General features: G+C 70.1%; 112 protein-coding genes (1 of these 112 running past the window's edge). 42 read left to right on the plus strand and 70 right to left on the minus strand.

The features are described 5' to 3' along the window. The 7 genes from pgsA to J7E25_RS15380 form a co-directional block, all read right to left on the minus strand. Positions 1 to 147: the beginning of a CDP-diacylglycerol--glycerol-3-phosphate 3-phosphatidyltransferase gene (pgsA, locus tag J7E25_RS15350; RefSeq protein ID WP_215009649.1), read on the minus strand. The gene continues 456 nt to the left of window position 1, outside the view; the window shows 147 of its 603 coding nt (coding positions 1-147); it begins with the start codon at positions 145 to 147; its stop codon lies off the left edge, out of view. 77 nt (positions 148 to 224) lie between these two features. Continuing rightward, a complete protein-coding gene (locus J7E25_RS15355; RefSeq protein ID WP_214871036.1) occupies positions 225 to 3092 on the minus strand; it encodes a DNA translocase FtsK in 2868 nt (955 codons plus the stop codon). Positions 3093 to 3223: 131 nt separating this feature from the next. After that, positions 3224 to 3715: a GNAT family N-acetyltransferase gene (locus tag J7E25_RS15360; RefSeq protein WP_214871037.1), complete on the minus strand. Its 492-nt coding sequence runs from the start codon at positions 3713 to 3715 to the stop codon at positions 3224 to 3226. Positions 3716 to 3809: 94 nt separating this feature from the next. Further along, complete coding sequence (locus J7E25_RS15365; RefSeq protein WP_214871038.1) at positions 3810 to 5486, minus strand: ribonuclease J; 1677 nt, start codon at positions 5484 to 5486, stop codon at positions 3810 to 3812. A gap of 65 nt (positions 5487 to 5551) precedes the next feature. Next, positions 5552 to 6526, minus strand: coding sequence for a 4-hydroxy-tetrahydrodipicolinate synthase (dapA, locus tag J7E25_RS15370; RefSeq protein ID WP_214871039.1), 975 nt, complete (start codon positions 6524 to 6526; stop codon positions 5552 to 5554). Positions 6527 to 6570: 44 nt separating this feature from the next. After that, complete coding sequence (locus J7E25_RS15375) at positions 6571 to 7083, minus strand: dihydrofolate reductase (protein WP_214871040.1); 513 nt, start codon at positions 7081 to 7083, stop codon at positions 6571 to 6573. 3 nt (positions 7084 to 7086) lie between these two features. After that, positions 7087 to 7896 carry a thymidylate synthase gene (locus J7E25_RS15380; RefSeq protein ID WP_214871041.1) on the minus strand — a complete coding sequence of 270 codons (810 nt, stop codon included), beginning with the start codon at positions 7894 to 7896 and terminating at the stop codon, positions 7087 to 7089. Positions 7897 to 8026: 130 nt separating this feature from the next. Between J7E25_RS15380 and J7E25_RS15385 the strand changes: the two genes are divergently transcribed. From J7E25_RS15385 to J7E25_RS15400, 4 genes are read left to right on the plus strand one after another with little or no spacing between them, the layout of a single operon-like run. Further along, positions 8027 to 8512: a thioredoxin family protein gene (locus tag J7E25_RS15385; protein ID WP_214871042.1), complete on the plus strand. Its 486-nt coding sequence runs from the start codon at positions 8027 to 8029 to the stop codon at positions 8510 to 8512. After that, a complete protein-coding gene (locus tag J7E25_RS15390; protein WP_214871043.1) occupies positions 8499 to 8957 on the plus strand; it encodes a DUF4395 domain-containing protein in 459 nt (152 codons plus the stop codon). Before J7E25_RS15385 ends, J7E25_RS15390 begins: the two co-directional genes overlap by 14 nt. A gap of 56 nt (positions 8958 to 9013) precedes the next feature. After that, positions 9014 to 9439, plus strand: coding sequence for an OsmC family peroxiredoxin (locus J7E25_RS15395; protein ID WP_214871044.1), 426 nt, complete (start codon positions 9014 to 9016; stop codon positions 9437 to 9439). Between the two features lie 3 nt (positions 9440 to 9442). Further along, on the plus strand, positions 9443 to 10348 hold the full coding sequence (locus J7E25_RS15400) for a TIGR01777 family oxidoreductase (RefSeq protein WP_214871045.1): 906 nt from the start codon (positions 9443 to 9445) through the stop codon (positions 10346 to 10348). On the opposite strand, the gene J7E25_RS15405 is transcribed toward J7E25_RS15400, so the two are convergent. Together J7E25_RS15405 and dapB are read right to left on the minus strand one after the other, a co-directional pair. After that, positions 10320 to 10760: a hypothetical protein gene (locus tag J7E25_RS15405; protein WP_214871046.1), complete on the minus strand. Its 441-nt coding sequence runs from the start codon at positions 10758 to 10760 to the stop codon at positions 10320 to 10322. The two genes, J7E25_RS15400 and J7E25_RS15405, sit on opposite strands and share 29 nt — an antisense overlap. After that, positions 10757 to 11509: a 4-hydroxy-tetrahydrodipicolinate reductase gene (gene dapB, locus J7E25_RS15410; RefSeq protein ID WP_214871047.1), complete on the minus strand. Its 753-nt coding sequence runs from the start codon at positions 11507 to 11509 to the stop codon at positions 10757 to 10759. The genes J7E25_RS15405 and dapB overlap by 4 nt, the downstream gene beginning before the upstream one ends. Positions 11510 to 11559: 50 nt before the next feature. Between dapB and J7E25_RS15415 the strand changes: the two genes are divergently transcribed. Then, the gene (locus J7E25_RS15415) at positions 11560 to 12048 is read left to right on the plus strand and encodes a GNAT family N-acetyltransferase (protein ID WP_214871048.1); all 489 of its coding nucleotides are present in this window, start codon (positions 11560 to 11562) and stop codon (positions 12046 to 12048) included. Between the two features lie 21 nt (positions 12049 to 12069). Here the strand turns inward: J7E25_RS15415 and J7E25_RS15420 are convergent, their stop codons facing one another. From J7E25_RS15420 to J7E25_RS15455, 8 genes are all read right to left on the minus strand, one after another. Further along, positions 12070 to 12672: a histidine phosphatase family protein gene (locus J7E25_RS15420; RefSeq protein WP_214871049.1), complete on the minus strand. Its 603-nt coding sequence runs from the start codon at positions 12670 to 12672 to the stop codon at positions 12070 to 12072. Positions 12673 to 12707: 35 nt separating this feature from the next. Further along, the gene (locus J7E25_RS15425) at positions 12708 to 14093 is read right to left on the minus strand and encodes a pitrilysin family protein (protein WP_214871050.1); all 1386 of its coding nucleotides are present in this window, start codon (positions 14091 to 14093) and stop codon (positions 12708 to 12710) included. A gap of 68 nt (positions 14094 to 14161) precedes the next feature. Further along, positions 14162 to 15268 (minus strand): aldo/keto reductase, encoded by a 1107-nt coding sequence (locus J7E25_RS15430; RefSeq protein ID WP_251007308.1) that lies wholly within the window; start codon positions 15266 to 15268, stop codon positions 14162 to 14164. Positions 15269 to 15448: 180 nt separating this feature from the next. Then, positions 15449 to 16264, minus strand: coding sequence for a CoA ester lyase (locus J7E25_RS15435; protein WP_214871051.1), 816 nt, complete (start codon positions 16262 to 16264; stop codon positions 15449 to 15451). Beyond that, complete coding sequence (locus J7E25_RS15440) at positions 16261 to 16830, minus strand: MaoC family dehydratase (RefSeq protein ID WP_214871052.1); 570 nt, start codon at positions 16828 to 16830, stop codon at positions 16261 to 16263. The genes J7E25_RS15435 and J7E25_RS15440 overlap by 4 nt, the downstream gene beginning before the upstream one ends. A 47-nt stretch (positions 16831 to 16877) precedes the next feature. After that, the gene (locus J7E25_RS15445; RefSeq protein WP_214871053.1) at positions 16878 to 18044 is read right to left on the minus strand and encodes an acyl-CoA dehydrogenase family protein; all 1167 of its coding nucleotides are present in this window, start codon (positions 18042 to 18044) and stop codon (positions 16878 to 16880) included. An 11-nt stretch (positions 18045 to 18055) separates the two neighbouring features. Continuing rightward, positions 18056 to 20023, minus strand: a complete 1968-nt coding sequence (locus J7E25_RS15450; RefSeq protein ID WP_214871054.1) for a biotin carboxylase N-terminal domain-containing protein — start codon at positions 20021 to 20023, stop codon at positions 18056 to 18058. 68 nt (positions 20024 to 20091) lie between these two features. Next, positions 20092 to 20673, minus strand: coding sequence for a TetR/AcrR family transcriptional regulator (locus tag J7E25_RS15455; RefSeq protein ID WP_214871055.1), 582 nt, complete (start codon positions 20671 to 20673; stop codon positions 20092 to 20094). Between the two features lie 105 nt (positions 20674 to 20778). Between J7E25_RS15455 and J7E25_RS15460 the strand changes: the two genes are divergently transcribed. Next, entirely contained in the window at positions 20779 to 21504 is a 726-nt protein-coding gene (locus J7E25_RS15460; RefSeq protein WP_214871056.1) for an MBL fold metallo-hydrolase, read from the plus strand. 6 nt (positions 21505 to 21510) lie between these two features. On the opposite strand, the gene J7E25_RS15465 is transcribed toward J7E25_RS15460, so the two are convergent. Further along, the gene (locus tag J7E25_RS15465) at positions 21511 to 23118 is read right to left on the minus strand and encodes a carboxyl transferase domain-containing protein (protein WP_214871057.1); all 1608 of its coding nucleotides are present in this window, start codon (positions 23116 to 23118) and stop codon (positions 21511 to 21513) included. A 104-nt stretch (positions 23119 to 23222) separates the two neighbouring features. On the opposite strand from J7E25_RS15465, the gene J7E25_RS15470 reads away from it, so the two are divergent. Then, complete coding sequence (locus J7E25_RS15470; RefSeq protein ID WP_214871058.1) at positions 23223 to 23858, plus strand: TetR/AcrR family transcriptional regulator; 636 nt, start codon at positions 23223 to 23225, stop codon at positions 23856 to 23858. Continuing rightward, positions 23837 to 24319: a GNAT family N-acetyltransferase gene (locus J7E25_RS15475; protein ID WP_214871059.1), complete on the plus strand. Its 483-nt coding sequence runs from the start codon at positions 23837 to 23839 to the stop codon at positions 24317 to 24319. The genes J7E25_RS15470 and J7E25_RS15475 overlap by 22 nt, the downstream gene beginning before the upstream one ends. A 39-nt stretch (positions 24320 to 24358) precedes the next feature. Here J7E25_RS15475 and J7E25_RS15480 read toward each other — a convergent pair whose 3' ends face one another. The 4 genes from J7E25_RS15480 to pdhA are packed head-to-tail and all read right to left on the minus strand — an operon-like array spanning position 24359 to position 28250. Then, entirely contained in the window at positions 24359 to 24667 is a 309-nt protein-coding gene (locus tag J7E25_RS15480; RefSeq protein WP_214871060.1) for a 4a-hydroxytetrahydrobiopterin dehydratase, read from the minus strand. 27 nt (positions 24668 to 24694) lie between these two features. Then, positions 24695 to 26074, minus strand: a complete 1380-nt coding sequence (locus tag J7E25_RS15485) for a dihydrolipoamide acetyltransferase family protein (protein ID WP_214871061.1) — start codon at positions 26072 to 26074, stop codon at positions 24695 to 24697. Between the two features lie 5 nt (positions 26075 to 26079). Beyond that, a complete protein-coding gene (locus J7E25_RS15490) occupies positions 26080 to 27090 on the minus strand; it encodes an alpha-ketoacid dehydrogenase subunit beta (RefSeq protein ID WP_214871062.1) in 1011 nt (336 codons plus the stop codon). Further along, positions 27087 to 28250 (minus strand): pyruvate dehydrogenase (acetyl-transferring) E1 component subunit alpha, encoded by a 1164-nt coding sequence (gene pdhA / locus J7E25_RS15495; RefSeq protein ID WP_214871063.1) that lies wholly within the window; start codon positions 28248 to 28250, stop codon positions 27087 to 27089. Before pdhA ends, J7E25_RS15490 begins: the two co-directional genes overlap by 4 nt. 166 nt (positions 28251 to 28416) lie before the next feature. Between pdhA and J7E25_RS15500 the strand changes: the two genes are divergently transcribed. Further along, entirely contained in the window at positions 28417 to 28875 is a 459-nt protein-coding gene (locus J7E25_RS15500; protein ID WP_214871064.1) for an Lrp/AsnC family transcriptional regulator, read from the plus strand. Positions 28876 to 28975: 100 nt separating this feature from the next. Here J7E25_RS15500 and J7E25_RS15505 read toward each other — a convergent pair whose 3' ends face one another. Further along, the gene (locus J7E25_RS15505; protein WP_214871065.1) at positions 28976 to 31258 is read right to left on the minus strand and encodes a polyribonucleotide nucleotidyltransferase; all 2283 of its coding nucleotides are present in this window, start codon (positions 31256 to 31258) and stop codon (positions 28976 to 28978) included. 386 nt (positions 31259 to 31644) lie between these two features. On the opposite strand from J7E25_RS15505, the gene J7E25_RS15510 reads away from it, so the two are divergent. After that, a complete protein-coding gene (locus J7E25_RS15510; RefSeq protein WP_214871066.1) occupies positions 31645 to 31836 on the plus strand; it encodes a DUF5302 domain-containing protein in 192 nt (63 codons plus the stop codon). Positions 31837 to 31860: 24 nt separating this feature from the next. On the opposite strand, the gene J7E25_RS15515 is transcribed toward J7E25_RS15510, so the two are convergent. Further along, positions 31861 to 33909, minus strand: a complete 2049-nt coding sequence (locus J7E25_RS15515; RefSeq protein ID WP_214871067.1) for a GDSL-type esterase/lipase family protein — start codon at positions 33907 to 33909, stop codon at positions 31861 to 31863. Between the two features lie 217 nt (positions 33910 to 34126). Between J7E25_RS15515 and J7E25_RS15520 the strand changes: the two genes are divergently transcribed. Further along, positions 34127 to 34333, plus strand: coding sequence for a dodecin family protein (locus tag J7E25_RS15520; protein ID WP_214871068.1), 207 nt, complete (start codon positions 34127 to 34129; stop codon positions 34331 to 34333). Between the two features lie 65 nt (positions 34334 to 34398). Then, a complete protein-coding gene (locus J7E25_RS15525; protein ID WP_214871069.1) occupies positions 34399 to 35040 on the plus strand; it encodes a DedA family protein in 642 nt (213 codons plus the stop codon). A 6-nt stretch (positions 35041 to 35046) separates the two neighbouring features. Here J7E25_RS15525 and J7E25_RS15530 read toward each other — a convergent pair whose 3' ends face one another. The 3 genes from J7E25_RS15530 to J7E25_RS15540 all read right to left on the minus strand — a co-directional run bounded on the left by J7E25_RS15530 (position 35047) and on the right by J7E25_RS15540 (position 37667). Beyond that, positions 35047 to 35676: an FMN reductase gene (locus tag J7E25_RS15530; RefSeq protein ID WP_214871070.1), complete on the minus strand. Its 630-nt coding sequence runs from the start codon at positions 35674 to 35676 to the stop codon at positions 35047 to 35049. A gap of 2 nt (positions 35677 to 35678) precedes the next feature. Next, complete coding sequence (locus J7E25_RS15535) at positions 35679 to 36818, minus strand: LLM class flavin-dependent oxidoreductase (RefSeq protein WP_214871071.1); 1140 nt, start codon at positions 36816 to 36818, stop codon at positions 35679 to 35681. 72 nt (positions 36819 to 36890) lie between these two features. Further along, a complete protein-coding gene (locus tag J7E25_RS15540) occupies positions 36891 to 37667 on the minus strand; it encodes a fructosamine kinase family protein (protein ID WP_214871072.1) in 777 nt (258 codons plus the stop codon). A 95-nt stretch (positions 37668 to 37762) separates the two neighbouring features. Here J7E25_RS15540 and J7E25_RS15545 point away from each other — a divergent pair, with 95 nt between their 5' ends. Further along, positions 37763 to 38596 (plus strand): glycosyltransferase family 2 protein, encoded by an 834-nt coding sequence (locus tag J7E25_RS15545; RefSeq protein ID WP_214871073.1) that lies wholly within the window; start codon positions 37763 to 37765, stop codon positions 38594 to 38596. Between the two features lie 4 nt (positions 38597 to 38600). Here J7E25_RS15545 and J7E25_RS15550 read toward each other — a convergent pair whose 3' ends face one another. Then, on the minus strand, positions 38601 to 39458 hold the full coding sequence (locus J7E25_RS15550; RefSeq protein WP_308164615.1) for an alpha/beta fold hydrolase: 858 nt from the start codon (positions 39456 to 39458) through the stop codon (positions 38601 to 38603). Positions 39459 to 39728: 270 nt separating this feature from the next. On the opposite strand from J7E25_RS15550, the gene J7E25_RS15555 reads away from it, so the two are divergent. Beyond that, a complete protein-coding gene (locus tag J7E25_RS15555; RefSeq protein WP_214871074.1) occupies positions 39729 to 40121 on the plus strand; it encodes a co-chaperone YbbN in 393 nt (130 codons plus the stop codon). A 97-nt stretch (positions 40122 to 40218) separates the two neighbouring features. On the opposite strand, the gene J7E25_RS15560 is transcribed toward J7E25_RS15555, so the two are convergent. The 4 genes from J7E25_RS15560 to J7E25_RS15575 all read right to left on the minus strand — a co-directional run bounded on the left by J7E25_RS15560 (position 40219) and on the right by J7E25_RS15575 (position 43796). Next, the gene (locus J7E25_RS15560; RefSeq protein ID WP_214871075.1) at positions 40219 to 40836 is read right to left on the minus strand and encodes a hypothetical protein; all 618 of its coding nucleotides are present in this window, start codon (positions 40834 to 40836) and stop codon (positions 40219 to 40221) included. 11 nt (positions 40837 to 40847) lie between these two features. Next, positions 40848 to 42074 (minus strand): PLP-dependent aspartate aminotransferase family protein, encoded by a 1227-nt coding sequence (locus J7E25_RS15565; protein ID WP_214871076.1) that lies wholly within the window; start codon positions 42072 to 42074, stop codon positions 40848 to 40850. 55 nt (positions 42075 to 42129) lie between these two features. Next, complete coding sequence (locus tag J7E25_RS15570) at positions 42130 to 42693, minus strand: type 1 glutamine amidotransferase domain-containing protein (protein WP_214871077.1); 564 nt, start codon at positions 42691 to 42693, stop codon at positions 42130 to 42132. Between the two features lie 101 nt (positions 42694 to 42794). Then, the gene (locus J7E25_RS15575) at positions 42795 to 43796 is read right to left on the minus strand and encodes a DMT family transporter (RefSeq protein ID WP_214871078.1); all 1002 of its coding nucleotides are present in this window, start codon (positions 43794 to 43796) and stop codon (positions 42795 to 42797) included. Between the two features lie 103 nt (positions 43797 to 43899). On the opposite strand from J7E25_RS15575, the gene J7E25_RS15580 reads away from it, so the two are divergent. Then, the gene (locus tag J7E25_RS15580) at positions 43900 to 44445 is read left to right on the plus strand and encodes a CGNR zinc finger domain-containing protein (protein WP_214871079.1); all 546 of its coding nucleotides are present in this window, start codon (positions 43900 to 43902) and stop codon (positions 44443 to 44445) included. Positions 44446 to 44606: 161 nt separating this feature from the next. On the opposite strand, the gene rpsO is transcribed toward J7E25_RS15580, so the two are convergent. Continuing rightward, positions 44607 to 44876 carry a 30S ribosomal protein S15 gene (gene rpsO / locus J7E25_RS15585; protein WP_056658110.1) on the minus strand — a complete coding sequence of 90 codons (270 nt, stop codon included), beginning with the start codon at positions 44874 to 44876 and terminating at the stop codon, positions 44607 to 44609. Between the two features lie 216 nt (positions 44877 to 45092). Here rpsO and J7E25_RS15590 point away from each other — a divergent pair, with 216 nt between their 5' ends. From J7E25_RS15590 to J7E25_RS15600, 3 genes are all read left to right on the plus strand, one after another. Beyond that, the gene (locus tag J7E25_RS15590) at positions 45093 to 45461 is read left to right on the plus strand and encodes a DUF488 domain-containing protein (RefSeq protein ID WP_214871080.1); all 369 of its coding nucleotides are present in this window, start codon (positions 45093 to 45095) and stop codon (positions 45459 to 45461) included. A gap of 54 nt (positions 45462 to 45515) precedes the next feature. Beyond that, on the plus strand, positions 45516 to 45965 hold the full coding sequence (locus J7E25_RS15595; protein ID WP_214871081.1) for a CHRD domain-containing protein: 450 nt from the start codon (positions 45516 to 45518) through the stop codon (positions 45963 to 45965). Positions 45966 to 46188: 223 nt separating this feature from the next. Further along, positions 46189 to 46926, plus strand: coding sequence for a hypothetical protein (locus tag J7E25_RS15600; protein ID WP_214871082.1), 738 nt, complete (start codon positions 46189 to 46191; stop codon positions 46924 to 46926). 21 nt (positions 46927 to 46947) lie between these two features. On the opposite strand, the gene J7E25_RS15605 is transcribed toward J7E25_RS15600, so the two are convergent. After that, positions 46948 to 47790: a CPBP family intramembrane glutamic endopeptidase gene (locus J7E25_RS15605; RefSeq protein WP_214871083.1), complete on the minus strand. Its 843-nt coding sequence runs from the start codon at positions 47788 to 47790 to the stop codon at positions 46948 to 46950. 118 nt (positions 47791 to 47908) lie between these two features. Between J7E25_RS15605 and J7E25_RS15610 the strand changes: the two genes are divergently transcribed. Both J7E25_RS15610 and J7E25_RS15615 read left to right on the plus strand, forming a co-directional pair. After that, a complete protein-coding gene (locus J7E25_RS15610; RefSeq protein ID WP_251039166.1) occupies positions 47909 to 49129 on the plus strand; it encodes a M4 family metallopeptidase in 1221 nt (406 codons plus the stop codon). Further along, positions 49081 to 49389 carry a protealysin inhibitor emfourin gene (locus J7E25_RS15615; protein ID WP_214871084.1) on the plus strand — a complete coding sequence of 103 codons (309 nt, stop codon included), beginning with the start codon at positions 49081 to 49083 and terminating at the stop codon, positions 49387 to 49389. The genes J7E25_RS15610 and J7E25_RS15615 overlap by 49 nt, the downstream gene beginning before the upstream one ends. Before the next feature lie 98 nt (positions 49390 to 49487). Here J7E25_RS15615 and J7E25_RS15620 read toward each other — a convergent pair whose 3' ends face one another. From J7E25_RS15620 to J7E25_RS15635, 4 genes are all read right to left on the minus strand, one after another. Further along, complete coding sequence (locus tag J7E25_RS15620; protein WP_214871085.1) at positions 49488 to 49859, minus strand: FKBP-type peptidyl-prolyl cis-trans isomerase; 372 nt, start codon at positions 49857 to 49859, stop codon at positions 49488 to 49490. A 170-nt stretch (positions 49860 to 50029) separates the two neighbouring features. Then, positions 50030 to 51208, minus strand: coding sequence for a S9 family peptidase (locus J7E25_RS15625; RefSeq protein ID WP_214871086.1), 1179 nt, complete (start codon positions 51206 to 51208; stop codon positions 50030 to 50032). A gap of 102 nt (positions 51209 to 51310) precedes the next feature. Continuing rightward, entirely contained in the window at positions 51311 to 52474 is a 1164-nt protein-coding gene (locus tag J7E25_RS15630) for a PrsW family intramembrane metalloprotease (protein WP_214871087.1), read from the minus strand. A 9-nt stretch (positions 52475 to 52483) separates the two neighbouring features. Next, the gene (locus J7E25_RS15635) at positions 52484 to 53890 is read right to left on the minus strand and encodes an FAD-binding oxidoreductase (RefSeq protein WP_214871088.1); all 1407 of its coding nucleotides are present in this window, start codon (positions 53888 to 53890) and stop codon (positions 52484 to 52486) included. 74 nt (positions 53891 to 53964) lie between these two features. Between J7E25_RS15635 and J7E25_RS15640 the strand changes: the two genes are divergently transcribed. Both J7E25_RS15640 and J7E25_RS15645 read left to right on the plus strand, forming a co-directional pair. Then, positions 53965 to 55542: a DNA-3-methyladenine glycosylase 2 family protein gene (locus J7E25_RS15640; protein WP_214871089.1), complete on the plus strand. Its 1578-nt coding sequence runs from the start codon at positions 53965 to 53967 to the stop codon at positions 55540 to 55542. A 31-nt stretch (positions 55543 to 55573) separates the two neighbouring features. After that, positions 55574 to 56245: a FadR/GntR family transcriptional regulator gene (locus tag J7E25_RS15645; RefSeq protein ID WP_214871090.1), complete on the plus strand. Its 672-nt coding sequence runs from the start codon at positions 55574 to 55576 to the stop codon at positions 56243 to 56245. A gap of 129 nt (positions 56246 to 56374) precedes the next feature. Here J7E25_RS15645 and J7E25_RS15650 read toward each other — a convergent pair whose 3' ends face one another. The 7 genes from J7E25_RS15650 to J7E25_RS15680 form a co-directional block, all read right to left on the minus strand. Continuing rightward, positions 56375 to 57358 carry an ABC transporter substrate-binding protein gene (locus tag J7E25_RS15650; protein WP_214871091.1) on the minus strand — a complete coding sequence of 328 codons (984 nt, stop codon included), beginning with the start codon at positions 57356 to 57358 and terminating at the stop codon, positions 56375 to 56377. Between the two features lie 58 nt (positions 57359 to 57416). After that, positions 57417 to 58424: an ABC transporter permease gene (locus J7E25_RS15655; RefSeq protein WP_214871092.1), complete on the minus strand. Its 1008-nt coding sequence runs from the start codon at positions 58422 to 58424 to the stop codon at positions 57417 to 57419. Position 58425: 1 nt separating this feature from the next. Next, positions 58426 to 59958: a sugar ABC transporter ATP-binding protein gene (locus tag J7E25_RS15660; protein ID WP_214871093.1), complete on the minus strand. Its 1533-nt coding sequence runs from the start codon at positions 59956 to 59958 to the stop codon at positions 58426 to 58428. Continuing rightward, positions 59955 to 60395: an RbsD/FucU family protein gene (locus J7E25_RS15665; RefSeq protein WP_214871094.1), complete on the minus strand. Its 441-nt coding sequence runs from the start codon at positions 60393 to 60395 to the stop codon at positions 59955 to 59957. The genes J7E25_RS15660 and J7E25_RS15665 overlap by 4 nt, the downstream gene beginning before the upstream one ends. 97 nt (positions 60396 to 60492) lie before the next feature. Further along, positions 60493 to 61407: an amidohydrolase gene (locus J7E25_RS15670; protein ID WP_214871095.1), complete on the minus strand. Its 915-nt coding sequence runs from the start codon at positions 61405 to 61407 to the stop codon at positions 60493 to 60495. Next, positions 61404 to 62372, minus strand: coding sequence for an aldo/keto reductase (locus J7E25_RS15675; RefSeq protein ID WP_214871096.1), 969 nt, complete (start codon positions 62370 to 62372; stop codon positions 61404 to 61406). The genes J7E25_RS15670 and J7E25_RS15675 overlap by 4 nt, the downstream gene beginning before the upstream one ends. Next, positions 62369 to 63670 carry an L-fuconate dehydratase gene (locus J7E25_RS15680; protein ID WP_214871097.1) on the minus strand — a complete coding sequence of 434 codons (1302 nt, stop codon included), beginning with the start codon at positions 63668 to 63670 and terminating at the stop codon, positions 62369 to 62371. The genes J7E25_RS15675 and J7E25_RS15680 overlap by 4 nt, the downstream gene beginning before the upstream one ends. Before the next feature lie 147 nt (positions 63671 to 63817). Between J7E25_RS15680 and J7E25_RS15685 the strand changes: the two genes are divergently transcribed. The 3 genes from J7E25_RS15685 (at position 63818) to J7E25_RS15695 (ending at position 66442) form a co-directional block, all read left to right on the plus strand. Then, positions 63818 to 64666 (plus strand): fumarylacetoacetate hydrolase family protein, encoded by an 849-nt coding sequence (locus J7E25_RS15685; RefSeq protein WP_214871098.1) that lies wholly within the window; start codon positions 63818 to 63820, stop codon positions 64664 to 64666. A 37-nt stretch (positions 64667 to 64703) separates the two neighbouring features. After that, positions 64704 to 65462: an SDR family NAD(P)-dependent oxidoreductase gene (locus tag J7E25_RS15690; protein WP_214871099.1), complete on the plus strand. Its 759-nt coding sequence runs from the start codon at positions 64704 to 64706 to the stop codon at positions 65460 to 65462. A 104-nt stretch (positions 65463 to 65566) separates the two neighbouring features. Further along, on the plus strand, positions 65567 to 66442 hold the full coding sequence (locus J7E25_RS15695) for a fumarylacetoacetate hydrolase family protein (protein ID WP_214871100.1): 876 nt from the start codon (positions 65567 to 65569) through the stop codon (positions 66440 to 66442). Positions 66443 to 66482: 40 nt separating this feature from the next. Here the strand turns inward: J7E25_RS15695 and J7E25_RS15700 are convergent, their stop codons facing one another. After that, positions 66483 to 67946, minus strand: a complete 1464-nt coding sequence (locus tag J7E25_RS15700) for an aspartate ammonia-lyase (RefSeq protein WP_214871142.1) — start codon at positions 67944 to 67946, stop codon at positions 66483 to 66485. Between the two features lie 379 nt (positions 67947 to 68325). Between J7E25_RS15700 and J7E25_RS15705 the strand changes: the two genes are divergently transcribed. From J7E25_RS15705 to J7E25_RS15715, 3 genes are all read left to right on the plus strand, one after another. Beyond that, positions 68326 to 69324 carry a LacI family DNA-binding transcriptional regulator gene (locus J7E25_RS15705; protein ID WP_214871101.1) on the plus strand — a complete coding sequence of 333 codons (999 nt, stop codon included), beginning with the start codon at positions 68326 to 68328 and terminating at the stop codon, positions 69322 to 69324. Between the two features lie 93 nt (positions 69325 to 69417). Then, positions 69418 to 69615, plus strand: coding sequence for a hypothetical protein (locus tag J7E25_RS15710; RefSeq protein ID WP_214871102.1), 198 nt, complete (start codon positions 69418 to 69420; stop codon positions 69613 to 69615). Next, on the plus strand, positions 69612 to 71249 hold the full coding sequence (locus tag J7E25_RS15715) for a fucose isomerase (RefSeq protein ID WP_214871103.1): 1638 nt from the start codon (positions 69612 to 69614) through the stop codon (positions 71247 to 71249). Before J7E25_RS15710 ends, J7E25_RS15715 begins: the two co-directional genes overlap by 4 nt. A gap of 80 nt (positions 71250 to 71329) precedes the next feature. Here the strand turns inward: J7E25_RS15715 and J7E25_RS15720 are convergent, their stop codons facing one another. Beyond that, on the minus strand, positions 71330 to 72895 hold the full coding sequence (locus J7E25_RS15720; protein WP_214871104.1) for an amino acid permease: 1566 nt from the start codon (positions 72893 to 72895) through the stop codon (positions 71330 to 71332). 221 nt (positions 72896 to 73116) lie between these two features. On the opposite strand from J7E25_RS15720, the gene J7E25_RS18000 reads away from it, so the two are divergent. Genes J7E25_RS18000 through J7E25_RS15740 form a run of 5 tightly spaced genes read left to right on the plus strand, consistent with a single transcriptional unit; the run spans position 73117 to position 78221 of the window. Continuing rightward, the gene (locus J7E25_RS18000) at positions 73117 to 74484 is read left to right on the plus strand and encodes a glutamine synthetase family protein (RefSeq protein WP_215009678.1); all 1368 of its coding nucleotides are present in this window, start codon (positions 73117 to 73119) and stop codon (positions 74482 to 74484) included. Continuing rightward, positions 74465 to 75238 carry a gamma-glutamyl-gamma-aminobutyrate hydrolase family protein gene (locus tag J7E25_RS18005; protein WP_215009679.1) on the plus strand — a complete coding sequence of 258 codons (774 nt, stop codon included), beginning with the start codon at positions 74465 to 74467 and terminating at the stop codon, positions 75236 to 75238. The genes J7E25_RS18000 and J7E25_RS18005 overlap by 20 nt, the downstream gene beginning before the upstream one ends. Continuing rightward, positions 75235 to 76605 (plus strand): aldehyde dehydrogenase, encoded by a 1371-nt coding sequence (locus J7E25_RS15730; RefSeq protein ID WP_214871105.1) that lies wholly within the window; start codon positions 75235 to 75237, stop codon positions 76603 to 76605. The genes J7E25_RS18005 and J7E25_RS15730 overlap by 4 nt, the downstream gene beginning before the upstream one ends. Then, on the plus strand, positions 76602 to 77393 hold the full coding sequence (locus J7E25_RS15735) for a 3-oxoacyl-ACP reductase (RefSeq protein ID WP_214871106.1): 792 nt from the start codon (positions 76602 to 76604) through the stop codon (positions 77391 to 77393). Before J7E25_RS15730 ends, J7E25_RS15735 begins: the two co-directional genes overlap by 4 nt. A 9-nt stretch (positions 77394 to 77402) precedes the next feature. Beyond that, positions 77403 to 78221, plus strand: coding sequence for a FadR/GntR family transcriptional regulator (locus J7E25_RS15740; RefSeq protein WP_214871107.1), 819 nt, complete (start codon positions 77403 to 77405; stop codon positions 78219 to 78221). A gap of 80 nt (positions 78222 to 78301) precedes the next feature. On the opposite strand, the gene J7E25_RS15745 is transcribed toward J7E25_RS15740, so the two are convergent. The 6 genes from J7E25_RS15745 to J7E25_RS15770 all read right to left on the minus strand — a co-directional run bounded on the left by J7E25_RS15745 (position 78302) and on the right by J7E25_RS15770 (position 84287). Then, complete coding sequence (locus J7E25_RS15745) at positions 78302 to 78622, minus strand: hypothetical protein (protein WP_215009681.1); 321 nt, start codon at positions 78620 to 78622, stop codon at positions 78302 to 78304. Positions 78623 to 78879: 257 nt separating this feature from the next. Beyond that, a complete protein-coding gene (locus J7E25_RS15750; RefSeq protein ID WP_214871108.1) occupies positions 78880 to 79218 on the minus strand; it encodes a peptidase in 339 nt (112 codons plus the stop codon). After that, on the minus strand, positions 79215 to 80393 hold the full coding sequence (locus tag J7E25_RS15755; protein WP_214871109.1) for an inorganic phosphate transporter: 1179 nt from the start codon (positions 80391 to 80393) through the stop codon (positions 79215 to 79217). Before J7E25_RS15755 ends, J7E25_RS15750 begins: the two co-directional genes overlap by 4 nt. 113 nt (positions 80394 to 80506) lie before the next feature. Continuing rightward, positions 80507 to 80980, minus strand: coding sequence for an 8-oxo-dGTP diphosphatase (locus tag J7E25_RS15760; protein ID WP_214871110.1), 474 nt, complete (start codon positions 80978 to 80980; stop codon positions 80507 to 80509). Between the two features lie 3 nt (positions 80981 to 80983). Further along, positions 80984 to 82012: a 6-phosphofructokinase gene (locus J7E25_RS15765; protein ID WP_214871111.1), complete on the minus strand. Its 1029-nt coding sequence runs from the start codon at positions 82010 to 82012 to the stop codon at positions 80984 to 80986. A gap of 151 nt (positions 82013 to 82163) precedes the next feature. Continuing rightward, a complete protein-coding gene (locus J7E25_RS15770) occupies positions 82164 to 84287 on the minus strand; it encodes a DEAD/DEAH box helicase (protein ID WP_215009683.1) in 2124 nt (707 codons plus the stop codon). 285 nt (positions 84288 to 84572) lie between these two features. On the opposite strand from J7E25_RS15770, the gene J7E25_RS15775 reads away from it, so the two are divergent. Beyond that, positions 84573 to 84782 carry a hypothetical protein gene (locus tag J7E25_RS15775; protein ID WP_214871113.1) on the plus strand — a complete coding sequence of 70 codons (210 nt, stop codon included), beginning with the start codon at positions 84573 to 84575 and terminating at the stop codon, positions 84780 to 84782. Positions 84783 to 84843: 61 nt separating this feature from the next. On the opposite strand, the gene J7E25_RS15780 is transcribed toward J7E25_RS15775, so the two are convergent. Beyond that, the gene (locus tag J7E25_RS15780; protein WP_214871114.1) at positions 84844 to 86748 is read right to left on the minus strand and encodes a DUF2207 domain-containing protein; all 1905 of its coding nucleotides are present in this window, start codon (positions 86746 to 86748) and stop codon (positions 84844 to 84846) included. Between the two features lie 73 nt (positions 86749 to 86821). Between J7E25_RS15780 and J7E25_RS15785 the strand changes: the two genes are divergently transcribed. From J7E25_RS15785 to J7E25_RS15795, 3 genes are read left to right on the plus strand one after another with little or no spacing between them, the layout of a single operon-like run. Further along, positions 86822 to 86971, plus strand: a complete 150-nt coding sequence (locus tag J7E25_RS15785) for a hypothetical protein (RefSeq protein ID WP_214871115.1) — start codon at positions 86822 to 86824, stop codon at positions 86969 to 86971. Between the two features lie 2 nt (positions 86972 to 86973). Then, complete coding sequence (gene mmuM / locus J7E25_RS15790; protein WP_308164613.1) at positions 86974 to 87867, plus strand: homocysteine S-methyltransferase; 894 nt, start codon at positions 86974 to 86976, stop codon at positions 87865 to 87867. A 16-nt stretch (positions 87868 to 87883) separates the two neighbouring features. Next, a complete protein-coding gene (locus J7E25_RS15795) occupies positions 87884 to 88426 on the plus strand; it encodes an O-acetyl-ADP-ribose deacetylase (RefSeq protein WP_214871116.1) in 543 nt (180 codons plus the stop codon). Positions 88427 to 88435: 9 nt separating this feature from the next. Here J7E25_RS15795 and J7E25_RS15800 read toward each other — a convergent pair whose 3' ends face one another. The 6 genes from J7E25_RS15800 to J7E25_RS15825 all read right to left on the minus strand — a co-directional run bounded on the left by J7E25_RS15800 (position 88436) and on the right by J7E25_RS15825 (position 95185). After that, positions 88436 to 89404: a glycerophosphodiester phosphodiesterase family protein gene (locus tag J7E25_RS15800; protein WP_214871117.1), complete on the minus strand. Its 969-nt coding sequence runs from the start codon at positions 89402 to 89404 to the stop codon at positions 88436 to 88438. Between the two features lie 114 nt (positions 89405 to 89518). Further along, positions 89519 to 90679 (minus strand): N(5)-(carboxyethyl)ornithine synthase, encoded by a 1161-nt coding sequence (locus J7E25_RS15805; RefSeq protein ID WP_214871118.1) that lies wholly within the window; start codon positions 90677 to 90679, stop codon positions 89519 to 89521. Between the two features lie 74 nt (positions 90680 to 90753). After that, positions 90754 to 91614: an aldehyde dehydrogenase family protein gene (locus tag J7E25_RS15810; protein WP_214871119.1), complete on the minus strand. Its 861-nt coding sequence runs from the start codon at positions 91612 to 91614 to the stop codon at positions 90754 to 90756. Continuing rightward, positions 91611 to 93170 (minus strand): aldehyde dehydrogenase family protein, encoded by a 1560-nt coding sequence (locus J7E25_RS15815; protein WP_214871120.1) that lies wholly within the window; start codon positions 93168 to 93170, stop codon positions 91611 to 91613. Before J7E25_RS15815 ends, J7E25_RS15810 begins: the two co-directional genes overlap by 4 nt. Positions 93171 to 93183: 13 nt before the next feature. Further along, positions 93184 to 94191 (minus strand): deoxyribose-phosphate aldolase, encoded by a 1008-nt coding sequence (gene deoC / locus J7E25_RS15820; RefSeq protein ID WP_214871121.1) that lies wholly within the window; start codon positions 94189 to 94191, stop codon positions 93184 to 93186. 49 nt (positions 94192 to 94240) lie between these two features. Then, positions 94241 to 95185 (minus strand): sugar-binding transcriptional regulator, encoded by a 945-nt coding sequence (locus J7E25_RS15825; protein WP_214871122.1) that lies wholly within the window; start codon positions 95183 to 95185, stop codon positions 94241 to 94243. Positions 95186 to 95304: 119 nt separating this feature from the next. On the opposite strand from J7E25_RS15825, the gene J7E25_RS15830 reads away from it, so the two are divergent. Next, the gene (locus J7E25_RS15830; protein ID WP_214871123.1) at positions 95305 to 96237 is read left to right on the plus strand and encodes an ROK family protein; all 933 of its coding nucleotides are present in this window, start codon (positions 95305 to 95307) and stop codon (positions 96235 to 96237) included. A gap of 41 nt (positions 96238 to 96278) precedes the next feature. Here J7E25_RS15830 and J7E25_RS15835 read toward each other — a convergent pair whose 3' ends face one another. Beyond that, the gene (locus J7E25_RS15835) at positions 96279 to 97493 is read right to left on the minus strand and encodes a CynX/NimT family MFS transporter (protein ID WP_214871124.1); all 1215 of its coding nucleotides are present in this window, start codon (positions 97491 to 97493) and stop codon (positions 96279 to 96281) included. A 23-nt stretch (positions 97494 to 97516) separates the two neighbouring features. On the opposite strand from J7E25_RS15835, the gene J7E25_RS15840 reads away from it, so the two are divergent. Then, the gene (locus tag J7E25_RS15840) at positions 97517 to 98218 is read left to right on the plus strand and encodes a hypothetical protein (RefSeq protein WP_214871125.1); all 702 of its coding nucleotides are present in this window, start codon (positions 97517 to 97519) and stop codon (positions 98216 to 98218) included. Positions 98219 to 98272: 54 nt separating this feature from the next. Here the strand turns inward: J7E25_RS15840 and J7E25_RS15845 are convergent, their stop codons facing one another. The 4 genes from J7E25_RS15845 to truB are packed head-to-tail and all read right to left on the minus strand — an operon-like array spanning position 98273 to position 100989. Beyond that, positions 98273 to 99205, minus strand: coding sequence for a bifunctional riboflavin kinase/FAD synthetase (locus J7E25_RS15845; protein ID WP_214871126.1), 933 nt, complete (start codon positions 99203 to 99205; stop codon positions 98273 to 98275). Continuing rightward, entirely contained in the window at positions 99202 to 99654 is a 453-nt protein-coding gene (locus J7E25_RS15850; RefSeq protein WP_251039167.1) for a hypothetical protein, read from the minus strand. Before J7E25_RS15850 ends, J7E25_RS15845 begins: the two co-directional genes overlap by 4 nt. Positions 99655 to 99679: 25 nt before the next feature. Further along, a complete protein-coding gene (locus tag J7E25_RS15855; RefSeq protein ID WP_214871127.1) occupies positions 99680 to 100048 on the minus strand; it encodes a hypothetical protein in 369 nt (122 codons plus the stop codon). Next, a complete protein-coding gene (gene truB / locus J7E25_RS15860) occupies positions 100045 to 100989 on the minus strand; it encodes a tRNA pseudouridine(55) synthase TruB (protein ID WP_374196246.1) in 945 nt (314 codons plus the stop codon). Before truB ends, J7E25_RS15855 begins: the two co-directional genes overlap by 4 nt. Before the next feature lie 48 nt (positions 100990 to 101037). On the opposite strand from truB, the gene J7E25_RS15865 reads away from it, so the two are divergent. Further along, positions 101038 to 102030 carry a ketopantoate reductase family protein gene (locus tag J7E25_RS15865; protein WP_214871128.1) on the plus strand — a complete coding sequence of 331 codons (993 nt, stop codon included), beginning with the start codon at positions 101038 to 101040 and terminating at the stop codon, positions 102028 to 102030. A 78-nt stretch (positions 102031 to 102108) separates the two neighbouring features. Here J7E25_RS15865 and J7E25_RS15870 read toward each other — a convergent pair whose 3' ends face one another. Together J7E25_RS15870 and J7E25_RS15875 are read right to left on the minus strand one after the other, a co-directional pair. Continuing rightward, complete coding sequence (locus J7E25_RS15870) at positions 102109 to 103041, minus strand: hypothetical protein (protein WP_251039168.1); 933 nt, start codon at positions 103039 to 103041, stop codon at positions 102109 to 102111. A 233-nt stretch (positions 103042 to 103274) separates the two neighbouring features. After that, on the minus strand, positions 103275 to 103877 hold the full coding sequence (locus J7E25_RS15875) for a uridine kinase (RefSeq protein WP_214871129.1): 603 nt from the start codon (positions 103875 to 103877) through the stop codon (positions 103275 to 103277). A gap of 48 nt (positions 103878 to 103925) precedes the next feature. Between J7E25_RS15875 and J7E25_RS15880 the strand changes: the two genes are divergently transcribed. Then, positions 103926 to 104816, plus strand: a complete 891-nt coding sequence (locus J7E25_RS15880) for an A/G-specific adenine glycosylase (RefSeq protein WP_214871130.1) — start codon at positions 103926 to 103928, stop codon at positions 104814 to 104816. A 55-nt stretch (positions 104817 to 104871) separates the two neighbouring features. Here J7E25_RS15880 and J7E25_RS15885 read toward each other — a convergent pair whose 3' ends face one another. Beyond that, positions 104872 to 106248 carry an MFS transporter gene (locus J7E25_RS15885; RefSeq protein ID WP_214871131.1) on the minus strand — a complete coding sequence of 459 codons (1377 nt, stop codon included), beginning with the start codon at positions 106246 to 106248 and terminating at the stop codon, positions 104872 to 104874. 93 nt (positions 106249 to 106341) lie between these two features. Here J7E25_RS15885 and J7E25_RS15890 point away from each other — a divergent pair, with 93 nt between their 5' ends. After that, positions 106342 to 107280, plus strand: coding sequence for a LysR family transcriptional regulator (locus tag J7E25_RS15890; protein ID WP_251007312.1), 939 nt, complete (start codon positions 106342 to 106344; stop codon positions 107278 to 107280). 6 nt (positions 107281 to 107286) lie between these two features. On the opposite strand, the gene rbfA is transcribed toward J7E25_RS15890, so the two are convergent. Then, positions 107287 to 107814 carry a 30S ribosome-binding factor RbfA gene (gene rbfA / locus J7E25_RS15895; protein WP_214871133.1) on the minus strand — a complete coding sequence of 176 codons (528 nt, stop codon included), beginning with the start codon at positions 107812 to 107814 and terminating at the stop codon, positions 107287 to 107289. Between the two features lie 125 nt (positions 107815 to 107939). Then, positions 107940 to 109987: translation initiation factor IF-2 (gene infB, locus J7E25_RS15900; RefSeq protein ID WP_214871134.1), on the minus strand; the 2048-nt coding region annotated here is incomplete at its 5' end.

The following is a 109987-nucleotide window of genomic DNA, read 5'->3' on the forward strand; positions in this document are numbered from 1 at the left end:
CGCGGCCCATCGGAGCCAGCCGTCTGCGCCGTTGTCGGCGAGCAGCATCCAGAAGAACACCGGGGCCGCGAGGATGCGCACGAACGTGATGGCGTTCGGAAGGTTCCAGTTCGCCGATCGCTCACTGCTTCCGGCGGGAGAGGTCATAGGCCAAGGATAGCGGTCGGCCATCGGCCGGCCTCGGGCGACCACGGCCCTGTGGAGAGCCTGCGGACGGCGATCGGTCAATCGCGACCGGTGAGTCCCCAGGCGTCATCGTCGGACTCGCCCTCGACCTCGGCCATGCCCTCGGCCGACCGGGCCACGGCATTGTCGTAGCGATCGTCTGGGGCGCCGTAGGCCTCTTCGTGATATCCGCCCCCACCGGCAGGCCCTGCACCCTGGGACGAGGGGACTGGAGCCGCCGCCGGCTCCTCGCCGCGAAGTCGCGCGAGCACGTCGGGCAGCTGTTCGACCGTCACGAGCACGTCGCGAGCCTTCGAGCCCTCGGAGGGGCCCACGATCTCGCGCGACTCCAGCAGGTCCATGAGCCGACCGGCCTTCGCGAAGCCCACGCGGAGCTTGCGCTGCAGCATCGACGTCGACCCGAACTGCGTCGAGACCACGAGCTCGGCTGCCGCGAGCAGGAGCTCGAGGTCGTCGCCGATGTCGGAGTCGATCTCCTTGCGCGCGGCGACGGCTGCGACATCGGGCCGGTAGTCGGGCCGCGCCTGCCGCGTGACGTGCTTGACGACCTTCTCGATCTCGGCCTCGGTCACCCAGGCGCCCTGCACGCGGATGGGCTTCGACGCACCCATCGGCAGGAACAGCCCGTCGCCCTGGCCGATGAGCTTGTCGGCGCCCGGCTGGTCGAGGATGACGCGGGAGTCGGTGACGCTCGTGACGGCGAACGCGAGTCGCGACGGCACGTTCGCCTTGATGAGGCCGGTGACCACGTCGACCGACGGCCGCTGCGTGGCGAGCACGAGGTGGATGCCCGAGGCGCGCGCGAGCTGGGTGATGCGCACGATCGAGTCCTCGACGTCGCGTGGGGCGACCATCATGAGGTCGGCGAGCTCGTCGACGACCACGAGGAGGTACGGGTAGGGCTTGAGCTTGCGCTCGCTGCCGGCCGGCAGCACGATCTCGTCGTTGACGACGGCCTTGTTGAAGTCGTCGATGTGACGGAACCCGAACGACGCGAGGTCGTCGTAGCGCATGTCCATCTCTTTCACGACCCACTGCAGCGCTTCGGCCGCCTTCTTCGGGTTCGTGATGATGGGCGTGATGAGGTGCGGCACCCCGCCATAGGGCGCGAGCTCGACGCGCTTCGGGTCGATGAGCACCATCCGCACGTCGGCGGGCGTGGCGCGCATGAGCAGGCTCGTGATCATCGAGTTGACGAAGCTCGACTTTCCGGAACCGGTGGAGCCTGCGACGAGGAGGTGCGGCATCTTCGCGAGGTTGGCGACGACGTAGCCGCCGCCCACGTCTTTGCCGACGCCGATCGTCATCGGATGCTTGGCATTCGCCGCCGCACCGGAACGCAGCACGTCGCCGAGGGTGACGATCTCACGGTCGGCGTTCGGGATCTCGACGCCGATCGCGCTCTTGCCGGGGATCGGCGAGAGGATGCGAACCTCGTTCGATGCCACCGAGTAGGCGAGGTTCTTCGAGAGCGCCGTGACACGCTCGACCTTGACGCCGGGGCCGAGCTCGATCTCGTATTGCGTGACCGTGGGACCGCGTGAGAACCCGGTGACCTTGGCGTCGACCTGGAACTGGTCGAGCACTCCCGTGATCGAGCGCACGACGTCGTCGTTGGCGGCCGACCGTGACTTCGCCGGTGCACCGGCGCCGAGGGTCGAGGCGGCGGGCAGGTGGTAGGGACGATCGGGCTCGGATGCCGCGACGGGCGTGACGTCTGCGAGTGCGCCGCCCCCGGCGTCGGCCGAGCCCGTGCCGCCCGCTTCGGTCTCGTCGAACACGGCGAGCACCGAGGTCGCGCCGCCGTCGTCGCCGCGGAGACCGGTGCCGCCTCGCGGAACGTCGCCGGTGAAGTGCTGCAGGGCGGATTCCGCGCGTTCGAGGTCGCCGAGCACCTCTGAGCCGTAGGACGCCGGGCCGCCCTCGCCCTCGAGCGGCGACTCGAAGCTTCCGGCGGCCGAGCCCGCGCCGAACACCTCGGTGAGCTGGTCGATGGCGGGGGCCGCGAACGCGGGGTCTTCTTCCCGATTGGAGTCGTTGCGACGCCACCACGGCAGGAGGCCGGCGGGTTCGGCATCGTCGGCGGATGCGTCGATGCCGTCGAGCTCGAGCTGCGCCGACTCCTTGCGCTTGCGCCGCGACGGCCGCTCGGCGGTCTCGGCCTCGCCGGGCTCGGCGACGGGAGCCCCGAAGAGCCACGCGTAGAGCTCGCGGAAGCGCGCGGGAATGCGGTTCGGCGGAGTCTTCGTGATGATGAGGAGCGCGAGCACGAGCAGCACGATGACGACGATCGTCGCGCCGATCGCGGTGATGAGGAGCGTGAGCGGCGCTGCGAGCATCCAGCCGAGGATGCCGCCGGCACGCGCGAGCACGGTCATGCCGTCGCGGGGTTCGGGCGCACCGCCGAAGAGGTGGCAGAGCGCCGAGACGGTGAGCAGCAGCAACCCGAGCCCGATGCCGATGCGCGTGTTGTCGTGCACCGAGCTCGGGTGACGGAACAGCCACACGGCGAAGAGCAGCATGATGACGGGCAGCGCGAAGGCCACTCGGCCGAAGAGCCCGCCGAAGGTCCAGGAGTCGAGTGCCTGTGCCACGGGATCGTTGATGAAGAACCACTCGACGACGGCGCCCGCGATGGCGAGCACGATGATGAAGAACGGCAGGCCGTCGCGGCGCTCCTCTTTCTGGAGGGTCTCAGGGCCGAGCGCACGGGCTGCGCCGCCGGCGACGTGCGCGAGGCCCATCCAGGCGCGAACGAGGATGCTCGGGCGCTCGGGAGTCGACGACGCCTTCGTCGCCGCCCGCGCGCGAGTCGCGGGCAGCTTCTTCGTGGGCGCGGTGCGCGAGGCCGAGCCGCGGCCGGACGTGCCCGAAGCACGACCGTTCGACTTGGTGCTCGTAGCCATTCCCCCACGTTAAGGCCGACCGCCGACTCGCGTCGACAGGATGCCGCGAGTGTCTGCGATCGGAGTTCGGAACCCGATCGCGTCGATGACCCGCGGGCGTGGTGTGCGTGGGCCGTCGACGACTGCTGGAATCACGCCAGCGAGCGCACCATCGTGTCCCTGCCGTTACCGGATGCCACGACGATGAACCCCTCCGAGCGATAGAGCAGGTGCGCGAAGTTGCCGTGCTCGACGCTCAGGGTGAGCCGGGCGAACCCGGCCGAGCGCGCGGCATCCGTGAGCCCGCGGATGAGTGCGCGACCGATGCCCTGCGCCCTCCAAAGCGGCCGGACGCCGATGATGAGCTCGGGCACGCCGGATGCCACGAAGCCGTACGCCCGGTCGGGCGCCGCGAAGAGGCGGTACCAGGCGGCGCCGATCGGGCGCTGGTCGGCGTCGAGCGCGACGACGCCCGCGTCGGCCGGCCGCTGCCAGCCCGCGATGTACCCGCGGTAGACAGGATCGGCGAGCACGGTCGGCCTCGGCCGGGGAACCCCCGTCCGCCAGTTCGCCGCCTCGACCACCATGTCGGCGAGGAAGGTGCCGTCGCTCGAGGTGGCCGGGCGGATCGAGAACTCCGCCATGCGCGGAGGCTACGCCCCGAGTGTTTCGGCAGCGTTTCGAGATGCAACGCCGACCCGGCCGACTGGCGCCGAACCGCGCCGACCAGCCCCGCTGCTACGCCTCGATGACGAGCGGCACGAGCATCGGGCGACGACGCAAGCGCCGGTTCACCCAGCCGCCGAGCACTCGGCGCACGACCTGCGAGAGGGCATGCGAGTCGCGCACGCCGCTGTGTGCGGCATCGGCGAGGGCGGCGATGATCTTCGGCTTGACGTCATCGAACACGGCGTCGTCTTCGGCGAAGCCGCGCGCGTGGATCTCGGGGCCGGTGATGACCCGGCCGGTCGACGCGTCGACGACGACGATGACTGAGATGAATCCCTCTTCGGCGAGGATGCGGCGGTCTTTCAGGTCGGCGTCGGTGATCTCGCCGACCGTCGAGCCGTCGACGTAGACGAATCCGAGGTCGAGCTGGCCGGCCACCTTCACGACACCGTCGCGGAGGTCGTAGACCGAGCCGTTCTCACCGATGAAGGTGTTCGCCGCCGGGATGCCCGTGTCGCGAGCGAGCTTCGCGTTCGCGAAGAGGTGCCGGAACTCGCCGTGGATCGGCAGCACGTTCTTGGGCTTCAGGATGTTGTAGCAGTAGAGCAGCTCGCCGGCCGCGGCGTGGCCCGAGACGTGCACCTTGGCGTTGCCCTTGTGCACGACGTTCGCGCCGAGCTTCGTGAGCCCGTCGATCACGCGGTATACCGCGTTCTCGTTTCCGGGGATGAGGCTCGAGGCGAGGATGACCGTGTCGCCCTCACCGACCTCGATCTGATGTTCGCGGTTCGCCATGCGGGAGAGCACGGCCATCGGCTCGCCCTGCGATCCGGTCGACATGTAGACGATCTCGTCGTCGGGGACGTCGCCGGCCTTCTTGTAGTCGATGAGCACGCCCGGCGGCACCTTGAGGTAGCCGAGCTCGGCGGCGATCGTCATGTTGCGCACCATGCTGCGGCCGAGGAGCGCGACGCGACGGTCGTTCTCCCACGCGGCGTCGAGTACTTGCTGCACGCGGTGCACGTGGCTCGAGAAGCTCGCCACGATGACCCGGCGCGGGGCCCTCGCGAAGACCTCGTCGAGCACGGGGCCGATGGAGCGCTCGAGCGGGGTGAAGCCCGGGACATCCGCGTTCGTGGAATCGACCATGAAGAGGTCGACGCCCTCTTCGCCGAGCCGTGCGAACTCGCGAAGGTCGGTGAGCCGGCCGTCGAGCGGAAGCTGGTCCATCTTGAAGTCGCCCGTGGCGAGCACGGTGCCCGCAGTCGTCTTGATCGCCACGGCGAGCGCATCGGGGATCGAGTGGTTCACGGCGATGAACTCGAGGCGGAACGGGCCGATCTGCTCGTGCTGGCCCTCTTTGACGTTGAGGGTGTACGGCTGGATGCGGTGCTCCTTGAGCTTCGCCTCCACCAGCGCGAGGGTGAGCGTCGAACCGATGAGCGGGATGTCGGCGCGTGCCTTCAGCAGGTAGGGCACGGCGCCGATGTGGTCTTCGTGACCGTGCGTGAGCACGACGCCCACGACGTCGTCGAGTCGCTCCTTCATGAACCCGAAGTCGGGCAGGATCAGGTCGACACCCGGTTGGTGCTCTTCGGGGAAGAGCACACCGCAGTCGACGATGAGGATCTTGCCGTCGATCTCGTAGCTCGTCATGTTCCGGCCGATCTCGCCGAGGCCGCCGATGGGGATGATGCGGAGCGTGCCGGATTCGATCGGGGCAGGTTCGATGACGACGTCGGGCATAAGCCCTCCTTACGTTGCGGTGTTCAGTTCAGTGCGGCCGTGCCGGCGGATGCCTCGGCTCGCGATCAGCGTGTGGTGCCCGCGACCTTCGGCAACGCGCCGCCGGCGGCGGCGTTGCGGTCGGGGCGGAAGTTGTGGAAGTCGACGCCGGGGATGTCGCGGACGAGATCGATCTCGTCTTCGATCTGCGCGGCCTCCCACTCTTCGGGGCCGACGAGCGGAAGGCGCACGCGAGGACTGCCGATGCGGCCGAGTCCGTGCAGGATGTACTTGGTCGCGACCGTGCCCGGAACATGGGTCATCACGGCGCGCACGAGGGGCTCGAGCTTGCGGTGCGCTGCGGTCGCGGCGGCCAGGTCGCCGCGGTTCACGGCGTCGACGATCGTGCGGTACGGCCTCGCCGCGATGTTGGCGGTGACGCCGATGAGCCCGGTGGCGCCGATCGCGAGCTCGGGCAGCACGTTCGCGTCGTCGCCGCAGAAGTACAGGAGATCGGTCTGGTTCAGCACCCGACTGACCTCGGAGAAGTCGCCCTTCGCGTCTTTCACGGCCAGGATGTTCGGATGCTTCGAGGCGCGCAGGATCGTCTCGTACTTGATCGGCACGCCGGTGCGCCCGGGAATGTCGTAGAGGATGACCGGCAGGTCGGTGGCGTCGGCGACCATGCGGAAGTGCGTGAGGATGCCGGCCTGCGTGGGCTTGTTGTAATAGGGCGTGACGATCATGATGCCGTCGGCACCGGCCTGCTCGCTGTGCTTGTAGAGCTCGATCGCGTGGGCGGTCTCGTTCGAGCCTCCGCCCGTGATGATCTTCGCGCGGCCGCCGGCGACCTCTTTGCCGACCTCGACCAGCCGGATCTTCTCGGGGTCGGTGAGCGTGGAGGTCTCCCCGGTGGTGCCCGTGACGACGATGCCGTCGGCGCCGTCGTTGATCACGTCGTCGATGTGCTTCTCGACCCCGGGCCAATCGACCTCGCCGTCAGCCGTGAACGGCGTGACGAGCGCGACGAGCACTTGTCCGAAGGGGTTTTCTGAAGTCACGCACTCAAGCGTATCGGTTCGGGCGGACCCGACGAGGCACGCCGTCAGCGGCGCTCGTACGTGAGGAAGCGGTACTCGAGGCCTGACGCCGAGACATGCGCGCCATCGACGGGGTCGGCGGCGGTGAGGCGCCACGAGGCGTCGACCTGGGGCGCGACCGTGTCGCCGGCGACCACGGCGTCGAGGCTGGTGACCTCGAGCCGGTCGGCGACGCCGATCGTCTGCCGATAGAGCTCAGCGCCGCCGATGATCCACACGAACTCGTCGTCGGCGCGGCCCTGCGCGGCGAGCTCGAGTGCCGCCGCTACGGATGCCGCGACCTCGGCTCCCTCGAACACCGCGTCGGCCTGCCGCGTGACCACGAGATTGCGACGGCCCGGAAGCGGGCGGAATCGCGGCGGCAGTGACTCCCACGTCTTGCGTCCCATCACCACTGGCGCGCCGATGGTCACGTCGCGGAAGTGGGCGAGGTCTTCAGGCAGATGCCAGGGCATGACGCCGCCCACGCCGATCACGCCGTCGTCGGCCTCGGCCCAGATGAGCCCGATGCGGGCCACGGCTCAGACCGCCACGGCGGCGCGGATCGCCGGGTGGTGCTGGTATCCCTCGACGACGAAGTCCTCGTACTCGTAGTCGAAGATCGAGGCGGGCGTGCGCGCGAACCGCAGCGTGGGCGAGGGGAACGGTGTGCGAGTGAGCTGCTCGGTCACCTGCTCGACGTGGTTGTCGTAGATGTGGCAGTCGCCGCCCGTCCACACGAAGTCGCCGACCTCGAGGCCGGTCTGCGCCGCAATCATGTGGGTGAGCAGCGCGTAGGACGCGATGTTGAACGGCACGCCGAGGAAGAGATCTGCACTGCGCTGGTAGAGCTGGCACGAGAGCCTGCCGTCGGCCACGTAGAACTGGAACAGCGCGTGGCACGGCGCGAGCGCCATGTCGGGGATGTCGGCGGGGTTCCAGGCCGACACGATGAGGCGGCGCGAGTCGGGGTTCGCGCGGATCTGGTCGATGACCTGCGAGATCTGGTCGATGCTCTCGCCCGATGGCGTCGGCCACGAGCGCCACTGCACGCCGTAGACGGGACCGAGCTCGCCCGCGGCATCCGCCCATTCGTCCCAGATGGTGACGCCGTGATCGCGGAGCCACCCGACGTTCGACTCCCCGCGCAGGAACCAGAGCAGTTCGTAGGCGATCGACTTGAAGTGCACCCGCTTCGTGGTGACGAGCGGGAACCCCTGCGAGAGGTCGAAGCGGAGCTGGCGCCCGAACACGCTGCTGGTGCCGGTGCCCGTGCGATCGGTCTTGTGCGTGCCGTGCTCGAGCACGTCGCGCAGCAGGTCTTCGTATGGGGTGGAAGTCGTCTCGGCCATCGCCTCGATGCTAACCCCGGCAGGCGACAGCGGGCGGATGCCACGGGCGTGCCGCGTCGCCCCGCTCGCCGCGCGCGTCATCCTCCGTCACACGCCCCCGGGCAGCCACGGCCCGACGTAGCATCGCGACATGGACTGGCTTGCCGCGCTCATCGCGGGCCTCGCCCTGCCCGCCGCCGCCACGGCGCTGGGATTCGCCTGGAAGGCGCGCACGGGCCGGTTGCACGCCGCGCGAGCTGCCGGTGCCGGTGCCGCGGGTGCCGCCGGTGCCGCGGGTGCAGGCGACGAGACCGTCGAGGCGCTCGAACTGGGCCGCGCAGCCCTCGGCCCCGTGGCCACGCTCGTGCAGTTCTCGACCAAGTACTGCAGCCGCTGCCCGGCGACCGCGCGTCAGCTCACCGGGGTCGCCGCCGAGTACGACGGGGTGCGCCACGTCGAGGTCGACCTCACCCATCGCGGCGACCTCGCCGAGCGGTTCCGGGTGCTGCAGACGCCGACCACCCTCATCCTCGACGCCCACGGCGTCCCCACTGCACGAGTCGGCGGCGTACCCCGCCTCGGCGCGGTACGCGACCACCTCGACGCACTCACCGGGAGAACCAGTGTCACATCCTGAACCCGCCGGAATCGACCCGCGCGGCCCGCGCTTCACCGCCTCCGTCACGGCGACGCTCCTGCTCATCACGGCCGTGCTGGGCTTCGGCGGCGCGACCCTCGCAGCGTGGATCCTGCTCGCGGTGATCACGCTCGTGTTCGCGTGGAGCGCCATCGCCGGCGTCCGCCGCAACCCGTTCTCGATCGTGTTCGCGCGATTCGTGCGCCCGCGCCTCCGCCCGCCAGCCGAACTCGAGGACCCCCGCCCGCCGACGTTCGCGCAGGGCGTGGGATTCGTGGTGACGGTCGCGGGCGTCGTGCTGGGCCTCTTCGGCGCGGCCTACGCCGTGCCGATCGCCGCCTCCCTCGCGTTCGTCGCCGCCTTCCTCAACGCCGCGTTCGGATACTGCCTCGGATGCCAGATCTACCTGCTGCTCGTGCGCGCCCGCGTCATCCCCCGCACCTGACATCCGCGGCATCCGCCCCGCTAGGCTGGAGCCCCGGCTCGAGGAGGAGGACCCATATGGCTGTCACGAGTGAATCGACCACCGTCTGGACGGGAACGCTGAACGAGGGCTCGGGCACCGTCTCCCTCGACTCGTCGAAGACGGGTGAGTTCGCCGTCAACTGGAAGGCGAGATCCGAGGGGGTCTCGAACACGACCAACCCCGAGGAGCTCCTCGGCGCCGCACATTCCGCGTGCTTCTCGATGCAGCTCTCCGGCGCACTCACCCGCGCCGGACATCCGCCCGAGAGCATCCAGGTGACGGCGGCCGTGACCTTCGAGGCCGGCCGTGGCGTGCTCGGCAGCCACTTGCTCGTGAGCGCCCGCGTGCCCGGCCTCACCGAGGAGGAGTTCGAGGCCTTCGCCGAGGACGCGAAGCAGAACTGCCCCATCTCGCAAGCACTCACGGGCATCCCGATCACGATCGAAGCCGAACTCGCCTAGTCGATGCGGGTGCTCGTCGCCGGCGCGTCCGGTTTTCTCGGAACCGCGCTCGTCGAGCGGCTGAGCGCCGATGGGCACGACGTCGTGCGCCTCGTACGACGCCGGGCCCACGGCACGGATGAAACGGCCTGGTCGCCGGCCGCGGGCATCATCGACTTCACCGTCATGGACCGTGTCGACGCGGTCGTGAATCTCTCGGGAGCCTCACTCGCCCGATTGCCGTGGACGAAGGCGTATCGCGGCGAGCTCCTCGAGTCCCGCATCACTGCCACGCGCACGCTCACCGACGCGATGCGCAAGGCGCGCCGTCCACCCGCCGTGTTCCTCAGCGCCTCGGCGGCAGGCTACTACGGCGACCGTCCAGGCGAACTGCTCAGGGAGTACTCGGGTGCAGGCACCGGATTCCTCGCCGACCTCGTCGTCAGGTGGGAGGCGGCGGCCGCACTGGCTCCCGAGCAGACCCGCACGGTGATGTTCCGCAGCGGCATCGTGGTCGGCCACGGCGGCGCGATGCAGCCCATCGGCACGCTCACGAGACTCGGGGTGTCGGGCCGGCTCGGCACGGGAGGCCAGCACTGGCCTTGGATCGCGCTCGACGACGAGATCGGCGCACTCATGCACCTGCTCGAGTCGCAGCTCGCCGGACCGGTGAACCTCGCCGGCCCCACGCCCGCCACCGCCGACCGGGTGATGACGGCAATGGCCGAGCGGATGCACCGCCCCTACTCGCTCGTCGTGCCCGAGCGCATGCTCGAGCTCGCACTCGGCCTCGCGGCCGACGAGCTGCTATTGGCAAGTCAGAAGATGAGCCCGCAACGCCTCATCGACGACGGCTACCGCTTCCGGCACGCGACCGTCGAGTCGGCGGTCGACGCAATGCTCAGCGCTCCGCGCGCTCGAGCTCGATAGCACGCCGCACGGCCTGACGCGCACGGCGGCGATCGCCGGCAGCGTCGTACGCGAGTCCGAGACGGAGCCAGGCGTGCCAGGAGGCGGGCTCGAGGTCGACGGCCTCGCGGAATCGCGGGAACGCGGCATCCGCCGACGCCCGGTCGGGTCGCCCACTCGGCAGGGCCGCGATGCCGAGGTCGAGGCCGCCCTCGGCCTCGAGCCGCCGCACGAGCGCCTGGGAACGGATGCCGAACGCGAGCTCGCGCCACAACGCCCAGGCGCCGATGAAGGGCAGCACCGCGAGCGCAATGCCGATGGCGACCGCGACGGGCTCACCGGTGCCGATGAACTGCACCGCCCGCCAGCCGACGAGGGCGACGTAGAGGGCCAGCAGCACGGCCATGATGACCGCGCCGGCCTTCGCGGTCATCGAGGGGCGCCGGGCAAGCCGAGGTCGAGCAGCGCGTCGAGGCCGACGGTGACCCCGATCGCCTCGGGGGCGCGTCGCAGCGCGAGCAGGATGCCGGCTTCGTACGAACTCGGCGACAGCGTGGAATGCGTGATCGTGAGGGTCTCGCCGTGGCCGCCGAGCACGACCCGCTGTTCTGCGAGCAGTCCCGACATCCGGAGGCTGTGCACCGGCACCCCTGAGACGAGCTGGCCCCGAGCACGCTGGTCGGCGTGCGGTGCCGCGACGGGTCCGTTGAGCCGGCGAGCCTCGCCGATGAGCTCGGCGGTGCGCACCGCGGTGCCCGACGGCGAGTCGACCTTGCCCGCGTGGTGCGCCTCGACGATCTCGATCGAGTCGAAGAACTGCGCGGCGAGGGCGGCGAAGGCGGTGCCGAGCACGCTGCCGATCGAGAAGTTCGGCACGAACAGCACAGCGCCGGCCTCGGCATGGCCGCGCATCAACGCCGTGATCTCGGCGATGCGGTCATTCGACCAGCCGGAGGTGCCGACGACGATCGGAATGCCGGCGCCCGTCGCGAACTCCACGATCTCAGCACTCGCACCGGGGTGCGTGACGTCGAGGGCGACATCGGCGCCGAGCATCTCGTCGAGGCTTGACCGCGAGTTGAGGGCGGCGTGCAACTCGAGATCGTCGGCCTCCTCGATGAGCCGGATCGCCAAACGTCCCATGTTGCCCGTGGCACCCGCCACGGCGACCCGTATCGTCACGTGGTTCACCCTAGCAATGCGGGGTTCCCACGGCCGAATAGGCTGATCTCATGCTGCGATTCCGCGAGGCCGACGTGACCGATGCCGACGCGCACGGGCTGCTCGAGGCGTACTTCGCCGAGCGCGCGGCGGGGTTCCCGCCCGAGCAGGGCGAGTACCGGCCGACGTGGCCGGACGCCGCGCAGTTCACCCCGCCCGCGGGCGTGTTCCTCGTCGCGATCGACGTCGATGGCGCTGGCGAGGCCGTCGGCTGCGGCGGCGTCCGGCGCATCCAGCGGTCGCCGGCCGATGAGGTGCGCTTCGAGGTGAAGCACGTCTGGCTCGCACCGGCCGGGCGCGGTCGCGGCGAGGGCCGACGCCTGCTCGACGAGCTCGAGCGGCGGGCCGCCGAGCTCGGTGCCGAGGAGATCGTGCTCGACACCAACGCGAGCCTCGAAGCGGCGGGCGGCCTCTACCGCTCGAGCGGCTACACCGAGATCGAACCGTACAACGCGAACCCGAACGCGACGCACTGGTTCGGCAAACGGCTCCCCCGCTGATCCGCCGAGGGCGTCCGTTGCTCAGAGCGAATACGGCTCGGGCAATCCGGTGCGCAGCTCGGGTGGCAGGTGCGCGAGGTCGTTGTGAGTGACGAGGCTCCACGGCCGGCCCGACTTCTGCGTGAGCACCGTGAGACCACAATTGGCCTGGTTGATCGAGACCCAGCGCCACGCGGGCGCACCGAGCACCTCGCGCACGAACCACGCGATCACGAAGTTGTGGGTGATGAGCAGGTCGTGCCGATCCTCGCGGTGCGACCGGAGGAACTCGACGACGGCGTCGGCCATCTGGGCGCTGCCGGCCTCGATCTCGGCCTCGGTCACCGAACCGAAGAACGGGTCGTAGACCTTCGGGGTCTCGGGAGCCGGCCCCGATGGAACGCAATCGAAGAGCAGTGCCGAGGGCTCAGGGTTCAGTGCCGGCATCTTCGCCGCGATGATCTTCGCCGTCTCGGTGGCCCGCTGCAGCGGAGAGTGCCACGCATTGTCGAACGGGATGCCGCCGAGGCGCTCCCCGAGGAGCTCCGCCTGGCGCCGGCCGCGCGGGGAGAGGGGTCCGTCGGGCATGCCGTGCTCAGCGTCGAGCTGCTCGCCGTGGCGGACCAGGTAGAGATGGTGGGGCACTGGTTTCGGTTCCTGTACTGCTCGTGGGGTCGTGGTCAGGCGACGTCGGTGCTCGGAGCGGCCGGTTCGACCGCGCCACGGAAGGCCGACTCCTCGGTCGCGCCGACGGCGACGAGGGAGAACGGCCGGGCGGCGAGCTCGGCGGCGAGCACCTGCACGTCGTCGGCTGTGACGAGTGCGATGCGCCGCAGAGCTTCGTCGAGGTCGGCGAACTCGCCGAGCGTGAGCTCGGCGCGGCCGAGCCGGGACATCCGCGTGTCCGAGTCTTCGAGGGCGAGCGCCGATGCGCCTGCGAGCTGGCCGGAAGCCCGCTGCAGTTCGTCGGCGGTCACGCCGTGTTCGGCCAGCCGATCGAGCTCGGTGCGCATGAGCGCCGCGACGGTGCTCGCCTTCGACGGGGAACACCCCGCGTACATGCCGAACAGTCCGGCGTCGGAGTAGCCGGGGGCGAACGAGTACACGGAGTAGGCGAGACCGCGACGCTCGCGGACCTGCTGGAAGAGCCGCGACGACATGCCCGAGCCGAAGATGGCGTTCAGGACGCTCATGGTCGGCCGTCGTTCGTCGGTGGCGATGAGCCCGGGCACACCGAGCAGCAGGTTGACCTGCTCGGTCGGCCGTTCGACGACGGTGAGTGGCCGGGCGACGTCGAGCACGGCCGGCTCGACCGGCCGCCGCTCGACTGGTGCACCCTCGACGGTGAGATCCCAGCCGGCGCCGGTGAGCGCACGCTCGAGCTCGGCGACGAGCACGTCGTGGTCGACGGCGCCCGCGACGGTGACGACGAGGTCGCTCGGCCGATAGTTGGCCCGGTAGTGCTCAAATACGGCGTCGCGCACGGCGGCGCGGATCGTGTCGGGGCTGCCCCCGATCGGACGGCCGAGCGGATGCACGCCGAGCACGGCCTCGAAGAAGCGCTCGTTCGCGACATCCGCCGGATCATCGCCCGCCATCGAGAGCTCTTCGAGGATGACGCCGCGCTCGTTCTCGAACTCGTCAGGGTCGAGACGCGAGGAGGTGAACATGTCGGCGAGGACTGCCACGGCCATCGGCAGGTCGCGGTCCTGCACCTTCGCGTAGTAGCACGTGTACTCCTTGGCAGTGAGCGCGTTGTGCTCGCCGCCGACCGCGTCGAAGGAGATCGCGATGTCGAGCGCCGTGCGCGTCGTCGTGCCCTTGAAGAGCAGGTGCTCGAGGAAGTGGGTCGAGCCGTAGGTGGCCGGATGCCCCGAAGCCGACGGCTGCTCGTCTCGCGAGCCGACCGCGACCCAGAAGCCGATCGTGACGCTGCGACTGCCGGGCACCTGTTCGCTCAGCACCCGGACGCCCGAGGGAAGCACGCTGCGTCGTACGCGCGCGTCGCCGGCCGCGTCGAACGAGAGTTCGGCCTGGCCGAGAGGGAGGTCGACGGCGCCGTTCACCCGTCCACCCTATGCCACCCGCGCCGGGACCGCTCGGTTCACTCGGCCGCCGCCGGCCGGACGGTGCCTCAGGCGGAGACGCGATCGAGTTCGACGAGCTCCGAGCGATGCAGTTCGACGGATGCCGCCGCGACGAGCGCGTCGACCTGCTCGGGCCGGCTCGCGCTCGCCACCGGTGCGACCACAGTCGGCTTCGCGAGGAGCCACGCGATCGCGATCGTCGCGGGCTGGACACCGCGGGCGAAGGCGATCTCGTCGAGGGCGGCGAGCACGCGGTGCCCGCGGCGCCCGAGGTGGCGGGCCTGGCGCGCGCCGCGCGCGTCATGACGCACGTCGGAACGGTGTCGCACGGCGCCCCCGAGGAAGCCGTTCGCCAGGGCGAAGTACGGCAGCACGGCGAGCCCTTGCGCGTGCGCGACGAGTTCGGGTGCTCCCTCGAACGGCCTGCGCTCCATGAGGTTGTACCTCGTCGTGAGCGCGTGGAAGCGAGGCAGTCCGTTCGCGGCGAGCACGCGGGCCTCGATGAGACGCTCGGGCGGGAAGTCGGACGCCCCGATCGCCCCGACCTTGCCGGCCGCGATGAGCGCGTCGACTGATCCGAGGCTCTCCTCGAGGGGAACGGCCGGGTCGTCGCCATGGAAGAACAGCAGATCGATGTGATCGGTGCCGAGTCGCGAGAGCGAGTCGTCGACCGCCGCCGTGATCTCGTCGGGGGCGAGGCCCCGGTGCTCGGGATGCCGCCCGATCTTCGTCATGATGCGCATGCGATCGCGGCTTCCGCGGGAGGCCATCCACTTGCCGATGATGGACTCGCTGCGGCCCGCGGCGTAGCTGTCGGCGGTGTCGATCAGGCCTCCGCCGACACCGGCGAATCGATCGAGCACGTCGAACGACTCCTCGACGCCGAGGGTCCATCCGAAGGTGCTGCCGCCGAGCGCGAGCGGATGCACCGTGATGCCGGTGTCGCCGATCGTCCGCTTCTGCGGCACCGTGATCGGACCCGAGAGCGGATTCGTGGCGACGGATTCGTAGCGGGAGCCGGCGCTGCGATCGGTTCCCGTCGTCGAGATCGGTCCGGTACTCGTCGAGATCGGCCCGGTGTCGATCATGACGTCGGCGATCGCTGCCCCCGCAGCGTTCGCCGATCGTGCGCGATTCGAGTGTCGTGGTGCCAACGCGCCCCTCCTCCCCAGGATTGATCTGAGGATACGTGCTCGGGGTATCCGATCCGCGCCACGACGGGCGACCGTTACCGAATCGTTCACTGGCAGCGGCAGCACGGTCGCAATCTCTGTCGGGCCTTGCTCCCAGCTGGGTGTTGTCCCGGCAGCGCGACCTCGCGATCCGACCCCCGCTCAGCTGCCGGCGCGCCGCACCAGCGCCGCGGCCTGCTGGAGCACCGGCGCATCGACCATTCCGCCCCGGAACGCGAACACGCCGGGCTCGTCGGCCGCCGCGGCGATGACGGCCCGCGCCCACTCCAGGCTGTCGGCATCGGGACGGTAGGCGGCGCGCACGATGTGCACTTGCCCCGGATGCACGCACGCCGTCGCGGCGAACCCGAGCGCCGCGGCGTCCTCGGCTTCGGCGCGGAGTCCCGGCGAATCGTCGAGCGCGAGGTGCACGGCGTCGATCGCGGCGATCCCGTGCGCCCCGGCCGCGAGCAGCACCTGGGACCTGGCGTGCTTCGCGACGTCGCGGTAGCGGCCGTCGGCATGGCGGCTCGACGAGCCGCCGAGGGAGGCGACGAGGTCTTCGGCGCCCCACATGAGCGCCGATATGTTCGGGATCGCCGCGATCTCCGCCGCCGCGAGCACGCCCCTGGCCGTCTCGCAGAGCGCGATGACTTCGACGTCGACGAGGTCGACGAGGTCGGCGGTGCCCTCGCACTTGGCGAGCATGACCGTGGTGTACGGGGTCTCGGCGAGCGCGGCGAGGTCTGCCGCGAAGTGCCGGCTGGACGCGGGGTTCACCCGCACGATGACGCGCTCGGGGTCGAGCGGCGTGCCCACGATCGCCGCACGCGCGGCGGCCTTCGCGTCGTCGGCGACCGCGTCCTCGAGGTCGAGGATCACGGCGTCGGCGCGATCGAGGGCCTTCGCGTAGCGGTCGGGGCGATCGGCCGGGCAGAAGAGCAGGGCGGGGCCGAAGCGGAACGGCGGATGCGTCATCCGCTCGCCTCCTCTCCCTCGGGCGCCGTTGCGACTCGCGACGCAGTGGGCTGGCCCTCCCCTGCCTCGCGGAACCAGACGAGCACCGAGCGGGTCGCCCTCGCGACCTCGACTCCGTGCTGGTTGCGCCCGACGTGCAGGAGGGTGACGACGCCCTGGCCCGGGCGCGAGGCCGAAGGGCGGGTGCCGACGACGAGGCTCTCGCTGTAGAGGGTGTCGCCGTGGAAGAGCGGTGCAGGGAAGGCGACTTCGGTGAAGCCGAGATTCGCCACGATCGTGCCTTGCGTGAGCTGGGCCACGGATGCCCCGACGATCGTCGCGAGCGTGAACATCGAGTTCACGAGCCGCTGCCCGAACGGCTGCGTCTCGGCCCACGCCGCATCGAGGTGCAGGGCCTGCGTGTTCATCGTGAGGGTCGTGAAGAGCACGTTGTCGGCTTCGGTGACCGTGCGACCGGGCCTGTGCAGGTAGCGGGTCCCTGGTTCGAACTCCTCGAACCAGAGGCCGCGCTGCAGCACCTCGCGGCGCACCTCGGGCACCGCACCGGTGTCGTCGCTGGCGTGCATGTCGCTCCTTCGCGTGCTGGCCGTTCGCGGCATCCGCTCGGCGCCCGTCAGGCGGTGAGGCCGAGTTCCCTGGTGATGATCATGAGCTGCACCTCGGTCGTGCCCTCGCCGATCTCGAGGATCTTGGAGTCGCGGTAGTGCCGGGCGACCGGGTTCTCGTTCATGAACCCGTAGCCGCCGAAGATCTGCGTGGCGTCGCGCGCGTTGTCCATGGCCGCCTCCCCGGAAACCATCTTGGCAATGGACGCCTCGAGTTTGAAGGGCTTGCCGGCCACGAGCTTGCGCGCTGCGTCATGCCACGCGAGCCGTGCCTGGTGCACGCGCGCCTGCATCTTCGCGATCTTGAACGCGATGTGCTGGTTCGAGCCGATCGGGGCGCCGAACACCACGCGGGTCTTCGCGTAGCGCAGCGCCTCTTCGAGGCACCCCTGCGCTGCGCCGGTCGCGAGTGCCGCGAAGGCGACGCGGCCCTCGTCGAGGGTCTGCAGGAAGTTCGCGTAGCCGCGCCCCCGAGCGCCGAGGAGGTTCGACGCGGGCACCCGCACGTCGGTGAGCGTGAGCGGATGCGTGTCGGAAGTGTGCCAGCCGACCTTGTCGTAGCTCTCGCCGACGGTGAAGCCCGGCGTGCCGTTCGGCACGATGATGCACGACAGTTCCTTCTTCACGCTGCCGTCGGGCGCCGTCTTCTCGCCCGTGACGGCGGTGATGGTGACGAACTTCGTGATGGGGGTGCCGGAGTTCGTGATGAACTGCTTCGACCCATTGATCACCCACTCGTCGCCGTCGAGGACGGCCGTCGTCTGGGTGGCTCCGGCGTCTGAGCCTGCCTTGGCCTCGGTGAGGCCGAAGCCCGCCAGCGCGCGGCCGGCGATGAGGTCGGGCAGCAGCTCGGCGCGCTGCTCGTCGCTGCCATTGCGGTAGATCGGCATCATGCCGAGGCCGACGCCGGCTTCGAGGGTCACGCCGATCGACTGGTCGACACGGCCGAGCGCCTCGACGGCAAGGCAGAGCTGGAAGTAGTCCTTGCCCCCGCCGCCCAGCTCCTCGGGGAACGGCAGGCCGAAGAGGCCCAACTCGCCCATCTGGGCGATGATCTCCATCGGGAGACGCCGCTTCGTGTCGTACTCGTAGGCGGCCGGGGCGACGACGGTGTCGGCGAAGTCGGCGACGCGATCGGAGAGCTCCTGCTCCTCGGGGCTCAGGTCGTACTGCATGCTGCTGCTCCTCATTCGTGGTGGGGTGTCTCGGGGTGCGGCTCGATACGGGCCACGGCCTGATCACGGGCGACGAGATCGCCCATCGCGGCGGCGAGCCGCACGGTGCCGTCGAGGGTCGCGATGACGCGGTGCTCCATCTTCATGGCCTCGATCGCCACGACGGCGTCGCCCGCTTCGACGGTGTCGCCGTCGTCGACGAACACGGCCGTCACGGTGCCGGGCATCGGCGCGCGGAGCTCGGGGTCGGCCGCGAGCGTGCCGCGCTCGACGCCCGCACGTCGCAGTTCTGCGCGGGCTCGCCGGTCGACTCGCAGGAACGCGGCCGTCTCGCCGGCGCGGTGCACCCACACCGCACCGTCGGCATCCTCGGCCACGATCGCCTGCGAGTCGCCCTGCTCGTCGGTGGGCACGGCGTCGACGGGCTGGGGCTCGCGCGGGTGGTCGCGCGGGGCGAGCAGCACCGTCTGCGTGCGGACGACGCCCGGGCGCCAGCCGGTGGCCGAGCGCCACGCAGAGGGGCCGTCGGCGGCGGCGGCGCGCGCGAGTTCGTCGTGTCGAGCGATCCAGCTCGCGGCAGGCTCGAGGAGCGCGTGTGACGGGTCGCTCAGGCTCGCCTCCGGCATCCGGTCGATGAGTCCCGTGTCGAGGTGGCCCTCGCGAACGGCGGGCTCGGCAAGGAGCCGTCGGAGGAAGCCGATGTTGGTGTCGACGCCGAGCACGACGGTGTCGGCGAGCGCGTGGTCGAGCCGCTCGATCGCCTGGGCGCGATCGGCGCCATGCGCGATGACCTTGGCGAGCATCGGGTCGTAATGGGCAGTGACCTCCTGGCCCGCGCGCACAGCGGCATCGACCCGGATCCCGTCGCCCTCGGGCTCACGCCAGACGAGCACCTCTCCCGTCGACGGGAGGAAGCCGCGGTGCGGCGACTCCGCGTAGAGCCTCGCCTCGATCGCGTGGCCGGTGAGGCGCACCTCGTGTTGCGCGAGCGCGAGCGGCTCCCCTGCGGCGATCCGCAGTTGCTGCTCGACGAGGTCGACGCCGGTGACGAGCTCGGTCACGGGATGCTCGACCTGGAGACGTGTGTTCATCTCGATGAAGAAGAACTCGTCTGGGGCGGCATCCGAGACGAGGAACTCGACGGTGCCGGCACCGAGGTAGCCGACGCTCCGGGCCGCGTCGCACGCCGAGGCCCCGATGCGGCTGCGGGTGGTCTCGTCGAGCAGGGCGGACGGTGCCTCTTCGATGACCTTCTGGTGGCGGCGTTGCAGCGAGCACTCGCGCTCGCCGAGGTGGATCACGGCGCCCGCGGCATCCGCGAGCACCTGCACCTCGATGTGCCGGGGGCGCTCGATGAGCCGTTCGAGCAGGAGCGTGTCATCGCCGAATGCGGCGATGGCGACCCGCCGGGCCGCCGGGATGGCCGCGGCGAGGTCGGCTGCGTCTCTGGCCACCTGCATGCCCTTGCCGCCGCCGCCCGCCGACGGCTTCACGAGCAGCGGAAAGCCGACCGCCTCACCTGCCGCGAGCAGGGCTGCGTCGTCGAGCTCGGAGTCGGCGACCCCCGGCACGATGGGGACGCCGGATGCCGCGACGTGCCGCTTCGCGCTGATCTTGTCGCCCATGACCTCGAGTGCCTCGTCGCCGGGACCCACGAAGACGATGCCTGCTGCGCGGCAGGCTCTCGCGAACCCTGCGTGCTCGGAGAGGAACCCGTATCCGGGATGCACGGCCTCCGCGCCCGTGGCGACGGCGGCAGCGACGATGCGCTCGGGGTCGAGATAGCTCAGCGCGGCCGGCGCCGGGCCGATGCGCACCGCTTCGTCGGCGATTCGCACGTGCGGCGCATCGGCGTCGGCGTCGGAGTACACGGCGATCGCCCGGATGCCGAGACGATGCAGCGTGCGGATGACGCGCACGGCGATCTCGCCGCGGTTCGCGACGAGCACTCGTTCGAACGGGCGCGGCGCCTGGGCCATGCGGTCAATCCGCCTCTCTGCAGGATCGATGCGCGCCATCAGTTAACGCACACAAACTGGAATAGATGTTAGTGCCCACTAACTGGATTGACAAGGGCCACCGCATCGGCGAGGCGCTCGACGCCGTACTCGAACGCGTGCTCGACGTCGCCGCCGAGCCGGAAGGCGCCGGCGAGCTCCATGCTCACGAATCCGTTCACCCAGGCCGTGAAGGTGCGCGCGGCATGGAGGGCATCGCGCTCCCCCGCGAGCGCCGCGGCGACTCGCAGCACCGGCGCGCTCGACGCGGCGAGCGAGGCAACGTCGAGGCGCACCTCGGCGCCAGGAGCGAAGATGAGGCGGAAGCCCGCCGGCTGCTCGTGCGCGAAGGCGCGGGCCTCGCGGGCGAGCTGGCGGAGCCCGGCTCGCGGATCAACGGCCGGATCGTTCACGACCGCCTCGAGGCGGGTGCCGAGCTCGCGGAGCGTGGTGTCGGCGATCAGGCCGATGAGCCCGTCGCGGTTCCGCACCCGCTTGTAGAGCGAGGGTGCACGAACTCCCACCCGTGCCGCCACGGCCTGCATGGTGAGCCCGTCGAGCCCGTCGCTCTCGAGCAGCGCCCGCCCGGCGCTCACGATGGCGTCGAGCGACGTGCGTTCCGGTGTCGGCATGGGTGCTCCCCCGTTCGTCGATCCCACTCTAGGCTATTGACCGTAGCTATGATAGCTATGTAGCATAGCCATCATCCGCTCAAGCAGAATGAATCGAGACACACGATGAAGCTCGGCCCGTCCCTCCACCGCATCGGCAACGACATCGTCGCCGTCTATCTCGTCGACACCCCCGATGGCATCACGCTCATCGACGCCGGGCTCGCCGGCCAGTGGAAGGAGCTCACCGCCGAACTCGCCGCGATGGGCCGTTCGCTCGACGACGTGCGCGGCGTCGTGCTCACGCACGGCGACAGCGACCACATCGGCTTCGCCGAACGTCTCCGGCGCGACCACGGCGTGCCGGTCTACGTGCACGAGGCCGACGCCGCGCGTGCGCGCGGCGAGGTCTCGACGAAGCCCGCGTGGGGGCACCTGAAGCTCGGTGCCACGGCGCGATTCCTCTGGTACGCCATCACGAGAAGCGGGCTGCGCACCACGCCGCTCGCCGAGGTCGTCGATGTCCACGACGGCGACGTGCTCGACCTGCCCGGGGCTCCCCAGGTGATCGGCATGCCCGGCCACTCCCCCGGCAGCATCGCGATCCACGTTCCCGTGGCCGATGCCGTCTTCGTCGGCGACGCGCTCACCACGCGGCACGTGCTCACGGGGGCCGACGGGCCACAGCCGGCGCCATTCACCGACGACCCCGACACCGCGATCGCCTCGCTTCGGCGCCTCGAGGGCCTCGACGTCACGTGGGTGCTGCCCGGCCACGGCACGCCGTGGAACGGCGGCGTCGACGAAGCAGTGCGCCAGGTCACGCGCGCCGCAGCGGCATCCGGATCCTGAGCCGAATCACATCCTGAAGAGGCCGAAGGCCGGCTCCGGCAGCGGTGTGCGGCTCGCGAGCTCGAGCGCGAGGGCGAGCACCGTGCGGGTGTCGGCAGGGTCGATGATGCCGTCGTCCCAGAGCCGGGCGGTCGAGTGGTAGGGACTGCCCTGCGTCTCGTACTGGTCGCGGATCGGCGCCATGAACTCCTCGGCGGCGGCATCCGTCCACTCCTCGCCGCGCACCGCGAGCTGGTCGCGCTTCACGGTCGACAGCACGGATGCCGCCTGCTCGCCGCCCATCACCGAGATGCGCGCGTTCGGCCACATCCAGAGGAACCGCGGCGAGTAGGCCCGGCCGCACATCGAGTAGTTGCCGGCCCCGAACGAGCCGCCGATCACGACGGTGAGCTTGGGAACCCGTGTCGTCGCGACCGCGGTGACCATCTTCGCGCCGTGCTTTGCGATGCCGCCCGCCTCGGCGTCACGGCCCACCATGAAGCCCGAGATGTTCTGCAGGAAGAGCAACGGGATGCCGCGCTGGTCGCAGAGCTCGATGAAGTGCGCGCCCTTCATGGCCGACTCGCTGAAGAGCACGCCGTTGTTCGCGACGATGCCGATGGGGTGGCCGTCGAGGTGCGCGAAGCCGGTCACGAGCGTGTCGCCGTACTCGGGCTTGAACTCGGTGAACTCGCTCGCGTCGACGAGCCGGGCGATGACCTCGCGCACGTCGTACGGCTGCTGCACGTCGACCGGGACCGCTGCAGTGAGCCCCGACGGGTCGACGGCGGGCGCCCTGGGCTCGCGCACGGTCCATGCCCGGGCCGCGGGCGCCGGCAGCGTCGCGACCATGTCGCGAAGGAGCTCGAGCGCGTGCTCGTCGTCGTCGGCGAGGTGGTCGGTGACGCCCGAGACCCGCGAATGCAGGTCGCCGCCGCCGAGCTCCTCGGGTGTCACGACCTCGCCGATCGCGGCCTTCACGAGCGGCGGCCCGCCGAGGAAGATCGTTCCCTGGTTCCGCACGATCACGCTCTCGTCGCTCATCGCCGGCACGTAGGCGCCGCCGGCCGTGCACGAGCCGAGCACCGCCGCGAGTTGCGGGATGCGGAGGGAGGAGAGCTGCGCCTGGTTGAAGAAGATCCGGCCGAAGTGCTCTCGGTCGGGGAACACCTCGTCTTGCAGCGGCAGGAACGCGCCGCCCGAGTCGACGAGGTAGACGCACGGCAAGCGGTGCTCCTTCGCCACTTCCTGGGCGCGCAAGTGCTTCTTCACGGTCATCGGATAGTAGGTGCCGCCCTTGACGGTCGCGTCGTTGCACACGATCATGACGGCGCGGCCGTGCACGAGGCCGATGCCCGTGATGATGCCGGCACCCGGCGAGTCGCCGCCGTAGAGGCCGTCGGCCGCGAGCGGTGAGAGCTCGAGGAAGGGGCTGCCCTCGTCGAGGAGGCGATCGACGCGGTCGCGCGGGAGGAGCTTTCCGCGAGCGACGTGCCGTTCACGGGAGGATTCGGGGCCGCCGAGCGCGGCGGTCGCGAGCTTGTCACGGTGTTCGCGCACGAGACCGACGTGATCGTCGGCGTTGCGCCGGGCGGACTCGCTCGTGGGGTCGATGCCCGTGGTGAGGATCGTCATCCGCTCCGCCCGTCTCCGTCGACGGCGCGCCCTCTTGTGCCCGGCACGCCATTTCGGTTAGTGTGCACTAACTCGATTCCCGATGTTAGCGAGCACTCACCGCAATGGCAAGCACCCTCGAACCGTACGACACGGTGGCCCACGCCGCGCTGCCCCGCACCGAGCGGAGCCGCCAGAAGGCCGACCGCCGTGCCGCGATCCTCGCCGCCGCGGCGACCCTGTTCGCCGAACGCGGCTATGCGGGCGTCACGATCGAAGACCTCGGAGCCGCCGTCGGCGTGAGGGGGCCGGCCGTGTACCGGCACTTCCCCGGCAAGGCCGCCGTGCTCGCCGCGATCCTCCAGGGCGCGAGCCAGACCCTCCTCGACGGCGCCGAGCGCGTGCTCGGCGAAGCGCCCGACGCCGCCGAGGCGCTCCGCTCGCTCATCCGGTTCCACGTGGACTTCGCCTTGGGCGAGGCCGACGTCATCGTCGTGCAGGACCGCGAGCTCGAGCAGCTCGACCGCGGCGCACGGCACGAGGTGCGACTGCTCCAGCGACGCTACGTCGAGCACTGGGTCGACACCCTCTCCAGACTCCGGCCCGATCGGGCCGAGGCGGAGCTCAGGTTCCGGGCACACGCCGCCTTCGGACTCCTGAACTCCACTCCGCACAGCGCCCGCATCCCCGGGCGCCGACCGGCCGACGGAACCATCCGCGGCATCCTGGAGGAGATGGCATGGGCGAGCCTCATGTCGTGACCCTGCGCGCCACCCGCGCCGGGGATCTCGATGCACTGTTCGCGTTCGGGCAGCACGAGGAGGCGGTGCGCATGGCCGCGTTCACCGCTCCCGACCCGACGGATCGCGCGATGTTCGACGCGCACTGGCGACGCCTCATCGACGATCCCAGCGTCGATGCGCGCACCATTCGCGCCGACGGAGCGATCGTGGGCAGCGCCGCCCGCTGGTTCGAGGACGCCACGCCCGAGATCACCGTCTGGATCGACCCCGCACGCTGGGGCGAGGGCATCGCCACGCGGGCGATCCGGCTCTTCCTCGAGGCGCTCGGCGAGCGGCCGGTGCGGGCTCGCGCCGCGGCCGACAATGCGGGTTCGATCGCCGTGCTCGAGAAGCTCGGGTTCCGCCAGGTCGGCATCGAGGTGGGCTTCGCGAACGCGCGTGGCACCGACATCGAGGAACGGATCTACCGGCTCGACTGAGCCGGGGGCCGACGGACTCGCCGGCGCCGGCTCGTGGCGCTACTCGGCCGTCGCGCCGAGCTGGTCGGCGATCTCCCCGATGCGAAGCGCCAGTTCGACGTCGCGTGGAGTGACTCCGCCGACGTCATGCGAGGTCAGTGCGAACTCGACGCGCCCCCAGCCCAGCCGCACGTCGGGGTGATGGTTCAATTCGTCGGCCACCACGGCGACCGCATCGAGCAGGCGCACCGCGCTGCGGAAGTCCGCCGTCGCGAACGCACCGACGAGGTGATTCTGGGCGTGCCGGAACGCGGTGCCCTCGAGATCGTCGGTCGTGTCCGTCGGCGAGAGGATGCTGCGTCCGTCCATGCACCCATCCTCCCGCCGATCGGCGGCTCACGCCATGGTGAGCGCGAGACCCGGCTCGCGGAGGATCGCTCCGATGTCGGCGAGGAACCGGGAGCCCTGCGCCCCATCGACGAGCCGGTGGTCGAACGAGAGGCTCAGCGTCATGATCTCGCGCAACGCGATCTCACCGCGGTGCTCCCACGGCTGCCGGCGCACGGCGCCCATCGCGAGAATCGCGGCCTCCCCCGGGTTCAGGATCGGCGTGCCCGCATCGATGCCGAAGACCCCGATATTCGTGATCGAGATCGTGCCGCCGCTGAGGTCGGCCGGACCGGTGCGGCCCGCGCGTGCGGTCTCGGCGAGGGCGGTGACGGCGTCGGCGAGCTCGATGAGGGTCATCCGCTCGGCACCCTTGATGTTCGGGACGACGAGTCCCCGCTCGGTCGCCGCGGCGATGCCGAGGTTGACGGCGCCGAACTGCACGATCTCCTGCGCCTGCTCATCCCAGCGCGCGTTGACCTCGGGCGTGCGACGGGCGGCGATGCAGAGCGCCTTCGCTACGACGGCGAGCGGCGTGACCTTGTGGCCGGCGAATGCGCGGTCGTCACGGATGCCTCGGAGCAGCTCCATCGTGCCCGTCACGTCGACCGTGAGGAACTCGGTCACGTGCGGTGCCGTGAAGGCGCTCCGCACCATCGCGGCCGCGGTGTGCTTGCGCACGCCCCGGATGGGAATCCTCGTCTCCGCCGGTCGAGCGGCCGGCCTCGCCTCGGTGGGGGGCGGGATGATCTGGCCGCCGGATGCCGCGAGCTCGACGTCGGCACGCGTGATCAACCCGCGCTCCCCCGTGCCGGTCACCTGCTCGAGCTCGATGCCGAGGTCGCGGGCGAGCTTGCGCACCGGCGGCGTGGATCGCGGACGCTCCGCCCGCCTCGTCTCGGATGCGAGGACCTCGGCCGGCTCCGTGCCGATGGCGGCGTGGCCCGTGTCGGGCACCGGCGGTACGAGATCGTCGGCGAGCGCCGTGCGGCGGGGGCGGCGCTTGGGCCCGCCCTCGTCGCGCGCGCCGTAGCCGACGAGGTTCGGGCCGGGTGCGGCATCCGTCTCGCGTTCAGCCGGCGCGGCGGCGGTGGCCGCAGCTGGGGCTGGTGCCGAAGCGGCCTCGTCGCCCCGTTCGGGTGCGCTGCCGTCGCCCGTGTCGCACGAGAAGAGCGGTGCGCCGACGTTCACCGTCTCGCCCTCCGCCGCGTGCAGCGCGGTGACCGTGCCGGTGAACGGCGACGGCAGCTCTACGACGGCCTTGGCGGTCTCGATGTCGGCGATGATCTGGTTGAGCTCGACGTGGTCGCCGACGGCGACCCGCCAGGCGACGATCTCGGACTCCGTGAGTCCCTCGCCGAGGTCGGGCAGCGCGAAGTCCCTGATCATCGCGCTCACGCCTCGACGCCGCTCAGCGAGTTGGGGCGGCCGAGCGACCGGTCGACGCCGTCGAGGATGCGGTCGAGATCGGGCAGTTGGTGCCGCTCGAGCTTGGCGGGCGGATACGGGATGTCGTGACCGGTGACGCGCACCGGCGCCGCCTCGAGGAACTCGAAGCACCGCTCGGTGATGCTCGCCGCAAGTTCGGCGCCCACCCCGCCCTGCTGGCCGGCCTCGTGGGTGATGACGAGGCGGCCGGTGCGGCGAACGGATGCCTCCACCGTGGCATAGTCGACCGGCGCGAGCGAGCGCAGGTCGATGACCTCGATCGACACGCCGTCTTCCTCGGCCGCGATCGCCGCGTCGCGCGCGGTCTGCACGAGCGCCCCGTAGGTGACGAGGGTGACGTCATCGCCCGGCGTGACGACCGTCGCGACCCCCATGGGGCGGGCGTCGGCGAGGCTCGCCTGCTCGTCGACCTCGCCCTTCACGTGGTAGCGCCGCTTCGGCTCGAAGAACACCACCGGGTCGTCGCTCGCGATCGCCTGGCGGATCATGATGAACGCGTCGGCCGGGTTCGAGCACGCGATCACGCGGAGACCGGCGGTGTGCGCGAAGTACGCCTCGGGCGACTCTGAGTGATGCTCGGCGGCGCCGATGCCCCCGCCGAACGGCACCCGGATCGTGATCGGCAGCCGCACCGTGCCGCGTGAGCGATAGTGCAGCTTCGCCACCTGCGAGACGATCTGGTCGAACGCGGGGTAGATGAACCCGTCGAACTGGATCTCGATGACCGGCCGGAAGCCGCGGTAGGCGAGTCCGACGGCAGTGCCGACGATCCCCGATTCGGAGAGCGGCGAGTCGACGACGCGGGTCGGGCCGAACTCGGCCTTCAGGCCGTCGGTCACGCGGAACACGCCGCCGAGCGTGCCGATGTCCTCGCCGATGAGCACGACCTTCTCATCGTCGGCGAGGGCACGCCGGAGCCCGGCGTTCAGGGACTTGGCCAAGGTGAGGGTCGTCATCGCGCACCGCCTTCCGTGCCGGCGCCGGCACCGCCGGCGGCCGTGGCATCCGTCTCCTCGAAGGTCGCGAGGTAGCGCACGTAGTGTGTGCGCTGCCGCTCGAGATGGCTGTTCGGCTCGACGTAGACATGGTCGAAGACGCTCAGGGGCTCGGGATCGGCGATCGCGATGCACGCGCTGCGCAGTTCCGCAGCTGCGCGGTCGGCCTCGGCCGCGACCTCGCGCTCGAGCCCGGCGGAGTCGACGCCGGAGTCCTCGAGCAGGGCGAGCACGCGCGTGAGGGGGTCGCGCCCGCGCCACTCGTCGAGCTCCGCCTCGGTGCGGTAGCGGGTGGGGTCGTCGGCGGTCGTGTGCGGGCCGAGGCGGTACGTCACGGCCTCGATGAACGTCGGGCCCTCGCCACGCCGGGCGCGATCGAGCGCGATCCTCGTGGCGGCGAGCACGGCGAGCACGTCGTTGCCGTCGACCCTGATGCCGGGCATGCCGAAGCCGTCGGCCCGACGGGCGAGCGGTTGCTTCGACTGGAGCCCCACGGGCTCGGAGATCGCCCACTGGTTGTTCTGGCAGAAGAACACGACGGGCGCGTTGAAGCTCGCTGCGAAGATGAGCGCCTCGCTCACGTCGCCCTCGCTCGTCGCTCCGTCGCCGAAGTAGGCGATGGCCGCGGCATCCGACCCCTCCCACGTGGCGCCCATCGCCCAGCCAGTGGCGTGCAGCGTCTGCGCGCCGATGATGATCTGCGGAACCGCGATGCCGCGCTCGAACGGGTTCCAGCCTGACGCGGCGGTGCCCCGCCATACCGTGAGCAGTTCGGCGGGTCCGACGCCGCGGCACCAGGCGACGCCGTGCTCGCGATAGCTCGTGAAGGCGAAGTCGTCGTCGCGCATCGCGCGCGCCGAGCCGATCTGGGCGGCCTCCTGGCCGGCCAGGGGCGGCCAGAGACCGAGCTCGCCCTGGCGCTGCAGTGCGGTGGCCTCGGTGTCGAGGCGTCGCACGATGGCCATGTCGCGGTAGAGCCGGCCGAGGGCCGCGGTGTCGACGTCACTCACCCACGGGTCGAAGTCGGCGTCGGCTCGGCGCTCGCCGGTGGGAGTGACGAGCTGTACGAAGTCGTCGGGCCGCGTGAGGAGCCCGGTTGCGTCTCGGTCGGATGGGTTCATCGTCGATCCTCGCTGTCGGCGGGCTCGCTTCGTGGGCTGCCCGCACCCGGCGACTCTGCCGGATACTCAGATGGTACGTCCGTCGATCACACAGCTCAAGCATCAGCGCTGCGGTTGAGCATGTTGCCAAGACTCACCCCGGATACCGGTGCTATCGTGTGGCAACATGAGCGATTATGACGCGGTCGACCGGGCGCTCCTCGCGGCACTCTCCGCCGACCCGCGGGCAACCGTCGTCGCCCTCGCCGACAGGCTCGGCCTCTCGCGAAACACGGTGCAGGCGCGGATGTCGCGGCTCGAGGCGTCCGGCGCATTCCTCTCGTTCGAACGCAGCATCGATCCCGCGCCCCTCGGCTTCCCGCTCGAGGCGTTCATCTCGGTGCACGTGCGCCAGAAGCGCCTGAAAGAGGTCGTCGACGACATCGCGCGCATTCCCGAGGTGATCCAGGCGCACGGACTCAGCGGGTCGATCGACCTGCTCGTTCGCGTGGTCTGCCGCGACGCGCACGACCTGTTCCGCATCGACGGCGAGATCCTCGCGATCGACGGCGTCGAACGCACCGAGACCTCGCTCGCGATGGGCGAACTGATCCCGTACCGCCTGGGCCCGCTGCTCGCGCCCTGAGCCCGGCGGGCCGTTGCCGGCCCGACCCGAGAACCGCGTCCCGAAACGACGGATGCCCGCCCTGCCGAAGCAGGACGGGCATCCGTTGCGAACGGTTCGACTACGCGTCGACGCCCTCGGCAGGGTCGAGCGCGTGCTCGGCCTCGGCGCTGCGGCCGTCGGTGTCGGCGTCCTCTGCCACCACCGGGGCGAGCGAGAGCTTTCCGCGGTCGTCGATCTTCGTGATCTCGACGAGGATCTTCTGGCCCACGCCGAGCACGTCTTCGACGTTCTCGACTCGCTTGCCACCGGCGAGCTTGCGCACCTCGGAGATGTGCAGCAGGCCGTCTTTTCCGGGCAGCAGCGAGACGAACGCGCCGAAGGCGGCGATCTTCACGACGGTGCCGAGGAACTGCTCGCCGACCTCGGGGTTGGTCGGGTTGGCGATCGCGTTGACCTGGGCACGGGCGGCCTCGGCCGAGGGGCCGTCGGTCGCACCGATGTAGACGGTGCCGTCCTCCTCGATGGAGATGTCGGCGCCGGTCTCGTCCTGGATCGCGTTGATCGTCTTGCCCTTCGGGCCGATCAGCTCGCCGATCTTGTCGACGGGGATCTGCACCGAGATCACGCGAGGAGCCGTGGCGGCCATCTCGTCGGGGCCGTCGATCGCGGCGTTCAGCACGGCGAGGATCGTCGTGCGGGCGTCCTTCGCCTGCGTGAGCGCGCCGGCCAGCACGGATGCCGGGATGCCGTCGAGCTTCGTGTCGAGCTGGATCGCCGTGACGAACTCCGACGTGCCGGCGACCTTGAAGTCCATGTCGCCGAGTGCGTCTTCAGCACCGAGGATGTCGGTGAGCGCCGCGTAGCGGGTCTCACCGTTCACGGTGTCGGAGATGAGGCCCATCGCGATGCCCGCGACCGGGGCGCGCAGCGGCACACCGGCGTTCAGGAGCGAGAGCGTCGAAGCACAGACCGAACCCATCGACGTCGAGCCGTTGGAGCTGAGCGCCTCTGAGACCTGGCGGATCGCGTAGGGGAACTCCTCGCGCGTGGGCAGCACGGGCATGAGCGCGCGCTCGGCCAGTGCGCCGTGCCCGATCTCACGACGCTTCGGCGAACCGACACGACCCGTCTCACCCGTCGAGTACGGCGGGAAGTTGTAGTTGTGCATGTAGCGCTTCTTCGTGACCGGGCTCAGCGAGTCGATCTGCTGCTCGAGCTTCAGCATGTTGAGCGTCGTCACGCCGAGGATCTGGGTCTCTCCACGCTGGAAGATCGCCGAACCGTGCACGCGCGGCACGACCTGCACCTCAGCGTCGAGCGGACGGATGTCGGCGAGGCCGCGGCCGTCGATGCGCACGCCCTCTTCGAGGACCCGCGAGCGCACGACGTGCTTCGTGACCGACTTGTAGGCGGCGGACACCTCGTCGTTGGCGGACTCGGGCAGCTCGCCGTTCGCGACCTTGGCGGCGACCTCGGCCTTGACGCGCGACTTCAGCGCGTCGTCGGCGTCTTGACGCTCGGCCTTGCCGGCGATCTGGTAGATGCCCTTGAGCTCCTCGAGCGCGATCGCCTCGACGACCTCCTTCGTGCCGGCCTGGTAGGGCGGGAACGTCGGGTAGTCGGCGGTCGGCTTGGCCGCGGTGGCCGCGACCTTCTGCTGCGCCTCGACGAGCTGCTTGATGAAGGGCTTCGACGCCTCGATGCCCTGGGCGATGACGCCCTCGTCGGGCTTGACCGCGCCGGCCTGGATGAGGTTCCACGCGTTGTCGGTGGCCTCGGCCTCGATCATCATGATCGCGACATCCTGCGAGCCATCGGCCTCGGTGACCACGCGACCGGCGACGACCATGCTGAACACGGCGTCTTCGATCTGCGAGTACTTCGGGAACGCGACCCACTGGCCGTCGATCAGCGCGACGCGAACGCCGCCCACCGGGCCGGAGAAGGGCAGGCCCGAGAGCTGCGTCGAGAGGGATGCCGCGTTGATGGCGAGCACGTCGTAGAACTCGTCGGGCTCGATGGCGAGCACGGTGACGACGACCTGCACCTCGTTGCGGAGGCCCTCGACGAACGAGGGGCGAAGGGGGCGGTCGATGAGGCGGCAGGTGAGGATCGCCTCGGTCGAGGGGCGGCCCTCACGACGGAAGAACGAGCCCGGGATGCGACCCGCGGCGTACATGCGCTCTTCGACGTCGATCGTGAGCGGGAAGAAGTCGAAGTGCTCCTTCGGCTGCTTGGAGACCGAGGTCGCCGAGAGCAGCATGGTCTCTTCGTCGATGTAGGCAGCGGCGGAACCCTGCGCCTGCTGGGCGAGACGGCCGGTCTCGAAGCGGATCGTGCGGGTGCCGAACTTGCCATTGTCGATGACGGCTTCGGCGAACGTGATTTCAGGACCTTCCAAGAGGTCTTCTCCTTTGTTTTACGTCGCTCCCCGTGTGGGCGCGACTCATACTCGGGAGCAGGGAACAGGCAGTACGAAAAACATCAGGTCGATGCGCTCACGCTGGCCACCAGTAGAAGTCCACCATCCGCGTCGGTTGGTGATCCACCACAGGGGACCAGCTTCCTGCCGGCCTGCTCCGTCGGTGCTCGATATTCAGTTGTGCGCCTGCATCCGAGCGGATGCGGCACCGCTTCGCGGCACCTCAGACGACGGCAACCCATCGGGTGACCGCTCCAACTCTAGCAGAGCAGGGTATTCCCGCCGTCGCGAGTCGGGACGCGGATGCCGGTGCCGGGACATCCGCCGAACCGCTCGAGCCGGATTTCCATGACAGACTCGAGGGCATGACTTCCGACGAGCAGAGCAACACCGGCCCCTCCGAGGAGACGAAGCGCAAGTTCCGCGAGGCCCTCGACCGCAAGAAGCAGGCGGCCGAGAAGCGGTCCGGCGAATCGCACCTCGACGGTGGCTCGGCGGTGCAGAACACCCACGGCCCCGCCGAGAAGCAGCGCGAGTTCCGCCGCAAGAGCGGCTGAGCGGCCCGATCACCGCCACGCGATTCATCGCGAGACAGGCCCGCGCCGTGAGCCTGTGCCCGGCCTCGCCTGCACCGCCACCGGCGTGAGCGTCTCGAGCTTGGGCGACCTCCCGTCGCCCGCCGTGCGTCCGGCCAGCCGCCGCAGCGCCCATGGCACTGCATGACGGCGCAGCCATTCGAGGTCGCCGAGCTCCTGCGCCGGTGACTCGTCGGCATCGTGCATCGCGAGCTCCAGCGCACCGAGCTCGACCGCGTCGGGCACCTCGAGCACGCGTGCCGCCGCGTACGCGAGCCCGCGGTGCCCAGCCGAATTCAGGTGCACGCGATCCTCGGACCAGTGCTGGCGCTCGACGAGCTCGGGGTGCACGTCGACGTCGAGCAGCATCGCACCGTGCTCGTGCGCGAGCTCTCGGAGCCGGGTGTTGAACGCCGCGAACCGCGCCTCGAAGATCCGGGCGGCAGGCCGCCGCGGCATGAACGCGGTGACAACGAGCACGTCGCAGCCTGTCGCCCGGAGCGCCCGGATCCCGGTGCCGAGTCGATCGGCGAGGCGACGGGCATCGACACGCCGTCCGACGAGATCGTTGCCGCCGACGAGCACCGTCACGAGATCGGCGTCGAGCGCCACCGCGAGCGGAACCTGGCGGTCGACGACATCGGCGACCTTGCGGCTTCGCACCGCGAGGTTCGCATAGCCCACCCGCTCGGCCGGGCTCGAGAGGGCGAGCAGCATCGCGAGCCGGTCGGCCCACCCGCGGAACTCGCCTTGGGGCATCCGCGACGTGTCGCACAGCCCCTCGGTGAGCGAGTCGCCGATCGCGACGTACCGGCGCCAACGCGGCGGCGCGGCGGGCACGGATGCCGCTTCCCTACGCCGCGCCCGCTCGCTCGCCGCGACCGGGGTCGCCGCCGCCGTGTCGCCGACCGATCGTTCGACTGGACGGACGACCGGACGGCCGGCCGAGTGGAGCCGCCTCGCCTCGTCGTAGTGGCCGATGAGCTCGTCGCCGAGCCGATCCCAGCCCCGTCCGGCGACGGCACGCCGGGCTTCGACGCCGAACGCCCGGCGCTTCGCATCGTCACCGGTCAGATCGCGCACCCGCTCGCGGAGCTCTTCGAGGTCGCCCGGCCGGTAGAGCCATCCGTTCACACTGTTGTGCACGAGGTCGAGCGGGCCCCCGCGCCCGGTTGCGACGACCGGGACCCCGCTCGCGAGCGCCTCCTGGATCGTCTGGCAGAACGTCTCGCTCTCCCCCGGGTGCACGAAGACGTCGATGCTTGCCATGGCCTCGGCGAGCGCATCCCCTCCGAGGAAGCCCGTGAACCGCGCAGCGGGCAGCATCCGCTCGAGAGCCGGCCGCGACGGACCGTCGCCGATGATGACGAGGCGGGTTCCGTCGAGGTCGGCGATCGCGCGCAGGTCCTCCACTTGCTTCTCGGCGGCGAGTCGGCCGACGTACCCGATCACGACCTCACCACCGGGTGCGACGTCGCGCCGCCAGGCCTCACTGCGGCGCGACGGTACGAACCGGGCGGTGTCGACTCCACGGCGCCACAGTCGCAAGCGGTCGACGCCGAGACCGCCGAGGCGGTCGAGCGCCGACGACGACGGCGCGAGCGTGAGGGTCGCCCTGCGGTGCAGGCGCCCGAGATGCCGGGTCAGCGCGGGTGCTGCGCCCGGCACGCCGTAGCGTTCGGCGTACGAGGGGATGTCGGTCTGGTAGACCGCGACCGTGGGGATGCCCACTGCCTCGGCCGCGGCGAGCCCGCGCCAGCCGAGCACGAACGGCGAGGCGAGGTGCATGACGTCGGCGCCGAAGTCACGGATGACGGAGGCCAGGCGAGGCACGCTCGCGAGGGTGACGCGCACGTCGGGATAGCTCGGCAGCGGCACCGAGGGCAGGAGCACGGTGCGGGCACCGTAGAGGGGCTCGTCGATCGGGCCGGAGCGGGGTGCGATGACGAGGGCCTCGTGGCCGCGTCGCTCGAGATGGCGCAGCGCCTGCAGCAGCGAGTGCGTCACCCCGTTCATGTGCGGGAGGAACGATTCTGCGAGGAGGACGACCTTCACGGTTCCAGCGTGAGCGCACGCCGGGCCCGCCGCTCGCCGATTCGGGCGGGATCGCCGAGGGTTCACCCAGCCGTCGGCTGCCGTTCGCCGGCCGGTCGACGACGCGTCAGCGGGCGACCGGCGCCGGGTGCCGTGGGGCAAATGCCCTCGCTTTCCTCGACGGTCGGGCGGATGATGGGGGACGTACGCATGCACGTTTCATTCGAGGAGGAATGCCATGTCATCCGTCGCACGTGTCACCACCATCACCGTCCGCTCCGATACGAGCTTCGAAGACGCCGTCGCCGCGGGCGTGGCCCGTGCCTCGCAGACGCTGCGCCATGTCAGCGGAGCATGGATCAAGGAGCAGAAGGTCGAGGCGAGCGAGGGGAAGATCACAGGCTGGTCGGTGACGCTCGAGGTCACCTTCGTGCTCGACGACTGAATCTCGCCGCGAGCGGTTTGCCGGCGGGTCACCGGTCGTTCATCGCGGTCCGCTAGAACGGCGGGGTGGATGCTGCGTGGATCATCGGTCTCGCGGCCTCGCCGTGGCTGCTCCCGGCGCTGTTCGCGCTCGTCGTCGGCGATGCGTTCCTCGTGGTGCTGCCGAGCGAGACCGCCGTCGTCGCGCTCGGTGCGCTGGCCGCCACGACCGGTGATCCGGCCGTCGGTGCCACGATCTCGGTCGCGGCGGCCGGCGCGGTCGTCGGCGACGGGCTCTGCTATCTCGTGGGACGCCGCATCGGCGTCGACCGCTGGCGCTGGCAACGACAGGCTCGAGTGGCGGCGGCCATCGAGCGCGCGACGCTCGGCGTGCGTCGTCGAACCGCGGTGCTGGTGTTCACCGCCAGGTACGTGCCGTTCGCGAGGATTGCAGTGAACATCGCGGCCGGCGCGGGTCGCGTGCCGCTCCGACGGTACCTGCCGCTCTCCCTGGCGGCCGGCATCGCCTGGGCCGGCTACAACGTCACGATCGGGGCCGTCGTCGGAAGCGCGCTCCCCGAGAATCCGCTCCTCGCCGTGGTCGTATCGGTCCCCATCGCGATCGTCCTCGGCCTCCTCGTCGACCGGGTCGTCTCGGGACTCGACGCCCGAAGGCGGCCGAGCCCCGACGACGAGCCGGAGGCACTTCCCGAGAGCGCCGAGAGGTGACCGCCGTCACTCCCCCGCGAGGCCGCCGATGAGGTGGCCGAAGGGGCGCTCGAGCGCGAATGGGTCGCGCACCGTCGACGACCGGTCGCTCGCAGCGACCAGGGTCGCGAGCTCGCCTGCCGCGCGGTCGATGCGGTTCGGCAGCGTCTTCACGCTGTCGGGCGAGTCGCCCCAGTCGCCGGTCGCTGCGAAGACGCCCGTCGGTGCGACGACCGCGTGCAGGTAGGTGAACATCGGACGCAGCGCGTAGTCGAGCGCGAGCGAGTGCCGAGGCGTCCCGGCAGTAGCGCCGATGACCACCGGCAGGTCGACGAGGGTGTCGGAGCCGACGACGTCGAAGAACGACTTGAAGAGACCCGAGTAGCTCGTCGTGAAGATCGGCGTGACCGCGATGAGGCCGTCAGCTCCCGTGACCGCATCGATCACCGCCTCGAGCTTCGGGCTCGGGAAGCCCGTCAGCAGGTGATTCATGATGTCGGTGGCGACATCCCGCAGCTCGAAGGTCTCCACGGTGGTCTGGATGTCCTGTGCCGCGAGCTTCGCGATCGTGGCGTCGGCGAGCTTGTCGGCGAGCATCCGCGTCGACGAGGGCTGGCTGAGACCGGCCGAGACGACGGCGATCGTTCGCGTGGTCATGCTCATGCCCCCTTCACTGCTGCGGCGCCGAACGCGGCGCCCTGCTGGGTCTCGCCGCCGGTCTTCGCGGCGTTGCGCGCCACGAGGAGGGAGGCGTGTGTCGGGGCATCCGGAACCGCAGCGGGCCGATCCTTCGCGAACTCGCGGCGGAGTACCGGAACAACCTCCTCGCCGAGCAGGTCGAGCTGCTCGAGCACGGTCTTCAGCGGGAGTCCGGCGTGGTCCATGAGGAAGAGCTGGCGCTGGTAGTCGCCGACGTAGTCGCGGAAGCCGAGCGTCTTGTCGATGACCTCCTGCGGACTGCCGACGGTGAGCGGGGTCTGCGACGTGAAGTCCTCGAGGCTCGGGCCGTGGCCGTACACCGGGGCGTTGTCGAAGTAGGGGCGGAACTCGCGCACCGCATCCTGCGAGTTCTTGCGCATGAACACCTGGCCGCCGAGGCCCACGATCGCCTGCGCCGCGGTGCCGTGGCCGTAGTGCTCGAAGCGCTGGCGGTAGAGGGCGATCATGCGCTCGGTGTGCGAGGCGGGCCAGAAGATGTGGTTTGCGAAGAATCCGTCGCCGTAGTAGGCGGCCTGCTCCGCGATCTCGGGGCTGCGGATCGATCCGTGCCACACGAATGGCGGCACGTCGTCGAGCGGTCGCGGCGTCGACTGGAAGCCCTGCAGGGGCGTACGGAACTGGCCCTCCCAGTCGACGAAGTCCTCACGCCACAAGCGGTGCAGGAGGTTGTAGTTCTCGAGCGCGAGGTTGATGCCCTGGCGGATGTCCTTGCCGAACCACGGATAGACCGGGCCGGTGTTGCCGCGACCGAGCATGAGGTCGACGCGGCCGTCGGCGACGTGCTGGAGCATCGCGAAGTCCTCGGCGATCTTCACCGGGTCGTTCGTCGTGATGAGCGTGGTCGCGGTCGAGAGCTGCAGCGTCGTCGTCTGTGCGGCGAGGTACGCGAGGGTCGTCGTGGGCGAGGACGACCAGAACGGCGGATTGTGGTGCTCGCCGAGCGCGAAGACGTCGAGCCCGACCTCCTCCGCGTGCTTCGCGATGGTCAGGGTCGCCGTGATGCGCTCATGTTCGGTCGGCGTGCGACCGGTGGTGGGGTCTTGAGTGATGTCGCTGACGGTGAAGATTCCGAACTGCATCTCGCCCTCCTGGGCTCTTCCTCTTGTTTCATGCATTTGCATGTAGTTATCAGAACGGATGAATCGCTCCGACTATTCCCGCGTCCGTCCGACCAGTTCCAGCACCGCCTCGGCGGCCTCGGCGAGAGCGACGCCGTACCCTCGACCGTGCCCGGCCGCGTGCACCGCGAGCGGATGCAGTTGGTGCAGCGCAACGCGCTCACGCCAGCCCGCTCGGAGCGGCGCCGCCCGGTCGTACGCCCCGAGCACGTCGTCGAGGAACGGGCAGCCGAACAGCGCGAGCATCGCGAGATCGGTCTCGCGGTGGCCGCCGTGCGCCGCAGGGTCGATGAGCACCACGCCGTCGGCCGACCACAGCACGTTGCCGTTCCAGAGATCGCCGTGGATCCGAGCGGGCGGCTCTTCGTCGTCGAACGCACCGGACGCGATCGCGTCGGCCGCCCGACGCACGAGCCGGGCCTCTGCGGCGGTCGTGTTCCCGACCTGCTCGGCGATCTCGAGGTAGGGCAATACGCGCTCGCGCGCGTAGAAGGCGCCCCATGTCGGCTCCTCGGCCGCAGGCAACGGGCGACGGCCGATGAAGAGGGGTCCGGCCCATCCGTCGGGCGGTGCACCGAACGCAGCCGCCCCTGCTGCATGCGTCCGGGCGAGGTCGGCGCCGAACGACTGCGCCGCCGCGCGGTTCGGAAGTGCCTCGTCGACGCGCTCGAGCTCGATCCGGCCGGGCGAGAGCGCCACGACGCCGGCCGTCCGTACACCGCCGGCGGCCCCGAGCCACGCCAGGCCGGCCGCCTCGGCCTCGAAGAATCCGTCGGGGGCGTCGTCTCGTTGCTTGACGATGGTCTCCATGCGCCCAGAATACGGAGGGCCGGGGGCGCCGTCTCAGCGCGGCACGACGCAGGATTCGTGCGTGACTGCGCGGTCTCGTGGCTAGACTCGCCGTGATGGGCACCGTTTCGGTCATTGTTCCGAGTTACAACGACGCGGGTTTCCTCGCCGCGTGCCTCGACGCGCTCGCCCGGCAGACGCGCCCCGCCGACGAGGTCATCGTGGTCGACAACGGATCGACGGATGCCACGGCCGACGTCGCCCGAGCCGCCGGCGCCCGGCTCGTCCACGAGCCGTTGCGGGGCATCTGGCCCGCGACGGCCGCGGGCTTCGACGCGGCATCCGGCGACCTCCTCGCCCGACTCGACGCGGACTCGGTGCCCGCACCCGACTGGATCGCCGAGATCGAGCGGCGGATGGCGGCGGCCGACCGCCCGACGGCCGTCACCGACTCGGGCCGGTTCTACGGCGGCACTGCCCTGGTGCGCTGGATCGCCCGCACCATCTACCTCGGCGGCTACTTCACCGTCATGGGCGCGCTGCTCGGCCACCCGCCGTTGTTCGGGTCGAACTACGCGATCCGCGCGGATGCCTGGGCGGAACTGCGCGGCGTCGTGCACCGCGATCGCGCGGACGTGCACGACGACCTCGACCTGTCGTGGTGGCTGCAGCCGGGCATGACCGTCGTTCGGGAGCGCCGGCTCATCGTCGGCGTCTCGGCTCGGCCGTTCGACACCGTCGCGGAGCTCTCCCGGCGCCTGCGCATGGCGTTCCACACGATCGCGGTGGAGTGGCGCGAGTGGCCGCCGCTCGAGCGACGGGCCGACCGTCGCCGCGGGCACCGGCGCGACGCGGGCGATGGCCCCACGATCACTCCCGACGCGGCAGCGGGCCTGGGCTCGGACACGGACGCCGTCGCAGACGAGACCGAGCACCCGCTGAGCGCGTGAGGCGCTACGGCGTGCTGCCGCTCGCCTCGAAGAGCGCGAGCATGTCGCGCGCCAGCTGGTGCGGCGCCGTCTCGCACGGGCTGTGACCGGTGGCATAGACCGCGAGGGTCGCATTGAGCTCGCGCGCCGAACGCTCGTGCAGCTCGCGCGGCCACAGGTCGTGCGCGCCGACGGCGACGAGCTTCGGCACGGTCGCGAGGGCGACGCGCGCCCGGAGGTCGGGAGTGTCCATCATGAGCGCGATGATGTCGTCGACACTGTCGCGCCGCGTGAGGGCGAAGCGCTCGCGTACGAAGGCGAGTCGGCTGGCCGGCACCCGGTTGAGATTGTTGCGGATGCCCCACAGCATGAGCGCCGCTCCCTGGCGGGGCGACGTGTAGGCGCTGATCGGTCCGATGCGCTTGACCCTGCGGAATGCCTGGCCGGGTTCGGGTGGCGCGCTGAGCAGGGTGAGACTCGCGAAGCGGTCGGGTCGTTCGAGCAGCGCGAGCTCGGCAAGGGTGCCCGCGAAGCTGTACCCGAGCACGTGCGCGTGCCCGGTGCCGTCGTCGAGCACGGCGAGCAGGTCGTCGAGGAAGAGCCGCTCGTCGTACCTCGAGCGGGGTGGATCGAGATTCCACGGGCCGGCGTGTGCCGACTCGTACTGCCCCGCGAGGTCGAACGCCTCCACCCTGAAGCCCGCCGCGGCGAAGAGCGGGAACATGAGCACGAAGTCCTCTTTCGACCCCGTGGCGCCGGGCACGAGCACGACTCGCGGCGCGTCGGAAGGACCGAGGGCGACGCGGGCGAGCTGCCCGCTCGGTGCGTCGAACCGTGTGAACTCGGTGCCGGGCGGGAACGCCCGCCAGTCGACATCGTGAATGGCCGCGTCGAGAAGGAACGCCTCGTCGACAGCGCCTGCGGCCGCGGGGACACCGACCGCTTCGGCGGCGGCGCGGCGACGGAACGACCCGATCACCCCTCCGAATGCGACCACGGGTTCACGATATCGGACCCCGATGACGCTCGGGCGGAAGGGGAAGGCGAAGTTCGGCGCCCGGAATACGACCTCTGGAGCGACAATTCCAGTGCGCCTACGCCGTTCACAGGAAATACCGGGCGGACGGACAGATCTCGACCCTAGGCTGGAGCGATGGCTACCGTCGCGCTGACTCTGGACACCTTCGAGAAGACGATCCTCCAGGAGGGGACCGTCTTCGTCGACTTCTGGGCAGGCTGGTGCGGCCCCTGCATGCAGTTCGCGCCGAACTACGAGTCCGCGTCCGAGGCGAATCCCGACCTCGTCTTCGCGAAGGTCGACACCGAAGACCAGCAGCAGCTCGCCGCCGCGATGAACATCACGTCGATTCCCACGATCATGGCCTTCAAAGACGGCATCGGCGTGTTCGCCCAGGCCGGCGCACTCCCCCGGCCGATGCTCGACGAGCTCGTCTCGCAAGTGCGCGCGCTCGACATGGACGAGGTGCGCGCCGACCTCGCACGTCAAGAGGCTGAAGGTGCCGGCGCCGAGCGCGCGGAGGCCTGAGCGCCCGAGGCCCCGGCTCGCCACGAGCGTGAGCGCGGCGAAGCCGGTGTCGCCCGAGCACTGACGGCGATCGGATGCCGCCGACTCGCGGCATCCGTCAGGCCGTCGCCGTACCGCTCTCGAGATACGGCAGCCCACTGAGGTCGAGCTCGACGCCGAAGGGGCGCGACGCCCCCGTCACGAGCGCCGGCACGCGCACGTACTCGCCCCGATCGCGGTACCCGTCGAGCAGCTCGACCCAGCGCTCCTCGGCGCCGCTGCCGAGGAACCCCGCGTGGCGCGGGCGGTTTCCGCCCACGAGCTGCACGCCGACGCGATATCGGCGGGAGAGCCAGCGACTCGCGCGCGGCACGAGCACGGCCTGCTGCTCGGCACCACCGTGGAGGCGAGCGAGCTCGATCGACGGCTGGTGCCGCCCGACGTCGGCGACCGGCACGACGGTGCGCACCTTGCGGTCGACGTGCGGCGCATCGATGAGCGTGAGCCCGTCAAGGCTCGCGAGGTCGCCCCACTGGTCGGGGTTCGCCGGGCGACTGCTGCGCACGAGTGACACGACGAGCACGACCGCCGCGGCTGCCGTCAGCGCGACGAGGAGCCAGAAGGCCCACGGCGCGGCATCCGGCCGAACCACCGTCGTCGCGAGGAGCAGCACGAAGAGCACGAGGAACGGGAACGGCTCCCACGCGAGCAACGGCTTCGAACGCGGAGCAGGCATCGACTTTCCCATCAGCGCGGACCGACCGCCTTGTCGAGGGCGCGGGCGAGGTCGGCGATGAGGTCATCGGCGTCTTCCAGCCCGATCGAGAACCGCAAGTGGCCGTAGCGCTGGAACTCGGGCGGGTAGAACGCCACTCGCGGGCCGCTCGTGCCGACGTGCACGATGAGCGACTCGTCGTGACCGAGCGAGACGGCCGAGGTGATCACCCTGAGCCTCGCCACGAACCGGTTCTGCATCGCCGGGTCGCCGTCGAGCGCGAACGCCATCATGCCGCCGAAGCCGCCGTCGAACTGGCGGGCGGCGAGCTCGTGCTGCGGATGCGACGCAAGCCCCGGGTAGGCGACGAACGCCACCCGCGGGTCGTCGTCGAGGAACGCCGCGACGCGCTCCGCGGAGGCGAACGACTGCCGGAGTCGCAGGGGCAGCGTCACCGAGCCGCGCGCGATGAGCCACGCGTTGAACGGGCTGATCACGCCGCCGACGTCGACCATCGCGTCGTGCTTGATCGGGTCGATGAGCTCGCGTCGGCCGATGACCGCGCCGCCCATCGCGTCGCCGTGCCCGTTGATGTACTTCGTCAGCGAGTGCACGACGAGGTCGGCGCCGTGGTCGAGCGGACGGAACGACGGCGGCGGCGTGAACGTCGAGTCGACGGTGAGCAGCGCACCGGCGCGGTGGGCGAGCTCGGCGACCGCCGCGACATCCGTCACCTTCGTGGTCGGGTTGGCCACCGCCTCGATGTGCACGAGGCGGGTGTTCGGCTGGATCGCGGCCTCGACGGCCGCAAGGTCGCTCGTGTCGACGAAGTCGGCCTGGATGCCGTACTTCGTGGGCAGCAGTTCGGCGAACAGGCGGTGGATCGCCTCGTACGAGACATCGCTCACGACGACGTGATCGCCCGACTTCAAGTGGGTGAAGAACACGGCGTGCAGGGCCGCGACGCCGCTCGCGAGCGCCACCGCCGCTTCACCGTGCTCGAGCGTGGCGAGCTTCTCCTGCAGCGCGAGCTGGTTCGTGCCCGAGTTGCGCGTGTAGAGCGGCGACTCGGTTCCCGACCAGCTCATGGTCGACGGGTCGTCGGGCAGCGCATAGGAGTTCGCCATCACGATCGGCGTGCGGATGGCGCCGCTGCCCCCGTCGATGTCGTTGCCGGCGTGCACCGCCTGGGTGTGGAAGCCGTATCCGCTCCAGTCCTCGCCGTGCGTCGCGGTCGTGCTGCCCTGCGCTGTCGTCATCCCTCAACGCTATGGCAGGCCGTGCGGCTGTGACGACGCCGGGCGACGGCGCAGGTCACACGGTCTGCCCGGCGTGCTCTCCCTCGCCGATCTCCTCGATCGTCTTCGCGATGAACGCCGGCAGGTCCTTGGGTCTGCGGCTCGTCACGAGGCCCTGGTCGACGACCACCTCCTCGTCGCTCCAGTGGGCGCCGGCGTTCACGAGGTCGGTCTTCAGACTCGGGTAGGACGTCACGCTGCGGCCGCGCACGACGCCCGCCTCGGCGAGGAGCCACGGCGCGTGGCAGATCGCGGCGACGGGTTTGTGCTGCTCGAAGAAGGAACGGACGAAGGCGACGGATGCCTCGTCCATGCGCAGGTGGTCGGCGTTCACGACTCCGCCGGGGAGCACGAGCGCGTCGAACGTTCCCGCGTCGGCGTCGGCGACCGGGAGGTCGACGTCGAAGGTGTCGCCCTTCTCGCGGTGGTCGAACCCGAGCACCGTGCCCGCAGTCGGCGAGACGAGGCTCACCAGGGCGCCCGCGGCGCGCAGTGCGTTCCAGGGCTCGGTGAACTCGACCTGCTCCACGCCGTCGGTCATGAGGAATGCGACCTTCTTGCCTGCGAGTTGCGCGGCCATGGTATCTCCTTCGTCTCGTGGGTGTGGACGTTCTGAGTGGACGTTCCACGCTACGAATCGGGCGATCGGGCCGACAGAGGGTTGACACGAGTGCCGGGAGGTTACGAAACGTCGCCCTGCCGAGGGCCGGCGGCGCTGCCGGCACCAACGGTGCCCGGAACCCGCACGAGGTCGAGTTCAGGGGCGGCCGCAGGCTGATCGGGCGTGCGGCGCTCGAGACGCACGAGCACGATGCCCGCGAGGATGAGCAGCCCGCCGATGGCTTGCACCGGCCCGATCGCCTCGCCGATGAGCACCCAGGAGACGATCGCGGCGAAGACGACCTCCGAGAGTCCGAGGAACGACGAGAGCCTGGTACCGAGCATGCGGATGGCCTGGATCCCCGCGGCGTAGGCGAATGCCGTCGAGATCGCGCCGACCATGAGCACCGGCACCCACCACGGGGCGACACCGCCGAAGAACTCGATGTCCGTGAACTCGGCCTCGAACGGTACGAGTCCGGTGAGCGCGGCGGAGCCGAGCACGAGGCATCCGATCACGCATCCGGCAGCGGCGAGGGCGATGGGCGGCACGCCGGTGTCGCTCCGCTCGCCGAGCAGGTAGTAGACGGCGACGCCGATCATCGCGATGCCGGCGATCACGACCCCGAAGGGATCGAGGGTGCCGCCTGCCGGACCGATCACGAGCACGAGACCCGCGATCGCCACGACCGACCCGGCGAGCACGACGAACTGTGGTGCACGACGACTGGTGACCCAGGCGAAGGCCACGAGCGCGACCGGGGCGAGGTACTCGACGAGCAGTGCGGTGCTCACGGGAATGCGTGCGATCGCGGTGTAGAAGGCGAGTTGCACGCCGGCGACGGCGATCACGGAGTAGACGAGCACCGTCCACTTCGCGCGCCAGAGCGGCCGCAGGTCGAATCTCAGGGCGAAGAGGCCCGGCACGGCGAGCAGCACGGCCGCGACGGTGATGCGGAAGAACACGGCCGCGCCCGGCGACCATCCCGATTCGAGCAGGGGCTTGACGATCGCGCCGCCCGCACCGAAGGCGAGGCCGGACGCGAGCCCGAGGAGGATTCCGATCCCGCGTGACCCGTGCATACGCTGCCCATCCGTCCATTCCGCCGAGCCGGGCCGAGCTCCCCTGTCATGCCCGAAACCGGTTATGCTCATGACAGTAGTGGAACCGTGCGTCAGGAGTCAAATGATTTTCACCCATGACACCGAAGTGGCCCTCGGCTTCGTCGCCGCCCTCACCGAGACCTCGCCCGAGGCATCCGATTCGGGCGATGACGAGCTGTCGACCCCGGGGCAACTCGTCGCCCTGCTCGACGCGTGGGACTACTCCGGCCGCCGTGACGGCGACGAGCGCGAGCTCGCCGAGGTGCGCGACGCCCGCGCCCGACTTCGGGCGATCTGGCTGCAGGACCGCGACGATGCGGCCGTCTCCGTCAACGAACTGCTCGCCGAGGCGCGCGCCCTCCCCCGCCTCGTTCGTCATGACGGTGCGGACTGGCACATCCATGCGACCGAGGCCGAAGCCCCACTCGCCCGGAGAATCCTCGTCGAGGCGGCCATGGCGCTCGTCGACGCCATCCGTGCCGACCAGATGGAGCGGCTTCGCGTGTGCGACGCGGATGACTGCGAGGGCCTGTACGTGGACCTCTCGAAGAACACCTCGCGCCGGTTCTGCAGCACGCGATGCGGCAATCGGATGGCCGTTCGCGCGTACCGGGCGCGGGCGAGCTGACTGGGGCGGATACGTGGCGCTTCGGCGGCGCGCCTCCGCGTTTCGACCGCGCCCTGCCGCGCTTCGACCGCGCGCCGAAGAACGAAAACGGGCCGCCGCCCGAAGGCGACGACCCGTTCCGAAGAAGTTCGCGGTATCAGCGAAAGCCGCGCAGAATGCGCTTAGCGGCGCAGACCGAGACGCTCGATGAGCTTGCGGTAGCGGTTGATGTCCACATCGGCGAGGTAGCCGAGCAGACGACGACGCTGACCGACGAGGAGGAGCAGGCCACGACGCGAGTGGTGGTCGTGCTTGTGCTCCTTCAGGTGCTCGGTGAGGTCTTTGATTCGCTTCGTGAGGAGCGCGATCTGAACCTCGGGGGATCCAGTGTCACCGGGGTGCGTCGCGTACTCTTCGATGATCGCCTTCTTGACATCAGCTTCAAGTGCCATAGATGGGATCCCCTTTCTCTCGTTGCGCGCTGCCCGTGGCCTGATGCCTGGGCTCTCTTTGTGCGCGGCCGTTCTGACGGCAACCTGAAGAGTCTACCAGAGCGGATGCCTGGGGGCCGACGCCTTCTCGGGGACGCCCGGCCAGCCGGGCCCGACCCGGCCCGAGCGACAGCTCGCCGGGTGACAACGCTCGCGCACCGGGGCAGACTGGCCACCATGGGCTTCACGATGAAGCGCGTGTACGAGCCGGCCGACCCATCCGATGGCTACCGGGTGCTCGTCGATCGGCTGTGGCCGCGCGGTGTGCGCAAGGAGCGCGCCGAACTCGATGAGTGGGCCAAGGATGTCGCCCCCTCCCCAGCGCTCCGCACGGAGTGGCACCACAACCGTGAACGCTTCGACGAGTTCGCCGAGCGGTATCGCGACGAGCTCGACGCCAACCCCGCCGCCGACGCGCTGCTCGCCACGGGCCGCGAGCAGCCACGCGTGACCCTGCTGTTCGGCGCCCGCGACGAGCAGGTCAACCACGCGGCCGTGCTGCTCGCGTGGCTTGCAGCGCATGGGGCATCCGTCGAGCCATTGTGACTCGATCGCGCGCGGCGTAGCGTGCGCTGTGACCAGAGGAAGTGAGGTTCGATCATGATCACGACCACGCGGGCGCGCACCGCCGCGCTCACCCTCGCAGCCGTCGTTGCACTCACGTTCGCCGGCGCCGGAGCCGCACAGGCCGAGCCGCCCTCCATGCCGGCGATCCCGCTGAACAACGAGCAGGAGACCACCGGCGCCACCGGTGGCGCGAGTGGATTCTTCTCCTACGAGATCGATGGCGACCAGTTCTGCTACACGCTCGAGGTCGACGGACTCACTGCGCCGGCGACTGCGGCACACATCCATTTCGCGCCCCGCAACGTGGCGGGCGACGTCGTCATACCGCTTGCGGTGCCGAGTGGCACGACCTTCGAGGTGGATGCCTGCACCACGGCAGGCGAGACACTGCTCGCCGAGATCACCGAGAACCCGCGCAACTACTACGTCAATGTGCACACGTCGACGTTCCCAGGCGGTGAAGTGCGCGGGCAGCTGAAGTAGCACCGCACACCACGCCCCCCGTTATCGGGCTTCTGCTGCCGCTCCCGTCGGGCATATGCTCCAATCGGATCGGCGGACCATGGCAGGAAACGACGACGAGGTCGATGCGCGTTCAGAGCTCGAATCGCGGGTGTACTCGCGTTCCGGCTCTGTTGAGCCGCGCGTCGCCCGCTACGACCACGCCTCAGGACGAGTGCTCGAGCTCACCGAGAGCGAATGGCAGTTGCTCGAGATCGAACGCGAACGCGGCGACAAGCGGGTCGACACGACAGGGTCGCTCCCGACCGCGCTCGACGGCAAGCCTGACGTCGAGCCATCCGTGCTGCCCGCAGAGAATGCGTCGTCTTCGCGGCGGCGGAGGCTGACGCCGCTGGCGGCCGGAGCGATCGGAATCGTCGTCGGCGCCGCGCTGTTCGCCGCCTGGCTCGGGCTCGGCGAGGCGGTGAATACACCACCGCGGTTCGATATCACCATCGTCCCGTCGCCGACGGCCGACCCCGACTCGTCACTGCCTGCCGGCGCAGCGCTCGACTTCTTCCGCGACCCGCGACGGGGCAACGGCGTACTCCCCGGGGAAGGGATGTTCCCTGGCTGGCTGAACACGACCTTCGATATGTCGAGTGTCGCGCGTATCGTCGGTCCCGACGGGCCGGCAGCAGGTGTGACGGTCTACGCAGCGGTTCTGGTCAGTTCAACGGTCTCGAACAATCCAGCGGTCCCGAGAAGCGGCATCTCGTGCCTCATCGTCAAACTGGAGGCGAACGGCATGGTATGGAACTGCACCTCCTTGGAACGCGTGCTCGAGCGGGGCATGACGATGAACGCAGCCATTCCCAGAGATGTCGGAACGCACACCGATCAAGATGGCGACGGCGTCATGGGGAGAGCATCGGAGACCGATGTACTCACCGTGGAGTGGCGACCGGACGGAACGTTCGTCGTGAGGCGGCACGACCCTTGACGCGGATGACCCGCCAAGCCCTCACGGCGCGAGCAGGAAGATCGGCGGCACTCCGGTATGCGCGTACACGATCACGAGGAAGACCACGAGATCGAACAACAGGTGCACCGTGATCACGAACGCGAGCGACTTCGTGAGCATGAACGTGTAGCCCTGCAGGAGCGCGAACGGGATCGTCAGGAGCGGTCCCCAGCTCTGGTAGCCGAGCTCCCAGAGAAATGACACGAACACGATCGACTGCAGCAGGTTCGCCTGCCACACCGGGAAGTGCCGGCGCAGCAGGGCGAACACCGTGCAGACGAAGAACAGCTCGTCCCAGATGCCCACGGCGTTCACGCCCACGAACAGCCGCGCGATCTCATCGGGCAGCGTCACCGTCGGCCAGTTGGTGTAGACGCCCGAGGTGATGAAGTAGAACGGCAGGATCAGCCACCCGAGTGCGGCGATCAACACCAGGTATGCCCATTGCACCGGCGACCACCGGTGGCCGGTACGCCAGGGGAATCGGATGACGCGGTCGCCGAACACGAATCGCGAGATCACGAAGGGCACGGCGACTGCGAGGGAGAGCACCACGCCCATCAGGAGCATGTTGCCGTAGCTGATGTCGGCCGCGACCGAGATCGTCGAGACGATCGTCTCGCCCAGTGCCACGAGTGCGAGGTCGGGCAGGAGCCGGCTCGTGCGCCCAGAGCGGTCGGCGAGCCACGCGCCGGCGAGGCCGACCGCGAGCATCGCATACCCCACGAGCGGCACCTCGACGCCGAAGAGGAACACGGCGGCAGCGCACACGATCGCGGCCGGCACGAGGCCGATCGGATGGGTGCGCACGTCGGGCGGGGCGGCGACAGTGGCAACTTGCACGAGCCCAGCTTCGCAACCGGGATGCCGCGCGGCAAGTCGACGCAGGGCGCCGGGCGGATGTCGGCGCGCCGGGCGAACTCACACCCCGCCTGTCAGCGGCGCATGCCACCATCGAATCATGACGCGGATGCCCCGGCCCTACCCCTACTCGACACCGCTCCACGCGATCGTGCCGCCCTATCTGCTCGCGCGCATCGCGGCGATCGCCGATCCCCGCTTCGACGTCGCAGCCGACGCCGCGCGCCGGTCGCTGCTGCGAGACGCACCCATGCGCGAGTGGCGGCGCGAGGGCGAACCCCCATCGTTCATCCCTCACGAGCATCCCCCGCGCGACGAGCGTCCCGCTGCCCGGCCGGGCACGGCACCCGCTCCCGATCGCCGCATCTCCGACGCGGAGAACGCCGAGCGGCTGCCGGGGCGCCTCGTACGCCGCGAGAGCCAGCCGGCCACGGGCGATACGGCCGCCGACGCGGCGTACGACGGCCTCGGCGACACCTTCGAGCTCTTCGCACGCGTCTTCGCCCGCGACTCCATCGACGGCGCGGGCATTCCACTCGAGGCCACCGTGCACTACGGCGACCGCTACGACAACGCCTTCTGGGACGGCGAGCGCATGGTCTTCGGCGATGGCGACGGCGAGGTCTTCCGGGGATTCACCAGCTCGCTCAGCGTCATCGGTCACGAACTCGCGCACGGCGTCACCGAGCGCACGGCGAAGCTGCGCTACGAGGGTCAGTCCGGAGCACTCAACGAACACATCTCCGACGTGTTCGGCGCACTCGTCGAGCAGTACGCCATGGGTCAAGATGCCGCGTCGGCGACGTGGCTCATCGGAGAGGGCGTGTTCACCGATCTCGTCGAGGGGCGCGCCATCCGTTCGATGAATGAGCCCGGAACGGCGTACGACGACGACGTGCTCGGTCGCGACCCGCAGCCCGACCATTTCGACCGGTACATCGAGACCGACGACGACAACGGCGGCGTGCACCTGAACTCCGGCATTCCCAATCGCGCGTTCGCCCTCGCGGCGATCGAACTTGGCGGGTTCGCCTGGGAGCATGTCGGGCGCGTCTGGTACGACGTGCTCACGTCGGGCATCCTCCGCCCCGACGACGGATTCCACACGTTCGCCGCCGAGACGGTGCGCGCGGCGAATGAGCGCTTCGGCGCCGATTCCCCCGAGTCGCGAGCCGTGACCAGCGGCTGGAGCGGGGTCGGCATCGACGTGCTCGCGTCGCCGGATCCGGCCCAAGAGGGTGCCGCGAGCGGCCCCGGGAGTACGATGCCGACATGGACGTCATCGTCTCGCGGAGCGGAGGCATCGCCGGGCTTCGACTGACGTGGGAAGTCCACGTCGAGGAGCAGCCCGACCCCGACGACTGGTACGTCCTGATCCGCGAGATCCCGTGGAGCACGCCGCCGCCGGTTCCGCCCGAACCCGACCGCTTCATCTATCGCATCCGCTGCGAGCCGCATGAGGCGACGCTCGCCGAGCGTCAGCTCACCGGGCCCTGGCGTGCGCTGGTCGAACGAGTGCAGGAGCGAACAGAACCCGAGCGGAGTCCGCACAAAACCCGGCCGCGGCGTACCGCGCACTGAGCCGCCTCACGGTCGCGGCGGCGGCGCCATGACCGGCCGGGCATGACGAAGGCCGGCAGGCTGCATGCCCACCGGCCTTCGAGATCAGGCGATCGTGCTCAGCTGACGCCGAGCAGGTCGATCACGAAGATCAGGGTCTTTCCAGAGAGCTGGTGGCCGCCGCCGACCGGGCCGTAGGCCTGGTGCGGGGGCACCGTGAGCTTGCGTCGACCGCCGACCTTCATGCCGGGGATTCCCTCCTGCCAACCGGCGATGAGCGCCTGAAGAGGGAAGTTGATGGACTGCCCGCGGCTCCACGACGAGTCGAACTCATCGCCCGACTCGTACTCGACGCCGAGGTAGTGCACGTCGACGGTCGAGCCGGGTGTCGCCTCGGCGCCATCGCCCACCACGATGTCCTCGACCACGAGTTCAGTGGGAGCGGGGCCCTCGGGGAAGTCGATTTCGGGCTTGCTGTTCGTATCGGTCATGCGTCCAGCCAAACAGATCAAGGGGTGCGGGGCAAACGCGGACGACCGTCCACCCCCCTCTTGCGCTCACCGCGAACACGTTGCACGCTGGTATTCGAGAACTCGTCGTCCTGTAGCGCTGTCGGCAGTGCCACACCACAGGGCGGCGAGTTTCTTCGTGTTCGGAGGGGCTAGCGCAAGCGGTCGGCGAACCAGCCGAAGACGTCGCTGAAGTAGCGCGATGGTCCCATCCCCTCGCAATGTCCGCCGCTGCCGTCGGCCTCGCGGTACACCGTGAACTGCTTCTCGTCGACTGTGAGCCGGTCGAAGAACTCCTCGGTTCCGGCTTGCGCGGGGTCGCCCTCGCCGTAGGAGACGAACGTCGGGCACTCGAGCGCCTCGACGTCGACCGTCCACTCCCGCATCAGCTGCGCGTACGCGAGGGGCGAGTCGACGCCGTGGGCCCGTGCGCGAGACAGCCAGAACTCCTGTCCGTGCACGCCAGGGTAGGCCTCCCAGATGGCGTCGTCGAAGGCCGGATCGCCTGCGTCGAGGAGCGCGAGGAGGTCGGCGGGCATCCGCGACCGGAAGACGGCGCCCATGTCGTATTGCGCGGGATCTGCCGACATCGCGGTGATCCGTGGTTCCATCGAGGCCGCCCGCGGCGCGAGGTAGCCGCCGAAGCTGCGCCCGACGATGCCGATGCGTTCGCCGTCGAGGTCGGCCCGAGTGCGCACGAAATCGATCACGGCGCCCGCGACAGCCTCGAAATCGGGACGGAACGGGATGCCGCGATCGAAGAGCATCTCCGCCTGGCCCGGGCCCGAGAACATGATCACGGAGAAGCCGCGGGCCGCCGCCTCGGCCGCGCCGAGCGAGTACAGCTCCTCGACCGGCGAGTCGTAGCCGCACGGAAGGAGCAGCGTCGGGCCCGGCGCCGCGTCGCGCGGGCGGACGAGGTATCCCTCGAGCTCGACGTCTTCGTACGGGATCGAGACGCGCTCCGTCGGGAAGGGCAGGTGCGGAGCCGCCGCCCGGAACGCCGCCTGGCTGTGGTGGAAGGCCTCGAGCAGGGCCACCCCGTGCGGCTCCCGCCGCGTGAAGAAATATGCCGAACGGTAGTACTCGCTCGCGCGGAGGTGGGCGGATACCGCGTTCACGTCGTGTCCCGCCGCGGCCTCCGCTTCACCGAGCAGCCGCGCCGACTCCCCCGCCGCGAACCACTCGCCGTACCAGCTGTCGTAGTCGCGCGGAACGATGCGCGCGGCGACCGCGAAGATCTCGCCCAGGTCGCAGCATCCGTACGACGCCTTCGCGGCAGTGCGCTGCAACTGCCGGTCGAACTCGGGGTCGTCGAAATAGAGCTGCATCAGGTCCTTCCGCGCCGCCGGGCGCGGCCTCTGCGCACATCATAGGGTCGCGCCACGGCGCCTGGATGCCCCGGAAACGGGGGTGATCCGCACCATCGCGACTCAGCGCTGCAGCGCCGCCCGATCGATTGCGACGGCATCGAGCAGCAGTCGCTCGTCGGTGACGTGCCGCACGTCGCCGCGGCCGGAGACGAGCACATGCCGGTTGAACGCGAGATGCGTGGCATCGGCGATGAGCCGCCGCATGAGCGCGGTTCGCGGCGGCGTCTGCGACCGCGCCCACGCCCGCGCCCGCCGGCGACCGGCCGGAGTCGCGAGCATCTCGACCTCGGCGGCGCTGAACCACCCGACGGCGGCGTACTCGCCGAGACGAGCGCGCGTCACGCGCACCTCCTGGCGGCGGAGGAAGAACGTGAGGAGCACCGCGCCGACGAAGATCGGCACCTGCACGGTGAAGTAGAGCCCGACCGCGTCGTCGGCGAACGCGAGCGACCCGTTCCAGAGGGCGTGCAACAGCACGGCGGCGGCGAGGCCGAGCAGGAACCAGCCCACGACGCCCGCTCCACCGCCACGCCGGGCGCCGATGCCGATGACGAGCCCCGTGCAGGCCGTGAACAGCACGTGCGCGAACGGGGAGAAGAGTCCGCGCACCACGAACACCGCGCCGAGCTCGCCCGCGCCGCCCTCGGCGAGCGCGGCACCGAAGTAGAGGATGTTCTCGGTGAAGGCGAAGCCCGCCGCGACGGTGGCCGCGTACACGAGGCCGTCGACCGGTCCGTCGAAGTGCGAGCGCGAGAACGCGTAGAGGAGCAGCACGCCGATGCCCTTCGCGGTCTCCTCGACGATCGGCGCCTGCACCACCGCCGCCATCGCCTCGTTCGGGCTGCCGCCGGGCTCGGCGAACGCGAGGAGGAGCTGCAGGCCGAGATCGATGATGAGCGCGGCGGCGACCGATACCGCAGCACCCCAGAGGAACGCGAACCAGAGCGCCCACCGCGGCTCGGGCTCCCAGCGGTCGACCCATCGCACCGCGAGCAGCACGATCGCGAGGGGGACGACAGCGAGGAGTGACCCGATGGCGAGGGCCGACACGCCGAGGGCGACCGCGAGGTAGGCGAGCACGAGCAGGCCGACGACGACGCCGAGCAGGATGCCGACGATCGCGAACGCGGCACCGCCGCTGCGGGCCCGCTGCGGCGGCGGCGGCGCAGCCCACAGCGACGGCGACGGGGTCGGATTCTGCGCTGGCACGGGTGCGTGGCTCACCCGGGCAGCCTATCGAGCGGGCGGCGCGGATGCCTCGAACATCACGCCCGGGTTCAGGATGCCGCTCGGGTCGAACAACGCCTTGATGCCCCGCTGCAGTTCGAACGAGTCGCCGCCGAGCTCGTCGGCGAGCCAGCGTCGCTTGAGGATGCCGACGCCGTGCTCGCCCGTGAGCGTGCCGCCGAGGGCCACAGCGGCTCGGAACAGCTCGTCGGCCGCGGCCCACACGTGCTCGGGCACCTCGTCTCCCGTGAACACGAAGTTCGGGTGGAGGTTGCCGTCGCCCGCGTGCGCGATCGTGGGGATCTCGAGGCCGTGGCGCGCGCCGATCTCCTCGATCGCACGGAACATCTCGGGCAGGCGGGAGCGCGGCACCGCGACGTCTTCGATGAGCACCTGCCCGGTCGCCGCGAAGGCCGGATGCACCGCCCTGCGGATGTCGAGGAGCCGCTCGCCGGTTGCGGCATCCGTCGACACCGCGACGCGGCCGCCCGCCTCGGCGAAGATCGCGGCGATGGCCGCCGCCTCGATCGCCGCCGCCGCGCTGTCGCTCTGGGCGAGCAGGAACGTCTCGCCGGGCGTGATCGACTCGAGGGGCGTGCCGGCGAGCGCCGCCGGGCCGAGGAACGTCGCGACACGGGCGAGGCCCGCCGCGTCGATGAGCTCGAGCACGGCCGGGCGGATGCGAGCGGCCGTGACGCCGGCCGAGGCGCGCGCTGCGGCCCCGACATCGGGGAACGCCGCGGCGACCGTGACGACGGCGCCGGCGATGAGCGGTCGAAGCCGCAGGGTGGCCTCGACGATGACGCCGAGCGTGCCTTCGGAGCCCGTGAACAGGGCGGTGAGATCGTAGCCGGTGACGCCCTTGACGGTGCGGTGGCCCGTGCGGAGCAATCGCCCGTCGGCGAGCACCACGGCGAGGCCGAGCACTGCCTCACGGGTGACGCCGTACTTCGCGCAGAGCAGCCCGCCGGCGTTCGTGGCGATGTTGCCGCCGATCGAGGAGATCGCGCGGCTCGCAGGGTCCGGCGCGAACCAGAGGCCGAGCGGGGCGAGCGAGTCGTTGAGGTCGCCGTTGAGCACACCCGGCTCGACGACCGCGAGCTCGTCGGCCTGGGAGACCTCGAGGATGCGGTTCATGCGCGTCAGGTCGAGCACGATCGCACCCTGGCTCGCGATCGCGCCGCCGGCGAGCCCCGTGCCGGCTCCCCGCGGTACGACGGGCGTTCCGGTCGAGTGCGCGATGCGCATCACGGCCTGCACCTCGGAAACGGATGCCGCGTGCACGACGGCGATCGGCGGCGTGGCGCTGCGCCAACCCGAGCGATCCTCGCGCGTCGCCTCGAGCGCTGCAGGGTCGGTGGAGACGGATGCCCCGAGGGCGTCGCGCAGCAGGGAGATGACGGCATGCGGCATCCCTCCACCCTAGCCGCGGCGCCGATGTCCGATTTCCGCCGGTCGATGTCGTCGGGACGTGCGAGGCTAGGGTCATGACCACGACGATCAGCGCACCGGAGCGGCCCTCTCCTGAAGCGGCGCCGGGTGCCGCACGACCCGGCCGCAGGCGCGTCGACCCGCTCGCCGACCCCGTGTTCGCCGAGCGCTATCGAGCGATGCAGGCGCGTGACGCGCGCTTCGACGGGCAATTCATCACGGGCGTGCACTCGACCGGCATCTACTGCCGGCCGAGCTGCCCCGCAGTTCTGCCGAAGGCCACGAACGTCAGCTTCTACCTCACGGCGGCCGCCGCCCACGAGGCGGGCCTGCGGGCCTGCAAGCGCTGCCTGCCCGACGCGGTCCCCGGCTCCCCCCAGTGGGACCTGCGCGACGACCTCGCCGCCCGCGCGATGCGCCTCATCGCCGACGGCGTCGTCGAGCGCGAGGGCGTGCCGGGCCTGGCCGCCAGGCTCGGCTACACGAGTCGGCACCTCACGCGGGTGCTCACGGCAGAACTCGGCGCCGGCCCGCTGGCCCTCGCCCGCGCTCACCGCGCACAGACCGCGCGCGCCCTGCTCACCTCCACGACCCTCCCCGCGGCGGATGTCGCGTTCGCCTCGGGGTTCGGCAGCATCCGCCAGTTCAACGACACGATCAGGGCCGTCTATGAGCGCAGCCCGCTCGAGCTGCGACTCGCGGCGCGGGTGCGCCAGCGTGAACGGCCCCCCGAGCGGCGGCAGCTCGACACCGAGGCAGGTGTCGTGCACCTGCGCCTGCCGGCCCGGCCGCCGTTCGATGCCGAGGGCGTCTTCGAGTGGCTCGCCGCTCGCGCCGTCGACGGCGTCGAGGTGGCGGGCTCCGATCGGTTCGAGCGCACGCTGCGCCTGCCCGGCGGGCCGGCGCTCGTGCGCTTCGCCGCGACCGGGGGCGACGGCTCCCCCGCGATCGACGTCGAGGCCAAGCTCTCGAGCCTGGCCGACCTGCCGCCGCTCGTCGCGCGGGTGCGCCGCTTGTTCGACCTCGATGCCGATGCAGTCGCGATCGACGCCGCGCTCGCGGCCGATCCGGCGTTCGCCGCGTCGGTCGCCGCGACTCCCGGCATGCGAGTGCCCGGATGCCTCGACCCGCACGAGCTGGTCTTCCGCGCTCTCATCGGGCAGCAGGTGTCGGTGAAGTCCGCCCGCACCACCCTCTCGCGGGTGGCCGCCGAGCTCGGCGAACGCGTCGCCTCGACCGGGGCAGGCGTGCTCTTCCCGACGGCGGCGGCGATCGCCGAGGGCGGCGGGGAGGTGCTCCGCGGGCCGGCCGCGCGCGTGCGCACGATTCTCGACGTCGCCCGCCGGCTCGATTCGGGCGAGCTCGTCGTGGCGCCCGAGCGTGAGCGCGACGAGTTGCAGGCCGACCTGCTGGCGGTGCCGGGCATCGGCCCATGGACGGCCGGTTACCTCGCAATGCGGGTGACTCGCGCGCCAGACGTGCTGCTCACCGGCGACCTCGCGCTGCGCAACGGCGCCGCCAGGCTCGGGCTCGCATCGACACCCTCCGCTCTCGATGCGATCGGCACTCGCTGGGCGCCGTGGCGCAGCTACGCAAGCATGCATCTCTGGCGCGCCGCCGGCGCAGAGATCTGATGTCTGGGCCGATGCGAGGTACGATGCCCGCATGGCGGTCACCGACGAAGCGATCCTGCGCATCAAAGAGATGATCCTCGCCGGAGAGCTCTCGCCCGGCGACCGGCTCCCTCCCGAGAAGGAGCTGAGCGAGCGCCTCGGCCTGTCCCGCTCGTCGCTCCGCGAAGCCGTCAAGGCGCTCGAGGTCATCCGGGTGCTCGACGTGCGGCGCGGCGACGGCACCTATGTCACGAGCCTCGAGCCGCGACTCCTGCTCGAGGCCATGTCATTCGTCGTCGACCTGCACGACGACCAATCGGTGCTCGAGATCTTCGCCGTGCGTCGCATCCTCGAGCCCGCGGCGTCCGCCCTGGCGGCTCGCAACGCCGACGCCGACGACCTCGCCCGGCTTCGCGAGGTGATCGACGGTGTCGACCACGCGACCGACGTCGAAGGTCTCGTCGCCCACGACCTCGAGTTCCACCGCGGGATCGCGGACGCCACCGGCAACAGTTACCTCGCGGGCCTCATCGACTCGCTGTCGAGCCACACCGTGCGAGCGCGCATCTGGCGCGGCATCACGCAGGAAGACGCAGTCGGCCGCACCCTCCAGGAGCACCACGCGATCCTCGAGGCGATCGAAGCGGGCGACGGCGAACTCGCCTCGGCGCTCACGGTCGCCCACGTCAGCGGCGTGGAGCAGTGGCTCCGGTCGGCGCTCTGAGCGTCCTGCGGCGCGCGCCCGCGTACGGAGCGCACGCGCACTGAGCACCCGCGCACTGAGCACCCGCGGCCTGCGCGTGACAGGGGGGTGCCGGCCGCAGCCGTCACCCCCCTCCGCGACATCCGATTCCTACTTGTAGAGCACAGCCTGGATCTCGGGGTCGTCGATGTTGGTCGCGTCGTACCAGAAGAAGCCCGTGTCGATGGTCTTCGGCAATTCCTTGCCGTCGAGCGCCTCAACGGCCGCCTTCACGGTCTCGTAGCCGATGCCGACCGGGTTCTGCGTGATCGCGCCGGCCATCAGGCCGTCGGTGATCGCATCGATCTGCGCCTGGCCCGAGTCGAACCCGATGACCGTGAGCTTGCCCTCGAGGCCGAGCTCGGTGACGGCGTTCACGACGCCGATCGCCGATCCCTCGTTGGAGCCGTAGATGCCCTTGAGGTCGGGGTTCGCCTGGAGGATCGCCTTCGCGAGGTCGGTGGACTTCAGCTGGTCGCCGCCACCGTACTGGATGTCGACGATCTCGATGCCGGGTGCGTTCTCCTCGATGTACTCGACGAAACCGTCGCGACGGTCGATACCGGTCACCGAGGTCTGGTCGTGCACGACGAGCGCGATCTTGCCCGTGTCACCGACGAGCTCCACCATGTGCTTGGCGGCCTCGGCTGCGGCAGCCTTGTTGTCGGTCGCGGCGGTCGTCACGGGGATGTCGCTGTCCACACCCGAGTCGAACGCGATGACGGGAATGCCGGCATCTTGTGCCTGCTGCAGGTAGGGGCCGGCCGCCTGGCTGTCGAGTGCGGCGAAGCCGATCGCGTCGGGACCCTTGTCGAGCGCCGTCTGCAGCTGCTGCAGCTGCTGGTCGACGTCGGCCTCGGTGTCGGGGCCCTCGAACGTGATCTCGACGTCGAATTCCTCGGCAGCCTGCTCGGCGCCTTGCTTCACGGCCTGCCAGAACTGGTGCTGGAAGCCCTTCGAGACGAGGGCGATGTAGGGCTTGTCGCCGCCGCCGTCGCCGCCGCCGGCACCGTCGCCGCCGCCACCGGCGCAGCCGCTGAGAACGAGCGCAGCGGTGACGAGCCCCGCCGCGACGCCGAATGAACGCTTTCGCATGATCGAACTCCTTTGTTGTGTGTTGGTGCAAGGGTTCCGGCCCGCGAAGGCCGGAAGTCTAGGCGTTCTTCCGCCGGAGGATGTCGAGGTACACGGCGATGAGGATGACGGCGCCGACCGCGACCGACTGCCATTCCTGCGGGATCGACATGATGCGCAGGCCGTTCGTGAGCACCGCCATGATGAGCGCGCCGATGACCGTGCCCACGATCGAGCCCTTGCCGCCCTGCAGGGACGTGCCGCCGATGACGACCGCGGCGATCGCCTCGAGCTCGTAGCCCATGCCGAGCGCGGGCTGGGCCGATGAGAGTCGGGAGGCGAGCAGCACGCCCGCGAGGCCGGTGAACAGGCCCGCGAAGGTATAGATCGCGATCTTCCACTTCGTCACGTTCACACCCGAGAGCTCGGTGGCCTCCTCGTTCGATCCGATCGAGAACGTGTAGCGGCCGAGGAGCGTCTTCTTCAGCACGACGCCGGCGATGATCGCGACGATGATGAAGATGAGCACGCCGTTCGGGAACCGGATGCCGGGGATGAGCGAGCCCGTCGCGAGCCGCACGAAGTCGGGCGTCTCCTTGAAGTAGATCGGCGCCGTGCCCGAGATCACGAGCGAGAGCCCTGCGGCGACGAGCATCATCGCGAGCGTCGCGATGAACGGCGGGATCTTCAGCACCGCGACGTTGACGCCGTTGATCAAACCGAGCAGGCCGCCGAACAGGATCGCGAGGATGACGCCGAGCCACAGCGGCAGGCCCAGGTAGGTGAGGAACACGCCCGTCATCACCGCGGAGAGCGTCATACCCGTGCCGATCGACAGGTCGATGCCGCCGGTGATGATGACGAACGTCGTACCGAGGGCCAGCAGGCCGGTCACGGTCGCGGCGAGCAGGATGCCCGTCACGTTCGCCCACGTGAGGAACCTGTCGTTGGCGACCGAGAAGAACACGACGATCGCGATGAGGCTCGCGAAGGCGAGGAGCTGCTGGATCTGGCCGCGGAGCCGTGAGCGCACGGCGCTCGTCGCAGCAGCCTTGGTTGCTGGTTGTTGTGGGGCAGTCGTGGTCAATTCAACTCACCGTTCCTTCAGCGCTGAAGCGCGTTGCGTAGTCCATGACGATCTCCTGGGTCGCCTCGGCGTTGTCGAGCACCGCGTTGAGCCGCCCCTCGCACATGACGGCGATGCGGTGGCTCATGCGCAGCACTTCCGGCAGCTCGGAGGAGATCATGATGATGGATTTGCCCTGCCTCGCGAGCTCCTCGAGGAGCGCGTAGATCTCATCTTTCGCGCCCACGTCGATGCCGCGAGTGGGCTCATCGAAGATGAGGATGTCGCAATCCTTTGCGAGCCATTTGGCGATGACGACCTTCTGCTGGTTGCCGCCCGAGAGGTTCTTCACGAGCTGGTTCGCCGAGGGCGTCTTGATGCGGAGCCGGCCGATGAAGTCGCGTGCGGTGCGGATGATCGCGCCGTCTCGCATGAACCCGACCTTCGAGGTGAATGCCGGAAGGGTGCTCAGCACGATGTTCGTGGCGACATCCTGTTCGAGCACGACGCCAAGTCGCTTGCGGTCCTCCGAGAGGTAGCCGATGCCGAGCCGGGCCGCTTCGGCCGGATTGCCGATCTGCACCTCGCGACCGTCGACCGTGATGCGTCCGGACTCGATCGGGTCTGCCCCAACGATCGCGCGTGCGAGTTCGGTGCGGCCCGCGCCCATGAGCCCCGCGAATCCGAGGATCTCACCGCGGTGGAGCTCGAATCCGACGTTCTTCAGCAGCTTCTTCGTCGAGAGCCCCGCGACGCTCAGCACGACGTCGGGCGACCGCTGCACCTGCCCCGGGCGCTGCTCGCCCGTGATCGTGCGGCCGACCATGAGGGAGATGACCTCGCCGACGGTCGACGTCGCCGTCTCGAGGGTGTCGATGTAGCGGCCGTCGCGGAGCACGGTGATGCGATCGGAGATGCGGGCGAGCTCGTCCATGCGGTGCGAGATGTAGATCACGCCCGTATCGGGAGTGCGGAACCGCTGGATGAGCTCGAAGAGCACCTCGACCTCGGCGTCGTTCAGGGCCGCCGTCGGCTCATCCATGATGAGCACCTTCGCGTTGAACGAGAGGGCCTTGGCGATCTCGACCATCTGCTGGCGTGCCACGGTGAGGTGCTCGACGCGCTCGGCCGGATCGATCGTGAGCCCGAGCCGGTCGAACAGCTCCTGCGCGCTGCGGTTGAGTGCCCGGTCGTCGAGGAAGACGCCGCCCGAGCGGGGCTCGCGCCCGATGAAGATGTTCTGCGCGACCGTGAGGTCGGGCATGAGGTTGAACTCCTGGTGGATGATCGCGATGCCGAGCTCCTGCGCATGGCGGGGCCCTTCGATCGAGAACTCCTCGCCGTTCAGGCGGAACGTGCCGGCGTCCGGCGTGTAGATGCCCGCGAGCAGCTTCATGAGGGTCGACTTGCCCGCGCCGTTCTCACCGACGACCGCGAGCACCTCGCCGTGACGCAGCTCGAGTCGCACGTCGTCGAGTGCCTGCACTCCGGGGAAGCCCTTGCTGACGCCCGAGAGGTGGAGGAGCGCGGTCTTCGTCGTGGTTGCAGGGGTCATCGCGCGGCTCCTCGAGATTCGTAGGCGTTCACGACGCCCTTGCGGAGGATGAGATTGCCGTATGGCCGCAACTCACCCGTGCGCACGACCAGCTGTGCGCCGATGGCCCGGTCGTAGAACGCGAAGCGATCGAGCTCGTCGACGCGGTCGGGCGCGGCCTCCGCAGCGGTCACGAGCTCGTGCTGCACCGGCAGCACCTCGCCGCCCTCGGCCTGCATCAGCAGCACCGACGCACCCTCGTACCCGTCGAGCGGCACGACCGTGCGGATGGCCGCGACGACATCGGCGGCCGCAAGTGCCGGCGCTTCGACGACGACCTCGCCGACACGGTGCGCCGGGAAGTTCGCGTCGGCGACGACGAGTTCATCGCCGTGGCCGAGCCGATCGAGCGCGGCGAGCAAGTCACCGTGGAGGATCGGATGGATTCCACTCAACACGTGTGTGCCTCTCTTCATCGAGATTCGGATAGCGACCAGTCAAAAGCATGAAATCGATTTCGTCAAGCGGTCGAGCAATCAATTGCGAGTGTACTACTCATCGGATGTTTCGGGGATAGTCAGTGGCGATTGAGTCTGATTCGTGAGATTGCGCCCACAGAGGTCGGACTATTGGCGAGCGATACACCCACTCCGCCGTGCCGCCGAGCACGGCGGCGCGCTCCAATTCGCCCAGTTCGGAAATGCATTCGCTCATCACGTCCCACGTCGCCTGGTACCCGCCGTCGGGCACGGACATCGGCCAGTCACCGCCGTACATCAGACGGTCGGGGCCGAAGACGTCGAGCGCGATCTCCCACAGCGGGCGCACGGTCTCGCGGCCGAAGGGCGCACCGGGAAGGTGCAATCCCGAGAACTTCGCGATCGTGTTGGGAACGGCGGCGGCCTGCTCCAATGCCCGTCGCCACGCGTCGAAGTCGGGCCTGCCCACCGGCGGCTTGGCGAGATGGTCGATCACGACGGTCAGCTCGGGGACGGCACGGGCGACTCCCGCCGCGGCGCCGAGATGCCGCGGCCACGCGTCGGGAACGTCGAACGCGAGCCCTCTCGACGCCACCTCGCGCAGCGATGCCCGAACCTCGGGAAGGTCGAGGAAGTCGTCCCGGGGGTCATCGTGCACGAGGTGACGGATGCCGCGGAGGGCCGTCTCCCCCATGAGAGCGTCGAGCGCCGCGCGCGCCGCCTGGGGGTGGTCGAGCGGAATCCATCCGACGACTCCCGCGACCCAGTCGTGCTCGTGAGCCATCCCGAGCAGGAACCACGTGTCGGCGAGGGAGTCCTCGGCTTGCACGAGGATGGCCGCGTCGATGCCGGCGGCGTCGAGCTCGAGGCGCGCCTCACCGGCGCTGAAGTCACGATCGAGCGGGCCGCCGCGGGGAATCCACTCGTAGCGGCCGACGGCACGCTCCCAGAGGTGCACGTGCGCGTCGATCGTGCGCGACGCCCCGCTCACGGGATCAGCCCCGCAGACCTCAAGCCATCCCAGAAGCCGGCCGGGAGCGGCGCGTGCACTCGTGCGATGTTCTCGCGGATGTCGGCAGCTCGCGACGAACCGGCGACGACCGAACGCACCGCGGGGTGCTGCAACGGATACTGCATCGCGGCCTCGGGCAGCGAGACGCCGGCCGCGCGACACGCCTCGGCGAGGCGGCGGGCATGGCCCAGCACCTCGTCGGGAACGGGGCCGTAGTTGTAGCGAGCACGCTCGTCGGGGGCGTCGGTGGCGAGGAGCCCCGAGTTGAACACCGCGGCGACGACCACGCCGACATCGCGCTGCTCGCAGAGCGGGAGGAGCTCATCGAGCGCAGGCTGCTCGAGGAGCGTGTAGCGGCCGGCGATCATCACGAGGTCGAGGTCGCCCTCGCGCACGGCCCGCGCCGCGGCCTCCGCGTCGTTGGTGCCGATGCCGATGGCGCCGACGACGCCCTCGTCGCGGAGCTTCGCGAGAGCCGGCAGCCCCTCGGCGACGCCGCGATCGAGGTCGTAGACGTCGGGGTCGTGGAGGTAGGCGATGTCGATGCGGTCGAGGCCGAGTCGTTCGAGCGACTCCTCGATGCTGCGGCGAATGCCCGATTCGCTCGGGTCGAAGCGGCGCACCGTCGTGTTCGGCACGGCGAAGTCGAACGCGAGGTCGTCGCCGCCCGTGAAGTCGGGATTCGGGTCGAGCACGCGGCCGACCTTCGTGGAGATCACGTACTCCTCACGCGGGCGCGACCGGAGGAAGGCGCCGAGGCGGCGCTCGGAGAGGCCGAGGCCGTAATGGGGCGCGGTGTCGAAGTACCGGATGCCGCCATGCCACGCCGCGTCGAGCGCGGCATCCGACTGCTCGTCGCTCACCTCGCGGTAGAGGTTGCCGATCGACGCGGCACCGTAGCCGAGCGGGCCGAGGCGCTCAGCGGTCGTGACGCCGGCGTTCATACGGGCACCCGGGGGTGGTGGCCGCGCCAGGTGTAGTCGTCGACGGATGCCGCGAGCATCTCGGTGCCGGCACCCGGCGCGGTGGGCGTGAGGTAACGGCCTCGCTCGATCACGACGGGCGTGACGAAGTGCTCGTGGAGGTGGTCGACGAACTCGATCATGCGGCCCTCCATCGTGCCCGAGAGCGCGACGTAGTCGAACATCGACAGGTGCTGCACGGCTTCGCAGAGGCCGACGCCGCCCGCGTGCGGGCACACCGGCACGCCGAACTTCGCGGCGAGCAGCAGGTTGGCGATGTTCTCGTTGACGCCGCCGACACGGGTGGCGTCGATCTGCATGACGTCCATGCCGCCCGCTTGCAGCAGCTGCTTGAAGACGATGCGGTTCTGCACGTGCTCACCGGTCGCGACCCGGATCGGGGCGATGCCACGGGCGATCGCGGCGTGCCCGAGCACGTCGTCGGGGCTCGTCGGCTCCTCGACCCAGGCGAGGTCGAACTCGGCGAGGGCGTTGATCCACTCGATCGCGGGCGCCACGTCCCAGCGCTGGTTGGCGTCGATCGCGATCGGGAAGTTCGGGCCGACCGCGGCGCGGGCGATGCCGAGCCGGCGCACGTCGTCGGCGAGGTCAGCGCCGACCTTGAGCTTGATCTGCGGGAATCCGTCGGCGACGGCCTCGCGGCAGAGCCGATCGAGCTTCTCGTCGGAGTACCCGAGCCAGCCGGGCGTGGTGGTGTACGCCGGATACCCCGTCTCGAGGAGTTCGGCGGTGCGCTCGGCGCGGCCGGGCTCTGCGGCGCGGAACAGCTCGAGTGCTTCGTCGGGCGTGATCGCGTCGCTGAGGTAGCGGAAGTCGACGAGGCTCACGAGCTCTTCGGGCGTGAGGCTCGCGAGCAACTGCCAGAGCGGCAGCCCGGCGCGCTTCGCCTTCAGGTCCCAGAGGGCGTTGATGACCGCGCCGATCGCCATGTGCATGACGCCCTTCTCGGGGCCGAGCCAGCGCAACTGCGAGTCGTGGGTGAGCAGGCGCCAGGTCTCACCCATGTCGGCGAGGGCGGCTTCGACGTCGAGTCCGCGCACGTGCTCGCGCAACGCTTCGATGGCGGCGACCTGCACGTCGTTGCCGCGGCCGATCGTGAACACGAATGCGTGACCGGAGTGGCCGTCTGCGGCATCCGTGCGAATCGTGACATACGCAGCCGAGTAGTCGGGGTCGGGGTTCATCGCGTCGGAGCCGTCGAGCTCGAGGGAGGTCGGGAAGCGGATGTCTCGGGTGTCAACGCTGACGATTGTGCTCATGGCGTCCTTTCGTGGCGAACCCGAGCATAAACATCCGATGTCTAAATGTCAACTGGCCGGGAATGTGGCAGAATATACTGACAATGACCCCGCTGCGCGTCGAGACTTCCGATGTTCGTGGCGGCAGCCCCAATGGAGAGGACCAGTATGAGATTCGCCCGGCTCGGACCTGTCGGCACCGAGATCCCCATCGTGTTCGATGGTGATCGCGCGCTCGACCTGCGCCCGATCACGCTCGACCTCGACGGCGCCTTCTTCTCCGGCGGCGGTATCGAGCGCACGCGCTCGGCACTCTCCGCGGGCTCGCTCTCCGAACTCGCGGATGCCGCCTCCCTGCGCATCGGCGCCCCGATCTCGCGTCCCTCGGCCGTGTACTGCATCGGCATGAACTACGCGGCGCATGCCGCGGAGTCGGGGTCGGCCCCGCCCGAGCAGCTCGTGATGTTCATGAAGTCGCCGAACACCGTCGTCGGTCCGTTCGACGACGTGCCGATCCCCCGCGGAAGCGAGAAGACCGACTGGGAGGTCGAGCTCGGCGTCGTCATCGGCCGGCGGGCGAGCTACCTCGCCTCCCCCGCCGAGGCTGCAGCGCACATCGCCGGGTACGTCGCCGCGAACGATCTCTCCGAGCGCGACTGGCAGCTCACCCAGTCGGGCGGGCAATGGAGCAAGGGGAAGAGCGCCCCCGGATTCTGCCCCACGGGGCCCTGGCTCGTCACGGGCGATGAGGTCGATGCGTCCGACGTGCGCCTCCAGAGCTTCGTCAATGGCGAGCCGCGCCAGGACTCGCGCGCGAGCGACCTCATCTTCGACATCGACACGATCGTCTGGCAGCTCAGCCAGTTCCTGGCACTCGAAGCCGGCGACCTCGTGCTCACCGGAACGCCCGAGGGCGTCGCGCTCTCGGGGCGATTCCCCTATCTCGCCGTCGACGACGTCGTCGAGATCGAGATCGAGGGTCTCGGCCGTCAGCGCCAGCGCTACGTCGCAGCCTGAGCCGGCCGGCATCCTCATCCATCTGAAGGGACCCAGCATGGGAACGGAATTCAACGGCCTCGTCGCCGTCGTCACCGGCGGGGCGTCGGGCATCGGCGCGGCGATCGCGCGGCGCCTGCGCGACGGCGGCGCTCGCGTCGCCGTCTTCGACCTGCGCCCCGGCGACGCCGAGCACGCCGACCTCGCCGTCGCGGTCGACGTCGCCGACGACGCGAGCGTTCGCGCGGGCATCGAGCAGGTCGCTGCCTCGCTCGGCCGCATCGACATCGTCGTGAACAACGCGGGCATCGGCGCACAGGGCACCATCGAGGCGAACGCCGACGACGAGTGGCATCGGGTGCTCGACATCAACGTGCTCGGCATGGTGCGCGTCGCACGCGCCGCGTTGCCACACCTGCGCCGTTCACCCGCTGCGGCGATCGTGAACACCTCGTCGATCGCGGCAACGGCGGGCCTGCCCGAACGCGCGCTCTACAGCGCGAGCAAGGGCGCCGTGGCGGCGCTCACCCGTGCCATGGCCGCCGACCACTTGCGGGAGGGAATCCGGGTGAACGCCGTGAACCCGGGCACCGCCGACACTCCGTGGGTCGGGCGACTGCTGGCCTCGGCCGACGATCCGGCCGCCGAGCGGGCGGCGCTCGAGGCGCGACAGCCGCACGGCCGGCTCGTCTCCGCCGACGAGGTCGCCGACGCGGTCGCGTACCTCGCCGGGCCGGGCGCGGGCTCGACGACCGGCATCGCGCTCGCCGTCGACGGCGGCATGCAGGAGCTGCGGCTCCGGCCCGCGGCGCGCTGAACCGGCGCGGAACGCCCGCGATTGTCGACGTCACGGCGCATCGGGGCCCGTTCGTTGTGCGTCTCGCACAACCGAGCGCCGAGGGCGGCCGATAGCCTAGACGAGTGAGATTCGCGCACCTCAGAGTCGAAGGCCAGACGACCCCTCGGCTCGCGGTGGTGGTGAACGACGAAGCACTCTTCCTCGATGAGGTCATGAGCACGCCGCCGCGCGACCTCCAAGACCTCATCGAACGCGGCCAAGAGGGTCTTGCGGAGGTGCAGGAGGTCGTCGACACCGCCCTCGCCATCGACGCCGACCTCCCGCTGGTCGCCGATCTGCGTCACTCGTCCGCCGTGCTCCGGCCCGCGCAGGTCATCGCGATCGGAGCGAACTACGCCGCGCATGCCTCAGAGTTGAAGCTCCGGTCCGAAACCGCCATGACGATCTTCTCGCTCTGGCCGAACTCGCTCAGCGGCCACGGCGCCACCACCTCCTGGCCCGAAGACCTCACGACGCAGGTCGACTACGAGGCGGAGCTCGGCGTCATCATGGGCAGGCCGGCCCGCAACGTCCACGTGCGGGAGGCCCTCGACTACGTGTGGGGCTACACGGTCGTGAACGACATCACGGCTCGTGACCTGCAGTTCAGCGAGGCGCAGTGGTCGCGGTGCAAGTCCTTCGACGGGTTCACGCCGACGGGTCCCGTCGTCGTGACCGCCGACGAGATCGCCGACCCGCAAGACCTCTGGCTCACGACGAACGTCGACGGCCGGATCCTGCAAGACGCCTCGACGAGCGAGATGGTGCGCAGCGTCGCCGACATCATCGCGAACCTCTCGCGCTCGGCGACGATTCCCCCCGGCACGCTGATCTCCACGGGCAGCCCCGGCGGCGCCGGCTATTCGCGCAACCCGCAGGTCTTCCTGCACGACGGCGCGACGGTCACCGTCTCCATCGGCGGCATCGGCTCGCTGACCACCCACTGCCGCGTGGTGTAAGCGGGCGGGTGGCCAGGTGGTGCAGGCACCCGCTGGCCGGCTACTCCGACGGCTCGCCCTGCACGTCCACCACGGGGATCGCCTGCGTGATCGTATGCATGCCCGCGAGCCGCGACGGCGCGAGCTGCCGTTCGACGTCGAGGCGGGTCATCAGCCCTGATTCGACGACGAGATCGGCGACCGGCCGGCTCGATCGCAGCGCCTCCTTGGCGATCGACGACGCCGCCGAGTAGCCGATGAACGGGATGAGTGCGGTGATGACCCCCACGCTCGAGGCCACCATCGCGTCGAGGCGCTCGACATTCGCCGTGATGCCGTCGACGCAGTTGACGCGAAGCGTCCAGCAGGCCTGGCGCATCCAGGTGATCGACTGCAGCAGGGAGTGCGCGATGACGGGCTCGAACGCGTTGAGCTGCAGCTGGCCGCTCTCGGCCGCCATGGTGACCGTGACATCCGCCCCCGCCACGGCGTAGGCGACCTGACTGACCGCCTCGGGGATGACCGGGTTCACCTTTCCGGGCATGATGCTCGACCCCGCCTGCCTCGGAGGAAGGTTGATCTCGCCGAAGCCCGCCTGCGGGCCCGACGAGAGCAATCGCAGGTCGTTGCAGATCTTCGAGAGCTTGATGGCGCTGCGCTTCAGCGCGCTCGAGAACGTCATGAACACGCCCGTGTCACTGGTCGCCTCGATGAGATCGGGCGCGGGCTCGAGATGGAGCCCGGTGATCGCGCGGAGGTGGCGGACGACCGCTTCGGCGTACCCTGGGTCGGCGGTGATGCCGGTGCCGATGGCGGTCGCGCCGAGGTTCACCTCCAGCAGCAGTTTGATCGTCTCGCGGAGACGCTCGATGTCCTCGCCGAGCGTCGTCGCGAACCCATGGAATTCCTGGCCGAGCGTCATCGGCACCGCATCCTGCAGCTGCGTGCGGCCGACCTTCAAGATCTCGTGGAACTCGCGGCCCTTGCGCCCGAATGCGATCCGCAGCTGGTCGAGTTGGGTGAGCATCGTCGTGAGCGAGAAGGTCATGGCCAGCTTGACCGCCGTGGGGTACGTGTCGTTCGTGGACTGGCTGCGATTGACGTCGTCGATGGGGTGCAGGATGTCGTAGCGCCCCTTCGGGTATCCCGCGATCTCGAGGGCGAGGTTCACGATGACCTCGTTCGCGTTCATGTTGGTCGACGTGCCGGCGCCGCCTTGGATCACCCCGACCACGAACTGGTCGTGGTGCTCGCCGTCGATGATCCGCTGGCACGCCTCGTCGATCCAGGCGGCCTTCTGCGCGGTGAGCACACCGACCTCACGGTTCGCGCGGGCGGCGGCCTGCTTCACCGACGCGAGCGCGACGACGAGCTCGGGATAGACGGAGATCGGCCGCTTCGTGATCGGGAAGTTCTCGAGCGCGCGCATCGTGTGCACGCCCCAGTACGCGTCGGCCGGCACCTCGACGGTGCCGAGCGAATCGGTCTCGGTTCGGGTCGGCACGGCCGGATCGGGAACGTGCATGCTCGCCTCGAGGTTCTCCGGGGTGGACGGGTGTGGGGTCGGTGTCGACACAGGGCTCCATTGCCTCTCGTGCGCTTCATTGCGCTCGGTCACTTCTGCTATCGAGCCTATCGCCCGTGGGTGCGCGGCTTTCGATCTCCGACCGCAGCCTTCCTGCGCTGCGCTCTCGCTCGGCGCACGATTCGTGCCACGGATGACGCGGGCGCTGGGAACGCGCAATCGGTTTCGTGCTCTCGTCGGCGTCGAGCGGATCAGCCAGCTCACCGGCCCCGACTCGTCCTGCTGCACTGTTGGAATCGATTTCAGGCAAGTAGTGTTCACTACAGGGATCACGTCCGAGGCTGTCAACAGACCGGCGTCCCGTCCGATTGGAGGGGTTGTGGCCACCATCTACGAGGTCGCGAAGCTCGCCGGGGTATCGCCCGCGACAGTCTCGCGCGTCTTCAACAGCAACAACGTGTCGGAGGAGAAGGCCGGCCTCGTGCGCGCTGCCGCGGCCCAGCTCGCCTACACGCCGAACCGCACGGCGCGCACCCTCCGGCGCCGGCACAGCGAGATCATCGCGCTCATCATCCCCGACATCGAGAACCCGTTCTTCACCTCGCTCGCCCGGGGCGTCGAGGATGCCGCCCGCTCAGCCGGGTTCTCCGTCGTGCTCTGCAACTCCGACGAGGACGTCGCGAAGGAAGCGCAGTACATCGACATCGCCGTGCTCGAGAACATGGCCGGCATCATCATCGCGGCGGCGAGCGACGACAGCGACCTGCATCCGTTGCTCTCCCGGTCCCGACCCGTCGTCGCCGTCGACCGCGGCCCGCACGGACTCGACATCGATGCGGTCATGGTCGACAACCGTGCCGGCGGTATGGCTGCCACGAGCGCCCTCGTCACCCACGGCTTCAAGAGGATCGGCTGCATCACCGGCCCGAGCGACGTCGAGACGGCGCAGCACCGGGCCGACGGATGGCGCGACGCCCTGCGCTCGGCCGGCCTGACACCAGACGAAGCACTCCTCGAGCACGCGAACTACCGCGTCGACGGCGGGCGCGCGGCGATGCAGCGGCTCCTGGCGCTGCCCGAACCGCCCGACGCCGTCTTCGTTGCGAACAACCTCATGAGCGTGGGCGCCCTCCAAGTGTTGTACGACGCCGGGAGCTCGCCCGAGACGTTCGGCTTCGCCGCGTTCGGCGACCTTCCGTTCGCCGCCCTCGCCCCCGCGGGCATGACCGTGGTGCACGTGCCCGCGCGCGCCATGGGCAGGACCGCGGCGACGATGCTGCTCGACCGCATCAACGGCGACGACCGGCCGCCGCGCACGGTCGTGCTGCGCAACGAGGTGTCGACCAACCCCGAGAACGCCCTCGCGCACGTGCGGTGACGCCGCGCACGTGAAACGCGATCAGGCAACCCGCTTGCGCGTGAAATCGATTTCTGCAACGCTGGCCTCTATCCGGATCGAGGAGGATCGCGAATGGCCGTACGGGCAGTGCTGGGAGTCGACATCGGCACGTCGAGCAGCAAGGGCGTGCTCGTCGACTTCGACGGCGCCGTCGTGCGCAGCGCGGTCAGGGAGCACTCGATCGACCGTCCATCGGCTCGGGGCGATCCCGCGGGCTCCATGACGAGCACCGATGACCACGACCGAGAACGAGGAGAGAGAGAACCATGATGCAGTACACCCTTCCGGCCAGGCGCCAGCCGCGCACCGCGGCGCCGGGCACCGTCTACACCGTGGCATCCGGCGACCTCCGGCTGAGTGCGAACACGAAGTGCTGGCCGACGCAGGAGCACCTCGAAGCCGACTTCGCCGCGGCGGTCGAACGACTCGGCTGGTCGGTCGAGCGTGGTCACGGCGTCGACGAGGTCACCGGCCACGGCTTCATCGACAGCCAGCGTGCCGGCATCGAGGTCTTCAAGACGCTTCCGCCCGATGCGCCGCTCGTCGTCGTCGAAGCGGTCTGGCAGTACAGCCACCACGTGCTCGCGGGCCTTCGCACGCACCGCGGCCCGATCCTCGTCGTCGCGAACTGGGCGGGCGACTTCCCCGGCCTCGTTGGGCTCTTGAACCTCACCGCGAGCCTCACCAAGGCAGGAGTCGAGCACTCCGCACTCTGGAGCGCGGACTTCACCGACGACTGGGCGGTCGCCAAGCTCGGCGAATGGCTCGAGACCGGGCGCATCGAGCATGACGTGAGCCACGTGCGCGATCTGCCCGCGCTCGATGACACCGCACCCGAGGTCGCGCTCGGCCGTGCGCTCGCCGACGAGCTCCGCGTCGAGAAGGCCATCATCGGCGTCTTCGACGAGGGCTGCATGGGCATGTACAACGCGATCATCGACGACGAGCTGCTGAATCCGCTCGGCATCTACAAGGAGCGCCTCTCGCAGAGCGCGCTCCTCGCCGAGATGGCGCGCGTGAGCGACGCCGAGGCCGACGAGGCGCTGGCCTGGCTCGAGAACGCGGGCCTCACGTTCCATTTCGGAACGGATGACGCGACCGAGCTCACTCGCGCCCAGGTGCGGAGCCAGCTGAAGATGTACATCGCCGCCGTGCGCATCTCCGACGACTTCGGCCTCGACGCCGTCGGAATCCAGTACCAGCAGGGACTGAAGGACATGGTGCCGGCATCCGACCTCGCCGAGGGCCTGCTCAACAACGTCGAGCGGCCGCCCGTGCGCTCGCGCGGCGGCGAGCGGGAGCTGTACCCCGGCGTCGCCCTCCCCCACTTCAACGAGGTCGACGAGGGTGTCGCGGTCGACGCGCTCGTCACGAACCGCATCTGGAACGCCATGGGCTTCGACCCCGCCACGACCCTGCACGACGTGCGGTGGGGTGAGGAGTACAACGGCGAGTTCGTGTGGGTGTTCGAGATCTCGGGCTCGGTTCCCGCGAGCCACAACGGCGGCTACGACAAGTCGTACAGCATGCGCCAGCCGCCGATGTTCTTCCCGCTCGGCGGCGGCACCCTCTCGGGCGTCTCGAAGCCGGGCGAGATCGTATGGTCGCGCGTCTTCGTGATGGACGGCCGCCTGCACGTCGACCTCGGCCGCGGCTCGGTGCGGGAGCTGCCCGAGGCCGAGACGCAGCGCCGCCTCGACGCCACCGACCCGCAGTGGCCGATCATGCACGCGGTGCTTCACGGCGTGAGCCGCGACCAGCTGATGGCCAGGCACAAGGCGAATCACGTGCAAGTTGCGTATGCGCCGGATGCCGCGGCCGCCGATCGCGCGTTGCTCGCGAAGGCCGCGCTCTTCGCCGAGCTCGGGCTTGAGGTGCACCTCTGCGGCGACGTCGCGATCTGACGCACGACAGACGGCGGGGCGCCCCCACGCCCCGCCGCCCGCTCGAGTCGGCTCAGCCGAGTCGGCTCAGCCGAGTCGGCTCAGACCCGGTCGGGCTCGTCGACCACGTCGGGCTCGTCGACGCCGTCGGACGCGAGGATCTCGCTCTCGACGGCCCCGCCGTAGCCCTCGGCCTGGGGATCGCCGTGGAGGCCGCCCGACACCGCGTACTCCTCCTCGGGCGAGAGGATGAGGCGATGCCGTCCCCAGACCGCGAAGATCGCAAGCATCACGACGTACACGACGAGGATCGCGATGATGGCGGGGAGGAAGGCCGGATTGATGAGGGTGCCCACGAAGATGAGCGCGGCGATCACTCCCGCGACCACGGCACCCGGCACGCCCCACGGACTGAGGAACGGGCGCTTCGCGTTCGGGAACTTTCGCCGCAGGATGACGAAGGCGATCATCTGCATGAGGTACGCGAGCACCGCACCCCATACCGCGATATTCAGCACGATCGCGCCGGCAACTCCCGTCGACCCGCCGGCGGCGTCGACGACGACGAGTGCCACGAAGCCGATGATGCCGCCCGCGACGAGTGCGACCCACGGCGTCTGCCGCGTGCCGGTGAGCGAGAGGAATTTCGGGTAGTAGCCGGCACGCGAGAGCGAGTACATGTTCCGTCCGTAGGCGAACATGATGCCCTGCAGCGACGCGAGCAGCCCGATGAGGGCGAAGAGCGCCAAGACGGCCGCCGCGCCGTCGCCGACGATCGCACGGAACCCGTCGAGCAGCGGCTCCCCGGCGACGCCGGTCACCTCGGCGCCGACGACGCCCGTGTTGAGGAACAGCACGAGCAGTCCCGTCACGATGAGCGTGCCGCGGGCCCACAGTCCGGCGCGCGGGATGTCGCGGACCGGGTCGTGCGACTCCTCGGCGGCGAGCGGCAGTTCCTCGATGCCGAGGAAGAACCACATCGCGAACGGCAGGGCGAAGAGGATCGGGAACACGCCGTGCGGCAGGAAGGCCGTCTGGCCCGCGTCGGGGGCGATGTCGAAGAGCTTGTCCCACGAGAACAGGCCTGACGTGGCCGCCATGACCGAGAACACGAGGAGGATCCCGATCGAGATGATCGACACGACGATCGCGAACTTGAACGAGATGTTCGCGCCCGCGGTGTTGAGCCCGATGAAGAGCAGGTAGAGAATGACCCACCACACCCACGCGGGCATCGAGAACCCGAGCAGCTCGGAGGTGATGCTGTCGGCGTAGGCCGCGGAGAAGTAGACGATGACGGCCGTCGTGGCCACGTACTCGATCGTCTCGGCGAGACCCGTCACGAATCCGCCCCATGGCCCCAACGCGGCACGCGAGAAGGAGTAGGCACCCCCGGTGTGCGGCATCGCCGACGCCATCTCCCCGATCGAGAAGATGAGCCCGTAATACATGACGACGAGGATCGCGAAGGCGATCAGCATGCCGCCGAAGCCCGCGAAGTCGATGCCGAAGTTCCAGCCGGAGAAGTCGCCCGAGATGACCGCGGCGACGGCGAGGCCCCAGAGGCCCCAAACTCCGGCACTGCGGGTGAGCCTGCGTTTGTCGAAGTATCCGGCCTCGGCGGTCGTGTACTTCACTCCAGAGACGTTCAAGGTGTCCTTGGCCATGACAGCTCCCTCGTGCTCATCGCGCAGCCGTGGGGGCGGCGCGGGTGCGATGCGTTGGGCCCGACTATAGGGCGCGCAATGGTCGCTCGTACAGACCTTTTTCGCGTCGTGTCCCCCGATGCGCGCGTGAGGTGCGCGAGCGTGCGTCTATCCAGCCCGGGCGCGCTGTGATGTAATGGTCGGCGTTACCGACCTTTCGACCACGTTCTGAGGAGTTGCGGATGACGGCACCGACCGGGTACCTCTCGCTCGACCAATTGCGCAGCGCCATCGCCGAAGGCGAGGTCGACACCGTCATCGTGGCCTTCACCGACATGCAGGGCCGCCTCATCGGCAAGCGAGTGTCGGCCCGGCTCTTCCTCGAGGACGCGGCGGCGCACGGCGTAGAGGCCTGCAACTACCTCCTCGCCGTCGACGTCGAGATGAACACCGTCGACGGCTACGCGATGTCGAGCTGGGAGCGCGGGTACGGCGACATGGCGCTCATCCCCGACTTCACGACGCTCCGCGCGGCACCGTGGCTCGAGGCGACGGCCCTCGTCACGGCCGACCTGCAATGGCTCGACGGCACGCCGGTCGAACCCTCACCGCGGCGCATCCTGCAGCGCCAGCTCGAGCGGCTCGCCGAACGAGGGCTCACCGCCTTCGTCGGCACCGAGCTCGAGTTCATCGTCTTCGACGACTCGTTCCGCGACGCGTGGCGCAAGGGCTACCAGGGCCTCACGCCGGCGAGCGACTACAACATCGACTACGCGCTGCTCGCCTCAACGCGCATGGAGCCGCTGCTGCGCGACATCCGCAACTCCATGGACGGCGCCGGCATGTACTGCGAGGGCGTGAAGGGCGAGTGCAACTTCGGCCAGCAGGAGATCGCCTTCCGCTACACCGACGCGCTCGGCACGTGCGACAACCACTCGATCTACAAGAACGGCGCGAAGGAGATCGCCGACAAGCACGGCAAGTCGCTGACCTTCATGGCGAAGTTCAACGAGCGGGAGGGCAACAGCTGCCACATCCACATCTCCCTGCGCGGCGAGAACGGCGAGGCGGTCTTCAGCGACCCGGATGCCCCGCACGGCATGTCGAAGCTCTTCACCCACTTCCTCGCCGGCCAGCTCGCGGCGATGCGCGAACTCACGCTCTTCTCGGCGCCGAACATCAACTCCTACAAGCGCTTCGTCGCGGGCAGCTTCGCGCCGACCGCGATCGCCTGGGGGCTCGACAACCGCACGTGCGCGCTCCGCGTCGTGGGGCACGGCCTCGGCATGCGCGTCGAGAACCGGGTTCCCGGCGGCGACGTCAACCAGTACCTTGCAGTTGCGGCACTCATCGCCGCGGGCCTGCACGGCATCGACGAGGAGCTCGAGCTCGGCGAGCTCTTCGCGGGCAACGCCTACGAGAGCGACATCGCACGTGTTCCGGCCACCCTCCGGGAGTCGGCGGAGCTGTTCGCCGGCTCCGCGATCGCGAAGGAGGCCTTCGGCGACGAGGTCGTCGAGCACTACCTCAACAACGCGCGCATCGAGCTCGCCGCCTACGACGCGGCCGTCACGGACTGGGAGCGGGTGCGTGGCTTCGAACGGCTCTGAGCCCGCCGCGCCGCTCATCGGCGTGACCACCTACCTCGAGCAATCGCAGACGGGCGTCTGGGACGTGCGCGCCTCGTTCCTGCCGAAGGTCTACATCGACGCCGTCACCGATGCCGGCGGCGTCGCCGTGCTGCTGCCGCCCCAGCCGGTCTCCCCCGACATCGCGCGCGGCGTGCTCGGCGCACTCGACGGCCTCATCGTCTCGGGCGGCGCCGACGTCGACCCGGCGCGCTACGGGCAGTCGCCGCACGAGCGGACCGGTGCCCCGCGCACCGATCGCGACGACTGGGAGGACGCGCTGATCACCGCCGCCGTCGAGCTCGAACTGCCGTTCCTCGGCATCTGCCGTGGCGTGCAGTTGCTGAACGTCGCACTCGGCGGCACGCTCGTGCAGCACCTGCCCGATGTCATCGGCACCGAGGCGTACCAGCCCGCGCCAGCGGTGTTCGGCGAGCAGCAGGTCTCGATCGAGCCGGGTTCCCGGCTCGGCGCACTGCTCGGCCAGGGCGACGCGCCGCTGCCCGTGCACGTCTACCACCACCAGGCCCTCGACGAGGTCGCGCCGGGCCTCACCGTCACCGGGCGAACCGCCGACGGCGTCGTCGAGGCCGTCGAGCTCGACTCGGTGCCGTTCGGAGTGGGCGTGCAGTGGCATCCCGAGGAGAACGCCGCCGACCGACGGCTCTTCGCGGGCCTCGTCGACGCCGCGCGCATCCACCGAGAGACCCGAACACACCCGAGGAGCCAGTCGTGAGCCACACGATCGTGAACCCAGCCGACGAGACCGTCGTCACCACGGTCGCCTCCGCGACGATCGACGAGACGGATGCCGCGATCGCCCGCGCCGCGCGGGCACAGCGCGACTGGGCGCTCGTCGCCCCGGCCGATCGTGCGCGACTGCTCCGCCGCTTCGCCGACGCGGTCGATGGCGCCGTCGAGGAGCTCGCGCGCATCGAGGTGCGCAACTCCGGCCATCCCATCGGCCAGGCCCGGTGGGAGGCCGGGCACGTGCGCGACGTGCTCGAGTACTACTCGGCCGCGCCCGAACGCCTCTTCGGCCGGCAGATCCCCGTCGCGGGCGGCCTCGACGTCACGTTCCAGGAGCCGCTCGGCGTCGTGGGCGTGATCACGCCATGGAACTTCCCGATGACGATCGCCGCGTGGGGCTTCGCTCCCGCGCTCGCGGCGGGCAACGCCGTCGTGCTGAAGCCCGCGGAGTGGACCCCGCTCTCGAGCCTGCGGCTCGCCGAGCTCGGGCTCGAGGCGGGCCTGCCCGACGGCCTCTTCCAGGTCGTCGCGGGCAAGGGATCGGTGGTCGGCGAGCGCCTCGTCACGAACGAGACGGTGCGCAAGATCGTGTTCACCGGCTCGACCGAGGTCGGCAAGCACATCATGGCCGGTTGCGCCGCCCAGGTGAAGCGCGTCACCCTCGAGCTCGGCGGCAAGAGCGCGAACATCGTCTTCGCCGACGCCGACCTCGAACGCGCGGCGGCCACGGCGCCCTACGGCGTCTTCGAGAACGCCGGGCAGGACTGCTGCGCCCGCAGTCGCATCCTCGTCGAGCGCAGCGTCTACGAGCACTTCATGGAGCTCCTCGAACCCGCCGTCGCGGGCGTCGCCGTCGGCGATCCCGCCGACGAGCGCACCGAGATGGGGCCCCTTGTCGCCGGCGCGCATCTCGACAAGGTGCGCTCGTTCGTGCCCGACGACGCCGACGTCGCATTCCGCGGCAGCGCGCCCTCGGGGCCCGGCTACTGGTTCCCGCCGACGGTGCTCACCCCCGCTCGCGACTCGCGCGCGGCTCGCGAGGAGATCTTCGGACCGGTCGTCTCGGTGTTCCCGTTCGACGACGAGGCCGACGCCGTGCGCTTCGCGAACGCGGGCGACTACGGCCTCTCGGGCTCGATCTGGACGCGGGACCTCAGCCGCGGCATCCGCGTGGCCCGAGGCGTGGAGTCGGGGAACCTCTCGGTGAACTCGCACTCGTCGGTGCGCTACTCGACGCCGTTCGGCGGCTTCAAGCAATCCGGACTCGGCCGTGAGCTCGGCCCCGACGCCCCGCTCGCCTTCACCGAGACCAAGAACGTCTTCATCGCCGTCGACCCGCTAGGAGCACCATGACCGCCATCCCCCGCATCGACCTCACCCAGCGGCTCGCCGGCCGCGTCGCCGTCATCACCGGCGGCGCGTCGGGCATCGGCCTCGCGACCGCGAAGCGGCTCGCCGCCGAGGGCGCCAAGGTCGTCATCGGCGACATGGATGCCACGGCAGGCTCCGCCGCGGCCGAGTTCGTGGGCGGACTCTTCGTGCAGGTCGACGTGACCGATGAAGCGCAGGTGAACACGCTCTTCGACCGCGCCGCCGAGACGTACGGCTCGGTCGACATCGCGTTCAACAATGCCGGAATCTCGCCGCCGGACGACGACTCGATCGAGACGACCGAGCTGCCGGCCTGGCAGAAGGTGCAGGACGTGAACCTGAAGTCGGTCTACCTCTGCTCGCGCGCCGCCCTGCGGCACATGGTCGCGCAGGGCCGCGGATCGATCATCAACACGGCATCGTTCGTGGCGGTGCTCGGCTCCGCGACCTCGCAGATCTCGTACACGGCGTCGAAGGGCGGCGTGCTCGCGATGAGCCGCGAGCTCGGCGTGCAGTTCGCGCGGCAGGGCATTCGCGTGAACGCGCTGTGCCCCGGCCCCGTGAACACGCCGCTGCTGCAGGAGCTCTTCGCAAGCGATCCCGAACGCGCCCAGCGACGGCTCGTGCACGTGCCCGTCGGCCGCTTCGCCGAGCCCGAGGAGCTCGCGGCGGCGGTCGCGTTCCTCGCGAGCGACGACGCCTCGTTCATCACCGGCTCCACCTTCCTCGTCGACGGCGGCATCAGCTCGGCCTACGTCACTCCGCTCTAGGCTCGAGTCATGGCGAATCGGGAGCGGGGCGACGACGCGGGCGGCGGTCCGGCCCCGAGCGCACCTGAGCCCACGAAGCCGACGGCGCCGCCCGAAGTCGCCGGCGACGTGCTGCGGCCCGGGCTCCTGCTCACCCCGGCCCGCCCCGCGAACGCCTTCGAAGAGACCGTGCAGCGACTGCTCCAGTCGATCCGGCTCGGACTCATCGGCCCGGGCGAGCAGCTGCCACCCGAACGCGAGCTCGCGGGAATGCTCGAGGTGAGCCGCGACACGCTTCGCGAGGCGATCGGCTCGCTCGGCGAAGCGGGCTGGATCGTGTCCCGTCGCGGTCGCTACGGCGGCACCTTCGTCTCCGACGAGCTCCCCGCCACGTCGCCGGCAGCACCGGGTGACGGCGCAGATGCAGCGACCCGCGCGATCCGGCTCGAGGACACCCTCGCGCTGCGCGCCGTGATCGAGGTCGGCGCCGCTCGTCGCGCGGCCGAGAGCGAGTTGGCGGCCATCGACCGCGAGCGGCTCTGGCAGGCCTACGAGGAGTGCCGGGTCGCGACATCCGCCCAGTACCGCATGGCCGACTCGCGACTGCACCTGCTCATCGCCGAGGTGCTCGGCGCGCCGAGCGTCATCCCGCTCGTCGCCGACGTGCGCATGCGGATCAACGAACTGCTCGACGGTATTCCGCTCCTCACGCCGAACATCGTGCACTCCGACGAGCAGCACCGCGCGATCGTCGGCGCGATCCTCCGGGGCAGTCCCGACGAGGCGGCGAGCGCGATGGCCGAGCACCTCGAGGGCACCGAGGCGTTGCTCCGCGGCTTCTTCGCGTGAGCGGATGCCGCGCACGCGGCCGGGCACGAGAACGGGCCGCGCCCCCAAGCCGGGAGCGCGGCCCGTTCGGGCGGTGCCGATCAGCCGATGAAGGCGAACGGCAGCATCGCGAGGCCGAAGACGAGTGCGCCAAGGCTCACGAGCACGGCGCCGCCGAGCATGACGGCGTTCAGCACGATGCCCCAGATGGCCATGGTGCGCGACGCGGGCTCACGCTTCAGCGCCAGGATGCCGAGCACGAGACCGATGGCGGGCACGACGAAGGTATAGCTCGCGACGATCGAGACGAGGCCGAGCACGAGGCTCGAGATGCTGAACCCACGCGTCTCCGCCGCAGGGGCGGCATAGGGGTTCTGCTCGGCGAACGGCGCCTGCTGGTCGGTGGGGGTGACGGTGGTCATGTCGATCTCTCCTGTTCGTGGGGTGTGATTCCACGCTACGGATGCCGCGAGCGGGTCGACATGGGGCTATCCCCCCGATCGCGGGGGCGGCGCGCCCGCTCCGGTTGTGGATGGCGGATGCCGCGGGCCCCCACCCGCGACATCCGCCGTCGTGTGCGCGCCCGCCGAGGCGAGCGCGCCGTCTCATACCGTGAGCAGCGCCTGGAAGAAGCCGCTCAGGAAGCCAGCGCGCGCCCGCAGCCCGACCTGCGGATCGCTCATGCGAGGCCGTGGAGCGCGGGCACGATGAGGTAGATGCCCACGAGCACGGCGATGCCGCTCACCCCGAAGCAGGCCCACGCGCCGACGAGGGCAGCACGCTTCTGGGACTCGGTGAGCGGGCTCTTCCTCGCAGCCTTCGCTGCCCGCTTCTCGGCCGCGCGGGCCTCGGCCGGCGTGATGACCGAGATGGCATCGGTGAACTCCGCAGGAGTCACGATGGGCGTGCGACCCGAGACGGTGAGCAGGCGGATGCCGAACGAGAAGGTGCTCACGACGATGCCGGCGCCGAGGAGCGCCGAGAAGAGCACGATGAGGAACGCGAGCCAGTCGATCACGTGGACACCTTCTTCTTCGGCTTGGGATTGCGCTTGATCTTCACGGCGCGACCCGAGTCGGCGACCTCGCTGACCACGTTGCGGTGCGAGATCTCATTGCGGCGCGACCAGAGGAAGATGGCCGCGATGACCGCGACGCCGATGACGGCATCGATGAGGATGCCGACCATGCCGAGCTGGGCGATGAGGGCCGCGAGCGCCCCGACGCCGCCGGCCGCCGGCAATGTCATGAGCCACCCGATGCCGATGCGCCCGGCGGTGCGCCAGCGCACCTTCGAGCCACGCCGGCCGAGACCGGAGCCGATGACCGAGCCCGACGCGACTTGCGTCGTCGAGAGCGCGAAGCCCAGGTGGCTCGAGGCGAGGATCGTCGCGGCCGTCGACGTTTCGGCCGCGAATCCCTGGGCGGGCTTCACGTCGGTGAGCCCCGTGCCGAGGGTCTTGATGATGCGCCATCCGCCCATGTACGTTCCGAGCGCGATCGCGACGGCGCACGTCACGACGACCCAGCCCTCGGGGCCCGTGCCCACCTCTTGCATGCCCACGGCGATGAGGGTGAGCGTGATCACGCCCATCGTCTTCTGCGCGTCGTTCGTGCCGTGGGCGAGTGCCACGAGGGAGCTCGAGAAGATCTGCGCGTAGCGGAAGCCGTCGCGACCGTCGGGCTTGCCGTCGTAGCGCCGCGTGATCGCGTATGCCAGCTTCGTCGCGGCGAAGGCGATGAGGCCGGCCGTGAGCGGGGCGAGCACCGCGGGGAGGATGATCTTCGAGAGCACGACGCCGAAGTCGATCGCTCCGATGCCCGCTCCCACGAGGGCGGCGCCGATGAGCCCGCCGAAGAGGGCATGGCTCGATGACGACGGCAGGCCGAGGAGCCACGTGACCATGTTCCACACGATCGCGCCGATGAGCCCTGCGAAGATGAGCTCGGGAGTGATGAGCACTCCCCCGTCGCCCTCGCGGATGATGCCGCCCGAGACGGTCTTCGCCACCTCGGTCGAGAGGAACGCACCGACGAGGTTGAGGATCGCGGCGAGCCCGACCGCCACCTTCGGACGCAGCGCCCCCGTCGCGATGGGCGTGGCCATCGCGTTCGCCGTGTCGTGGAAGCCGTTCGTGAAGTCGAAGAAGAGTGCCAGCGCGATGACCAGCACGACGATGAGGGTGAGATCCACCGGCGACTTTCTCTGGATTCGGTGAGTAGTTCACCAGATGTTCTGGGGGCGTGAGTTGCAGAACCGGCGAGAGCCGTGCGACGACTCGATACTCGCACCCTGCGCCTGTGAAATCAAACCATCGGATCGACGACGGAGGCGAGATCAGCACCGAACGTGAAGGATCGTCGCACCGCGCCGCCCGCGAGCACGTCGGGCAGCCAGAACCGTGCGTCGTCCCACATCTCGTGGAGCGGGATCGCCGCGATCTCGAACCACTCGGGATCGAGCTCGTCGGATGGCGCCGGCTCGCCGATCCAGCGTCGGCACACGAACACGTTCGACTCCTGGCTCCACGCCTCGCGATGCGGGAACCGATAGCTGAGCAGGCCCCTCGGCTCGAGATCCGCGGCAACGACGATGACGCCGGACTCCTCCGCCACCTCGCGCACCGCAGCCTCGACCGCGGACTCACCGGGCTCGAGCTTGCCGCCGAGTCCGACGTAGTAGCCCTCGCCGAGGCCGTGCTTCTTCCGGCCGAGGAGCACCTCGGTGATGCCCTCCCGCTCGCGCAGGAGGTAGCAGACGCAGACCTGAGGCAGCGGCATCCGTCAGCCGAAGAGGATCTTCGCCTCGTCGTAGCGAGCCTGCGGCACGCGATTGAGGCTGCCGACCGCCTCGGCGATCGAGACGGTCTTGATGTCGGTGCCGCGTAGCGTCACCATCGAACCCCAAGCGTTCTCGTAGACCGCGTCGACCGCATGCATGCCGAGTCGCGTCGCGAGCACCCGGTCGTATGCGCTCGGCGCGCCGCCGCGCTGGATGTGGCCCAGCACGGTATCGCGCGATTCGATGCCGGTGCGCTCCTCGATCATGGGCGCGAGCCGCTCGGCGATGCCGCCGAGCCGCGGGCGGTTGAACGCGTCGAGGCCCTTGTGCGAGTGCGCGCCCTCCATGTCTTCGAGGTGGAAGCCCTCGGCGACGACGACGAGCGGAGCCCGGCCGCGGTCGCGCACCGACTCGACCCATTCGCAGATCTGGTCGATGGTCTTGGGCTGCTCGGGGATCAGGATGGCGTGCGCACCGCCGGCCATGCCGGAGTGCAGGGCGATCCAGCCGACGTGCCGCCCCATGACCTCGACGACGAGGCAGCGCCCGTGCGACTCGGCGGTCGTGCGGAGCCGGTCGATCGCCTCGGTGGCGATCTCGACGGCGGTGTCGAAGCCGAAGGAGTAGTCGGTCGCTGCGAGGTCGTTGTCGATCGTCTTCGGAACCCCGACGATCTTCAGTCCGGCGTCGGTGAGTCGCCTCGCCGCGGTGAGCGTGCCCTCGCCGCCGATCGCGATGATCGCGTCGATGCCGTTCTCGTCGAGCATGCGCTGGATGTTCTCGGGCCCGCCGCCCTCGCCCTCGAAGGGGTTCGTGCGGCTCGAGCCGAGGATCGTGCCACCCTGCTTCGAGAGACCGCGCACGTCGTGGCGCTCGATCGGCATGAAGTCGCCCTCGACGACGCCCTTCCAGCCCCAGCGGAAGCCGACGAACTCGGCATCATGCGAGATGACGCCCTTCAGCACCGCGCCGCGGATCACGGCGTTCAGCCCGGGGCAGTCTCCGCCGCTCGTGAGGATACCGATCTTCATGCCTCGTGTGACTCCAGTTGCGTGAAGAGACCTGTCGCGATCTCAAGGGAACCTGTGATGGTGCCGGAGGCCACGACGTCGGGGCGTTTCGACTGCCGCAGTCTATAGCCTTCCCACGAAGCGCGATCGGGCGCGCCCCGCTGGGCGAGCGTCAGAGCGCACCGTCGAGCGCCTGTCGCAGCAGGTGCACGAGCGCATCGAGCTGCACGGAGTCGGCCGAACCGGGCTCGACATCGCTGCCGTCGAGCGCGCGGGCCGCGAGGCCCTGCTTCGAGTCGATGAGCTCCGCGATGCGCGCGTCGATCGTGCCCGCGGCGATGATGCGCCAGGCCGTGACGGGCTCGTCTTGGCCGATGCGGTGCACGCGGTCGATCGCCTGCGTCTGCTCGGCGGCGGTCCAGCTGAGCTCGGCGAGCACGACGTTCGAGGCCGCCTGGAGGTTCACGCCGACGCCTGCCGCTGTGAGCGAGCACACTGCGACGGCGACCTCGGGGTCGTTGTTGAACGCGTCGATCGCCGCTTGCCGCTGGAAGGCGGTCTGGTCGCCGCGCAGCGACACGGTGCGGAGCTCGCGGGCCGCGAACGCCGCTTCGGCCTGGTCCATGACGTCGATGTGCTTCGCGAAGAACACGACCTTGCCGACCGATCGGGCCAGCTGGGCGGCGTAGTCGGCGGCGAGGCCTGCCTTGGCCTGGCCGATGCGGCGCACCATCGTGAAGACGTTCTCGCCCGACTTCGACGCCTTGGACTCCTCGAGCTCGGCATGCGCCACCGCGCGGATGAATTGCTCGCGCTGGTCGTCGTCGAGATCGCCGATGCGCAGGTTGCGCGCCTCGACGAGCGCACGGAAACGACCCGTGAGGCGGTTCCCGAGCTCGCGTTCGGCGGCGCGCACCGATCGGCCGAGCTCGTCGTCGAGTTCGACGGGCAGGTCGGCGATGCGCTTCGCGGGCAGGTCGGCGGCGACGTCGACCTTGCGGCGGCGCACGATGCCGAGATCGATGACGGCGCGGCGGGCCTCGGGGTAGAAGCCGTGCTCGGCCGGGGTGAGCCCCGTCTCCTCGAGCTTGCCGAGCAACTCGGGCGACGGCCGGTCGCCCTCGATCCAGCCGAGGAACTTCCAGATGGCACGGAAGTCGTCGACGTCGTTGATGAGCGGGGTGCCCGTGAGGGCGAGCAGCAGCGGGTCTCCGCCGGGTGCGCTGCGTCGGATCTGCTCGGCGAGCGTGAGCACGTTGCGCGAACGCTGCGACTGCAGGTTCTTGATGAAGTGCGCCTCGTCGACGACCATGCCCTTGAAGCCGAGGGTCGACAGCCACGCCATGTGCCGGTCGAGCACGTCGTAGTTCACGATGACGACGTCGGCGAACGCGTCGAGGGTCTCGCCGTCGCCGTGGATGACGGTCGCGCGGCGATGCGGGGTCCAGCGCTCGACCTCGCGGGCCCAGTTCATCTTCACGACGTTCGGCACGACGGCAAGCAGCGGGTAGGCGTCGGCGACGGATGCCGCGATGACCGACTGCGCCGTCTTTCCGAGGCCCGGCTCGTCGGCGAGCAGGAAGGTGCGGTGTCCTTCGCGCACGCTCTCGATGAATCGGATCTGGTGCATCATGAGCTCGAGACCGCGCGGCGAGAGGCGGTCGACCTTGGGCGCTTCGGGCAGCTCCATCGACGCGGCCTGCCCGCCCGAGCCGATCTCGAACGACTTGAACAGCGGGCCGAGGAGCTCCCAGTTGGCAAGGCGACGCACCGGCACGGGCGGCGGCGCGGCCTTCGAGAAGTCGGGGGCCAGGAACGGGTTGGCGAGCTGCCTCGAGCGCACGGATGCCGGGATCACCTGGTTCTCGGCGAGCATGGGCTTCTGCTCGGGCTCGCGCGTGATGATGAGCTCGTCGGGCGAGAGCTCGGCGCCGGACTCGAGCAGCCAGTCGCGACGGAACCGCTGCGCGACCGTGGAGATCGAGGCGTCGGGCTCGAGCAGCGCGATGAGGCTCGTGTCGCGCGCGGCGGTCTTGGCCAGGATCTGTGCGATGCCGTCGAGTCGCTTGAGCAGCTCGGCACGAGCGGAATCGGTCACCTCGGTGTCTGCCTTCACGCGGGCACGCTCTTCGCGCATGAGCAACGCGATGACCTGGTACTTCGTGCGGTTCGTGGGGCCGAGCTTGCCCTTCTGCGCCTTCGTCTCGACCTCGCGCACCTTGCGCGCGAGGATCGGGATGATGGGTGCGTCATCGTCGCGCGAGCGCGTACGCTGTCGCTGCCTCGTCTGGGCCAATGGTCCTCCAGTTTCTGGGCCGCATCCGGCATGCCCCCCTCGACATCGGTCGTGATGGTCGAGGCCGGTTCGGCACATCACCAGATGTCGCCGATCGCGGTACGCCGAATCCCGAACCGAGCAGCACGCGAGCTGGGCTCACGCGGTCGGCCGAAGAACGGATTCGTCGGGCGCAGCGTTATTCTACCCGGATTCCGGCACCGGATGCCACGCGGCCGGCCCGCGCGTCGCGAGAAGCATCCGCAAGCCCGTGCGGGAACCTCGTCGGCGGCCTACTCTTGGACCATGGACGATCTCGCGAGGGCGGGCGCAGGCGTCTCGCCCGATGACGATGAATTCACGGTGGCGCAAGACACGGAGTTCGACGAGCCCGACACGGCCGCCGAGCCCGCCGACGGCGATGAGCGCACGATCGACGACAGTCTCGACGACGAGGTGCCAGGCCTCGACTCCGAACGACGCGTCGACCTGAGTGACGAGACCGTCGCCGACTGAGCGCACGGCGAAGCGCCGCGGCGCATCGCCCATGACGGACGCCCGCCCGCGCGGTCGTGAATCAGACCCCGCCGCCTCCGCCGCCGCCGCCACCGCCACCCGACGAGCCGCCGCCGCTCGATCCGCTGCTCGACGAGCTCGAGCTCGAGCCCGACCATGAGGCACTCGACGCCGACGAGAACGAGTGCACCGCCGAGCTGAACACCCCGACGTTGAAGCCGCTGCGGCCGGCGTACCACTCGGGCGACGTGCCGGTCTGCTCGTAGAGCGACGCGAGTTCCCGGCTCCACTCGCGCTCGAGGCCGAACAGCACCGCGTAGGGCAGCAGGCGTTCGTTGAGCTTCAGCACGACCACCGGGTCGAGCGGGGCGGCCAAGGCAGGCGCAGCCGCCGCGCCATCCGTCGAGACCGGCACGGCCGCCGCGGCCGGGCGCTCGACCCGCATGGCCCCGTATGGGCTCTGCAGCACGCGGAGCCGATCGGCCTCGGCGAGGCGGATGTAGAGGCTCAGCCCCTCGAGGTGGTCGCGTGCTGCTCGGCCCTGTTCGGTGAGCGGGCGCACGTCCACGACCACGACGAACGTCACGAGCTCGGCGAGGATCGCCGCGGCGAACCAGATCGCCGGCCAGGCACCGCCCATCTGCGAGTCGAGCGCCACGATGCCGAGCACCACGCTGAGCACGGCGCCGATCATGCCCACGACGGCGAACAGCGTTCGGCGGCCGAGATCGGGCCTGCGCCGCAGGCCCGTCTTCGCGACGCGCTTCGTGACGGCTTGGCGCAGCGCGAGGAGCCGCTTTCCGAGCGCCGTGTCGCGCGACTTCAGCTCGCGCCGCTCGCCTGGAGTCGGAACGCCGTAGAGCGCGGACACCACGGAGCGGGCATCGGCGTCGCCCGCCTCACCGCCGACGTACTCGACCGCGTAGCGCTTGCGGCCCGTCTCGACGATGCGCAGCTCGCCCGCCACTGCGCGCTCGAGGATCGTGGCCGTGATCCCCTTGCCGGATCGGCCCACGAGGTCGGCGGCGACCATGGCGCTCACCCCGGCGGGCGGCTGGTACTCGGCGATGACGGTGCCGCGCCCCGGATGGTCGCGCCAGCGCACGATGCGGGTGACGATCGCGGCGAGCATCGCGAGGAGCGCCACCACGGCGGCGACCGCGCCGGCGATCGCCGCAGGCGAGGACATGAACGCCTCGTCGCGCGGCTCGAACGTGCCCTGCGCGAAGCCGACGGCGATCGTGAGGTTCTCATACGGGCCAAGCCCCGACGCCTCGGCGACGACGACCGGCGGAGCCGCTTCACCGACGGAGAGCGTCTCGCACGGTGTGCCGGAACCCGTCCAGCCGCGATAGCACGCGACGTCTCCCGTGAAGGCCTCGGCGACGTCGGCGCTCATGCGCAGCTCCGCCCGCACTCGCCCGAAGGGCTGTGCCCAGCCGGTGCCGTTCACGTCCCAGTAGAACTCGTCGATCGCGGCGTCGTCGGGCGTGAACGTCACGTTGTGCTGCCGGTAGCTGATCACGTAGGTCTGCTCGCCGTGCACGAAGTCGTCGGCACGGATCGTGACGAGGAGGAACACCCCGTCTTCGTCGCGCTCGACCTCGAACGCGCGAGGGCTGCCGGCGGCATCCGTCACCGACTCGACCTCGATGTCGGTCGGATGGCCGTCGTAGTGCAGCGGAATGGCCCGGCGGATGCCGCGGTTCTGGTCGAACTCGGGGAACACCGCGACGAGCGTCTCGGTCGTGTCGAGCACCGAACGGCCGTCGGCATCGCGCGAGAGCTCGTAGACCGCGTCGAACGACGCGAACGTGAAGTCGTCGACACCGGCCCGGGCGGCCGCGACGACAGCTGGGGCCTCCGCCGCCCGCTCCGCAGCGAGCGCGACGGCCGCCGGCGACGCCACGAGGCCGAGCGCGAGGAGCGACGCTGCGAGCGTGCGGACGAAGCGAAGGCGCGTCATGCCCCAACGCTAGTGCCAATCGGCCTGAATGTACCCCACGGGGTATATCCCCTCCGGACGATAGGATGTGACGGTGATCGACGACATCAAGAAGCGCGCCCTGCACGTCGAGAACCACCTCCGCACGCACGTCACCGACATGTACGAGGCGGGCGGCGACCAGCGCGAAGCGGCAGTCACCGAGCTCGTGCGCATCTTCGAGCTCTCCAACAACCGCGGCTGACCGTGTCGGGTCCTGGCCTGCTCGAAGCCCTCGCCGAACGCGCGCTCGTCGTCGACGGCGGCCTCGGCACGCGACTCGAGGAGCGCGGAGCGGATGTCTCCTCCGAGCTGTGGAGCGCGCGAGTGCTCGCCGACTCGCCCGACGAGGTGCTCGACGTGCACCGCGACTACTTCGCCGCCGGGGCCGACGTGGCGATCACCGCCTCGTACCAGGTGACGTACGAGGGATGCGCTCGCGCCGGATTCGACGCCGACCAGACGACCGGGCTCCTCCGGCGGAGCGTGGAGCTTGCCCGCCGCGCGCGCGACCAGGCCGGGCACGGCTGGGTCGCGGCATCCGTCGGACCCTACGGGGCCATGCTCGCCGACGGGTCGGAATATCGAGGCGACCTGGGGCTGGGTCTCGAGGAGCTGCGCGATTGGCATCGGGAACGGATCCGGGTGCTCGCCGACGCCGGAGCCGACCTCATCGCGTTCGAGACGATGCCCTCGCTCGTCGAGGTCGAGGCGATCCTCGCCGAACTCGCCGGCACCGGCACTCCCGCGTGGATCTCGGTGACTCCCCTCGACACGCGACTTCGGAGCGGCGAGCCGCTCGCCGAGGCCTTCGCGCTCGCTGCCGCCGTCGACGAGGTCGTCGCGGTGGGCGTGAACTGCTGCGCACCCGGTGAGGTGCTCGGCGCCATCGAGGCGGCACGCGAGGTCACGATGAAGCCGGTCGTCGTCTACCCCAACAGCGGCGAGACGTGGGATGCCGCAGCGCGACGATGGCGCGGAAGCCCGGCGTTCCCGACCGAGGCCGTGCGGTCGTGGCGGGCCGCCGGCGCCGGACTCATCGGAGGCTGCTGCCGCACCGGCCCAGGCCATACCACGGCCATCAGCCGGGCTCTCGCCTGACGAAGGAGCGACGCGAATGCCCCGAATCGAGCTCATCACCGGCGACCTCACCGCCGAGCGCGTCGACGCCATCGTGAACGCCGCGAATTCGAGCCTCATGGGCGGTGGCGGCGTCGACGGCGCGATCCATCGCGCGGGCGGACCGTCGATCCTCGAGGAGTGCCGCGTCTTGCGCGCGACCACGCTGAGGTCGGGCCTGCCGACCGGCGAGGCCGTCGCCACGACCGCCGGCAACCTGCCAGCGCGCTGGGTGATCCACACCGTCGGTCCTGTCTGGCCGGGGCCGGGTCCCGAGGCCGACGCACGACGGGAGCTGCTCGCTGCGGCGTACCGCAACTCGCTCACGGTCGCGACCGGCCTGGGGGCGGCATCCGTCGCCTTCCCGGCGATCTCCGCAGGGGTCTACGGATGGCCCGCCGATGACGCCGCGCTCGTCGCCCTCGGCACCACCGCCGAGGCTGCCGATGCGCCTCCGCTCGTGCGCTTCGTGCTGTTCTCCGAGCGCCTGTACGACGAGTTCCGCGCGGCTGCCGACCGGTTGGGGCTCAGCGTCGGCTGACGAGCCGCCTCATGTGCCGGGCGCCGTGGTGGCCAGCCACTGGTCGAGCTCGCTCGGCTGGTCGGTGATGATGCCGTCGACGCCGAGCTCGCTCACCTCCTGCCAGCTCTCGTGGGTGTTCAGGGTGTAGCAGAGCACCGCGATCTCCGCCTCGTGCAGCGCCTCGAGCGCACCCGGCACCGCGGTGACCGATGCGGCGGTCGTGCCGAAGGCGATCACCCCGAGCCGCTCGGCGAGCGCCACGGGCTCGGCAGGCAGCTCGCGGATGAGCATGATGCGAGGGGTCGTGGGCGACACCTGCTGCACCGAGAAGAGGGTCTCGAGACTGAAGCTCTGCAACACGATGCGGCCTCGAAGTCCGTGCCGCTCGATGAGGTCGATCACCGTGCGCACCTCCTCAGGGGTCCAGTCGGCCTTCAACTCGACGAGGGCACGCGCGGTCTCGCGGCCGGCCAGCGCTTCGAGGAACTCGTCGAGCGTCGGGATGCGCTCCCCTGCGTATTCGGCGCCGTACCACGCGCCCACGTCGAGGCGGCGGAGCTCGTCGAGGTCGAGGTCGCTGACACCGTGGCGCGAGCCGGTGACGCGCTCGAGGCTCGTGTCGTGGAAGAGCACGGGCACGCCGTCGCGGCTCAACCGCACGTCGGTCTCGACGAAGTCGAGGGCCTCCATCGCGCGCTCGAGCGAGGCCATCGTGTTCTCGGGCGCCTCGGCTCGATCGCCCCGATGCCCGACGATGAACGCGGCAGCACCGGGCACCCGGAGTGCGCCGAACACGTCGACCGCCGATGCGGTGGGCGGCGTGGCTGCGAGGAGGAGCGCGGCCGCGGTCGCGGTCACCGCGACCGACGCGAGCAGGACGCGCACGGCGCGGCGCGGAGGATGTGCGAGACGGTCGAGCAGGCGATGGGCCGGCGTGTGCGCGGAACGATCCTGGGCTGCGATCGTCGGGTCGATCGCATGAAGGGTGCGGGTCACGTGTAGGGCCTTTCCACCGCTCGCGCGCCATTGCGCGACGGTGCACTCACCCTAGCAACTTCGTTACCGTTTCGTTACCTCCCCCGTTCGCGGGACGCCGCCGCCCAGCGGCGCTTACGCCAGTGCGAGGTAGGGGTACTCAGCCGATCGGCGCTGGAACTCGAGGATCGCGGGGTTCCGGATGCGGCCGCCGGAGATCTCGGTGGCGCGATCGATGGTGTCGGATTCGGCCCACGCATCGGGACCCTCCATCACGGTGCGCAGGAACGGCATGAGCGCTTCGCTGATCTCCCAGGTGGCCGAGTTCCAGAGGTAGGACGGGCTGTGATCGACGGCGTAGTAGTTCGTCGACTCCCCCACCGTGAACATCGGCTCGGCGAAGGAGGTGGGGCGGGCCCAGCTGAATCCCATTCCGGTGTCGACGGACACGTCGACGATGAGGCTGCCCGGACGGAAGGCACCGAGATCCTCCGTGCGCAGGTAGGTGAGGGGCGCGTTGGGATCCTGGAGCGTGCAGTTCACCACGATGTCCCGTTCAGCCAGGAACGGGGCGAGCGGCACGGGCCCGTCCTCCGTGTTCACCGTGCTCAGGAAGGGCGCTTCGGGGTTGTGCTCGAACTGGATGATGTCGACGGAGGGGATCGGCGAGCCGACCGCAGCGGTGTCGCGGTTCGTGAGCACGCGCACGTCGTGGATGCCGTGGGCGTTCAGCGCCGTGACGGCACCTCGGGCGGTGGCCCCGAACCCGATGACGACCGCGCTCAGGCGCCGGCCGTAGTCTCCCGTGGATCCGCACAGCTGCAGGGCGTGCAGCACGGAACAGTAGCCGGCGAGCTCGTTGTTCTTGTGGAACACGTGCAGTCCGAAGCTGCCGCTCGCCGTCCAGTGGTTCATGGCCTCCCACGCGATGAGGGTGAGCCCCTTGTCGATCGCGAGCTGGGTCATCGCCCGGTCCTGTACGCAATGCGGCCAGCCCCAGAGCACCTGCCCGTCGTGCAGGCTTTCCAGGTCGGATGCCTGCGGTTTCGGCAGCAGGACGACGTCGCTCTGGGCGATGATCTCCTCGCGGGAGCCGAGTCCGGCGACGAGCGGCTCGAGCTGCGCATCTGCGATGCCGAAGCGCTCTCCGTATCCCCGCTCGAGGATCATGTTCGCGCGAAGGTCGGGATCGATCCGTTCGAGGTGCGACGGATGCAACGGCAGCCGCTTCTCGTCGGGCTTGCTCGAGTGCGCCAATACCCCGAGACGCAAGAGGTGAGGGGTGGTGGTGGCCATAGCGTGAGGCTACGCCATGCCGCGGCCGACGCGGGACCCGCTCGTCGGATGCCCCGCGCCCGGTCGGGTCGCGGCTAGAGCAGGCTCTTCGTGTGCCACACCGTCTTGGTCTCGGTGAACGCCGTGATGCGGCCGAGGGCGGGTGCCGCGGCATCGGGGCCCGACTCGGGCCGGAGCACTCGCTTGAGCGTGTCGGCGGCGTCGACCTCGAGCGAGATCCAGTCGAGCGCACCGGCACCCACGAGGTCGATCGCGTTGACGTCGGAGTGGCTCGCGAGCCACGGGGCGATCTCGGCCGGCGAGCCCGTGAGCACGTTGACGACCCCCTTCGGCACGTCGCTCGTGGCGAGCACCTCGGCGAGGCTGATCGCCGAGAGTGGGAATCGCTCGCTCGCCACGACGACGACGGAGTTGCCGGCGACGAGTGCCGGGGCGATGGCCGAGACCAGGCCGAGGAGCGACGAGTCTTGAGGGGCGATGATCGCGACGACTCCGGTGGGCTCGGGCACCGAGATGTTGAAGTAGGGACCTGCCACCGGGTTGGCATTGCCGGCGACCTGCGCGAACTTGTCGGCCCAGCCCGCGTACCAGACCCAGCGGTCGATGGACTCGTCGACCTGGGCGGATGCCACGGCGCGCGACACGCTCTCGACTTCCTCGATCTCGGCGACGAACTGGGCCCTGCGGCCCTCGAGCAGCTCGGCGATGCGGTAGAGCACCTGGCCGCGATTGTAGGCCGTGGCACCCGACCAGCCGGCGACGGCCGCACGAGCGGCGACGATGGCATCGCGGGCGTCTTTGCGCGAGGCCTTCGCCGCATTCGCGAGGAACGCACCGTCTGCGGCGACGACCTCGTAGGTGCGGCCCGACTCGCTGCGCGGGAACGCGCCACCGATGTAGAGCTTGTAGGTCTTCGGCACGGCGAGGCGGGTCATCGCTTCGATCCCTTCGTCGCGGACTTCGGTGATCGAGGAGACCGCCTTCTGGTCGTCTCGAGATCCGCGGATGCTGCTCCGCCGGTCTCGAGACGCGGCTGCGCAACTCCTCGACCCACACGGGCCGGCGAGAGGTAGGCGCCGAGGCCGTGGCGGCCGCCCTCGCGGCCGTAGCCCGACTCCTTGTAGCCGCCGAACGGCGAGGCGGGATCGAAGCGGTTGAACGTGTTCGCCCAGATGACGCCCGCGCGGAGCTGGTCGGCGACGGCGAGGATGCGGCTGCCCTTGTCGGTCCAGATGCCGGCGGAGAGGCCGTAGGGCGTGTTGTTCGCCTTCGCGATCGCCTCGGCGGGCGTGCGGAAGGTGAGCACCGAGAGCACCGGCCCGAAGATCTCCTCGCGGGCGATGCGGCTCGACGTCTGCACGTTCGTGAAGATCGTGGGCGCGTACCAGAAGCCGTTCTCGGGGATCACGCACGGCGCACTCCAGCGGTCGGCACCCTCGGCGACGCCGACGTCCGAGAGCTCGCGGATGCGCTCGAGCTGCTCCTTCGAGTTGATCGCGCCGACGTCGGTGTTCTTGTCGAGCGGGTCGCCGAGCCGCAACGTCGAGAGCCGCAGCTTCAGCCGCTCGACGACCTCGTCGTGGATGTTCTCCTGAACGAGCAGTCGGCTTCCGGCGCAGCAGACGTGGCCCTGGTTGAAGAAGATGCCGTTGACGATGCCCTCGATCGCCTGGTCGATCGGTGCGTCGTCGAACACGATGTTCGCTGCCTTGCCGCCGAGCTCGAGCGTCGCCTTCTTGTCGGTGCCGGCGATCTGCTTCGCGATCGCCCGCCCCACGGCGGTGGAGCCGGTGAAGGCCACCTTGTCGACGCCTTCGTGGGCGACGAGCGTGGCTCCGGTGTCGCCCGCGCCCGTGATGATGTTCACGACTCCGGCGGGGAGTTCGGCCTGCTGGAGGATCTCGGCGAAGATGAGCGCCGTGAGCGGCGTGGTCTCGGCGGGCTTCAGCACGACCGTGTTGCCGGCGGCGAGCGCCGGAGCGATCTTCCACGCGAGCATGAGCAGCGGGAAGTTCCACGGGATGACCTGGGCGGCGACGCCGAGTGAACGGGGGTTCGCCCCGAGACCGGCATGGTCGAGCTTGTCAGCCCAGCCCGCGTAGTAGAAGAACCAGGCCGCGACGAGCGGCACGTCGACGTCGCGCGACTCCTTGATGGGCTTGCCGTTGTCGAGCGACTCGGCCACCGCGAGCTCGCGAGCCCGCTCCTGCACGAGCCGGGCGATGCGGAAGAGGTACTTGCCGCGGTCACGGCCGCTCATGCGCGACCAGACGCGGTCGTAGGCGCGGCGGGCGGCGGCGACGGCGTCGGCGACATCCGCTTCGTTCGCGTTCGAGATGGTCGCGATGCGCTCTTCACTCGCGGGCGAGATCGTCTGGAACGGAGTGCCGCGACCGTCGACGAACTCGCCGTCGATGAAGAGGCCATAGCTGTCGCGGAGCGAGAGGATCGCCCGCGACTCGGGGGCGGGTGCGTACTCGAGGAAACTCATGTCGTGCTCCAACTCAGTCGATCGTCACGTAGTCGGCGCCGGAGTAGTGGCCGGTCGCGAGCTTCTGCCGCTGCAGCAGCACGTCGTTCAGGAGGCTCGAAGCGCCGAAGCGGAACAGGTGCGGCCGGAGCCACTCCTCTCCGGCGGTCTCGGCCACGGTGACGAGGTACTTGATCGCGTCTTTCGACGAGCGGATGCCGCCCGCGGGCTTCACGCCGATGCGTTGGCCGGTGGCCAGGTGCCAGTCGCGCACGACCTCGAGCATGAGGAGCGTGACCGGGAGGGTCGCGGCGGGCTGCACCTTGCCTGTCGACGTCTTGATGAAGTCGCCGCCCGCGAGGATCGCGAGCCACGAGGCGCGCCGCACGTTGTCGTAGGTGTTCAGCTCCCCGGTCTCGAGGATGACCTTGAGGCTCGCTGCACTGCCGTCGGGCTTGCGGCACGCCTCCTTCACCTGCACGATCTGGTCGAACACCTCGCCGTACCTGCCGGCGAGGAAGGCGCCGCGATCGATCACCATGTCGATCTCGTCGGCACCGGCGGCGACCGCATCGGCCGTGTCCTGCAGCTTGATCGCGAGCGACGCGCGGCCGCTCGGGAACGCCGTGGCGACGGCGGCGACTGAGACGAGGCCGTCGTCGGGGTCGCCGTGCGCCGCGCCGAGCGCGTCGACGGCGAACGGCACCATGTCGCCGTAGACGCAGACCGCCGCGACGCGCGGCGCCGTGGGGTCGGCGGGGTCGGGGGTCATCGCCTTCGCGACGAGCGATCGCACCTTGCCGGGCGTGTCTGCGCCTTCGAGGGTCGTGAGGTCGATGAGCGAGATGGTGCGGTCGAGCGCCCAGCGCTTGGAGGTCGTCTTGATCGAGCGCGTGCCGAGGCCGGCTGCGCGCTGTTCGAGTCCGACGGCGTCGATGCCGGGAATGCCGTGGAGGTAGCGGCGGAGCGTGGCGTCGTCGGGTTCGCCGCCGAGCACGGCGAGCGCGCGCTCGCGGGCGGCGACGAGGGAAGTGCCTGACATGGTGATGACCTGCCGTTCAGTGAGTGCTGGGGCGCGGAGTGCCGCGGAATCAGCCGTCGAGGAGGTGGAGGGCGGTGGACTCGTCGGTGACGAGCACCGAGCAGAGCCGGCTGCGCACGACGGCGTCGGCCACGGCGTGCTTGGCGGGACCCGAGACGACGGCGATGCCGATCGGTGCGCGCCGCAATTCGTCGAGCGTGAGCCCGACCGTGCGCGCGTCGAGTGCCGGATCGACGATGTTGCCGTCGGAGTCGATGTATCGGCCGACGACGTCGCCGACTGCGCCCTTGCGCACGAGTTCGTCGACGTCGGCCTCGGAGAGGTAGCCGCTCTCGACGTGCACGGAGGTGCGGTCGGCGGCGCCGGCGCTGAAGAGGAAGACGTCGGCGGAGCGAGCGAGCTCGATGACCCCGGCGACGACACGATCGGCCTCGATGGCCTCTTTCGTGGCGAGCCGCTCGAGGATGGCGGGGCTCGGCAGCAGCGTGGCGCTGCCGCCGCCCTTCTGGGCGATGCCCACGGCGGTTGCCGCCGCGGTGCCGGGCCGGCGATTGAGGCTCACCCCTCCGTTGATCTGCACGACGTTCACGCCGACGGCCCAGCCGTTGCGCAACTGCTGCGAGATCTCGAAGAGGGTGCGGCCCCAGCTCACGCCGAGAGTGCGTGGCACCGGCCGCAGGGCCGTGAGGTAGTCGGCTGCCGCTTGCGCGGTGCGAGCCTGCAGTTCTTCGGACGAGCCGACGCCCGCAGAGGAGACGACGATCGCGTCGATCAGACCGCGCTCTTCGCGAAGCCGGCGCTCGATGGGCAACCGGCGTGCGCGCGGGTGCAGGATCTCGATGCGGATGAACCCCCGCTGCTTCGCTTGCGCGAGGAGACGACCGACCTTCCACCGGGTGAGGCGCAGGGCCTGCCCGATCTCGTCTTGAGTCTTGTTCTCCTCGTAGTAGAGCTCGGCCGCGCGGATCGAGAGCAACTCGTCGATCTCGTCCATCAGGCCTCCTTCCGCATCCTCTCCAGCCTAAGCAGGGCGGTGCGCATCGGCAACACTCGCTGGCGATCCTGCTCATATGAGCATCGGGGCGGCGGATGTCGCGCGCCTAAGCTGGTGCCATGCCACGCCCCCTCGCGCTCGCCGTCGACTTCGGCGGCACCAAGGTCGAGGCCGCGCTCGTCGATGATCGCGGCGTCCTGCTGCCCGGATCCCGGCATCGGCGAGCCACCGGCAACGCCGCCTCGAGCGACGAGCTCGACGCCGCGGTGCGCGAGGTCGTGCTCGCGGCGCGCGCGGAGCTGCCCGCGGGCGCCCCGCTCCTGGGCGTGGGCATCGGCGCCGCCGGACCCATCGACGTGACCACTGGTTCGGTCTCGCCGCTCAACGTGCCCGCCTGGCGCGATCACCCGCTCGCGGCATCCGTCGCCGGGTTCGTGCCCGACGTCCCGATCACCCTTCGCATCGACGGGCTGTGCATCGCGCTCGCCGAGCACTGGGTCGGCGCAGGTCGCGGCGCGACGAACCTGCTCGGCATGATCGTCTCCACCGGGGTCGGCGGCGGCCTCGTGCTCGGCGGGCGGGCGGCGCCGAACCCCACGGGCAACGGCGGGCACATCGGCCACGTCGAGGTCGGCGGGTTCGACGACGTCTGCGCGTGCGGCGGACGCGGATGCCTCGAAGCGGTCGCGTCGGGCCCCCGCACGGTCGCGTGGGCCAGGACGCAGGGATTCACCGGTGAGACGGGCGAAGCCCTCGCCCTCGCGCACGCCGCGGGTGATCCCATCGCGATCGCCGCCGTGGCACGCGCGGGAGGCGCCATCGGGCATGCGATCGCCTCGGCGACCAACCTGCTCGACCTCGACGTCGTCGCGATCGGCGGCGGGTTCTCGCGGGTCTCCCCCGCGCTCTTCGAGCACGCTCGTGAAGCGATCACTGAACGCACGGCGTTCCCGTTCGTCGGGCGCGTCGCCGTCGTGCCGTCGGGGCTCTCAGATGAGGGGCCCCTGATCGGCGCCGCCGCCCTCGTGCACCGCCCCGAGCTGCTCGCCTGAGGCCCGCCCCTCGTTCGTCGCGAGCGCACGGCCCGCTCGCCTCAGCGTGCGCGTTCGTCCTCGAAGAAGCGAGGCCGCACCACCACGGCGCCCGCGATCGCCGCCGGTATCGCCGAACCGAGGAGCAGCACGAGCGGCCAGAACCACCCGCCCGTGGCATCGTGCAGCAAGCCGACCGCGAGCGGACCGGCCGCGACGATGAGGTAGCCCACCGATTGCACGAACCCCGAGAGGGCGACGGATCCCGAATGGGTGCGCGTCCGCAGGTTGATGAGCACGAGCGCGAGCGGGAAGAGGAGCGGGCCCGCCCCGATGAGGGCGACCCACAACCAGGTCGCCCAACCGGGCGCGAGCAGGAGGCCGAGGTAGCCGGCCACGAACGCGACCACGGCGATCACGATGAGCAGTCGCACCTTGCCGTATCGCGCGGCGAGCACGGGCACGATGAGCCCGGCGGGCAGGCCCATGGCCGCGTAGAGCGAGAGCAACGCCCCGGCCTCGGCGGGTGCCACGCCGGCGATGTCGTGCAGCATCGAGGGCAACCACGCGAATGCCGCGTAGGCGTTGAAGCCCGCGGCCGCGAATACGGCGGCGAGCGACCATGCGAGCGGCGATCGGAGCGCATGCCGGAGCATGCCGGGATCGGCCTCCTCGAGCAGCGCCGCCGGCGCCTGGCGCCGCGGATGCACGAGCAACGCGAGCCACGGCACGAGCGAGATCGCCGCGATCAGGCCCCACTCACCGAGGGAGACCCGCCACCCCGCGGCCTCGGCGATCGGCACGGCGATGAGCGGCGGGATGAAGGCGCTCACCGACATCGCGGTGACATAGACGGTCGTCAGCAGGCCGATGCGATCGGGGAAGTACCGCTTCACGAGCGGCGGCAGCAGCACGTTGGCGACGCCCATCGCCGCGAAGGTCAGCGTGCTCATCGCGACGAGTGAGAGCGCCGAGCCGGCGAACCCCCGGCCGAGGAGGCCCGCCGAGAGCGCGATGAGCGACCCGACGAGGCTGATCTCGAGCCCGAATCGCTTCGCGACCATCGGCGTGATGATGCCGAACACGGCGTAGCAGATGGGGGGCAGCATGCCGAGGAAGCCGACGATCGCCGGGTTCAACGGGATCTCCGCCTCGATCTGGACGAGGATCGGCGAGAGCGATGCGACTGCGGTGCGCAGGTTGAACGCGACGAGCACGATCCCGAGGAGCGCGAGGGTTCGACCGGCCCATACTGCTCGGGGCGGGGTCGCTTCCATCACGTCGAGTCTAGGCTGGAAGCGTGGCCGACTTCGCCAGGTACCTGCCGCTCAGCCAGCACTCGAGGGCTGACGAGCGCGGCGTCACGAGTGACCGACGCGCGCCCACCGCCGTCGTCCTCCGCGGGCTCGCGACCGCACTCCGCGCCGCCGACGACGCCGCATGGAACCGGCCCACCGAGCGCGAGGGTCACACGGTCGCACACGTCGTCGCCGAGCTGGTCGCGGGGTTCGATCGATCCCCTGCGCGCCGCGCGCTCGCCACGGCACGTCGCACGCTCGCCCTCGACAACGGTGCGGCCGTGATCGCCGACGACGGTCCCAATGGGTGCGCGGATGCCGCGGTGGCCCTCGAGGCGCGCGCCGCCGTCATCACGGCTCGACCGCAGCCGACCCGCATCGTCGAGCTCGATGACGCCGTGGTCGCGGCGCTTCTCATCGGCCGGGCGCTCGGCGTGACCGTGCCGATCCCACCGCTCGCGTCGGGCGCCGTCGCCCTCCGTCGCGCCGCCGCGGCGCCCACCGCGATCCGCGCCGTCATCTCAGGTCACAGCCTCCACGCGACGGATGCCGCGTGGAGCATCGGCCACGGAGCGCCGCTCGTGGGCACCGCCGAAGAGCTCCTGCGGTTCCTGGCCGGCATCGGCCTCACGGCACCTCGCCCGCCCCACGACGGCGACTTCCCGGCATCCGCTGACGGCGAACGTACCCCTCCTTCTCTCTGAAGGCGACGACTCGTCGTCAGCGGCGACGGCTCGGTGGTCGAGTCGGTCGAGGAGTCAAGGGTCGAGGATGACGCGCACGCGTTCGACGTCGTCACGGATGCGGTCGATGAGGTCGTCGATGTTGGTGAATGCGACCATGCCTCGGATGCGGTCGACGAACTCCACGTCGACGACGTGGTCGTAGAGGTCGAGTTCGCGGTCGAGCACGTACGCCTCGACCTGCTTCTTCGGGACGCCCTCGAACGTGGGGTTGTTGCCCACCGAGATCGCCGCGGGATACCGGGTGCCGGCGTCGGTGAGCCAGCCGGCGTAGACGCCGTCGGCGGGGATGAGCCCCTCGGACTCGGGCGTGAGGTTGGCCGTTGGAAATCCGAGTTCGCGGCCGCGCGCCGCGCCGTGCACGACGATTCCAGAGACGGTGGGCGTGTGACCCAGGAGCTCGGCGGCATGCCGAACGTCGCCTTCGGCGAGGAGCTCGCGGATCCAGGTGGACGACACGCGCCGCTCCCCCTCGGGCCGCACGTCGTCGACGACCTCGACGGTGAACCCGAACCGCTCACCGAGCTCGGCGAGCAGGCGCACGTCACCGGCGCCCCGCGCGCCGTAGCGGAAGTCGCTGCCGACGAGCACCGACGTCGCGTGCAGCGCGTCGACGAGCACGCGCTCGACGAACTCCTCGGCGGGCACGGAGGCGAGCGCGCGGTCGAACGCGAGCAGCACGGTCGCGTCGACTCCGGTGGTCGCGAGGAGCTCGAGCTTCTGCCGAACACTGACGAGCGCCTCGGGGCACTTCTCAGGTGCCAGGAGCGCGAGCGGGTTGCGATCGAACGTGACGACGACCGCCTTCACCTCGTCGGCGTCGGCGATGGCGCGGAGCCTGCCGATGACCGCACGGTGGCCCTGATGCACACCGTCGAACTTGCCGATCGTGACCGCGGAGGGGCCGAAGCCGGCGGGGACCCCGTCGACGCCCTTGAACGTCTTCACGCGGCATCCGTCTCGTGTCGAGCAGGGCGATGCACCGCGAGCCACCACATGCCGAGGAGCGGGAGCACGAGCGGGATGAACAGGTACCCTCGCCCGAACCACGACCAGACCGTGTCGTGCGGGAAGAGCTCGGGGAAGACCACGCTCAGGGTGCCTACGACCACCACGCCGGTGAACTCGAAGCCGATCGTGGCCCACGCCGCCCGGTACCAGCCGCGGCCCGCGCGCACGAGCGCGATCGTCGCCAGCACATAGACCACCGCGGCGAGCGCGGAGAGCGAATAGGCGAGGGGCGCCTGGTCGAACTTCGAGACGATCTGCACGAACGAGCGGCCGACCGCCGCGAGCGCGAGCACACCGTAGACGGCCACGAGCACGCGCCCGATGCCGCTCATCCTCCGCCCCCGCCCGCGATCGGTCTGGGGCCGGGCGCCCTGCACATCAGTCATGTCGTTTCGATTCTCTCAGACGTGCTCACGCCTGCTGCACGGTCCAGATCTGCAGCATGCGGTACACCATCACGGCGACGGCGAGCGCAGCGACGCCGAGCACCACCGTGCTCCAGCGGTTGCGCTCGAGGAGCGCCCAGAAGGCGGCCGCAGGCGGCAACAGCAGGGCACCGACGACGTAGGTGTAGAACTCGAGGACACTGCCGCTCGCGTGGTTGCCGAAGGCCGGCGCCGCGATCGCCACGACCAGCTGCGCGAGGAGCAACAGCTCCACGAGCGCGAGTGCGCCGAGGGCGAGGTCGTTCGGCACCCGCCCCGCGAGGCCGAGCCCGAGGCAGAGCAGGCCGGCAGCGACCGCCACGGCGACCTGAACCCAGGTGAACCATTCGATCACTCCTCGACCTCCTCGGGCGGGAATCCCGTGACGACCCTGAGCTGGGTGCCGCGGCGCTCGACGATCGCGATGAGCCGATCGCCGGGCGCGATGGCGGCGATTGCAGGGTCAGGATCATCTCCGGCGGATGGCGCGGAATCGGCGGCGTCCGCACCCGAGGAGGCGATGGGCGGCGCCTCGATGCGCTTGCCGTGCCTGAGGTCGACGGCCTGCGCCTCGGTGACCTCGGTGACGGGCAGCGCGCGCCGTGCGGCATCCGCCGGGCTCATGAGGTGCCGGGCGACCTCGAAGCCCTCGAGCGCGCCGGCCTCGTCGACGCCGAACCGGCCGATGCGCGTTCGGCGGAGCGCCGTGAGATGGCCGCCCGTGCCGAGTGCGGCACCGAGATCGCGAGCCAGCGCGCGCACGTAGGTGCCCGATGAGCACTCCACCCGCACGTCGAGATCGATGAAGCCGTCACCGTCGCGTCGCCCGATCGACTCGAACGCCGAGACCGTCACTCGTCGTGACGACAACTCGACGACCTCGCCGTCGCGCACCCGCTGGTAGGCGCGCTTTCCGGCGACCTTGATCGCGCTCACGGCGCTCGGCACCTGGTCGATCACGCCCGTGAGCGCCTCGATACCGTTGCCGATGGCCGCATCGGTGGCGGCGGCGAGCCCATCGGCGGATGCCGCGACGAGCGGCTCGCCCTCGGCGTCGTCGGTCGTGGTGTTCCACCCGAGCCGGATCGTCGCGAGGTATTCCTTGTCGAGCCCCACGAGGTAGTGCAGGAGGCGCGTCGCGTTGTTCACCCCGAGCACGAGCAGGCCCGTGGCCATCGGATCGAGTGTGCCCGCGTGACCGATCTTGCGCGTGCCGGCGAGGCGGCGCATGCGCGAGACGACGTCGTGGCTCGTGATTCCCTGCGGCTTGTCGACGAGGAGGATGCCGCTGTTCACGCGGTACAGGCTAACAGTCAGCCGCGCGGCGCGGCCTACGCTGGGCCTGTGAGGATCGGCATCATCGGCGCAGGTGCGCTCGGCGGAACGTTCGCGGCACTGCTCGCCCGCGCCGGGCACGAAGTCGAGGTGACGGCTCGAGGCTCAAGCCTCGCCGCGATCCGGGCCGAGGGGATCCGGCTGAGTGGCGGCTTCGGAGCCGCGCACGCGAGGGTCGACGTCGGTGAGGTGCTCCGCGCGCGCCCCGATCTCGTGCTCGTGTGCACGAAGGCGCAGGATGCCGAGGCCGCCATCTCGGCGAACGCGGCCGTCATCGACGGCGTCCCCGTCGTCGTCGTGCAGAACGGGCTCGACGGCGTCGCCATCGCCGAACGGCTGCTTCCCCGTTCGTCGTGCATGGGGGTGCTCTCGATCATCGCCGCGAACTACACGGAGCCCGGGGTCGTGCGGGTGACGACCCGGGCGACGAGCTACCTCGGCCGCGGCGACGGTCCGGCCGATGCCGAGTGCACTCGCATCGCCGCGATCCTCTCCGACGCCGTGCCGGTCGTCGCGATCGGCGGCTTCCGCGGAGCCCAATGGTCGAAGCTCGTCGTCAACATGTTGAACGCGGTGCCCACGATCGTCGGTCGGAGCGTGCAGGAGGTCGTCGACGATCGCCGGCTCCGCCGCGTGGTGACCGCGTCGATGCGCGAGACCGTGCGGGTCGGGATCGCGCGCGGGGTGCGATTCGGGGCCGTGCAGGGACTCGGCGACCGGCGCCTGCGCCTCTTCGCCCTCCTCCCGCTCGCCGTCGGGCAGGTGCTGCCCTGGCTCATGCGCGTGCGGATGGGCGACGTGCCGAACCTCGGCTCGACGCAGCAGAGCATTCGGCGCGGACAGCCCACGGAGATCGACTTCCTGAACGGGGCCGTCGTGCGCGAGGCATCCGTCGCCGGTATGGACGCTCCGGTGAACCGTGCGCTCACCGCGCTCGTGCACGAGGTCGAGCAGCACGGGGTGCTCCCCGTCGAGCGGGTGCTCGAGCTCGCCCTGCGCTGAGTGGCCTGCAGGAATCATCGATTCCCGAGCACGAGCGAGGGGGCCCGGCGAACCGGGCCCCCTCGAGTCGTTCGGAGCCTACGCGCGCCGGCGCCGCACCCACGTCACGACGAGCAGGGCGAGGCCTGCAACGGCGAGCACCCCAGCGACGATGCCGATCAGTCCACCGTTGAAGCCGGTGGAGGCAAGGCTGGTCGTGGTCGTGGTCGTGGTGGTGGTGGTGGTCGCACCGCCGGTTCCGCCGCCCGGCGCGGGCGGCGCGCAGTCGGCGGTCGCGGCCGGGTAGTCGAGGGCGACGGTGAGCTCAGGATTCACGACGAGCTTGACCTCGGTGACGTCGCGGGTCCAGCCGAAGTTGTCGTCGGTGACGACCCACTTGCCGCCGACGAACGCCCAGCCGGGCCATCCCGTGGGGGTCACGCCGTCTTCGGCGACCGTGGCGCCCGGCCACAGTGCCTTGCCCGACAACTTGCCATCGACGAGGGTGCCGAGTTCGATCGTCTCGGTGCTCGTGCCGTCGGTGAAGACGAGCGAGACGACGTCGGTCGCCACGACTCCGTCGGGGTCGTTCAAGACGACGTCGTAGACGATCCACGGCGCATTCGCGACGCACTCACCGGCGAGCGAGCCCGTGAGCGTCGGCTCGGTGAAGGACCCGTCGACGTAGCTCACCGACCAGTGGCTCACCGAGTCCTTGTCGGGATGCTTGAACTCGATCTCCGCCTGGGGCGGGACGACGTCGTAGTAGTACGCGACGGTGCCGGCCTTCACGCAGTAGCCGTCGATGAGCTGGCCCTCGGGGGCCGTGGCGGTGACGGTGACCGGGTCGCCCTTGGTGTCGATCTTGCCGGAATCGAGACCGGCGCAGTTGTCGGTGCTGGAGCTCGACTGGACGGACCCGCTCGGGTCGTCGACGAGCACGGCGTTCGCCGGGAGCGCTCCTCCGGCAAGGGATACGGCGAGGACGCCGGCGGTTGCGGCCGCGGCGAAAATGGCGCGAGGGATCCTCATGGGTTCTCCTGATGGGTCGGGCGGATGGCACGGCACATCAGTCGAAACAGCGGGGTCGGGTGGCGCGGTTGGGGCGCGCGGATACCGGCCATGCGGTGGGGTGCCGCGTTTCGGGATGGGCCATGCCGTGCTTGGGGGCGGGCAGTGGCACAAGTATGCCCGATCGCAGCGGGCTTCGCAGCCGATTTCCCACACTCAGGGCAGCCGCGGCCCACCGAAATGGGCATTGCCCGTCAGCAACTGTCGAGAAACCTGCGTCGCGGGTGCTCCGGGTCGCGATTGTCGACGACAGCGGACGCCGCGATGCGCGGGTCGCCCTCGGCATAGGCGAGCCTGTCGGCGGGATCCACAGGGTCGCCGTCGAGCGCGATGCGGTAGTCCCAGAGCCCGGCCAACCGGTCGCGCAAGACGAACCTCCCGTCGAGCACGAGGATGGCGTCGTGGGGCCCGGTGAGCCACTTCGGCTCCACCCATGCGTCGCGAGCGGGGTCGAACACTCGCGTCACGAACGCCGTCGAGCCGCCGAGGCGGAACGGCTCGACGAGCACCCGGCGTAGTGCCGACTCGTCGAAGCCGTGGGCGTAGTACCTGGCGGGGGTATCGGCGCCGAACGCCGCCTGGGCGGCCCGCGAACGGTGGAAGCCCTCCATGCTCGCGCGGAACACCGCGTGGTCGCGTTCCCCGAACACGGCCGCGAGATCGTCGCCGAACGCGGTCTTGCCGCTCTGCAGCGGGCCGTCGATCGCCACGATCATGCGACCACGCCCGTGATGCTGGAGGATCTCGTCGGCCAGGGCACGGAGGAACGTGACGCGAGGCGTGGTGACGAGGCGCATGAGCCGAGCCTATCCTCGCGGTCTGCGCGCCGACATAGGCTGGAGGGCATGCCGAGCGAGACCGCCACCTCGATCGCCGGGGCCCTCGACGAGTGGTTCGCGGATGCCGCGCGGCCGCTGCCGTGGCGTGCGGCCGACGTGTCGCCGTGGGCGGTGCTCGTGAGCGAGTTCATGCTGCAGCAGACCCAGGTCGCCCGGGTGCTCCCCCGGTGGGAGGCGTGGATGGCGCGCTGGCCCACGCCGGCGAGCCTCGCCGCCGAGCCGCCCGCCGAGGCGGTGCGCGCATGGGACCGGCTCGGCTACCCGCGGCGGGCACTGTGGCTGCACCGCGCGGCCGCCGAGATCGTCGAACGGCACGGCGGCGAGGTTCCGCACGACCTCGACGCACTGCTCGCATTGCAGGGCGTCGGCCCCTATACAGCTCGCGCCGTCGCCGCGTTCGCCTTCGGCGTGCGACATCCGGTCGTCGACACGAACACCCGGCGGATGATCGCGCGCGCCGTCGCCGGGCACGCAGAGGCCGCTCCCCCGTCGATCGCGCGCGACCTCGCGGCGATGGGGGCACTCCTGCCGGCGGATGCACGTGAGGCCCGCGTGTTCAACGCGGCGGCCATGGAGCTCGGCGCCACCGTGTGCACGGCGCGAACGCCACGGTGCGACGAGTGCCCCATCAGTTCGCAGTGCGCCTGGCGTGCCGCCGGCTACCCCGCATACACGGGCACCCGCAAGGCCGTGCAGGCGCGCTTCGAAGGCTCCGACCGACAGGTGCGCGGCATCGTGATGCGGGAGCTCCGTGCCGCGCATCGGCCGGTCTCGCGTGCCGAGCTCGAGCGAACCTGGCCGGATGCCGCCCAGCTCGATCGTGCCGTCGCCGGCCTCGTCGCCGACGGGCTCGCCGTGCCCGACGGCCATGGCGGGTACGGCCTGCCCCACGCGTGACCTCTCGCAGGGGCGCGCGGATGCCCCGACCGCGTGGCCGGGGCATCCGCTGGGCTCAGGAGGCGTTCGACTCGCGCACCGCCATGAGTTCGCGGTCGGATGCGTCGACATCGCGCAGGTCGAAGCCGCGTGTCTCCCGGGCCGCGGCCACCGCGATGAGGGTGATGATGCACGCGACGAGCACGTAGACGGCGACCGGCACGCTCGAACCGAACTGCGACAACAGGCTCGTCGCGATGATCGGCGCGAGCGAGCCGGCGAAGATCGAGGTGACCTGGTAGCCGAGGGAGACGCCCGAGTAGCGCATCCTGGTCGGGAACATCTCAGCCATGATCGCCGGCTGGCCTGCGTACATCGCCGCGTGGAAGACGAGGCCGATCGCGATCGCCGCCCAGATGAGCACGGGCTGCGCCGTGCTCATGAGCGGGAAGGCGAAGAACGCCCAGGTCGCGCCGAGGGCCGCACCCGCGGCGTAGACCGGCCGTCTGCCGATGCGGTCGGCGAGCCGGCCGAAGAGCGGGATCACGAGGAAGTGCACGAAATGGGCGCCGACGAGCAGCAGCAGCGTGTTCGTCGTCCCCTCCTTCACCACCTGCGTGAGGTAGACGATCGAGAACGTCACGACGACGTAGTAGAGGATGTTCTCCCCCACTCGCAGGCCCATCGCCGTGATGACCCCCCGCGGGTAGCGGCGAAGCACCTCGAAGACGCCGTACGACACGGCCTTGGCGGCCTCACGTTCGGCCTGCATCTCGAGGAAGATCGGTGCATCCGTGATCTTCGTGCGGATGTACCAGCCGATGAGCACGATGACGGCCGAGAGCCAGAACGCGACGCGCCAGCCCCAGCCGAGGAAGGCCTCCTGGGTGAGCGACGCCGAGAGCACGAAGAGCACGAGCGTCGCGAGCAGGTTGCCGACCGGCACTGCGGCTTGCGGCCAGCTCGCCCAGAATCCGCGCGAGCGCGCTGGGCTGTGCTCCGCGACGAGCAGCACCGCGCCGCCCCACTCGCCGCCGATCGCGAAGCCCTGCAGGAACCGCAGGAACACGAGGAGCACCGGCGCAGCGAGGCCGATCTGCGCGAAGGTCGGCAGGCATCCCATGAGGAACGTGGCGACGCCCACGAGGATGATGCTGAACTGCAGCAGCCGCTTGCGACCGTACTTGTCGCCGAAGTGGCCGAAGACGATGCCACCGAGCGGGCGGGCGATGAAGCCCACGGCGTACGTGAGGAAGGCGGCGATGATCCCGCTCAGCGGATCGTCGGACGGCGGGAAGAACGCGGTGCCGAAGACGAGCGTGGCCGCCGAGGCGTAGAGGAAGAACTCGTACCACTCGACGACGGTGCCCGCCATCGATGCGGTCACGACTCGCCTGAGTCCTGAGGGCGGCGCGGCGGGCGTCTGCGCCTCGCCGACACGGGTCTGGGTCATCCGATGCTCCTTTGCATAGATCGACGCATTCGCGTCATCGCCTGAGTATGACTGCATCGATCCGCACATCCAATGACAAAAGTCGCACGTGGAATGTGCAAGTATGCAGAAGTGCCAGCGCTCACCCCTCACCGTCCCCCGCCGAGTCCCGACGACCTGCTCGTGCTGCTCGCCGTCGCCCGCGCCGGCCGCTTCACCACGGCCGGGGCCGAGCTCGGCCTCAATCACACGACCATCGCACGCCGCATCGGCGCCCTCGAGGCCGCACTCGGCGGCCGCGTGCTCGCACGGGGCGTGGCGGGCTGGGTGCTCACGCCGCTCGGCGAGCACGCGATCACCGCGGCCGAGGGCGTCGAGCTCGCGCTCGGCTCGCTCTCTCCCGACGTGCCGAGCCTCTCGGGTGTCGTGCGGCTCTCGGCCACCGACGGGTTCAGCGGCTTCATCGCCTCGCCGGCGATCGTCGAGGTGCGCCGCGCTCACCCGGGTGTCTCGCTCGAGATCGTCGCCGCAACGCGGAGAGCCGCCCAGCAGCGTGTCGGGGTCGATCTCGAGGTCGTCGTGGGCCGCCCGCACGTGCACCGCGCCGAGGCGATCCATCTCGCCGACTACGCGCTCGGGCTCTACGCGAGCCGCGCGTTCCTCGAGCGCCGCGGCATCCCCCGGTCGCTCGACGAGCTGAACGGCGCCCCGCTCGTGTACTTCATCGAGTCCATGCTGCAGGTCGACGCCCTCGACGAGGCTCGGCGTTCAACCCTCGGCATGCTCGATGCGGTGTCGAGCACGAACGTGTACGTGCACGTCGACGCGACTCGCGCGGGCGCGGGATTCGGACTGCTCCCCGCGTTCCTCGCCGATCAGCATGAGGATCTCGTGCGGCTGTTCCCCGACGAGATCGACGAGCGACTGCCCTATTGGCTCGTCTGCCGGCCCGAGGCGCTTCGCCAGCCGACGGTGCTGGCGTTCATCGAAGCCCTCCACGCGCGAATCGCCGCCGTCGCCGAAGAACTCCTCGGCAACGGCCGTCGTCGCTGAACGGGGTCAGCGGGGCCCGCCGAGCTCGGCCTGTTCGCCGAGGTCCTCGTCGTCGTCTTCGGAGCCCTCGAGGTCGTCGAGCGCCTCGTCGTCGAAGTCGTCGTCATCGTCGAGATCGCGCGGCTTGACGTAGGGGTCGGGCTCGCCCGCGTACTCCGCGCTGCTCGCGAGCACCGTGACCTCGGCGTCGCGCGTGCGCGCCTCGCGGAGCAACGACTCGATGTGCTCGGCGTTCTCGGGGATCGCGTCGGGGATGAACTCGAGCGACGGGGTGAGTCGCGCGGTGATGTTGCGCCCGACCTCGCTGCGCAGCATGCCGGTCGCGGCCGTCAACGCGCGCGCTGAGTCCTTCCGCTCGGCTTCCGAACCGTAGACGGTGTAAAAGATGCTCGCGTGCTGCAGGTCGCCCGTGACGCGCACGTCGGTGATGGTCACGAACCCGAGGCGGGGGTCGCGCAGGCCCTTGTCGAGTCGCTTCGCGACGATCTCCTTGATGCGATCGGCCATTTTCCTGGCCCGTGCCGGATCCGCCATCTTCCTCGCCCTTCCTCGCCCCGGGGATGTCGCACCCTCGGGGTCCCTGATTCTTCAGTGCGGTGAATCGAGGTAGGGGCCCCCACTCTTCACCGGAGTGAAGAACCAGGGACCCCATCCACGAGTTACACCCGGGGCTTCTCCCGCATCTCGATCGTCTCGATCTCGTCGCCGACCTGGATGTCGTTGAACTTGCCGAGGCCGATACCGGCTTCGAAGTCAGTGCGCACCTCGGTGACGTCGTCTTTGAAGCGACGCAGCGACTCGATCGCGAGGCTGTCGCCGACCACGACGCCGTCGCGGATGACCCGCGCCTTCGCGTTGCGCGTGATCGTTCCCGACCGCACGATGACACCCGCGATGTTGCCGAACTTCGAGGAGCGGAACACCTCGCGGATCTCGGCGACGCCCGACTGGACCTCTTCGTACTCGGGCTTCAGCATGCCCTTCAGCGAATTCTCGATGTCGTCGATGGCGTTGTAGATCACCGAGTAGAAGCGCACGTCGACACCCTCGCGGGCGGCGCGCTCGCGCGCCTTCACGTCGGGGCGGACGTTGAACCCGATGACGATCGCGTTGTCGATCGTCGCCAGGTCGATGTCGCTCTCGGTGACTGCACCCACACCGCGGTGGAGGATGCGCAGCTGCACGCTGTCGTCGACCTCGATCTTCATCAAGGACTCCTCGAGCGCCTCGACGGCACCCGACACGTCGCCCTTGATGATGAGGTTGAGCGCCTCGACCTTGCCCTCTTCGAGCGCACGGGTGAAGTCCTCGAGCGAGATGCGCTTGCGGGCCTTGGCGAGCTGGGCATTGCGCTGCGCGGCTTCACGCTTCTCAGCGATCTGGCGTGCGGTGCGGTCGTCTTCCGTCACGAGGAAGGTGTCACCGGCGCGCGGCACGCTCGACAGACCCTGCACCTGCACGGGACGCGCCGGCGTGGCCTCGAGCACGGCGTCGCCGTTCTCGTCGGCCATCGCACGCACTCGGCCATAGGCCGTGCCCGCGACGATCGCGTCGCCGACCCGCAGCGTTCCCGACTGGATGAGCACGGTCGCAACCGCACCGCGGCCCTTGTCGAGCTTCGCCTCGATGGCGACGCCTCGGGCATCTTTATTCGGGTTCGCGCGCAGGTCGAGACCGGCGTCGGCGGTGAGGAGCACCGCGTCGAGCAGGTCTTGGATGCCGATGTTCTCGCGAGCCGACACGTCGACGAACATGACGTCGCCACCGTACTCCTCGGCCACGAGGCCGAACTCGGTGAGCTGCTGGCGCACCTTGGCGGGGTTGGCGTCGGGCTTGTCGATCTTGTTCACCGCGACGACGATCGGCACGTTGGCCGACTGTGCGTGGTTCAGCGCCTCGACCGTCTGCGGCATGATGCCGTCGTCGGCCGCGACCACGAGGATCGCGATGTCGGTCACCTGCGCACCACGGGCACGCATGGCGGTGAACGCCTCGTGGCCCGGAGTGTCGATGAAGGTGATCGCGCGCTCGAGGTTCTCGTGCTCGGTGTGCACCTGGTACGCACCGATGTGCTGGGTGATGCCGCCGGCCTCGCCCGCGACGACGTTCGCGTTGCGAATCGCGTCGAGGAGTCGGGTCTTACCGTGATCGACGTGACCCATGACAGTGACCACCGGAGGACGCTGCTGGAGCTCCTCGTCGGTCTCGTCTTCGAGCTCCTGGTCGAGGTCGATGTCGAAGCCCTCGAGGAGTTCGCGGTCCTCGTCTTCGGGCGAGACGACCTGGATCATGTAGCCGAGCTCTTCACCGAGCACCTGGAAGGTGGCCTCGTCGAGCGATTCGGTCGCCGTCGCCATCTCACCGAGGTGGAACAGCACCGTCACGAGCGAACCGGGGTTCGCGTCGATCTTGTCGGCGAAGTCGGAGATCGAGGCGCCACGACGGAGTCGGATGACGGTGTTGCCGTCGCCGCGGGGAACACTCACGCCGCCGAGCGACGGAGCCTCGCGCATCTCGAACTCTTGCCGCTTCGTACGCTTCGACTTGCGAGCCTTGCTCTTGCCGCCGCCACGACCGAATGCACCGGCCGTGCCGCCGCCTGGGCCGCGACCACGACCGCCGCCGCCCGCGGGACGCGGAGGACCGAAGCCGGTGCCGCCGCCGGGGCGCTGGAAGCCGCCACCGGCACCGCCGGGACGTGCGCCGG

The organism is Agromyces sp. ISL-38 (genome assembly GCF_018613935.1).
Taxonomy (GTDB): Bacteria; Actinomycetota; Actinomycetes; order Actinomycetales; family Microbacteriaceae; genus Agromyces.

Excerpts from the sequence above, each read along its gene's own strand:
- J7E25_RS15490 (WP_214871062.1), bottom strand. The coding sequence starts at position 27,090 with ATGACGACCCTCACCTTGGCCAAGTCCCTGAACGCCGGGCTCCGGCGT.
- J7E25_RS15625 (WP_214871086.1), bottom strand. The coding sequence starts at position 51,208 with ATGCAGCTCTATTTCGACGACCCCGAGTTCGACCGGCAGTTGCAGCGC.
- J7E25_RS15530 (WP_214871070.1), bottom strand. The coding sequence starts at position 35,676 with ATGACCACGCGAACGATCGCCGTCGTCTCGGCCGGTCTCAGCCAGCCC.
- J7E25_RS15355 (WP_214871036.1), bottom strand. The coding sequence starts at position 3,092 with ATGGCTACGAGCACCAAGTCGAACGGTCGTGCTTCGGGCACGTCCGGC.
- J7E25_RS15710 (WP_214871102.1), top strand. The coding sequence starts at position 69,418 with ATGGCCGTACGGGCAGTGCTGGGAGTCGACATCGGCACGTCGAGCAGC.
- J7E25_RS15560 (WP_214871075.1), bottom strand. The coding sequence starts at position 40,836 with ATGCCTGCTCCGCGTTCGAAGCCGTTGCTCGCGTGGGAGCCGTTCCCG.
- J7E25_RS15455 (WP_214871055.1), bottom strand. The coding sequence starts at position 20,673 with ATGCCGACACCGGAACGCACGTCGCTCGACGCCATCGTGAGCGCCGGG.
- J7E25_RS15380 (WP_214871041.1), bottom strand. The coding sequence starts at position 7,896 with ATGGCCGAGACGACTTCCACCCCATACGAAGACCTGCTGCGCGACGTG.
- J7E25_RS15735 (WP_214871106.1), top strand. The coding sequence starts at position 76,602 with ATGACCGCCATCCCCCGCATCGACCTCACCCAGCGGCTCGCCGGCCGC.
- rbfA (WP_214871133.1), bottom strand. The coding sequence starts at position 107,814 with ATGGCGGATCCGGCACGGGCCAGGAAAATGGCCGATCGCATCAAGGAG.
- J7E25_RS15580 (WP_214871079.1), top strand. The coding sequence starts at position 43,900 with ATGATTTTCACCCATGACACCGAAGTGGCCCTCGGCTTCGTCGCCGCC.
- J7E25_RS15405 (WP_214871046.1), bottom strand. The coding sequence starts at position 10,760 with ATGACCGCGAAGGCCGGCGCGGTCATCATGGCCGTGCTGCTGGCCCTC.
- J7E25_RS15500 (WP_214871064.1), top strand. The coding sequence starts at position 28,417 with ATGAGCGATTATGACGCGGTCGACCGGGCGCTCCTCGCGGCACTCTCC.
- J7E25_RS15825 (WP_214871122.1), bottom strand. The coding sequence starts at position 95,185 with ATGGACGAGATCGACGAGTTGCTCTCGATCCGCGCGGCCGAGCTCTAC.
- deoC (WP_214871121.1), bottom strand. The coding sequence starts at position 94,191 with ATGTCAGGCACTTCCCTCGTCGCCGCCCGCGAGCGCGCGCTCGCCGTG.
- J7E25_RS15765 (WP_214871111.1), bottom strand. The coding sequence starts at position 82,012 with ATGAAGATCGGTATCCTCACGAGCGGCGGAGACTGCCCCGGGCTGAAC.
- J7E25_RS15365 (WP_214871038.1), bottom strand. The coding sequence starts at position 5,486 with ATGCCCGACGTCGTCATCGAACCTGCCCCGATCGAATCCGGCACGCTC.
- J7E25_RS15450 (WP_214871054.1), bottom strand. The coding sequence starts at position 20,023 with ATGGCCCAGGCGCCGCGCCCGTTCGAACGAGTGCTCGTCGCGAACCGC.
- J7E25_RS15835 (WP_214871124.1), bottom strand. The coding sequence starts at position 97,493 with ATGGAAGCGACCCCGCCCCGAGCAGTATGGGCCGGTCGAACCCTCGCG.
- J7E25_RS15675 (WP_214871096.1), bottom strand. The coding sequence starts at position 62,372 with ATGAACGCCGGCGTCACGACCGCTGAGCGCCTCGGCCCGCTCGGCTAC.
- J7E25_RS15385 (WP_214871042.1), top strand. The coding sequence starts at position 8,027 with ATGGACTGGCTTGCCGCGCTCATCGCGGGCCTCGCCCTGCCCGCCGCC.
- J7E25_RS15485 (WP_214871061.1), bottom strand. The coding sequence starts at position 26,074 with ATGATCAGGGACTTCGCGCTGCCCGACCTCGGCGAGGGACTCACGGAG.
- J7E25_RS15565 (WP_214871076.1), bottom strand. The coding sequence starts at position 42,074 with ATGACGACAGCGCAGGGCAGCACGACCGCGACGCACGGCGAGGACTGG.
- J7E25_RS15475 (WP_214871059.1), top strand. The coding sequence starts at position 23,837 with ATGGGCGAGCCTCATGTCGTGACCCTGCGCGCCACCCGCGCCGGGGAT.
- J7E25_RS15760 (WP_214871110.1), bottom strand. The coding sequence starts at position 80,980 with ATGCCGCTGCCTCAGGTCTGCGTCTGCTACCTCCTGCGCGAGCGGGAG.
- J7E25_RS15415 (WP_214871048.1), top strand. The coding sequence starts at position 11,560 with ATGCTGCGATTCCGCGAGGCCGACGTGACCGATGCCGACGCGCACGGG.
- J7E25_RS15815 (WP_214871120.1), bottom strand. The coding sequence starts at position 93,170 with ATGAGTTTCCTCGAGTACGCACCCGCCCCCGAGTCGCGGGCGATCCTC.
- J7E25_RS15555 (WP_214871074.1), top strand. The coding sequence starts at position 39,729 with ATGGCTACCGTCGCGCTGACTCTGGACACCTTCGAGAAGACGATCCTC.
- J7E25_RS15465 (WP_214871057.1), bottom strand. The coding sequence starts at position 23,118 with ATGACGATCCTCACCACGGGCATCGACCCCACGAGCGAGTCCGCCCGG.
- J7E25_RS15445 (WP_214871053.1), bottom strand. The coding sequence starts at position 18,044 with ATGCAGTACGACCTGAGCCCCGAGGAGCAGGAGCTCTCCGATCGCGTC.
- J7E25_RS15640 (WP_214871089.1), top strand. The coding sequence starts at position 53,965 with ATGACCACGACGATCAGCGCACCGGAGCGGCCCTCTCCTGAAGCGGCG.
- J7E25_RS15570 (WP_214871077.1), bottom strand. The coding sequence starts at position 42,693 with ATGGCCGCGCAACTCGCAGGCAAGAAGGTCGCATTCCTCATGACCGAC.
- J7E25_RS15440 (WP_214871052.1), bottom strand. The coding sequence starts at position 16,830 with ATGCACGCCAGCGACGACACCGGTGCGGTGCCCGAGGTGCGCCGCGAG.
- J7E25_RS15545 (WP_214871073.1), top strand. The coding sequence starts at position 37,763 with ATGGGCACCGTTTCGGTCATTGTTCCGAGTTACAACGACGCGGGTTTC.
- J7E25_RS15720 (WP_214871104.1), bottom strand. The coding sequence starts at position 72,895 with ATGGCCAAGGACACCTTGAACGTCTCTGGAGTGAAGTACACGACCGCC.
- J7E25_RS15775 (WP_214871113.1), top strand. The coding sequence starts at position 84,573 with ATGGACGATCTCGCGAGGGCGGGCGCAGGCGTCTCGCCCGATGACGAT.
- J7E25_RS15885 (WP_214871131.1), bottom strand. The coding sequence starts at position 106,248 with ATGACCCAGACCCGTGTCGGCGAGGCGCAGACGCCCGCCGCGCCGCCC.
- J7E25_RS15745 (WP_215009681.1), bottom strand. The coding sequence starts at position 78,622 with ATGACCACCGTCACCCCCACCGACCAGCAGGCGCCGTTCGCCGAGCAG.
- J7E25_RS15540 (WP_214871072.1), bottom strand. The coding sequence starts at position 37,667 with ATGGAGACCATCGTCAAGCAACGAGACGACGCCCCCGACGGATTCTTC.
- J7E25_RS15850 (WP_251039167.1), bottom strand. The coding sequence starts at position 99,654 with ATGACTGATGTGCAGGGCGCCCGGCCCCAGACCGATCGCGGGCGGGGG.
- J7E25_RS15460 (WP_214871056.1), top strand. The coding sequence starts at position 20,779 with ATGAAGCTCGGCCCGTCCCTCCACCGCATCGGCAACGACATCGTCGCC.
- J7E25_RS15360 (WP_214871037.1), bottom strand. The coding sequence starts at position 3,715 with ATGGCGGAGTTCTCGATCCGCCCGGCCACCTCGAGCGACGGCACCTTC.
- J7E25_RS15715 (WP_214871103.1), top strand. The coding sequence starts at position 69,612 with ATGATGCAGTACACCCTTCCGGCCAGGCGCCAGCCGCGCACCGCGGCG.
- J7E25_RS15435 (WP_214871051.1), bottom strand. The coding sequence starts at position 16,264 with ATGACGCATCCGCCGTTCCGCTTCGGCCCCGCCCTGCTCTTCTGCCCG.
- J7E25_RS15645 (WP_214871090.1), top strand. The coding sequence starts at position 55,574 with ATGGCGGTCACCGACGAAGCGATCCTGCGCATCAAAGAGATGATCCTC.
- J7E25_RS15470 (WP_214871058.1), top strand. The coding sequence starts at position 23,223 with ATGGCAAGCACCCTCGAACCGTACGACACGGTGGCCCACGCCGCGCTG.
- J7E25_RS15650 (WP_214871091.1), bottom strand. The coding sequence starts at position 57,358 with ATGCGAAAGCGTTCATTCGGCGTCGCGGCGGGGCTCGTCACCGCTGCG.
- J7E25_RS15510 (WP_214871066.1), top strand. The coding sequence starts at position 31,645 with ATGACTTCCGACGAGCAGAGCAACACCGGCCCCTCCGAGGAGACGAAG.
- J7E25_RS15395 (WP_214871044.1), top strand. The coding sequence starts at position 9,014 with ATGGCTGTCACGAGTGAATCGACCACCGTCTGGACGGGAACGCTGAAC.
- J7E25_RS15590 (WP_214871080.1), top strand. The coding sequence starts at position 45,093 with ATGGGCTTCACGATGAAGCGCGTGTACGAGCCGGCCGACCCATCCGAT.
- J7E25_RS15890 (WP_251007312.1), top strand. The coding sequence starts at position 106,342 with ATGTGCAAGTATGCAGAAGTGCCAGCGCTCACCCCTCACCGTCCCCCG.
- J7E25_RS15875 (WP_214871129.1), bottom strand. The coding sequence starts at position 103,877 with ATGCGCCTCGTCACCACGCCTCGCGTCACGTTCCTCCGTGCCCTGGCC.
- pdhA (WP_214871063.1), bottom strand. The coding sequence starts at position 28,250 with ATGAACCCATCCGACCGAGACGCAACCGGGCTCCTCACGCGGCCCGAC.
- J7E25_RS15685 (WP_214871098.1), top strand. The coding sequence starts at position 63,818 with ATGAGATTCGCCCGGCTCGGACCTGTCGGCACCGAGATCCCCATCGTG.
- J7E25_RS15740 (WP_214871107.1), top strand. The coding sequence starts at position 77,403 with ATGGCGAATCGGGAGCGGGGCGACGACGCGGGCGGCGGTCCGGCCCCG.
- J7E25_RS15870 (WP_251039168.1), bottom strand. The coding sequence starts at position 103,041 with ATGAGGATCCCTCGCGCCATTTTCGCCGCGGCCGCAACCGCCGGCGTC.
- J7E25_RS15700 (WP_214871142.1), bottom strand. The coding sequence starts at position 67,946 with ATGCACGTTCCCGATCCGGCCGTGCCGACCCGAACCGAGACCGATTCG.
- J7E25_RS15805 (WP_214871118.1), bottom strand. The coding sequence starts at position 90,679 with ATGGCCACCACCACCCCTCACCTCTTGCGTCTCGGGGTATTGGCGCAC.
- J7E25_RS15810 (WP_214871119.1), bottom strand. The coding sequence starts at position 91,614 with ATGACCCGCCTCGCCGTGCCGAAGACCTACAAGCTCTACATCGGTGGC.
- J7E25_RS15635 (WP_214871088.1), bottom strand. The coding sequence starts at position 53,890 with ATGCCGCATGCCGTCATCTCCCTGCTGCGCGACGCCCTCGGGGCATCC.
- J7E25_RS18000 (WP_215009678.1), top strand. The coding sequence starts at position 73,117 with ATGACGGCACCGACCGGGTACCTCTCGCTCGACCAATTGCGCAGCGCC.
- J7E25_RS15660 (WP_214871093.1), bottom strand. The coding sequence starts at position 59,958 with ATGACCCCTGCAACCACGACGAAGACCGCGCTCCTCCACCTCTCGGGC.
- J7E25_RS15535 (WP_214871071.1), bottom strand. The coding sequence starts at position 36,818 with ATGCAGTTCGGAATCTTCACCGTCAGCGACATCACTCAAGACCCCACC.
- J7E25_RS15795 (WP_214871116.1), top strand. The coding sequence starts at position 87,884 with ATGCCCCGAATCGAGCTCATCACCGGCGACCTCACCGCCGAGCGCGTC.
- J7E25_RS15880 (WP_214871130.1), top strand. The coding sequence starts at position 103,926 with ATGCCGAGCGAGACCGCCACCTCGATCGCCGGGGCCCTCGACGAGTGG.
- J7E25_RS15690 (WP_214871099.1), top strand. The coding sequence starts at position 64,704 with ATGGGAACGGAATTCAACGGCCTCGTCGCCGTCGTCACCGGCGGGGCG.
- J7E25_RS15480 (WP_214871060.1), bottom strand. The coding sequence starts at position 24,667 with ATGGACGGACGCAGCATCCTCTCGCCGACGGACACGACCGACGATCTC.
- J7E25_RS15610 (WP_251039166.1), top strand. The coding sequence starts at position 47,909 with ATGACGCGGATGCCCCGGCCCTACCCCTACTCGACACCGCTCCACGCG.
- J7E25_RS15400 (WP_214871045.1), top strand. The coding sequence starts at position 9,443 with ATGCGGGTGCTCGTCGCCGGCGCGTCCGGTTTTCTCGGAACCGCGCTC.
- J7E25_RS15830 (WP_214871123.1), top strand. The coding sequence starts at position 95,305 with ATGCCACGCCCCCTCGCGCTCGCCGTCGACTTCGGCGGCACCAAGGTC.
- J7E25_RS15780 (WP_214871114.1), bottom strand. The coding sequence starts at position 86,748 with ATGACGCGCCTTCGCTTCGTCCGCACGCTCGCAGCGTCGCTCCTCGCG.
- J7E25_RS15520 (WP_214871068.1), top strand. The coding sequence starts at position 34,127 with ATGTCATCCGTCGCACGTGTCACCACCATCACCGTCCGCTCCGATACG.
- J7E25_RS15620 (WP_214871085.1), bottom strand. The coding sequence starts at position 49,859 with ATGACCGATACGAACAGCAAGCCCGAAATCGACTTCCCCGAGGGCCCC.
- J7E25_RS15575 (WP_214871078.1), bottom strand. The coding sequence starts at position 43,796 with ATGCACGGGTCACGCGGGATCGGAATCCTCCTCGGGCTCGCGTCCGGC.
- J7E25_RS15615 (WP_214871084.1), top strand. The coding sequence starts at position 49,081 with ATGGACGTCATCGTCTCGCGGAGCGGAGGCATCGCCGGGCTTCGACTG.
- J7E25_RS15595 (WP_214871081.1), top strand. The coding sequence starts at position 45,516 with ATGATCACGACCACGCGGGCGCGCACCGCCGCGCTCACCCTCGCAGCC.
- rpsO (WP_056658110.1), bottom strand. The coding sequence starts at position 44,876 with ATGGCACTTGAAGCTGATGTCAAGAAGGCGATCATCGAAGAGTACGCG.
- J7E25_RS15680 (WP_214871097.1), bottom strand. The coding sequence starts at position 63,670 with ATGAGCACAATCGTCAGCGTTGACACCCGAGACATCCGCTTCCCGACC.